This is a genomic window from Pseudomonas sp. SWRI77 (assembly GCF_014269105.1).
Lineage (GTDB): Bacteria > Pseudomonadota > Gammaproteobacteria > Pseudomonadales > Pseudomonadaceae > Aquipseudomonas > Aquipseudomonas capeferrum.
Window position 1 is genome coordinate 169,904 of sequence record NZ_JABWRV010000004.1, and the last position, 111,254, is coordinate 281,157.

Below are 111,254 nucleotides of genomic sequence, written 5' to 3' on the forward strand. Positions count from 1 at the left end.
AGCGGCCTTGCGTCGCGAAAGGGCTGCGCAGCGGCCCCTCTGCTACGACACAGAACCTGGGGCCGCTGCGCAGCCCTTTCGCGACGCAAGGCCGCTCCTACAGAGGCCGCGATATTCGCAGAGGCCGATTTACCCCTACCCGGCGGTGGGTGGTTCAATTGACCTTCAATGCCTCCCTGGCCCGCTGGGTCGTGTGCATGGGCTGCGGCTTGGCCCAGTTCTCCGGCAGGTTGATGAAGTCCACCAGCTCGCGCAGCCGGCCCTGGTCGCGGCCGTTGAAGGCGAACGACAGCCGGGTCAGGTGGCTGAAGTTACCTACCTCATGCTCCGCGCCGCTGTCGGCGTGCTGGTGGTACTTGCCACTCAGGCGCAAATCGGCGAAACCTTCCTGAATGTCATACAGCGCAGCCTCGCTGAGCGGGTGATGCATGCGGATCACGAACTGGTTCTTCAGCCAGCGGCTGGAGTGGTAGTTGCTGTAGAACTGGTTGATTTCCTCCACCGCCTCATCGGCGCTGTGCACCAGGCGCACCAACTTGAGGTCGCTGGGCAGGATGTAGCGGTTCTCTTCGAGCTGGCGGCTGATGAAGGCCAGGCAATCGCGCCAGAAGCTGCCACCGGGTGAGTCGAGCAACACCACCGGCACCAAAGGGCTCTTGCCGGTCTGGATCAGGGTGAGCACTTCGAGTGCTTCATCCAGCGTGCCGAACCCGCCCGGGCAGAGCACCAGGCCATCGGCTTCCTTGACGAAAAACAGCTTGCGAATGAAGAAGAAGTGGAAGGGCAACAGTTTGTCGGTGCCGTCCACCGTGGGGTTGGCATGTTGCTCGAAGGGCAGGGTGATGTTGAAGCCCAGGCTGTGTTCGCTGCCGGCCCCTTCGTGGGCTGCAGCCATGATGCCACCACCGGCGCCAGTAATGACCATCAGGTCGGAGCGGGCCAGGGTGGCGCCCAGCTCGCGGGCCAGGGCGTACATCGGGTGTTCCAGTGGCGTTCGGGCCGAGCCGAATACTGTCACCTTGCGTCGGCCCTTGTAGCGTTCCAGTGCGCGGAACGAGTGGTCCAGCTCGCGCAACGCCTGCAGGGTGATCTTGGCACTCCAGCGATCGGTGTCGTCGTGGGCCATGCGCAGGATGGTCAGCATCATGTCGCGGTACAGGGGCAGATTGGGGCTGTTCGGTGCAACGAGTTGCAGTTGTTCGTCGATCTTGCTCAGGTCGATGTTGTTGTCCCTGAAATGATTGAACAACAGCTCATTGGGTTGGTAAGGCATTCAACGTCTCCTTCTGCAGCAAAACCTCTGACCGGGTCGATGGGGTGTCCCGGCCGCGACACTGCATGCGTCGCTGGCTGCTGATGCTCGAGTGTGCAGTTCGAGCGTTGCAGTAGGCCTTCACGGCCAGGGTGCAGTAGCAATCAATCCATCTCGTCGATTCGGGTGTACTCGATATCAATCTAGACCCTCGCGCCTGATCGTGCCGCAGTCATTGCAGCCGCCGCTGGTCGGCGCGCACCCAATGGCGCTGAGGGTTTGGTTAACTGGGGAAGCGAAACGTATCGATGCAGGAGGTGGCGGTATGCATCGCTTGATCATCGAGGTGGACCAGCAGCTCTATCAGCAGCTGGAAAATGCGGCGCAGGTGCACCACCTGAGCCTTGAGGCAGAGTGTCGTCGCAGGCTTTCGGAGCTGGAGTGCCAGTCACGCTACCTACAGGCGCTTCTGGCAGAATTGCGCGCCGATGCCGAAGAAGAGCAGTGGCGCGCGCCTGATGACCAGCGGGTGGTCTAGGTCATCGGTTTACTTCTTTTTGTTGCCCGCAACGCAGCTGGCGGCATCGAATGCCTGGTCCATGACTGGTTGGTTGGTCTTGTACACCGTGAAGCGATAGACCATTACAGCGCCCTTGGACATCAGGTTACGGTAACCGCTGTTACGGCAAACGCTGTCTCCCAACTGGCTGCGGACTTGTTCCGGGTTACCCTGCATGCGCTCGGCATGGCTTTGGCGCACGCTCAGGTGGTTGACCAGGGCCTTGCCTTCGACGGTGTAGCCTTGGTCGAGGATGTCTTCGTTGACGGCGCGGGGCGTGCCGACGCTGCTCTCTTTGGCGACCTTTTGCAGCATCTTGTTCAGATCGTAGTCCTGCTTGGACGCCGCCTGGGCCGCCAGGGGCAGGGTGAGCAAAAGGCTCAAGGTCGGGACGATAAGGCGCAGCATGTATCTCTCCTGGTTCATTGACTGGCGGTTTGACATGCGCCGGCAGGTGGCGTTCCCTGAGGGTCGCTTGACGGCTGGTCGGGTACGCCAAAGTGTCGATTATAAGGGCCCGGCCAGTCCCGCTGCACGGCAAATGACGCCCGCTCTGGTAGACTTGCGTTTTGAGTTTCCGAGCCCTCGCAGTGTCCATCTTCAACCTTTCCAAAGGCCTGCCAGCATGAGCCACGCGGTAGCGCGCCTGCGCGCCGAACGCCTGGCCCGCAGCAACAAGCCGTTCATTGCCCGGGGTTCTCGGGCCGTCCGTTGCCCGCAATGCCGGGTCATTGCCAGCCATTGCCTGTGTGCCTGGAAGCCCCGGGTGCCGGCGGAGTCGGGTGTGTGCCTGCTGATGCACGACACCGAGCCACTCAAACCGACCAACACCGGTTGGCTGATTGCCGACCTGGTCGAGGACACCTCGGCCTTCGGCTGGCAGCGCACTGCAGTCGATGACAACCTGCTGGCGCTGCTCGAACAGCCTCAATGGCAGCCCTATATCGTCTTCCCCGGCGAGTTCGTTGCCCAAGAGCGGGTAGTCAACCAGGTGGTGCGCGAGCCCGGTAAACGGCCGTTGTTCATACTGCTCGACGCCACTTGGACCGAGGCGCGCAAGATGTTTCGCAAGAGCCCGTACCTGGACCGTTTCCCGGTGCTGAGCCTTGAAGCCGAACAGATGTCGCGCTACCGCTTGCGCCGTTCCAAGCGTGACGACCACTTCTGCACGGCGGAAGTGGCCGCCATGTGCCTGGAACTGGCTGGCGATCAGCGTGCCTCGCAGGCCCTGGACGCCTACCTGGACGTGTTCAGCCTGCACTACCTGAGCGCCAAGCGGCATTTGCCGCTGGACGAGCAGGACGACGCGCATCAGCGTTTGCATACCTTCCTATAGTCCAAGGGGCAGTGATGCCGGATTGGTTCATAATGACGGGGCTGGCAGCCAGGGTGGGCGAGGACGGCAGGGCAATTGTCTTGACCACCCCGACCGTGCTCGGCATCCTTGGCGCCGATTCGGGCACGCCGAAAATGCTGTTACCCCGGACTTTGCCGTGCCTTTCCGCCAAGCGCCCTGACTACCCCGCACGCGCCTGGCACAGAACAGGATCCTTAGATCGATGGCCACTTACGAAATCCTGATTGCCGATGACCACCCGCTGTTTCGTGGCGCCCTGCGCCAGGCTGTTACCCTGGGCCTTGGCGCCGATGTACGCCTGGTTGAAGTTGCGAGCATTGCCGAACTGGAAACCCGCCTGAGCGAGAAAGCCGACTGGGATTTGGTGCTGTTGGACCTCAACATGCCGGGCGCCTATGGCTTCTCCGGGCTGGTCCTGTTGCGTGGGCAATACCCGCAGATCCCCGTGGTGATGGTATCGGCGCAGGAAGAAGCAGCGGTTGTGGTCAAGTCGCGCGAATTTGGCGCCAGTGGCTTCATCCCCAAGTCCAGCCCGCTGGAAGTGATTCAGGACGCCGTGCGCAAGGTGCTGGACGGCGAGGTCTGGTGGCCACCGCAGGCGTTCGAGAAAGTCGACGTTTCGGCTGAGGCCAAGGCCGCCAGCGAAGGGCTGGCCAGCCTCACGCCGCAGCAGTTCCGCGTACTGACCATGGTTTGTGAAGGTTTGCTGAACAAGCAGATCGCCTACGAGCTCAGCGTCTCGGAGGCCACCATCAAGGCCCACGTGACGGCGATCTTCCGCAAGCTGGGCGTGCGTACTCGCACCCAGGCGGCCTTGTTGCTGCAACAACTTGAATCGGTTGCCAGCCACTAACTGCCTGCCTCTTCACGCTTTTTTGACCCACGCTGGATTAGTCTGCCGGCCTTTTATCGGTGAAGTGACGCACATGTCGCCATTCAAAGGCCAGACCGGCCTCAAACGCATCTTCAACGCCGCCGGCTATTCGCTGGACGGCTTGCGCGCTGCCTTCAAGGGCGAGGCCGCGTTCCGTCAGCTGGTCCTGCTCAACGTGCTGCTGATCCCGACGGCCTTCTGGCTGCCGGTCAGCCGCGCAGAGCGGGCGATCATGATCGCGGTGTGCCTGCTGGGCCTGATCGTCGAGCTGTTCAACTCGGCGGTGGAAGCCGCCATCGACCGTATTTCGCTTGAGCGCCACCCCTTGTCGAAAAACGCCAAGGACATGGGCAGCGCCGCGCAACTGGTGGCGCTGACCATGGTTGCCCTGGTCTGGGGTGTGATTCTGCTCTAGGCGATTGGTGGCAGCACGATCTCGTCACTGCGGGTAAAGCCCGCGGTGAAGTTGCGGCACAACTCAAGAAACTCGCGCATGGCCGACGTCTGGTACTTCTGCTTGTGCCAGATGAAGTAGAACTGGCGCATCAAGTCCAGCTCCGGCGTTTCCACCGGTACCAGGCTGCCGCGGCGGAACGCATCGCGCAGGGCCAGGCGCGAGATGCAGCCGATGCCCAGGCCTGATTCCACCGCGCGCTTGATGGCCTCGGTATGTTCCAGCTCCAGGCGGATGTTGAGGTTGGCGCGATGATGGCGCATGGCCTGGTCAAAGGTCAGGCGTGTACCGGAGCCCTGCTCGCGAAGAATCCAGGCTTCCTGGGACAATGTCTGGATATCCGCGTGGCCTAGCGTCGCCAAGGGGTGTTGTGGCGCGCAGAACACTACCAGCTCGTCCTCGACCCAAGGCTGAACTTCAAGGTCAGGGTGGTTGCAATCGCCTTCGATCAGACCCAGATCAATTTCGTAGTGGGCGACCTGGTGCACGATATGCGCAGTGTTCTGCACGTGCAGCTTGACCTGGCTTTCCGGGTGCACCTGCATGAAGCTGCCGATCAGCAGGGTCGCCAGGTAGTTGCCGATGGTCAGTGTGGCGCCGACCGCCAGCGAACCGAAGGCGGACTTGCCATTGAGCAGATCTTCGATTTCCTTGGCCTGGTCGAGCAGGGCCACGGCCTGCGGCAGCAGTTGATGGCCCAGGGCGTTGAGGCTCAGGCGTTTGCCGGCGCGATCGAACAGCTGACAGCTGGATTGGCGCTCAAGCTCGGTGATGGAGGTACTGGCAGCCGACTGCGACAGCGACAGCAGGCCGGCGGCTCGAGAGACGCTTTGATGCTGGGCCACGGCGACGAAGACTTGAAGCTGACGGAGTGTGAATCGCATATCTATATAACCGATAACACATATCTTGATAATTCAGTTAACAGATATTGTCGCTGCCCCTAAACTATCGCGCAACTGCGCGTTTTGCGCGCGCTGCGTCTTTCTTCAGGAGCCCCATCGATGAGCAACATGAACCACGAACGTGTCCTCAGTGTGCACCACTGGAACGACACTCTGTTCAGCTTCAAGTGCACCCGTGACCCGGGCCTGCGCTTCGAGAACGGTCAGTTCGTGATGATCGGCCTGCAGCAGGAAACCGGTCGCCCGCTCATGCGCGCCTATTCCATCGCCTCGCCGAACTGGGAAGAGCACCTGGAGTTCTTCAGCATCAAGGTGCCGGACGGCCCGCTGACTTCCCAGTTGCAGCACTTGAAGGAAGGCGACGAGATCATCATCAGCAAGAAGCCTACCGGTACCTTGGTCCTCGACGACCTGAACCCGGGCAAGCACCTCTACCTGCTGAGCACCGGCACTGGCCTGGCCCCTTTCATGAGCGTCATCCAGGACCCGGAAACCTACGAGCGCTTCGAGAAGGTGATCCTGGTTCACGGCGTGCGTTACGTGAACGAGGTGGCCTACCGCGAGTTCATCACCGAGCACCTGCCGCAGAACGAGTTCTTCGGTGAGTCGGTACGCGACAAGCTGATCTACTACCCGACCGTGACCCGCGAGCCGTTCGAGAACCAGGGCCGACTGACCGACCTGATGCGCAGCGGCAAACTGTTCAGCGACATCGGCCTGCCGCCGATCAACCCGCAGGACGACCGCGCGATGATCTGCGGCAGCCCAAGCATGCTGGATGAGACCAGCGAAGTGCTGGACAGCTTCGGCCTGAAAGTCTCCGCCCGTATGCGTGAGCCGGGTGACTACCTGATCGAGCGTGCCTTCGTCGAGAAGTAAGGCGCAGGCTGGTACGAAAAAGGCGACCCTCGGGTCGCCTTTTTTTTGCTGCTGAGGGAGGTGCTGTTTGCGGGGGAGGTCGGTGCGGGCTATTCGACGCGCGTCTCGCCGCTGTACACCAGAATCTCCCGGCAGCGCTTGCACAGGTACCGTCGCCCCTGGCGCACCAGCTTGTGCCGCTGTGCGGTAAACGGGAAATCACCTTGTGGGCACGGGCAGCGATAGATGTAGCGGGTTACCACGCGCCGTTGCACTTCATAGTTGTGGCAACGGTTGGGTGGCAGCTCATACACCCCACGCATGATCAGTTGCCACTCTTCGCCATGGGCCTGGATGCGCTCGCCAAACAGCTGGTGAGCCACCAGGTGCGCCACCTCGTGGGCGACGGTCTGGCGCAGGAAGTCTTCGTGGTTTTCGCGGTACAGCTGCAGGTTGAAGCGCAGCAGGTTCTCGTGCAGGTGGGCAACGCCGGCCTTCTGACCGCGCAGTTTGAAGCTGACTTCCGGGCGCGGGAAGGGGCGTTTGAAGAAGGTTTCGGCTTGCTGGTAACAGGTTTCGACGCGTTGTCTGAGCAGCTCTGGCATGGCGGGGTAATTCTCCTTGCCGGGCATTATGCCGCAAGCCTTGGCGGCTTGCCGAGCCACCGGTCAGCGCACAGCCAGAGGCCGCCTTGCGGCGGCCTCTGGTTGATGCCCCAGTGTTGGTTGGATCTCGTTGGGTTGCTCTAGTTGGTGTAGACGGGCCCCACGCCCAGTCCCCAGATGATCACGGTCGCGGCCATGATCGCCACCAGTACCACAAGGCCTACCGCCAGCACCGAGCTGGAAAACAGGAAGCCTTCATCGGATGGAATGTTCATGAACGTCGGCAAGCCGACATACAACAGGTACACGGTGTAGCAGATGGCTGCAGTGCCGAGCAGCATGCCCAGCCACAGGTGCGGGTAGAGCGCCGCCAGGCCGCCGAGGAACAACGGCGTGGCGGTGTAGGTGGCGAAGGCAATGCACTGCGCCATGGACGGGTTGGCATCGTAGGTGCGCGCCATCCAGTGGATGAACGCGCCCATTACCGCCACCCCGGCGAGCATCGCCAGGTAGGACATGATGCTCATCCAGATAGCGCTTTCCATGGTCAGCATCACTGCCGGCCGGTCGCCAATCACCCAGCCGACCTGGGTGGTACCGATGAATGCGGAAACGGCAGGGATCGCCGCCAGGATCAAGGTGTGCGTCAGGTACATGTGGCTGATGGATTCTTCTTCGCCACGAATTTCCCGCCATTCCTGATCGGGATGGGTAAACAGCCCCACAACGTGATGAATCATGCCGATCACTCCTCTCAATGTTGCCAAACGCCCCCCAGATGGAGCGCAAGCGGCCCGAGGCCCGAACACCAATGCAAGCGGTAATGTGGCCTTATGTCGCAGTATAGGAAGCCGTTACCTGCACAAACCGCGCTTTTTAGAGCAAATTGCGCTGTAAGACCGCCTGCTGATTACCTTGAAGTCTTTATCGGAATGCCTACAGCGCCGCGCGGTTTGTGCGTAAAATAGCCGGCTTTTGTCACACCTCGCGGATCCAAGCGCTATGGGCACCCTCTCGGTCAACCAGAACAAACTGCAAAAACGCCTGCGTCGTCTCGCTGGCGAAGCCATCACCGACTACAACATGATCGAGGATGGCGACAAGGTCATGGTCTGCCTGTCCGGCGGCAAGGACAGCTACACCATGCTCGACGTTCTGTTGCACCTGCAAAAGGTGGCGCCGATCTCGTTCGAGATCGTGGCGGTGAACATGGACCAGAAGCAGCCCGGCTTCCCCGAGCATGTGCTGCCGGCCTACCTCAAGACCCTGGGCGTCGAGTACCACATCGTCGAGAAAGACACCTACTCGGTGGTCAAGGAACTGATCCCCGAAGGCAAGACCACCTGCTCGCTGTGCTCGCGCCTGCGCCGTGGCACCTTGTACACCTTCGCCGACGAAATCGGCGCGACCAAGATGGCGCTGGGGCACCACCGCGACGACATGGTCGAGACGTTCTTCCTCAACATGTTCTTCAATGGCTCGCTCAAGGGCATGCCACCCAAGCTGCGTGCCGACGATGGCCGTAACGTGGTGATCCGCCCGCTGGCCTACTGCAGCGAGAAGGACATCCAGGCCTACTCGGACATGCGCGAATTCCCGATCATCCCGTGCAACCTGTGCGGCTCGCAGGAAAACCTGCAACGCCAAGTGGTCAAGGACATGCTGGTGGAGTGGGAGCGCAAGCACCCGGGCCGTACCGAGAGCATCTTCCGCGCCATGCAGAACGTCGCGCCGTCGCAGTTGGCGGACCGCAACCTGTTCGATTTCACCAGCCTGAAGATCGACGAAAGCGCCACGCCGCGTTTTCTCGACGTGCTGAACATCTGACCCCATGCGCGATTACCAGTGGCTGCATGAGTACTGCCTGAACCGCTTCGGCTCGGCCCAGGCCCTTGAGGCCTTTCTGCCGCAGCCACGCACGCCTGCGCAACTGCGTGGCATCAGTGACGATCGCTACCTGTCGACCTTGGCCCTGCGCGTGTTCCGCGCCGGGCTCAAGCACAGCCTGGTGGATGCCAAGTGGCCGGCATTCGAGCAAGTGTTCTTTGGCTTCGATCCGCACAAGGTGGTGCTGATGGGCGCCGAGCACCTGGAGCGGTTGATGCAGGACGAGCGCATCATCCGCCACCTGGGCAAGCTCAAGAGCGTGCCGCGCAATGCGCAGATGGTGCTTGATGTGGCAAAGGAGAAGGGCAGTTTCGGCGCGTTCATCGCCGACTGGCCGGTGACCGACATCGTCGGCTTGTGGAAGTACCTGGCCAAGCAGGGCAACCAGTTGGGCGGCTTGTCGGCACCGCGCTTCTTGCGCATGGTCGGCAAGGATACGTTTATCCCGACCGACGACATGGCCGCCGCGCTGATTGCGCAGAAGGTGATCGACAAGCAACCGACCAGCCAGCGAGACCTGGCCTTGGTGCAGCAGGCGTTCAACCAGTGGCACGAAGAGAGCGGGCGGCCGTTGTGCCAGTTGTCGGTGATGCTGGCGCATACCGTCAACCACTGAAATTGCGGGGGCTGCAAAGCAGCCCTGAACTCAAGCCCCTTCGCCCGCCAGGCGCCGCTCATGCTGGAACTTCCAGCGCACGAACAGCAGCGCGCTGACGAACAGCCCCAGGCTCACGATCACCTCAATCCAGCCAAACACCGCCCGCGCCGGGTCGAACGCCGCCAGCACCCCCTTGATGAAGTAGATGTTCACCACAAAGCAGGTCCAGGCATGCGCCCGGGCACTGCCCGTGAGCATACCCGGCAGCAGCAACAGCAGCGGCACCAGCTCGACCGCCAGAATTACCTCGACCCGTGCCCCGTGCAAGTTGGCGAACCACAGGTTGTTCGCCACCAGCAACGCGATCAGCCCAAAAAAGCAGGCCAGGCTCAACGCCCGCGTCAGGCGCAGGCGCGGTGCCAGCCAGTCCAGCGGCGGCAACACCTTGGGCTTTCTAGCCACGCGCGGCCTCCAGGGCCTTGGCCGTGGTTGCCAGGCGTTGGCCGAGGGCGCGGCACAGGGTGATTTCGTGCTGATCGAGCTCACGCTTGCCGTCGGCACCGGCATGGTGGCTGGCGCCGTACGGTGTACCGCCGCCACGCGTTTCGAGCAATGCCGACTCGCTGTAGGGCAGGCCCATCACCAGCATGCCGTGGTGCATCAGCGGCAGCATCATCGACAGCAGGGTGGTTTCCTGGCCACCGTGCAGGCTGGCGGTGGAGGTGAACACCCCAGCCGGCTTGCCGACTAGCTCACCGCCCAGCCACAGGCTGCTGGTGCCGTCGAGGAAGTACTTCAGCGGCGCGGCCATGTTGCCGAAGCGGGTCGGGCTGCCCAGCACCAGGCCGGCGCAATGGCGCAGGTCGTCGAGGGTGGCGTACAGCGCGCCGCTGGCCGGGATGTCCGGGGCCACGGCTTCGCATTCGGTAGAAATCGCCGGCACCGTGCGCAGGCGTGCCTCCATACCGGCCATTTCGATACCGCGGGCGATGTGCCGGGCCATCTCGCTGGTGGAGCCATGGCGGCTGTAATACAACACCAGGATGAAGGGCTGGCTCACGGCAGGATCTCCAGCACCTTCTCCGGCGGGCGGCCGATCACGGCGCGGTCGCCGGCCACCAGGATCGGCCGCTCGATCAGCTTAGGGTGCTTAGCCATGGCGTCGATCAGTTGCGCGTCGGTCAGGGCCGGGTTGGCCAGGTTCAGGTCCTTGTATTCGTCTTCGCCGGTGCGCAGCAGCTGGCGCGGGGCGATCCCCAGCTTGCCGAGCAGGGCTGCCAGGGTGGCGGTGTCCGGCGGTGTCTCGAGGTAGCGCACGATGGTTGGCGTCAGGCCACGGGCTTCGAGCAGTTCCAGCGCGCCGCGGGATTTAGAGCAGCGCGGGTTATGATAGAGCGTCAGGTCAGTCATGTCGGGTCGCATCCAGCTGGGTGTGGCGGCTATTCTAACCGCAGCGACTGAACCATTTGCTTGAAACTTCGAGAAGGATTGACCCATGGCAAGGCGTTTGGCAGCAGTACTGGCCATCACCGCGAGCCTTTTGCTCGGTGGTTGCGGTGCCGACTACGGCGTGGACCAACACGGCAACACGGTAAAGGCCGAGCAGATCGAGGGGCACTGGCTGGTGCTCAACTACTGGGCCGAATGGTGCGGCCCGTGCCGTACCGAAATCCCTGAACTGAACGCGGCGGCCAAGCAATGGGCAGCGGACGGTATCAAGGTGGTTGGGGTGAACTTCGATGGCTTGCAGGGCCAGGACCTGAAGCAGGCTGCCGACACCTTGGGCATCGGCTTTACCGTGCTGGCGCAGGACCCGGCCGAGCGTTATGAGCTGCCACGCAGCGAGGCGCTGCCGGTGACCTACATCATCGATGACAAGGGCAAGGTGCGTGAGCAACTGATGGGTGAGCAGACCCTGGAAGGGCTGCAGGCCAAGATCAAGGCGCTGAAGGGCGCTTGATGTAAATGGGGCTGCACAGCAGCCCCATTACCTTCAGCCTTCCTCAGGCCAGAACCGCAATGGCTTGCCCTCGGCCGGCCAGAAGCGCAACTGCTCCACCGGCGACACATCCCAGCGCTGTACGGTCTCCAGCGCCTGCAAGAAGCGTTTTTCCTGCTCCATCAGCGCCGGTGCGCACAGTTTGCGGGTTTTGCCGACCTTGCCGAAGCTCAGCTGCTCGCCGTCCAGCGTATAAGGTGCAAACCAGTGGTTGCAGCCACCATTGCCATACGCGCGACCATCACTGGCCAGGGTCAGGGTGAGGTGGCTGTAGTCAATCAGCGGGCGCTCGCCGATCCACTCCAGCACATAGCTGCGCTCCTGCTGCAGCTTCGACGGTTGCGCGGCGCAGCCGAGCAGGCTGGTGGCAATCAGCACGCCGGTCAGCAGATTTTTCACGCAGCGCTCTCCTGGCAACGCGGGCACAGGTGCTTTTCGCCACGGCTGGCCCAGCCCAGCTCAGCGATACGTGCGCTGGCAGCCGGTTGGCGGGCTTTCTTGCCCAGCTTGGCGTCCACCGCGAACTCGAAATCCAGCAGTGCGTCGCACTGGTCGCACGCGACCTGCCAGTTGAGGATTTCCAGTTCGTTGAACACCGGGCCGCTGGCCACGGCGACCCACTGGCCGCGCGGGTTGATCAGGTGTCGCACGCTTTCCACGGACAGGCGCATGGACAAGTCCTTGCTGCCCTTGAGGGTGACCAGCAAAGTGTCGCCCTTGTGCATCGAACCGCCGTTGCCGGTCACCTGATAGCGGCCGGGTACCAGGGCGCGGCACTCGATCAGGGTGTGTTGCGGGTTGAATAGGGTGTAGCGGAAATCGTGCTCGACCATGGGTCCTCCAGAAATGCCGCGTATCCTAGCATTAACCCAATACCAGATTCTGTGGATTGCCTGCCATCCAGCAGTTGATGTTGTCCAGCGTGGTGGTGGCGATGGCGTCCAGGGCTTCGCGGGTCAGGAAGGCCTGGTGAGCGGTGACGATCACGTTGGGGAAGGTCAGCAGCCGGGCCAGCACGTCGTCTTGCAGTGGCAGGTCGGAGCGGTCTTCGAAAAACAGCTGGGCCTCTTCCTCGTACACATCCAGGCCAAGGTAGCCGAGCTGGCCGCGCTTGAGCGCGTCGATCAGGGCCGGGGTGTCGACCAGGGCTCCTCGGCCGGTGTTGATCAGCATCGCCCCGGGTTGCAACTGCGCGAGGCTCTGCGCGTTGATCAGGTGCCGGGTGTGCTCGGTCAGCGGGCAATGCAGGCTGATGATGCGCGCTTCGCGCAGCAACTCGGGCAGTGCCAGGTAGCGGGCGCCGAGGGCCAGCAGCTCCGGGTTGGGGTAGGGGTCGTAGGCCAGCAACTGGCAGCCGAAGCCGGCCATGATGCGGGCGAAGGCAACGCCGATCTGGCCGGTGCCGACCACCCCGACGGTCTTGCCGTGCAGGTCGAAGCCGGTCAGGCCGTGCAAAGTGAAGTCGCCTTCGCGGGTGCGGTTGTAGGCCCGGTGCAGCCGCCGGTTGAGGGCGAGGATCAGGGCCACGGCGTGCTCGGCCACGGCGTGTGGCGAGTAGGCCGGTACCCGTACCACGGCCAGACCCAGGCGTTGGGCGGCGTTCAGGTCGACATGGTTGTAGCCCGCCGAGCGCAGGGCGATCAGGCGCGTGCCGCCCGCAGCCAGGCGCGCCAGCACCTGGGCGTCGAGTTCATCGTTGATGAAGGCGCAGACCACCTCGTAGCCATCGGCGAGGGGCGCGGTGTCCAGGGTCAGGCGGGCAGGCTGGAAGTGCAGGTCCAATAAAGTGCCGGCGGCGGCCTGGGTAAAACTCTCCTGGTCGTAGTGCTGGCTGCTGAACAACAGGGCGCGCATGGTCGGGCTTCCTTTGCGAGGGGCTGGGTATTGTAGCCGCCTGGCCTGTCAGGCATTCAGGTGAGCCTGACAGGCCAGCCGGTTGATCGCGCTGTCCAGCTCATCCAGTGCCTGCTGTGCAAGCGGATGCTCCTGTTTGAGCAAGGTCTCGCTGCGCTGGCATGCCGCCCGTAGTTGCGGCACGCCGCAATAACGCGAAACGCCGTTGAGGCGGTGTACCTGCTCGATCAGCGTGGTGTGATCGTGCGCTTCACGCGCAGCGCGTATCGCCTCGCGATCGGATTCCAGCGACGCCAGCAGCATGGCCAGCATGTCGGCCGCCAGGTCGGGCTTGCCGGCTGCCAGGCGCAAGCCCTCCTCGGGGTCCAGCACCTTCAGTTCGTCACTGTTGGCCAGTTGTTCTGCCAGGCGTTCCTGCTGTGGCATGCCAAGGCTCAGGCCGGTCCACTTCATCACCACCTGGGCCAACTGCCGCTCGCTGATCGGCTTGGTCAGGTAGTCATCCATGCCAGCATGCAGCAGGGCGCGTTTCTCGTTGGCCATGGCATGCGCGGTGAGGGCGACGATCGGCAGCGGGCTGCCGTTCTGGGCGTTTTCCCACAGGCGGATCTGCTCGGTACAGGCGCGGCCATCCATGCCGGGCATCTGCACGTCCATCAGCACCAGGTCGAACGGCTCGTCCTGTACTGCCTGCACCGCCGCGTAGCCATTGTCCACCGCCAGTACCTCGGCACCGAGGTCTTCGAGCAGGGTCTGCACCAGCAGCAGGTTGGCCGCATTGTCATCAACGCAGAGGATCTTCGGCTGGCGCTGGCCGCTGTGGACGTTTGGCTCGCCGAGCGGGCGACGTGGCTGCACCAGCTCCAGCAACAGCCGACGCAGCTTGCGCGTACAGGTCGGTTTGGACAGCAACTGGCCATGCCCATTGGGCAGGTAGGGGTGATACAGCGCCTGCTCGGTGGTCGGGCACAACACCACGCATTGGCATTGGTAGCGCTCAAGGTGCAGGTGATATTCCCCGAGCTGCTCTGGGGTGAGGTTGCCCAGGTTGGCGCCGAGCACTGCGAAGTCGAACGGGTGGCCAGCTTGATGGGCGGCCTGCACGGCATGCAGCAGTTGATCGAAAGAAGCGAACAGGCTGACGCTCAGGCCGCAGTCCTCAAGCTGGTGCTCCAGTGCCTGGCGCGCCAGCTCATGGCTGTCGACGATGGCCGCGCGCCGCCCCAGCAGCGGTTGCAGCGGCAGGTCTTCGGCATCGTCGTGGGCCTTGGGCAGGTTGAGGCTGATCCAGAACTGCGAGCCTTCACCCGGCGTGCTGTCGACGCCGATCTCGCCGCCCATCTGCTCGATCAGGCGCTTGGAAATCACCAGGCCCAGGCCGGTGCCACCGGGCTGGCGAGCCAGCGAGTTGTCGGCCTGGCTGAAGGCCTGGAACAGGGTGCGCACATCCTGCGGAGACAAGCCGATACCGGTGTCCTGCACGCTGATGCGAAGCTGTGCGCTGTCTTCGCGTTCGTCCTCGAGCATGGCGCGCACGACGATCGTGCCTTCGCGGGTGAACTTGATGGCGTTGCTCACCAGGTTGGTGAGGATCTGCTTGAGGCGCAGTGGGTCGCCGACCAGTGAAGACGGGGTGTCACGGTAGATCAGGCTGAGCAGTTCGAGCTGCTTGGCGTGGGCGGCAGGGGCGAGGATGGTGAGGGTGTCCTGGACCAGGTCGCGCAGGTTGAACGGAATGCTGTCGAGCACCAGCTTGCCGGCCTCGATCTTGGAGAAGTCGAGGATCTCGTTGATGATCCCCAGCAGGTTGTCGGCGGACTTCTCGATGGTGCTCAGGTAATCCAGCTGGCGCGGCGTCAGTTCGCTTTTCTGCAGCAGGTGGGTGAAACCGAGGATGCCGTTGAGCGGGGTGCGGATCTCGTGGCTCATGTTGGCCAGGAACTCCGACTTGATCCGGCTGGCCTCCAGGGCTTCCTTGCGGGCCATGTCCAGCTCGATGTTCTGGATCTCGATGGTTTCCAGGTTCTGGCGCACGTCCTCGGTGGCCTGGTCGATGCTGTGCTGCAACTCTTCATGGGCGCTGTGCAGGGTCTCGGCCATGCGGTTGATGCCGCGGGCCAGCTCGTCCAGCTCATGGCTGCCCATGGCCGGCAGGCGTTCGTCGAGGTGGCCGTCCTTGAGCTGATTGACCGTGTGCTTGATGCGTTTGATCGGGTCGTTGATGGTGCGGCTCATGCGCAGGGCCAGCAGGCCGCTGAGGGCCAGGCAGGCGAGGATCAACAACAGGCTGGTGAACAGGTTGCGGTAGCCCCGCAGCAGGGTGCCGTCATGCGACAGTTCGATTTCGACCCAGCCCAGCAGGCGTTCGGCCTCGGCTGGCACCGCATCGGTGGCCAGGTCGCGGTGGTGGCCGAAGACCGGCATCAGGTAGCGGGTGGCATCATTGCCGGTGCGTTGCAGCAACTGGGTGCCGGTGCCGCCGCTTGGCGGCTGGTTGAGCATGCTCGGGCCGGCATGGGCCAGGCGCGTGCGGTCCGGGGCAAGGAAGGCAACGGCGCGCACATCGGCTTGCTCCAGGGTCTGTGCGGCAATCCGCTCCAGTTGCGCGGGCGCCAGGCGGGCCATGGCGGGCGCAGCCAGTGGCGCCAGTTGCTCGGCGATCATCTTGCCGCGTTGCAGCAGCTGGGTGCGCAAATCGCTTTGCTGCAACCAGGTGAAATAACTGCCCAGTACCAGCGCCATCAGGCCGGCAGGCAGCAGGGCCAACAACAGGACCCGGCTTCTGATTCCCAAACGATCGAGCACACTTGCCTCCTGTCATGTGCCTGGACGCCGTCAACCGCGTGACGGACCAAGCCGGGAAGTTACTCCGCCTGTTCCGGTATTGCACTCATTTGTCTGTCTTTTCGTGGCCTTGGCAAGGCATTGGTCGCAGGGCGGTTGCTTACAGCCGAGCGGATGCTCAATAATTGCGCAATTGAGAATGCATGGCAGTTGCTAATGAATCCCGTAGCTATTCACGCCTCCAATATCCTTGCGATCGAGGATGACCCGGTACTGGGCGCTTATCTGCACGAAGAGCTGCAGCGGGGCGGTTTCCAGGTGACCTGGTGCCGCAATGGCCTCGAAGGCCTTGAAACGGCAGGCCGTCAGGCCTTCGATGTGGTGCTCATGGACATCCTGCTGCCCGGGCTCAACGGCCTGGATGCACTGGCCCAGTTGCGCCTGCGCAGCGCCACGCCGGTAATTCTGATGTCGGCGCTGGGCGCCGAGGCCGATCGTATCAGCGGTTTTCAGCGGGGCGCCGACGACTACCTGCCCAAGCCCTTCAGCATGGCCGAACTGCAGGTGCGCATCGAGGCGATCCTGCGGCGTGTGGCCCTGGAGCGGCGTCATCAGCCGCAGCAGGAAGCCATTTCAGGCGGTTTGCAGTTTGACGAAGCGCTCAGCGATGTACGGCTCGAAGGGCGCCTGGCCGGCCTCACCCCGAGCGAATACCGGCTGCTCGAGATCCTCAACCGCAACCTGGATGAGGTGCTGAGCAAACCCTTCCTTTATCAGCAGGTTCTGCAGCGGGGTTACTCGCGGCATGATCGCAGCCTGGACATGCACGTCAGCCAGATCCGCCGCAAGCTCAAGGGCATCGGCTACCAGGAGCGGCAGATCCGCACCGTCTGGGGCAAGGGCTACGTGCTCAGCGCCAGCGAAATGGAGTAGGCCATGCTCGACCGCCATTCACTGTTCTGGAAGCTGGCCATTCTGTTGGTGGGCTTCTGCCTGCTGATGATCGGCCTGAGCTACACCTGGGGCCGGCACATGGAAACCCAGAACGCCTTCCTTTCCGAGCCGGCGCGGCAGTTGCTGCGCGGCTACGCGGCCGAGGCCGAACGGGCCTGGCGCAGCGGCGGGCGAGCAGGGCTGGACCAGTGGGTGGGCGAGATGCACCAGCGCGAGCGCGGCTGGGTCGGCGTGCTCGACAGCAACCTGCGGCCGCTCGACAGCGCCACCCTGCGCCCCGATATCATGCAAAGGCTGACGCGCCTGCGCAGCGTCGACTGGCCCATGAGCCGGCGCAGTGTCGACCAACCTTGGCTGCGCATTCCATTCCCGGGGGCGCCGGAGCAGGGCATGCTGGTGATCGAGCTGCCCGAACGCCTCAACCCCGGCCAGTACCGCGTACTGTGGCGGGTGGTGACCAACGGCATCATCCCTGGCCTGTTCACCCTGCTGCTGTGCGTGGGCCTGTACCGCATGCTGATCGTGCCGCTCAACCAGTTGCGTGAGCAGGCCAATGCCTGGCGCGCCGACCAACTGTCGGCGCGCCTCGACCCGCGCACCATCGCCCGGCATGACGAGCTCGGCGAGCTGGCCCGGGCGTTCGACCAGATGGCCGACCGGCTACAGGGCACCGTGGCCCTGCAGCAGCAGATGTTGCGCGACCTGTCCCACGAAATGCGCACGCCGCTTAGCCGGCTGCGTGTGGCCTGTGACGGCGAAACCGACCTGCAGGGCCTGCGCGAGCGGCTGGCGCGTGAGGTGGACTGCATGCAGCAACTGGTCGAGGGCACCTTGCAGCTGGCCTGGCAAGACGCCGAGCGCGCGCCGATGAACCTGGAGCCGATCCAGGTCCAGGCGCTGTGGGACCTGCTCGCCGAAGATGCCAGTTACGAAAGCGGCTGGTCACCCGCGCGGCTGCGCTGCGAACTGCCCGCCAGTTGCTGGGTGCAAGGCAACCTCAATTACCTGGCCCAGGCGCTGGAAAACCTGCTGCGCAATGCCATCCGTCACTCGCCGGCCGACGGCTTGGTGCGCCTCGGCGGGCAGCGCGAGGGCAACCACTGGTGGCTGTGGCTGGAGGATGAAGGCCGGGGCGTGGCCGAGGAGGACCTGGAACGGATCTTCGCGCCGTTTTCCCGGCTGGATGGTTCGCGCCCCGGCGACGGCGGGTTCGGCTTGGGGTTGAGCATTGCCCGCAGCGCCATCCAGCGCCAGGGCGGGACCTTGTGGGCGGAGAATGGCAAGCGGGGCCTGCGCTTGTGGATGCGCCTGCCCGCGCATGAACCCGTTGGCCGCGAACAGGACGACAAGCGGCCGCAGCGCACCGCTTATAGCGTGTAGCTATATGCATCACAGATTGCGTGATATGGCCGGGAAAGGTTTGCCGGTATGATAGGCGCCCCTGCCGTCCGGATTGTGAAATACGCCATGACCTTGCAGTACCCAACCATCGCCGATTGCGTCGGCAATACGCCCCTGGTTCGCCTGCAGCGCATTGCCGGAGAGACCAGCAACACGCTTCTGCTCAAGCTCGAAGGCAACAATCCCGCCGGCTCGGTCAAGGACCGCCCGGCGCTGTCGATGATCACCCGCGCCGAACTGCGCGGCCAGATCAAACCTGGCGACACGCTGATCGAGGCCACCTCGGGCAACACCGGCATCGCCCTGGCGATGGCGGCAGCGATCAAGGGTTACAAGATGATCCTGATCATGCCGGACAACTCCACCGCCGAACGCAAGGCCGCCATGACGGCCTACGGCGCCGAGTTGATCCTGGTGACCAAGGAGGAGGGCATGGAAGGTGCCCGTGACCTCGCCGAGAAGCTGCAGGCCGAAGGCCGCGGCCTGGTGCTCGACCAGTTCGCCAATGGCGACAACCCGATCGCCCACTACAACAGCACCGGCCCGGAGATCTGGCAGCAGACCCAGGGCAACATCACCCATTTCGTCAGTTCCATGGGTACCACCGGCACCATCATGGGCTGCTCGCAGTACCTCAAGGAGCAGAACCCGGCGGTGCAGATCATCGGCCTGCAGCCGATGGAAGGCTCGGCTATCCCGGGCATCCGTCGGTGGCCGGAGCAATACCTGCCGAAAATCTTCGACGCCAGCCGCGTGGACCGCGTGGTCGACATGTCGCAGCAGGAAGCCGAAGACATCACCCGCCGCCTTGCCCGTGAAGAGGGCATTTTCTGCGGCGTGTCTTCCGGCGGTGCGGTCGCGGCGATGCTGCGCCTGTCTCGCGAGGTGGAAAACGCGGTAATGGTCGCAATCATCTGCGACCGTGGTGACCGATACCTGTCCACTGGCCTGTTTGACCCGAGCTAAATGTCCAAGAAGAAAAGCAACAGCGGCCTGCGCTTCCAGCCAGCCGGTGGCAACCGTAGCCCTCAGGTTCCCGTGGGCAAGAAACAGCGCCTGGATATCGAGCGCCTGGCCGGTGACGGCCGTGGCATCGCATTCCATGAAGGGCGTACCTGGTTCGTCAGCGGCGCGTTGGCCGGTGAGGCCGTCGAGGCCCGCGTGCTCAATGCCCGCGGCAAGGTGGTGGAGGCGCGCCTGGAACGCGTGCTGCAGGCCAGCCCCGAACGGCGCGAGGCGCCGTGCCGGCACTATGCCCGCTGTGGTGGCTGCAACCTGCAGCATTTGCCCCACGAAGGGCAACTGGCGCTCAAGCAGCGCACGCTGGCCGAGCAACTGCAGCGGGTTGCCGGCCTACAACCCGAAGCATGGGCCGTCCCGCTGAGCGGGCCGGAATTCGGCTACCGACGCCGGGCGCGGGTAGCCGTGCGCTGGGACATCAAGGCGCGTCAGCTGGAAGTCGGCTTCCGTGCCGAAGCCAGTCAGGAGATCATTTCCATCGACGAATGCGCGGTGCTGGTACAGCCCTTGCAGTCGATTCTGCGTCACTTGCCGACCGCCTTGCGTGCGTTGAGCAAACCGCAGGTAATCGGCCATGTCGAGCTGTTCAGCGGCACTGCCGAAGCCGTGCTGGTACGCCATGTTGCGCCGCTGGCGGAAGATGACCTGGCACGCCTGCAGGCATTTTGCAGGGAGGCCGGGGCGCAGCTCTGGCTGCAGGGTGAAGGTGAGCCGGCGCCCGTGGATACGGCCGCGAAACTGGGCTTTGCCCTTGAGCCCTGGCAGTTGGAACTGGCCTGGCGCCCCGGCGACTTCGTGCAGGTCAACGCGCAGGTCAACACGGCGATGATCGAGCAGGCCCTGGCCTGGCTCGCACCCACGGCCGACGAGCGTGTGCTGGACCTGTTCTGCGGCCTGGGCAACTTTGCCCTGCCGCTGGCCCGCCAGGCCCGTGAAGTGGTGGCGGTGGAAGGTGTACAGGCCATGGTCGATCGGGCTGCGGCCAATGCCCGAAACAACAATGTGCATAACGCACGGTTTTTTCAGGCCGATTTATCGCAGCCTTTGGCAGGTGCCGAATGGGCCGCCGAAGGCTTTTCTGCGGTACTCTTGGATCCACCGCGCGACGGTGCTTTCGAGGTGGTGCGAGATATCGCCCGCCTCAAGGCCAAGCGGCTGGTCTACGTATCGTGCAACCCGGCCACGCTGGCGCGAGACGCCCAGGTGCTGGTCGGTCAGGGGTACCGGTTAAAAAGGGCCGGGATTCTCGACATGTTTCCTCAGACGGCGCATGTCGAGGCCATGGCGTTATTCGAGGCGGGCTAGCAGACTGGCCCGTTGGTGGGGTTGCCAGGGAATGGCGGCCGCACAGTGGAAGCCTGCGTACCCGCGTGGTGCGCTGTATGGAAAGGTAAAACAAAGATGGTACAGGTGAGAGTGCACCAGCCGGTCAACACCGACGGCAGTATCAATCTCGAAGCATGGCTGGATCATGTGGTAAGCGTCGATTCGGCCCTGAATCGCGCGGAACTCAAAGAAGCCTGCGAGTTCGCTCACGAAGTCGAGAGAAAGGGTAACCCTGCCAAGCATTCTTGGGCCGACGGTACGTCCAGCTTCCAGGCGGGCCTGGAGATCGCCGAAATTCTCGCCGACCTCAAGCTCGACCAGGATTCGCTGGTAGCGGCCGTCATCTATCGCTCGGTGCGCGAAGGCAAAGTGACCTTGGCCGAAGTCAGTCAGCGCTTTGGGCCGGTGGTGTCCAAATTGATCGACGGCGTGCTGCGCATGGCGGCCATCAGTGCCAGTCTCAGCCCGCGCCAATCGTTGGTGCTGGGCTCCCAGGCGCAGGTCGAGAACCTGCGCAAGATGCTCGTGGCCATGGTCGACGATGTGCGCGTGGCGCTGATCAAGCTGGCCGAGCGCACCTGTGCTATCCGCGCGGTCAAGGCTGCCGACGACGATAAACGCCTGCGTGTCGCGCGCGAAGTGTTCGACATCTATGCACCACTGGCTCACCGCCTGGGTATCGGTCACATCAAGTGGGAGCTGGAAGACCTGTCTTTCCGTTACCTCGAACCCGACCAGTACAAACAGATCGCCAAGCTCCTGCACGAGCGCCGGCTGGACCGCGAGCGCTTCATCAGCGACGTGATGAACCAGTTGCAGAACGAACTGCTGGCCACCGGCGTGAATGCCGATATCAGTGGCCGGGCAAAACACATCTATTCGATCTGGCGCAAGATGCAGCGCAAAGGCCTGGAATTCAGCCAGATCTACGATGTGCGCGCAGTGCGCGTGCTGGTGCCGGAGATCCGCGACTGCTACACCGCATTGGGCATCGTTCATACGCTGTGGCGGCACATCCCCAAGGAGTTCGACGACTACATCGCCAACCCCAAGGAGAACGGCTACCGCTCGTTGCACACGGCGGTGATCGGCCCCGAGGGCAAGGTGCTGGAGGTGCAGATCCGTACCCATGGCATGCACGAGGAAGCTGAACTGGGCGTGTGCGCGCACTGGCGCTACAAGGGCACCGACGTCAAGCCCAGCTCCAATCACTACGAAGAGAAGATTTCCTGGCTGCGCCAGGTGCTCGAGTGGCATGAAGAGCTGGGTGACATCGGCGGCCTGGCCGAACAGCTGCGGGTCGACATCGAGCCTGACCGGGTCTATGTGTTCACCCCCGACGGCCATGCCATCGACCTGCCCAAGGGCGCCACACCGCTGGACTTCGCCTACCGCGTGCACACCGAAATCGGTCACAACTGCCGCGGCGCCAAGATCAACGGGCGTATCGTGCCGCTCAACTACAGCCTGCAGACGGGCGAGCAGGTCGAGATCATCACCAGCAAACACGGCAACCCCAGCCGTGACTGGTTGAACTCCAACCTGGGTTACGTCACCACCTCGCGGGCACGGGCGAAGATTGTCCATTGGTTCAAACTGCAGGCACGCGACCAGAACGTGGCGGCCGGCAAGACCTTGCTCGAACGTGAACTCAGCCGCCTGGGCCTGCCCCAGGTGGACTTCGAGCGCCTGGCCGAGAAGACCAACGTCAAGACCGCCGAAGACATGTTCGCCTCGCTGGGTGCCGGTGATCTGCGCCTGGCGCACCTGGTCAACGCCGCCCAGCAATTGCTCGAGCCCGAGCGCATCGAGCAGATCGAGCTGGTGCAACGCAAGCCCACCGGGCCGCGTACCGGCAAGCGCGGCGATATCCAGATCCAGGGTGTCGGCAACCTGCTGACGCAGATGGCCGGCTGCTGCCAGCCGCTGCCAGGCGATGCCATCGTCGGCTATATCACCCAGGGCCGGGGTGTGAGCATCCACCGCCAGGACTGCGCTTCGGTGCTGCAACTGGCAGGCAAGGAGCCAGAGCGGATGATCCAGGTCAGTTGGGGGCCGATCCCGGTGCAGACCTACCCTGTCGACATCGTCATCCGTGCCTACGACCGCCCAGGCTTGCTGCGTGACGTGTCGCAGGTACTGCTCAACGAGAAGATCAACGTGCTGGCGGTCAACACCCGCTCGAACAAGGAAGACAACACGGCGTTGATGTCGCTGACCATCGAGATTCCAGGCCTGGATGCGCTTGGGCGCTTGCTGGGGCGGATCTCGCAGTTGCCGAACATCATCGAGACGCGGCGTAATCGTACGCCTTGAGACTGGGGTGGCAGCTTCGCGGGTTCACCCGCGAGCAGCCACCACCGGAGGACCTTAATGACCTACACCCTCGAAGACCTGCTGCACCTCATGGCCCGCCTGCGTGACCCGCAACATGGCTGCCCGTGGGATTTGCAGCAGGACTACGCCAGCATCGTCCCGCACACCCTCGAAGAAGCCTACGAGGTCGCCGACACCATCGAGCGCGGCGATTTCGAGCACTTGCAGGGCGAGCTCGGCGACCTGTTGTTCCAGGTGGTCTACTACAGCCAACTGGCCCGGGAAGAGGGGCGTTTCGCCTTTGACGGGGTGGTCGACAGCATCACCCGCAAGCTGATCCGCCGCCACCCGCACGTATTCCCCACCGGCGAGCTGTACGCACCGGTGGGCACGCCCAGCCTGAGCGAGGCCGAGGTCAAGTTGCGCTGGGAACAGATCAAGGCCGAAGAGCGCGCCGAAAAGAGCGAGCCTGAACAGCTGTCGCTGCTCGATGATGTGCCTGCGGCATTGCCGGCGCTGTCGCGGGCAGCCAAACTGCAGAAGCGTGCGGCCACGGTCGGTTTCGACTGGCCTGACGCATTGCCGGTGCTGGACAAGGTCCGCGAGGAGCTGGATGAAGTCCTGCAGGCCATGGCCGACGGTGATGCCGATGCGCTACAAGACGAGGTCGGCGATCTGCTGTTCGCCACCGTCAACCTGGCCCGCCACCTCAAGCAAGACCCGGAGCATGCCCTGCGCCGCGCCAACCGCAAGTTCGAGCGACGTTTCCGCTTTATCGAACAGGCATTGCGCGACAGCGGTCGGCCCATCGAAGATTGTAGCCTTGACGCGCTGGATGCCCTTTGGGGTGAAGCCAAACGTCAGGAAAAGAACCTGCCCAGCTGCGGCTGAGCTGTTGCATAAGTGAGTGAATTCATGAGCCTTTCCCTTCGCGACCAATTGCTCAAAGCCGGTCTGGTCAACCAGAAACAGGTCTCGCAGACCAACAAAGCCGAAAAGAAACAAAAGCGCCTGGAGCACAAAGGCCAGGTCGAGGTGGATGACACCCAGCAGCGCCTCGCCAAGGAAGCCATGGCTGACAAGGCCAAGCGTGACCAGGAGCTGAACCGCCAGCAGCAGGAAAAGGCCGAGCAAAAGGCCCGCGCCGCGCAGGTCAAGCAGTTGATCGAAGCGACTCGCCTGCCCAAGCTCAACAGCGAGGACTACTACAACTTCGTTGACGACAAAAAGGTCAAGCGCATTGCCGTCAATGCCCTGATGCGCAGCAAGCTGAGCAATGGCTCGCTGGCGGTGGTCTCCTTCGCTGGCGGCTACGAGGTGATTCCGCGTGAGGCGGCGGTGAAGATCCAGGAGCGCGACCCGCATCGCGTGCTGCTGCTCAACACCCACGTCGAAGAGGCCAACGAGGATGACCCTTATGCGGCCTACAAGATCCCTGACGACCTGATGTGGTAAGCATGAAAAACCCCGCCTAGGCGGGGTTTTTTTTGAAGGCGGTGTCATTGCGTGGCGCGCAGGTTTTCCAGGTCTTCGAGCTCTACCCGATACTGGTGGGCTTCATGTTCGTTGTGGAACATTCCGACCAGTTGGCCCTGCTGGTGCACATCCCAGATCCGCACGCCAGCGGCCAGGCCTTCGTGGGACATTTTCGATTCGTCGCGTTCGGTTACTTGGACTGTCATCGGTAAACTCCACTTTTCAGTTGGCTGCGGCACTGTGTCGCAGGTCTTCTTTATAGAGTTTGTTAGCAGCCTAAGTAAATAAAACGGGCATGAAACAAGTTTCATGTAAGGGTGGCCAGGCAAAAAGAAGCCCCGCACAAGGCGGGGCTGCAGGTGCTTCAGGCTGCGGTTGATCAGTTACCCTTCACCGGCTTGCCATCGACCGTGCCATCCTGCAGCACGATCACATACTCCTTGCCATCGGTTTCGACCTGGCGCAGTTGCACCAGCAGGTAGTCCCAGTTCTTGGCGAACCACAGCTCGGTGATGCGCTTGCTTTGGCTCGGGTCGCGCACGCGCTCGACCTTGACCGCATCGACCTGGCCGGTCTTGGTGGTGACCTTCTCGGTGCCCAGTACGCGGAAGTCGTAGGTGTCGATCTCGTCACCATCGACCACCTGGTAGGTCATGCTCTTCTTGCCGGCGGCCACGTCATGCTGCAGCGCCAGCTGGTAGGACGACTTGTCCAGCACGCCGCGGTTGAGCGGCAGGCTGACGGCATCGCCACGGTCGCTACCGGTGACTTTCTTGCTGTTCCAGTCGAAGTTCAGGTCGACCTTCTTCGCCTTGCCCAGGCCGCCACGTTCGAAGTGATACTTCTGCGGCAGCAGGGTGTCGTTTTCCAGGCGCAGGGTGCTTTGCTCGGTCAGGCTGGCGATCATCATGGAAGCCCGGAAATTGAGGTCCCAGGTACCATTGGCATTCTTGACCAGGCTGCGTTCGGCGGTGCCGCTCATGGGCAGCTGCTTCCAGTCGGCGGTGTAGCTGGCCGAGAAAGGCTTCAGATCAGCTGCCTGGAGGGGCAGGGCGAGCACGGCGAGAGCCAAAAGCAGGGCGCGACGCATAAATTCTCCTAGGGTCGAATCAAGTGACCGCTGGCCGCCAGAGGCTGGCCATCCAGTAACGCACCGTGTTCACCCAGACGCAAGCGTCCTTCGGCGAACCAGTGCACCGCCAGCGGGTAGATCTGGTGTTCCTGGTGGTGAACCCGCTGGGCCAGGCTTTCAGCGGTGTCGTCCGACGTCACCGGTACCACAGCCTGTACGACCAGTGGGCCGCCATCGAGTTCCTCGGTGACGAAGTGTACGCTGCAGCCATGCTCGGCGTCGCCTGCCTCCAGGGCCCGGCGATGGGTATGCAAGCCCTTGTATTTGGGCAGCAGCGACGGGTGGATATTGAGCAGGCGGCCCTGATAGTGGCGCACGAAACCGCCACTGAGGATGCGCATGAAACCGGCCAGCACCACCAGGTCGGGCGCAAAGCCGTCGATGCGTGCCATCAGCGCCGCATCGAAGGCTTCGCGGCCGTCGAAGCCGGTGTGGTCCACTACGGCGGTATCGATGCCAGCGGCTGCAGCGCGCTGCAGGCCGTAGGCATCGGCGCGGTTGGAAACCACCGCACGGATGCGCACCGGGCTGTCTTCACTGCGGCAGCTGTCGATCAGGGCTTGCAGGTTGCTGCCGGAACCCGACAGCAGTACCACTACATTGCAGGTCTTGCTCGGCATCAGTGTGCCTTGAGGTTCTGCAGCTCGACCTGGGCGGCGCCTTCGGCGGCCTGCTCGATGCGGCCGATGACCCAAGGCTGTTCGCCTTCTGCACGCAGCACGTTCAGGGCGTTTTCGACCTGGTCCTGGGCCACGCAGATGACCATGCCGACGCCGCAGTTCAGTACGCGGTGCATTTCATGCTCGTCAACGTTGCCTTGTGCCTGCAGGAAGTCGAATACCGCCGGGCGCTGCCAGCTGGCCACGTCGACCACGGCCTGGGCGTTCTTTGGCAGTACGCGCGGGATGTTGTCCAGCAGGCCGCCACCGGTGATGTGGGCCATGGCCTTGACTGCGCCGGTCTGCTTGATCAATTGCAGCAGCGGTTTGACGTAGATGCGGGTCGGCGCCATCAGCAGGTCGGTCAGTGGCTGGCCGTCGAGCTGGGTGTTTTCGATGTCGGTGCCGGACACTTCGAGGATCTTGCGGATCAGCGAGTAGCCGTTGGAGTGCGGACCGGAAGACGGCAGGGCGATCAGCGCGTCACCGGTGGCAACCTTGGAGCCGTCGATGATCTCGGCCTTTTCCACGACGCCGACGCAGAAGCCGGCCAGGTCGTAGTCTTCGCCTTCGTACATGCCAGGCATCTCGGCGGTTTCGCCACCGACCAGCGAGCAACCGGCCAGTTCACAGCCGGCACCGATGCCGGTGACTACGGTGGCGGCGACGTCGACGTTGAGCTTGCCAGTGGCGTAGTAGTCGAGGAAGAACAGCGGCTCGGCACCGCATACCACCAGGTCGTTGACGCACATGGCGACCAGGTCCTGGCCGATGCTGTCGTGCTTGTTCAGGTTCAGGGCAAGGCGCAGCTTGGTGCCGACGCCGTCGGTGCCGGAGACCAGAACCGGCTGCTTGTAGCCGGCCGGGATCTCGCAGAGGGCGCCGAAGCCGCCCAGGCCACCCATGACTTCAGGGCGTGCGGTGCGTTTTGCCACGCCCTTGATGCGTTCGACCAGTGCTTCGCCGGCGTCGATGTCTACACCGGCGTCCTTGTAGCTCAGGGAGGGTTGCTTGCTCATTGATCCAGGCCTTTAGGAGGGAGGGATTCTTAAAAACGACCATGACGGCCAAGGCCGGCTGTGTAAGCGGCGGCTGCCTGAAACGTCAGAGGTCTGCGAAGGCGCGCGATTTTATCAGGGTTGCCGTGCAGCGGCCATCCTCAGGCCGACGGGCAGGGCTCGAAAGCGTTAAAAAGGTGATGGGGGGAGGGGGCTTGCTTGGTTTTTTTGGGAGCAGAGGTAGGGTTTGAGGTTTGTGTGCTCTACAAATTCCCACGGCCTGCGCCTGGCAGTCACGCGCCCCCCTGTATAAGGTGTAGCCATAGAGGAGCATTTTTCGTTCCACCGCGGTCACAACCTGCACGTTAACGGCCCGTTTCACCTAGTTTCTGGACAGGAATCCTTCATGCATCTTCTCAAAAATCTGGCAGCGGGATGCCTTGCCCTGGTGGCTGTCGCCGCCCAGGCCGAAACCGTCTCCGGGCTCTACCAAGTGCGTGAGCCGCTTGCAGGGCAGGGCGCCGAAGCCCGTACCCAGGCAACCGGCAAGGCCCTCGATACCTTGATTCTGCGCCTGACCGGCGACCCGAAAGCGGCGCAAAACCCGGCTTTGGCGGAGTTGCGCAAGGACCCGCAGCAAATCATCAACCAGGTCGGTACCGAAGCCGGCCCGCCCGAATCGGTGCTGGTCGAGTTCGACCCCGGCAGTACCGAACGTGCCTTGCGCAAGGCCGGCCTGGCCCTGTGGGGCAGCAACCGGCCATCGATCATCGGCTGGTGGCTCAACGACAGCGTCGAAGGTAGCAACCTGGTCGGCGACGGCCAGGCCACTGCCCAGCCACTGCGCCGTGCAGCCCAGCACCGAGGCTTGCCATTGCGCTTGCCGCTGGCCGACCTGCAGGAGCAACTGGTGGCCAACGCCAAGCAAATCGAGGCCAGTGACCCAGCGCCGCTGCGCGAAGCGTCCGAGCGCTACGCGGCCGATGCACTGCTGGCGGTCCACGCCCATGAAGCGGATGGCAAATGGCAAGGCAAATGGCAGTTGTGGGTGGGTGACCAGCGCGAGCAGGGTAATGCCGAGGGCGCCGACCAGGCGGCCTTGGCCGACGCGGTGATGCTGGCGGTGAGCAGCCGCCTGGCGCCGCGCTATGTGACCCGCCCTGGTGCCAGCAGCCAGTTGCAGCTCCAGGTGCAGGGGATGAACCTGCAGCGCTACGCCGAATTGAGCCGGGTGCTCGAACCGTATGGCGCGCGACTGAAGATGGCCGAAGGCAGCACGCTGACCTACGGTGTCACCGCCAACCGCGAACAATTGCGTGCCCAACTGGGGCTGGCCAAGCTGCAGGAAGTGCCGGCCGAGCAGGCCCCCGCTGTACCCGCGGTCCCCGCGCCTGCACCTGGCGCTGCCGCAGAGCAGCCCGCAGTGCCCAAGCCGTTCGACGGCCTGCGTTTTCGCTGGTAAGGAGTACCGACCGTGACCGATATGCGCCGCTGGATCTGGCTGGGTGCGGCACTGCTGTTCGCCGTGCTGCTATATAGCTTGCACAACATTCTTGCCCCCTTTCTGATCGGTATTCTGCTGGCTTATCTGGCAGACCCTCTGGTTGACCGCCTGGAGCGCCTGGGGCTGTCACGCACCTGGGGCGTGGTGGTGGTGTTCAGCCTCTTCACCCTGCTGTTCATGGCCCTGCTGCTGGTGCTGGTGCCGATGCTGGCCAAGCAGCTGCTGCGCCTGTACGAGCTGGCGCCGCAGATGCTCGACTGGTTGCAGCATCAGGCGTTGCCTTGGGTGCAACACCGCCTTGGCCTGGCCGATGGCTTCTGGAAGTTCGACAAGATCAAGGCAGCCATTGGCGAGCACATGGGCCAGACCACCGACATCGTCGGCATCGTGCTGTCCCAGGCGACGGCTTCGAGCCTGGCCTTGATGGCCTGGCTGGCCAATCTGGTGCTGATCCCGGTGGTGGGGTTCTACCTGCTGCGTGACTGGGACCTGATGATGGCCAAGTTGCGCAGCCTGCTGCCGCGCCAGCGCGAGTCGCAAATAGTGGGGTTGGCGCAAGAGTGCCATGAAGTCCTGGGCGCGTTCGTCCGCGGCCAATTGATGGTGATGCTCGCGCTGGGCGTCATCTACTCGGCAGGGCTGATGCTGGTGGGGCTCGAACTCGGCCTGTTGATCGGCATGCTGGCGGGGTTGGCAGCCATCGTGCCGTACATGGGCTTCATCATCGGTATTGGTGCGGCGTTGGTCGCCGGCCTGTTCCAGTTCGGTGGCGACCTGTATCCGATGCTGGGCATCGTTGCGGTGTTCATGGTCGGCCAGGCGCTGGAAGGCATGGTGCTGACGCCGTTGCTGGTGGGCGACCGTATCGGCTTGCACCCGGTGGCAGTGATCTTCGCCATTCTTGCCGGTGGCGAGTTGTTCGGCTTCACCGGTGTGCTGCTGGCGCTGCCGGTGGCGGCAGTGATCATGGTGCTGCTACGTCATGTACATGATCTGTACAAAGATTCGGACATGTATGACGCCGATGTCGATCCGCAGTTGTAAATTACCCAGTCAGACCGAGCAGAGCAGGTCGCAAGCCTTTGATTTTGCTTGTGCTCTTCTGCTCCCTGATTGTGCCGTCCGCGTTGCGGGTATAGACTTTGCACACTGTCCACCAAAGGCCCCCTGTGGTCCCAGCGACCGCCCGCGAGCATGAAACCACCGATCCAGTTGCCCCTGGGTGTGCGCCTGCGCGATGACGCCACCTTCATCAACTACTATCCGGGCGCCAATGCTGCGGCATTGGGCTACGTCGAGCGCCTATGCGAAGCCGACGCCGGCTGGACCGAGAGCCTCATCTACCTGTGGGGCAAGCAGGGTGTCGGCCGCACCCACCTGTTGCAGGCCGCCACCCACCGCTTCCAGCAGTTGGGCGAACCCGCCGTTTACCTGCCGTTGGCGCAACTGCTCGAGCGCGGTGTCGAGTTGCTCGATCACCTCGAACAGTACGAGCTGGTGTGCATTGACGACCTGCATGTAATTGCCGGCAAGGCCGACTGGGAAGAGGCCATGTTCCACCTGTTCAATCGCCTGCGTGACAGTGGCCGTCGTTTGCTGCTGGCGGCCTCCAGCTCGCCGCGCGAGCTGCCCATCAAGCTGGCCGACCTCAAGTCGCGGCTGACCCTGGCACTGATCTTCCAGATGCGTGGCATGTCCGATGAAGACAAGCTGCGTGCCTTGCAGTTGCGTGCCTCGCGCCGTGGCCTGCACCTCACCGATGAGGTCGGGCATTTCATCCTTACCCGCGGTACCCGCAGCATGAGCGCACTGTTCGATCTGCTCGAACGCCTCGACCAGGCATCGCTGCAGGCGCAGCGCAAGCTGACCATCCCTTTCCTGAAAGAAACCCTGGGCTGGTAAGCCCCTGAAAATCCTGGGCTAGAGCGGCACAACGAAAAAGTCACATCTTTTTCGATAAAATTTGCAAATGGCCATGATAGAGGGCATAGTTTCCTCCTTCTAAAGGATTACAGACACGGTCGTGCCCATGCTAAAGCGCTTCGCACCCCTCGTGCCCCTCGCACTCGTGACCCTGCTTTTCGGCTGCGCGGCCCAAGGCCCGGTATCCCAGCCCCAGGATCACACCCCGATCGACGCCCAATCGGCGTTCAAGGCCAAAGCCTCGCCTTCGTCCGTATTCGGCGAACCGGAAGAGCTGGCCACCGAAGATGATCTGGCGGCCTTCTCCAGCAACAGCAAGCCTTATCAGCTGCCGGTTCTGGCTGACAGCATTCTCGAGCGCGGCATGGCGTTGATCGGCACACGCTACCGCTTCGGTGGTACCTCGGAGAAGTCAGGCTTCGATTGCAGCGGCTTCATCGGTTACCTGTTCCGCGAAGAAGCCGGCATGACCTTGCCGCGTTCGACGCGTGAAATGATCAACGTCGATGCCCCGAAAGTGGCCCGTAACAAGCTCAAGCCAGGCGACCTGCTGTTCTTCAGCACCAATGGCCGCGGCCGGGTCAGCCATGCCGGCATCTACTTGGGTGACAACCAGTTCATCCACTCCAGCAGCCGCCGCAGCGGTGGTGTGCGCATCGACAGCCTCGGTGATCGCTACTGGAGCAAGACCTTCATCGAAGCCAAGCGAGCCTTGGCGATGGCGCCGACCAACATTGCGCGCAACTGATACCCCGATGATGTTCCGTGCCACGGCGGCGATGCTTTAAAAAAGCTCGCCGCCGTGCGCATTTACAGAAAGCGTCTAATCTAAATTCTCAACACTTTTCGGCTGCGGTCCAGCGGTCTCAGACAGGATGTTCTGGCCATGGTAATGATGGCGCGCTTCGCATTCCTCTCCCTGGTGGCATTGCTTGCTGCCTGCTCCAGCCGCGCGCCTGCGCCGGCCCCTGTGGTCAAGCCGCAGGTCTCCTACAGCCAACTGCCTGATGCTTCGCCGATTGCCGACGACGTGTTGATCCGCGCGATCGGGCTGGTGGGCACGCCTTACCGATGGGGTGGCAATACGCCTGACTCCGGGTTCGATTGCAGTGGCCTGATCAAGTATGTCTATCGGGATGCCGCTGGCATCAGCTTGCCGCGCTCGACGCGGGAGATGATCGTCATGCGTGCGCCGACCGTGGATGCGAAGGCGCTGCAGTCAGGTGACCTGGTGTTCTTTGCCACCAGCGGCGGGTCGCAGGTCAGCCATGCCGGCATCTACGTGGGGGAGGGGCGTTTCGTGCACGCACCGTCCACCGGTGGCACGGTGCGCCTGGACTACCTATCCAACAGTTACTGGGCCAAGGCTTACCTGCAGGCCAAGCGGGTGATTCCCCAGGGGCATCTGGCGCAGAACCCCTGATCGCCTGAAGGCGGCCCGGCAAGGCCGCCTTGACTCACCGTTACCGCGCAGCGCTCAGCCGCCAGATCATATTGCCCACGTCATCCGCCACCAGCACCCCACCGCGCTGATCGTTGATCACGCCCACCGGCCTGCCCATGGCCCCGCCACGCAGGCCTTTGCCGTCTTCGGTTTTTGGCGGCGCATTGGTTTCGGCTACCAGCGCGTCACCGTTGGGCAGTACATAGAGCCAGCGTGGGTGGTCGAGTTTGTCGGCGAAGGCCGCTACCTGCGTGCCCGTTGCAGCTTTGGGCTTGCCGCCGTCCGGCCAGCCGATGGCAGGGGCGATGTTGATAGTCGGAATCAGCGTTGTATGGGGTTCTGGCAACTGCGGCGAGGGGCCACTGCCTTCGCTGACGTTCAACAGCGCTGGTCGCCGCAGCCTACCAGGCAGGCACTGCTCGCCCAGGGTAAGACGTAGCCGATGTGGCGCATGTTCAATGCCCTCAGGAGATGATCTTTCATTATTCAGAGCATGGCGCAGCATGACTGGTTCAGCCCCGGGGCGAACAACACCCGGCTGCGCAAGGCCATGCTCAGTGGTTATCTTCGTTCCTGCGCCCCGTTCGATTGACGCTCCCGCCCCAACCCTCTAACCTTCGCGGCGTGTTTCAGGTGCCCTGCCAGCCTCGACTGAGCAGGGTGAAACTGGGAAGCCGGTGGGCGCCAGCAAAGGCGCGATTCCGGCGCTGCCCCCGCAACGGTAGGTGAGTCAAAGGTCGCGCACAGCCACTGGATGCCAGCATCCGGGAAGGCGCGCAGGCCCGGGCCAAGGCCCGCTCGCAAGCCCGGAGACCGGCCTGATACAGCCAACGGCATCACGGAGGGTGATGCGCGGTGCACCGTGGCCTACGGCCACTGCTCCTGCGCGCTCTGTGTCTGCCTGCCTATCGACCTGTCGCCGCCTTTCGCGTGGCGTCAGCCTGCGGAGACCCCTGATGAGCGAACCCACCGAACGCGACGAACGCCACTTGGCGCGCATGCAGCGCAAAAAGGCGATCATCGACGAGCGTATCGCCAATTCCCCCAACGAATGCGGCCTGCTGCTGGTGCTGACGGGTAATGGCAAGGGCAAGAGCAGCTCAGCTTTCGGCATGCTCGCCCGTGCCCTGGGCCATGGCATGCAGTGCGGCGTGGTGCAGTTCATCAAAGGCCGCAACAGCACTGGCGAAGAGCTGTTCTTCCGGCGTTTTCCCGAGCAGGTGCGTTATCACGTGATGGGCGAAGGCTTTACCTGGGAGACCCAGGACCGCCAGCGTGACATCGCCGCCGCTGAGGCCGCTTGGGCGGTGTCGCGCCAGCTGCTGCAGGACCCGACAGTGCAGTTCGTGGTGCTCGATGAACTCAATATCGCCCTCAAGCATGGTTACCTCGACCTCGACCAGGTGCTGTCCGACATCCAGGCCCGCCCGCCGATGCAGCACGTGATCGTCACCGGTCGCGCGGCCAAGCCTGAAATGATCGAGCTGGCCGACACCGTCACCGAGATGGGCATGCTCAAGCACGCCTTCCAGGCGGGTATCCGTGCGCAGAAAGGCGTCGAACTGTGACTCAGATGCGACACTGCCCGGCGGTATTGATTGCAGCGCCGGCTTCCGGCCAGGGCAAGACCACCGTCACCGCCGCCTTGGCCCGCCTGCACCGTAACCTTGGGCGCAAGGTCCGGGTGTTCAAATGCGGGCCCGACTTTCTCGACCCGATGATCCTCGAACGCGCCAGCGGCGCGCCGGTCTACCAGCTCGACCTGTGGATGATCGGCGCCCAGGAAAGCCGCCGCCTGCTGTGGGACGCAGCCGGGGAGGCCGACCTGATCCTGATCGAAGGGGTCATGGGGCTGTTCGACGGTACGCCGTCGAGCGCGGACCTGGCGCGCCACTTCGGCGTGCCGGTGCTGGCGGTAATCGACGGCACGGCCATGGCCCAGACCTTTGGCGCCCTGGCCCTGGGGCTGGCGCGTTACCAGACCGACCTGCCGTTTGCCGGTGTGCTGGCCAACCGGGTCGGCAGCCTGCGCCATGCGCAGCTGCTCGAAGGCAGCCTGACCGAGGGGTTGCGCTGGTATGGCGGCCTGTCGCGTGAGCGCGGTATCGAACTGCCCAGCCGTCACCTGGGGTTGGTCCAGGCCAGCGAACTGAACGACCTGGATGCCCGCCTGGATGCTGCGGCCGAGGCGCTGGGTGCCAGTTGCGATGCTGCTTTACCCCCGCCGGTGGCGTTTGCCGAGCCCGAGCCACAGCCGGCCGCCGCGTCATTGGCCGGTGTGCGCATTGGCGTGGCCCGGGACGAGGCGTTTGCCTTCACCTACGGTGCCAACCTCGACCTGCTGCGCAACCTGGGCGCGCAACTGGTGTTTTTCTCGCCACTGCATGACCGTGAACTGCCAACCGTGGACAGCCTTTACCTGCCGGGCGGCTACCCCGAACTGCACCACCACGCGTTGGCGGCCAACACCGCCATGTGCGCGGCGATCCGTGACCATCATGTACAGGGCAAGCCCCTGTTGGCCGAATGCGGCGGCATGCTCTACCTGCTCGACGCACTGACCGATGTGGCGGGGGAGCGTGCCGAACTGCTCGGCTTGCTGGCGGGCGAGGCGACCATGCAGAAACGCCTTGCAGCCCTGGCCTTGCAGGCCGTGGAGCTGCCGGAAGGTACCCTGCGCGGGCATACCTACCACCATTCCCTGACCAGCACCGAGCTGACACCGATCGCCCGTGGCCTGAGCCCCAACGGCGGGCGTGGCAACGAGGCGGTGTATCGCCTGGGACGCCTGACGGCATCCTACGTGCACTTCTACTTCCCCTCCAACCCTGACGCGGCGGCGGCGCTGCTGCGACCATGAGCCAACACGCTTTCAGCGACGCCGAGCGCGCCGCCGTGTACCGGGCCATCGGCGAGCGCCGCGACATGCGTCATTTTGCCGGTGGCGAGGTGGCCCCGGCGCTGCTTGGTCGCCTGTTGGCCGCGGCGCATCAGGCCCCCAGCGTCGGGCTGATGCAGCCCTGGCGGTTCATCCGTATCACCCAGCGTGGCCTGCGCGAGCGCATCCAGGCGCTGGTCGAGGAGGAGCGGGTACGCACCGCCGATGCCCTGGGTGAACGGGCCGATGCGTTCATGGCCCTCAAGGTCGAAGGCATCAACGATTGTGCTGAGCTGCTGGTGGCCGCCTTGATGGACCAGCGCGAGCCGCACATCTTTGGCCGTCGCACCTTGCCGGAAATGGACCTCGCCTCGCTGGCCTGCGCCATCCAGAACCTGTGGCTGGCGGCGCGAGCCGAAGGCCTGGGGATGGGCTGGGTGTCGTTGTTCGACCCGCTGGCCCTGGCCGAGCTGCTGGGCATGCCTGCCGGCGCCAAGCCGGTGGCCGTGCTGTGCCTGGGGCCTGTGACCGAATTCTATCCGGCGCCAATGCTGGTGCAGGAAAACTGGGCCGAACAACGCCCTTTGAGTGACATGCTTTATCACAACCAATGGGGAGAGCGGCCATGAGCGTTGCTTTGCTGACCGTGGCCGGGGTGGCCCTGGATGCCTTGCTGGGCGAGCCGCAACGGCGTCACCCACTGGTGGCGTTCGGCAACATGGCCGCCAACCTGGAGCGCCGCCTGAACGCTGGCGGGCGCGGTTGGCGCAGCCACGGGGTGAGCGCCTGGTTCATTGCCGTGGTGCCGCTGACCCTGGTCGCACTGATCCTGTCCTGGTTGCCGTACATCGGCTGGCTGGTGGACGTGCTGGCGCTGTATTGCGCCCTGGGGCTGCGCAGCCTTGGCGAGCATGTGTTGCCGGTGGCCAACGCGTTGCGCCAGGGCGACCTGGAAGAGGCACGGCGGCGGGTCGGCTACCTGGTCAGCCGCGAAACCCGCGAGCTGGACGAGCCCGCCGTGGCCCGGGCAGCCACCGAGTCGGTGCTGGAGAACGGCAGCGATGCCGTTTTTGCCGCACTGTTCTGGTTTGTGCTGGCCGGCGCGCCCGGTGTGGTGTTGTACCGGCTGAGCAATACCCTGGATGCCATGTGGGGCTATCGCAACGAGCGCTTCGAGCGGTTTGGCTGGTGCGCGGCGCGTATCGACGATGTGCTCAACTATATTCCCGCAAGGCTGGTGGCGCTGACCTACGCGCTGCTCGGCAAGACCCGCCTGGCCCTGGCCTGCTGGCGCAACCAGGGGCCACTGTGGGACAGCCCCAACGCAGGCCCGGTGATGGCAGCCGGTGCCGGCGCGCTGGCGGTCGAACTTGGCGGCCCGGCGGTGTACCACGGTGAGCTGCACGAGCGGCCGCGCCTGGGCGAAGGGCCGATGGCCGATGCCGACGCCATCGAGCGCGGCTGGAGCCTGGTGCAGCGGGGTGTGTGGCTGTGGGTACTGGTGATTTGCCTGGGGGCTTACTGGAATGCTTGAACACGGTGGTCGTCTGCTGCGTGCGGTGCATCAATACGGCATCGCGCGTGAACATTGGCTCGACCTGTCCAGCGGCATCGCCCCTTGGTCTTACCCGATCCCGCCGATCCCCCTCGACGCCTGGGCGCGCCTGCCGGAAACCGAAGACGGCCTGGAAGAGGCCGCGCGGCAGTATTACGGCACTCGCCAGCTACTGCCGGTAGCCGGCTCGCAGGCCGCGATCCAGGCCTTGCCGTTGTTGCGCCCGGCTGGCCGGGTCGGCGTGCTGACCCCTTGCTACGCCGAGCATCCGCACGCCTGGCAGCGGGCAGGGCATCAGTTGCTGGAGCTGGATGAAGCCGAAGTCGAGGGCGCGCTCGACAGCCTCGATGTGCTGGTGCTGGTCAACCCCAACAACCCGACCGGCCGCCAGGTCAGCCGCGAGCGCCTGCTCGACTGGCATGGCCGCCTGGCAGCCCGCGGAGGCTGGCTTGTGGTCGACGAAGCGTTCATGGACAACACCCCCGCTCATAGCGTGGTCGACTGCGCCGAGCGGCCAGGCCTGATCGTGCTGCGTTCGTTTGGCAAGTTCTTTGGCCTGGCCGGTGTCCGGCTGGGCTTCGTGGCGGCTCAAGCAAGCCTGCTGCAGCGCCTGGCAGAGCTGCTCGGCCCTTGGACTGTCAGTGGCCCGACGCGGGTGCTGGCCCAGGCCTGTTTTGCCGACCACACCGCCCACCTGTTGCAGATCGACCGCTGCGCCGCCAGCAGCCAGCGCCTCGCGGCCTTGTTGCGCAGCACCGGCCTGGCCCCGAGCGGTGGCTGCGACCTGTTCCAGTACGTGCGCAGCGAACGTGCTGCGCACCTGCATGACTTTCTCGCCCGGCGCGGCATCCTGGTTCGCCTGTTCGCGCTGCCAGCCGCCGTGCGCCTGGGCTTGCCTGCCTGCGCTGCCGACGAACAACGCCTGGCCCAGGCCCTGGCCGACTATCAAAAGGAAACGGCATGACCACGCTCATGGTGCAAGGCACCACCTCCGATGCCGGCAAGAGCACGCTGGTGACCGCGTTGTGCCGCTGGCTGCTGCGCCAGGGCGTCGGCGTGGTGCCGTTCAAGCCGCAGAACATGGCGCTCAACAGCGCGGTGACCGCCGACGGTGGCGAGATTGGCCGGGCCCAGGCCGTGCAGGCCCAGGCTTGCCGGCTGGCGCCGCACACTGACATGAACCCGGTGCTGCTCAAGCCCAACAGCGACACCGGCGCCCAGGTGATCATCCACGGGCGCGCGGTCACCAGCATGAATGCAGTGGCCTATCACGACTACAAGGCCATCGCCATGCAGGCCGTGCTGGCCTCGCACCAGCGCCTTAGCGCTGCGTACCCGGTGGTCATGGTCGAAGGCGCAGGCTCGCCTGCGGAGATCAACCTGCGTGCCGGCGACATCGCCAACATGGGCTTTGCCGAAGCGGTGGACTGCCCAGTGATTCTGGTGGCCGACATCAATCGCGGCGGGGTCTTCGCGCACCTTGTAGGCACCCTCGAATTGCTGTCGCCGAGTGAGCAGGCACGGGTCAAGGGCTTTGTCATCAACCGCTTTCGCGGAGATATCGCCCTGCTTCAGCCGGGCCTGGACTGGCTGGAAGCGCGCACCGGCAAGCCGGTGCTGGGCGTGTTGCCGTATGTCACCGACCTGCACTTGGAGGCCGAGGACGGCATAGATGTACGCCAGGCAGCCAAGCATGAGCGTGTATTGAAGGTGATCGTGCCGGTGTTGCCGCGCATCAGCAACCACACCGACTTCGACCCGCTGCGCCTGCACCCACAGGTCGACCTGCAATTCATCGGGCCAGGCCAACCGATACCGCCTGCGGACCTGATCATCCTGCCCGGCTCGAAAAGCGTGCGTGGCGACCTGGCGCAGCTGCGCGAGCGCGGCTGGGATACCGCCATTGCCCGCCACTTGCGCTACGGCGGCAAGCTGATTGGTATCTGCGGCGGTTTGCAGATGCTCGGGACGCAGGTGCACGACCCGCTGGGGCTGGAAGGGCCGGCGGGCTCCAGCCCAGGGCTGGGGCTGCTCGAATACGCCACGGTGCTGGAGGCCGACAAGCAACTGCGCAACGTCACCGGTACCTTGAACCTGGAACAGGCGCCGGTGTCCGGCTACGAAATCCATGCCGGCGTTACCCAAGGCGCGGCCTTGGAACAGCCTGCCGTGCAGCTTGGTGACGGGCGCTGCGACGGTGCCATCAGCGCCGACGGGCAGGTCCTCGCTACGTACCTGCATGGCCTGTTCGAAGGCAGCGAGTCGTGCGCCGCGCTGTTGCGCTGGGCCGGGCTGGCGGACGCACAGACCATCGACTACCAGGCCCTGCGCGAACGTGACATCGAGCGCCTGGCGGACCTGGTGGAAAAGCACCTGGACACCGCGCACCTGCGCACACTGTGTGGAGTCGCCTGAAATGCGCAACCTGATCCTTGGTGGCGCGCGCTCCGGCAAGAGCCGCCTGGCCGAACAGTTGGCCAGCGACAGCGGCCTGCCGGTGACCTACATCGCCACCAGCGAGCCGCTGGACGGCGAAATGAACGAACGCGTGCGCCTGCACCGCCAGCGCCGGCCTGCCGACTGGGGGCTGATTGAAGAGCCCCTGGCGCTGGCTGCCGTGCTGCGCCGCGAAGCAGCCGCAGGGCGTTGCCTGCTGGTGGATTGCCTGACCCTGTGGCTGACCAACCTGCTGATGCTCGACGACGACCAGCGCCTGGCCGAGGAGCGTGATGCGCTGCTCGACTGCCTTGAGCAGTTGCCGGGTACCCTCATTCTGGTCAGCAACGAAACCGGCCTGGGTGTGGTGCCCATGGGCGAACTGACCCGGCGCTATGTCGACCAGGCCGGCTGGTTGCACCAGGCCGTTGCCGAGCGCTGTCAGCGCGTGGTACTGACCGTGGCTGGCCTGCCCCTTATGCTCAAAGGACCTGCACTATGACTCAAGCCTGGTGGCGTGACGCCTGCCAACCCCTCGATAACGCCGCCATGGACCAGGCCCGCGCCCGTCAGCAACAGCTGACCAAACCTGCCGGTTCGCTCGGCCAGCTGGAAGGTCTGGCTGTGCACCTGGCGGGCCTGCAAGGCCGTGAGCGACCCACACTGGACCAACTGGCCATCACCATTTTCGCCGGTGACCACGGCGTGGTCGAGGAAGGCATTTCAGCCTACCCGCAAGCGGTGACCGGGCAGATGCTGCGCAACTTCGTCGGCGGTGGCGCGGCGATCAGCGTGCTGGCCCGCCAACTGCACGCCAGCCTGGACGTGGTCGACCTCGGTACCATCGACCCTGCGCTGGAGCTGCCCGGCGTGAGGCATTTGCGCCTGGGCGCCGGCACGGCCAACTTCGCCCGCCAGCCCGCGATGACCGAGCGCCAGTTGCAGGCCGCGCTTGAGGCGGGCCGTGACAGCGCCCTGCGGGCGGCCGCACAGGGTGCGCAGTTGTTCATCGGCGGCGAAATGGGCATCGGCAACACCACCGCCGCCGCCGCCCTGGCCAGCAACCTGCTGGGTTGCCCAGCCCGTGAGCTGAGCGGCCCGGGCACTGGCCTGGACACCGCCGGTGTGCGGCACAAGGCCGAAGTCATCGAGCGTGCGCTGATCCTGCATGGTCTGCGCGCGGACGACCCGCTGCAGGCGCTGGCATGCGTTGGCGGTTTCGAGATCGCCGCCTTGGCCGGCGCCTACATCGCCTGCGCGCAAGAGGGTATCGCGGTGCTGGTGGACGGCTTCATCTGCAGTGTCGCCGCACTGGTGGCGGTGCGCCTCAACCCGCAGTGCCGGGCATGGCTGCTGTTTGCCCACCAGGGCGCGGAGCCAGGGCACAAGGCCCTGCTCGAAGCACTGCAGGCCGAACCGCTGCTGGCGCTGGGCCTGCGCCTGGGTGAGGGCAGCGGTGCCGCCCTGGCGGTGCCTTTGCTGCGCCTGGCCTGCGCACTGCACGGGCAGATGGCGACGTTTGCCGAGGCCGCCGTGGCGGACCGCCCGGCATGATCCTCGACCTGCTGCGCCACGGCGAAACGGAGCAAGGTGGCCTGCGTGGCAGCCTTGACGATGCCCTGACCGAAAAGGGCTGGGCGCAGATGCGTGACGCCGTCGCCGAGGCTGGCCCATGGCAAGTGCTGGTCAGCTCGCCCTTGCAGCGTTGTGCACGGTTTGCCGACGAGTTGGGGGCACGGCTACACCTGCCGGTACAGCGCGAGGCGTGTCTGCAGGAGCTGCATTTCGGTGATTGGGAAGGGCGCAGCGCGGCGCAGATCATGGAAGACCAGGCCGACGCCCTGGGGCGTTTCTGGGCGGATCCTTACGCGTGTACGCCGCCCAACGGTGAGCCGGTCGAGGCGTTTGCCGAGCGCGTTCTGGCTGGCGTCGAGCGGCTGGGCCAGCAGCATGGCGGCAAGCGTGTGCTGCTGGTCACCCACGGCGGCGTGATGCGCCTGTTGCTGGCCCGGGCGCGTGGCATGCCCAGGGAACACTTGCTGCAGGTGGAAGTTGCCCACGGCGCATTGGTCCGCCTGGTGCTGCGTGACGACGGCCAATGGGCCGAGGCGCACTGACATGCTGGCGTTCTGGATTGCCTTGCAGTTCCTCAGCAGCCTGCCGGTGCGCTTGCCCGGTATGCCCGAGCCACGCCAGGTGGGCCGCTCGCTGTTGTGCTACCCCCTGGTAGGGTTGCTGTTCGGCCTGCTGCTGTGGCTGGCCAGCGATCTTCTGCACAGCGCGCCCACGGCCCTGCATGCAGCGCTGCTGCTGACGCTCTGGGTGTTGCTCAGTGGCGCACTGCACCTGGACGGCTTGGCCGACAGCGCCGATGCCTGGCTCGGTGGTTTCGGTGACCGTGAACGCACGCTGCACATCATGAAGGACCCCCGCAGCGGACCGATTGCCGTGGTGACCCTGGTGCTGGTGCTGCTGTTGAAATTCTGCGCCTTGTGGGCATTGGTCGAGCATGGGGTGGGGGTGGAACTGATCCTGGCGCCGGTGGTTGGCCGGGCGGCGATGCTTGGCTTGTTCCTCTGCACGCCTTACGTAAGGCCCGGGGGGTTGGGGCAGGCGCTGGCCGAGCATTTGCCACGTGCTGCTGCCGGGTGGGGCTTGGTGGGTAGCGCCGTCTTGTGCCTTGCCGTTGGTGGTTGGCCCGTGATCTGGGTGCTGGTGGCGGTGCTGGGCGTGTTCGCCTGGCTGCGGCACGTCATGTGCCGGCGTCTGGGCGGCACGACCGGCGATACCGCCGGGGCGATGCTGGAGTTGCTGGAGCTGACCGTGGTGGTGGGGCTGGCACTCGCTCTCTGAGCGACTGCAGCAGGGCGAAGAAATTTCCAGCAACGTAACCGCAGCCACGCCCATCATGGACTTGGGTTTATCATCGGCCTCCCATTCACGCGGCCAGGGAGGCCCCTTGTGCGCCATTGGATTTTTGCCAGCCTGTTTGCTTTTCTCGCCTTGCCCGTCACCGCTGCTGATCTGATCAGCTTCTGGGATACGCCCCGCCACGGCGGCAACAGTTTCAATCGGCTGGCCCCCGACCAAGCCTACTTCAATGCCTTGCGTGCCTATGGCGCTACCTGGGTTCGGCTGTCTTATGACAAGTGGCAGCCGGCGCAGCGCGACTTCCTGCTGGGTAGCGCTGATGACTATCAAGGCCTGGCCGCAACCGATCTGGTGCAGCTGCGGGCTGTGCTCGACCGTGCTCATCTGGCCGGGCTCAAGGTCGTCATTGCCCCCCTTTCCCTGCCTGGCATGCGTTGGTCGCAGAACAACCAGGGCCAGTTCGACGACCGCCTCTGGCAAGACAAACGCTACTGGTCGCAGGCCGCTGCGTTCTGGCGGGACCTGGCGCGTGAATTGAAGGACCATCCCGCCATCGCGGCCTACAACCTGATCAATGAACCTGCGCCTGAAAAACAGGGCGGTCTGGCCGAACATGCTGCCCCTGAGCAGATGAAGCGCTGGTATGCACAAGCGCAAGGTACCGCCCGTGACTTGCCAGCGCTGTATGAGCAGTTGGTGGCGGCGATCCGTGAACAGGACCCAGACACACCGATCATGGTCGATGCAGGCTGGTATGCCGCCGCCAATGCTTTTGGTTACTGGCCCGCGCCGCTGACAGATAGCCGGGTGCTGTACAGCGTACACATGTACGAACCCTATTCCGCCACCAGTGCGCCGAACATGACGCGCAAGCAACCCTTTGCCTACCCCGGCCCTGTACCGTTCGCCGGGCAGACGCAGCAGTGGGATGGCCAGCGTGTGCAGCAATACCTGCAACAACCGCTGGCCTGGAGCGAAGCGATGCACGTGCCACGCTCACGCCTGGTGGTGGGGGAGTTCGGTTGCATGCGCCGGTTGCCAGGCTGCCAGCGCTACCTGGAAGACGTTCTTGCAGTGCTGGACAGCAACCAGTTGCACTGGGCGTTCTACAGCTTCCGTGAAGACAGTTGGGATGGCATGGACTACGAGCTGGGCAGTGCCAAGGTGCCGTGGCGCTACTGGCAAGCCATTGATCAGGGCGCGCCGGACCCTCTGGCACGCAAGGCTACGGCGGAATTCGAGCCGATCAGCAAACGCCTGAAGCCTGAATGACCTTTCGCTGATAGTTGAAATTTCTTGCAACACTCATGACGCGGGTATATACACGTATCCATGTTGACCAGTGAATGCATCTGCACCCATTTACGTCGAGCCGCCCGTGGGGTGAGCCGGCATTATGACGAGGCCCTTGCCGGCTTCGGCGTCAATGTCGCCCAGTTTTCCCTGTTGCGCCACTTGCAGCGCCTCGACCGCCCCAGCATTACCAGCTTGGCCGAGGCCATGGGCCTTGAGCGCAGCACCTTGGGGCGCAACCTGCGGGTGCTGGAAGCCGATGGCCTGGTGGCCTTGGCAGGCGGCGACGACCAGCGCAACCGTGTGGTGCTGCTGACCGAACCAGGCAAGGCGCTGTTGCAGGCGGCTTACCCGGCCTGGGAGCAGGCTCAGGAGCTGCTGGTCGAGCGCCTCGGTGTTGGGCAGCGCGATGAGTTGGTACGTCTGCTGGAACAGTTGGCCTGAAGTGATACGACTATAAACGGGTATATACCCGTAAACCTTGCGATGTGCTGGAGATAACGACAATGACTTCGGTGTGGCGAACCAGCGGGTGGGTACTGATGGGGGCAGCGCTGATTCTGGCGCTGTCCTTGGGTGTGCGACACGGTTTTGGCCTGTTTTTGGGGCCGATGAGCGCCGACTTTGGCTGGGGGCGTGGGGTGTTCGCCTTCGCCATCGCCTTGCAGAACCTGGTTTGGGGGGTGGCGCAGCCGTTCGCCGGTGCCTTGGCCGACCGCCTGGGAGCGGCGCGGGTGGTGATCATCGGCGGCATCCTGTACGCCGTCGGGTTGATCCTGATGGGCATGGCCGATTCGCCCTGGTCGTTGTCGTTGAGTGCGGGGCTGCTGATCGGCATCGGCCTTTCCGGCACCTCGTTCTCGGTCATCCTGGGGGTGGTCGGGCGCGCCGTGCCTGCCGAGAAACGCAGCATGGCGATGGGGATTGCCAGTGCTGCCGGTTCATTCGGCCAGTTCGCCATGTTGCCAGGCACGCTTGGCCTGATTGAGTGGTTGGGCTGGTCTGCTGCGCTGCTGGTGTTGGGCCTGCTGGTGGCATTGATCGTGCCGCTGGTCGGCATGTTGCGCGACCGCCCGTTGCCTAGCCATGGTGCTGAGCAGACCCTGGGCCAGGCCCTGCGTGAGGCCTGCTCGCATTCGGGGTTCTGGTTGCTGGCGCTGGGTTTCTTCGTTTGCGGCTTCCAGGTGGTGTTCATCGGGGTGCACCTGCCAGCCTATCTGGTCGATCAGCACCTGGCAGCCACCACGGGCACAACGGTGCTGGCCCTGGTTGGCCTGTTCAACATCGTCGGCACCTTCACCGCCGGCTGGCTGGGTGGGCGCATGTCCAAGCCGCGCCTGCTCACTGGGTTGTATCTACTGCGCGCGGTGGTGATCGTGTTGTTCCTCTGGGCGCCTGTGACCCAGGCCAGTGCCTACCTGTTCGGCATCGCCATGGGCTTGCTGTGGTTGTCTACCGTACCGCTGACCAATGGCACAGTGGCGACGTTGTTTGGCGTGCGCAACCTGTCGATGCTGGGCGGTATCGTGTTCCTGTTCCACCAGTTGGGCGCCTTCCTGGGTGGCTGGCTGGGCGGGGTGGTGTATGACCGCACGGGCAACTACGACCTGGTCTGGCAGATTTCGGTACTGCTCAGCCTGCTGGCTGCGGCGCTCAGTTGGCCGGTACGTGAGCGCCCGGTCGCCCGCCTGCAGGCCCAGGCCGCATGAACCGCTACTTGGTCCAAGGGCTGCTGGCCGCCGCCGCTGTCGCTCTGCTGGCGCTGGTAGGGTGGGGCTGGCACAAGGGTGGGCTGGCGTTGATGCAACTGGGCATGAGCGTTTGTTAAGCGCTACCCTGCAAGTTCATGGATTGTCTTGCCGGAGAAACGAACGATGCGTGCACATTGGTTGATGGTGCCTGTGCTGGGCCTGCTTGCCGCCACGTCGAGCTGGGCTGCGGATTGCCCCGCCTTGTTGCAGGGCAGCCTGCCGGAGTTGCGTGGCAAGGGGCAGGTCGACCTGTGCCAGCGCTTTGCCGGCAAGCCGCTGGTGGTGGTCAATACGGCCAGCTATTGCGGGTTCGCGCCGCAGTTCGAGGGGTTGGAGGCAACGTACAAGGCGTACCACGAGCAGGGGCTGGAGATGCTCGGTGTACCGTCCAATGACTTCAAGCAGGAAGACCCCGATAGCGAAAAAATTGCCAACGTCTGCTACGCCAATTATGGCGTGACCTTCACCATGACCAAGGCCCAGGCGGTACGCGGCAAGGATGCGATACCGCTGTTCAGCGAGCTGGCAAACCAGAGCAGTGCGCCGAAGTGGAACTTCTACAAGTATGTGGTGGACCGCAAGGGCAAGGTGATCGGCAATTTTTCCAGCCTGACCAAGCCGGATGACCCTGCCTTCAGGGCTGCGATCGAGAAGGCCATCGCATCGCAGCCGTAGTGCTATTCCTTCGATTCAATGAGGGTGAACAGTGATCGCCACCAGCCGCACCACCAGCGGCCTGACCATCAACACGCAGACAAACGCCACCGGCATGGCCAGTTGGTAAGCCTTCAGCACATTGCCCAGGTACTGCGGATTCACCCCCGCATTGGCGGCCGTGATCACAAAGCACATCAACAGCGCCATGATCGATGACATGTAGAACGCGAAAACGTAGGGTGTGGCGCTGGGGCGCAGTTTGCGCCGGCTGCGTGTCGGGGACAGGTTGTTCATGCGAACTCCAGAACAGTAAGTGAGGGCGCAGGTTAGCAATCACCTCTGCAGGGTTTGTAGACCACTGTGGTTGAGTTCTTTATAAAGAGATTCTTACGAATCCAAAGGGCGCAACATGGACCTGCTCAATGCCATTCGCAGCTTCATCAAGGTGGTCGAAGCCGGTAGCATCGCTGCAGGTGCACGCAACCTGGGGCTAAGCCCGGCGGCAGTGAGCCAGAACCTGGCGCGGCTTGAAGCGCATCTGCAGGTACGCTTGCTCAGCCGTACCACGCGCAGCATGGCGCTGACGCCGGCGGGTACGCTCTATTACGAGCGGGTCAGGCAGGTAGAGCGTGATCTGGCCCAGGCCGAGCTGGCCGTCACCACGCCCGACAGTGAGCCCCAGGGCCGCCTGTGCATTGCGTCGACCTCGGCCTTCGGTCGCCATGTGCTGGCGCCGTTGATCCCGGCATTCAGTGCCCGTTATCCGCAGCTTTCGATAGAGTTGGTAACGACTGATCGGCGGGTCAACCATGCGCGCGAAGATGTGGATGTCAGCCTGCGCATCGCCCCGCAATTGGAAGACCAACTGCTGGCCAGGCACATCGCGCGTATCCCCTTCATTTGCTGCGCCTCGCCCGGTTACTTGGCCAGCGCCGGTGTACCTGCCACGCCCGAAGCCCTGCGCGAGCACCGCTGCCTGGTGTTCCGTTACCCGGTGGATGGCCGCTTCCTGCGGTGGGGCTTCATGCGCGACGGCATGCGTTTCGAGGCGGAGTTCGGCACCGTGCTGATCAGCGACGATATCGATGCCCTGACCCAGATGGCGCTTCACGACGGCGGGATCACCCGGCTGGCAGCCTTCATCGTTCAGCCTTACCTGGCCACGGGCGAACTGGTGCCTTTGTTCGAATACAGCGACAGCGGCCAGGCCTATGCCCAGACCGAGCCGATGGATATCTACCTGTGCCTGGCCGATCGTTTCGCCATGACCGCCAAGGTACGTGCCTTCACGGACTACCTGCGCGAATGCCTGGGTGACAGCTGGCAGGTCCAGGCATGAAAAAACCGCCACAAGGGCGGTTTCTCCATGCGCGGGATGACTCAGAAGCGGTAGGTAAGGGAGGCACCGACGCCATGAGCGCTGTTCTCGTACTTGGCCTGGTAGCTGCCTTTGCTCGCGCTGACCTGGTTGACCTTGGTGTCTTCCTCCCACAGGTAGGAGTAGGCCACGTCGATGGTCATGTCTTCGTTCGGGCTCCAACCCGCACCCAGGCTGAACACCTTGCGATCGCCAGTCGGGATGCGCGGTGAACGGTCGTGGTTGTTGGTTGGCGACTGGTCGACGGTGAAGCCGGTACGCAGCACCCACTCCTTGTTGACCGTGTAGGACGCGCCGATGGCGTGTGCCCAGGTGTCGTGCCAGTTCTGCTCTTCGGTGATGGTCTGGAACGCGGAACCGGCCAGCGGCGCTGGCACATCGTTTTGCACGGTGATGTCTTTCAGGCGGCTCCAGCGGGTCCAGGTGCTGCCTGCGTACAGGGTCCACTGGTCGTCGAGTTCGTGGGTGACCGAAAGGTCGACGGACTCTGGCGTCTTGATCTTCAGGGTGGCGTCGAACTTGTTACCGTTGAACGGCCCGATCAGCGGGGTGCTGACGCGGGTCTTGCCTTCGAGCTTGTAGTCGACCATCGAGTGGTAGGTCAGGCCGACGCGGGTGCTGTCGGTGGCCTGGACCAGGATACCGATGTTGTAACCCACGGCGGTGTCGTCGCCTTTGATCTTCACTTCACCATCGTTGCGGCCAGGGGTGAAGGGGTTGATCAGGCTCGAACCCAGTTCACCCTTGATGCGGTTGATGGTTGGGCCGAAACCGATCGAGACCTTGTCGTTGAAGGCGTAGCTGATGGTTGGCTGGAAGGTCACGACCTCGACGTGGCTCTTTTTGCCCCAGTAACGGGCGGCATCGTCGCTGCCGTAGTCGGTCACCAGGCCAAAGGGCACGTACACGCCGAAACCGACGCTCCAGTGATCATCGATCGGCTTGACGTAGTACCCCATCGGTACGCCGACCAGCGGCACCATGTCACCGTCGGTTTCCCCCCCGAGGTTACTGCCACGGCCCGAGATATCGGACTTGGCGATGACGGCGGCGCCGCCCACGGTGATCTGTTCGCGTTTGAGGCGGGACATGCCGGCCGGGTTGCCAAACACGGTGCTGGCATCATCGGCAGAAGAAGAACGTCCCGCGAAACCTGTCCCCATGCTGCTGATGCTCTGTTCGTTCAGGGCAAAGCCGCTGGCGAGCAGTTGGCTGGAAGCAAGCGCAACGGCTACGCCGAGGGAGGTTTTGAGCATTACTTTTTTCATTATTAGAAACTCCTTGGGATCTCCGGGGCGAAAAGCTACCAACAAATCGCGCGCCGCGCTATAGCCTCAATCACAGGAGATAGAGCGGTTTTGTAGGACAATCCGACCAAAATTCCAATTTTTCCAGTAATGCTGTAGGGCGTTTCCTAAGATGCCTGAGGCAATCTCTGATCTATGCAGGTGTGCCAGGCTTGAGTGAAGTCGCGCAGGCGACCCTGGGGGTGGAAAACCTGCCGCCAGATACGCGCCAGGCCCAGCAGGTCGTCAGCCGCCGGTAGCGCCGTGGCTTGGGCTTCGACAAGCATCCAGGCAATGGCGGTGGAGTAGCGCAGGTTTACCGTGAGTTCAAGGTGGGGGCCGCCGAGAAAGGCGTGTTGGCTGGCCAGGCCACGGACCAGGCTGGCGAGGTCCGGATCGCGGGCGAGATACTCGTCCCAGAGCGCCTGGTGGCGGGTTTCGCCGATGCGGTAGAGGCCATGGCCACGTCGGTCGTGCAAGGCTGAGCCGAGTGCCGACTGGCTGGCGGCAATGCCCAGTAACAACGCTTCGGCGCTAGGGCAGTGACGGTTCAGGTAGACCAGGGTTGGCCGGATCACATACAGACACAATTCATTCGCAGCGATACCCATAATGCCCTCGAGCAAGTAAGGGCCGGACGGGCGCTGGAGCTTGGCAGCTGGTGAATGATCAGGCCCGCCGGAAGCGGTTAGCACCGCTCGAGTTGAAGTGTAGTGTGATAATCGTGGTGTAAAGAGCTGTTTTTAAATCGATTGCTGCCTGACGTCCTTGGCTATATGCCGTGCGGCAATTACGCCAAGAACGATCGGGCAGGGTGTCGAAACAGCGATTCAGCGCTTGAATAGCGAGGTATTCGCCGCTCACGCAGTGAGCGACTGACGCGTCCGGGCGATTACCGCCTGCAGGGGTTCCTTGCGGCTGTACTGATCGGCGTACAGGCGTTCGGTATGGCAGGCGACGCCGTGTTCGTCCACCAGGGTAAAGCTGAAGCTGCCCTTGCGAGGGGCAACGATAAGGCACTTCAACGGCGAGAAGGCCTGGGAGAGGGTGCCAATGGCAGCCTGAATGTGCGGATGAGTTTGCATATTATTGGAGGTTCCTGCTTTAAACACGGAGAATATGATCCGTGCATGATAGAAACGTTCCAGTGACGCCTTTATTAAGGGACGAACGAACCTGACTGGAACAAAGCAGCCAGAGGGAGCGCAATCAAATAGTGGGCGCTTGGGCTGACTGGTAGGTACTTCAGAGGGCAGGCAGCACACCGGGGCCAAGGTTCTAGGCCATCGGGGTGGGATCCTGATCAATCTGCTAGGTGATTCGAGCTTGGGCAGCGTATGGCTGGCGAAGGAATCATCGAGTGGGCCGGTCCTGGTTTCAGCAGGCTTCGCTGTTGGGGGAGCGATTCTGCAAGGACGCTTAAGGCCAATTGACTTTCAGCTTGGTACTAACGAGGTGCACCTTACCGAAAAAAAAACGGTTTGGCAAGTGCTTCTGCAAGGTTGCAGGTTAGCCGAGCAGTATGGCGCTTCTTACGCAGGCTGTGAAGAGGGGTAAATGGCTGGCATTGGCGTGGATGTACTCATTTTGTGCATTCAAACGAAGGCTTGTGGTGCACTTGTGCACATTTGGCGCGCAAGCTGTAACACGGCGGCAACAGGTTCCAAGCGCCTCGCCAATGACTTGACTGGGAAGCTAAGTCAATGAAAAAAAACACTAATTTTTGCTGGTGAAAAAATCGTCAGTTTGACTGGAGCCCCCAGTTTACGGGGGTTTTGGGGGCACCGAAGGGGGTTGTCCACCGAGTTATCCACAGGAACTGTGGATTGTCCCGAGCGCTTGCTCTAGGACGGGCGTGCCAGCAAACCAGGGAACTGTCTGACAATCTTCGGGCGCCCGTAGACCCGTTGGTCATCCACTTGAAAACGTCAAGAAAAGATCATCGAAATTATTCTTCAATCCTCCATAAATCGACAGGCCATGCCCGGAAAAATGGAGTAGAGTGGCGCGCCTTTCGAGTTACCTTTCCTGTTGCTCATGAAGTTTCGCGGTAAACACCTCGCCAACCCGGCTGACACGTCGTCAGTGCCCCCACCCAAACGCTTTTCCCTGAAAGTGGCCTTATGGCTGCTCGACAGCCCGCGCTTGGGTGACAAGCCTCAGGTCAAGCATCTGGCTGGTCGCCTGCTGAAACAGCCGGCACGCCAGGGCGTCGTGGTAGCCCAGAGCCGGTTGGGGCAGATGCTGTGCCGTGATTGCGGCAACGCCCGTGACCGGCGCATCGGCCACGAACTGCTGCGTCAAGCCGCCCGTGCCGGTGATCGGCGCGCACAGCTGGAGTATGCAAGGTTATGCCAAGCCAACGCGCCCGAGCAGGCCCGCTACTGGCTGGAACTGGCGGCGGCGCAGGGCTCGCAGGAAGCGCGGCGGTTGCTGGGGCAGTGGTTTTCAGGCTGAGCGCTGCTTGGCTACTAGCGGCCCTTATGCGGGCGCAGGCAACCTGCCTCCCAGGCTGATAAGCTGCGCAGCATTCATCAAGGTTCGATCGGGGTAACCATGACAGTGGATCTGGCCAGCATTCTGCTGGGCTTGGTGGTGGGTGCAGTGCCCTGCCTGGGTTGGCTCATGCAGGTGCAGCGTCGCCATGGGGCCCGGCAGGGTGAACAGGCCCTGCTCGAAGAGCGCCTCAACGCCGCCCAACTGTCCCTGGCCGGGCTGCAGGCGCAACTGGAGGCCGGTCGCGACGAGATCAGCGACCTCAGCGAAGCCAACACCGTCAAGCAAGCCCAGCTGGCAGCCCAGGGCCGTGAACTGGAGCTGTTGCAGATCGACCGCGACAACGCCCGCGATGCCGCCCACGCCTGGAGCCTTGAACGCGCCAACCGTGAAGCCGAGCTACGGCGCCTGGAAGCCCAGGCCGCACGGCTGGGCGCCGAACTGCGCGAGCAGCAGGAGAGCCACCAACAGCGTCTCGAAGACCTGCAAGAGGCCCGCGATACCCTGCGTGCGCAGTTCTCCGACCTGGCCACGAAAATCTTCGACGAGCGCGAGCAACGCTTTGCCCAGACCAGCCAGCAGCACCTGGGGCAAATGCTCGACCCGCTCAAGGAACGCATCCAGGCCTTTGAGAAGCGCGTCGAGGAAAGCTACCAGCAGGAAGCACGCGAGCGTTTCTCGCTGGGCAAAGAGTTGGAGCGCTTGCAGCAGCTCAACCAGCGCCTGTCCGATGAAGCCACCAACCTCACCCAGGCCCTGAAAGGCCAGAAAACCCAGGGCAACTGGGGCGAGATGATCCTTGAGCGGGTACTGGAGCACGCCGGCCTTGAGAAGGGCCGCGAATACCAGACCCAGGTCAGCCTCAAGAGCGCCGATGGCGAACGCTTCCAGCCCGATGTGCTGATCATGTTGCCCGGCGACAAGCAGGTGGTGGTGGACGCCAAGGTCAGCCTCACGGCGTACCAGCAGTTCGTCGGCAGCAACGACGAGGCCGCGCTCAAGCAGCACGTGCAGTCGTTGCGCAGCCACGTCAAAGGCCTTTCGAGCAAGGACTATAGCCGCCTCGAAGGCTTGCACAGCCTGGATTTCGTGCTGCTGTTCGTGCCCATCGAGGCCGCCTTCTCGGCAGCCCTGCAGGCCGAGCCCAACCTGTTCCAGGAAGCCTTCGACCGGCACATCGTGATTGTCAGCCCGACCACGCTGCTCGCCACCCTGCGGGTGATCGACAGCCTGTGGAAGCAGGAACGCCAAGGCCAGAACGCCCGCGAGATTGCCGAGCGCGCCGGTTGGCTGTACGACAAGTTCGTGCTGTTCATCCAGGACCTGGACGAACTGGGCAGCCGCTTGCAGCAGGTAGACAAGGCCTATGCCGCAGCGCGCAACAAACTGTGCGAGGGGCGTGGCAACCTGGTCAGCCGCTCCGAGCAGCTGAAGTTGCTTGGCGCCCGTGCCAGCAAGAGCCTGCCGGCAGACCTGCTGGAACGGGCGCTGTCCGATGAAACCCCGGCGGGCGAAGCGCTTACTGAACCAGGCTCAGATGCCGATTGAGCAGGGCGCGCAAGGCGGCCGGCTTGACTGGCTTGGCCAGGTAATCCAGGCCTGACGCATGCACCAGGGCGATGGTCTCTTTACTGCCGTCGGCGCTGATCACCACCCCAGGCACCGGCTCGCCCAGCCGTGCGCGTAGCCAGCCCATCAGTTCGGTGCCGGTTTCGCCGTCGTCCAGGTGGTAGTCCACCAGGGCCAGGTGCGGGCGCATGCCCTTGGTCAGCAAAGCCTCGCATTCGGCGCGGTTGCGCGCGGTCCAGACCTGGCAGCCCCAACGGCTGAGCAGGCTGTTCATGCCGATCAGGATGCTGTCTTCATTGTCGATGCACAGCACGTTCAGCCCGGCCAGCGGCTGGCCAGACTGTTCCACCGGCGCACTCGGTGCGGGTGCCGCCTGGCGGGCAATCGGCACGCTGACGCGGAACACCGTGCCTTTGCCGGGCCACGAGCGCACTTCGAGCGAATGGCCGAGCACCCGGCACAGGCCATCGGCGATCGCCAGGCCCAGGCCCAGGCCTTTCTCGGCGCGGGTCTGGTGGCTGTCCAGGCGTTTGAATTCCTGGAAAATCTCCTGCAGCTTGTTGTCGGCGATGCCGGGGCCACGGTCCCAGACTTCCAGCCACAGGCGCTCACCCTGGCGACGGGCACCGAGCAGAATCGGGCTTTTGCCATAGCGCAGGGCGTTGGTCAGGAAGTTCTGCAGCACCCGGCGCAGCAGTTTGATGTCGCTGTCGACCCGCAGGCGGCTGCCGCGCAGGCGGAACTCCAACCCTTTTTCGGCGGCCAGTACCTTGAACTCGGCACCCAGGGTGTCGAACAGCTCATTGAGGGCGAACGGCTTGGCGTCCGGGGTGATCTTGCCGTTCTCCAGGCGCGAGATGTCCAGCAGGTCACTGATCAGTTCTTCGGCCGAGCGTAGCGAGCTGTCCATGTGCTGCACCAGTTGCTGGGCCTCGTCATTCATGCCTTCGGCCTGCTGCGACAGGGCGGCCGAGAACAGCCGCGCGGCGTTCAGCGGTTGCATCAGGTCGTGGCTGACCGCGGCCAGGAAGCGGGTCTTGGACTTGCTCACGGCTTCGGCCTGGCTCTTGGCTTCGGACAACGCCTGGTTGAGCTGCGACAGCTCATGGGTGCGTTCCGCCACCCGTTGCTCCAGGCCCTCGTTGGCATCGCGCAGCGCCTGTTCGGCTTCGCGGAACGGGGTGATGTCGGTGAAGCTCATGACAAAGCCGCCGCCGGGCATCGGGTTGCCGATCAGTTCGATGACCCGGCCGTTGGGGAACAACCGCTCGGAAGAATGCGCACGACCCTGGCGCATCCAGTGCAGGCGCCGGGCCACGTGCACCTGCGCCTCGCCTGGGCCGCACAGGCCGCGCTCGGCGTTGTAGCGGATGATGTCGGCAATCGGGCGGCCCACGCTGATCAGCCCGTCAGGGTAGTTGAACAGTTCCAGGTAACGGCGGTTCCAGGCCACCAGGTGCAGGTTCTGGTCGACCACGCTGATGCCCTGGTTGATGTTTTCGATAGCGCCTTGCAGCAGCGCGCGGTTGAACTGCAGCACCTCGCTGGCTTCGTCGGCGATGCGCACCACGTCTTCGAGCTGCATGTCGCGGCCTTCGATGGCGGCCTTGACCACGGCGCGGGTCGACGAGGTGCCAAGCACGCCGGCGAGCAGGCGTTCGGTGTGTTCGATCCAGTCGCCGTCGGCGTTCTGGTTGGGGTTGAAGCCTTTGCCCTGGCGGTAGGCGAAGCGGATGAAGCTCTGCCGGGCACGTTCTTCGCCGACGAAGCGCGAGGCCAGGGTCAGCAGGTCGTCGATCTGCACGGCCAGCAGCGGTTTGCTGCTGGGCCGGGCGCTGGTCTGCTGGCCGATGAAGCGCCCGGCCTGCCAGTGTTCCGACACCCGCGTGCGCGACAGCACCGAAACCCAGGCGAACAGCGTGAAGTTACCCGCCAGCGACAGCACCACGCCTTGGGTCAGCGGGCTGATCGGCAGGTTCAGCGGGTTGCCATGCAGCCACGCCAGGCCCGGGAACAGCGCCAGCGACCAGCCCACGCTATGGGCGGCAATGGGCAGCACCAGGGTGTAGAACCACAGGAAGATGCCGGCGGCCAGGCCTGCGAACACGCCGCGCCGGTTAGCCTGCTTCCAGTACAGCGCGCCGAGCATGGCCGGGGTGAGCTGGGTCACGGCGGCGAAGGCGATCTGGCCGATGGTCGCCAGGCTTGCGGTGGAGCCCAGCAGGCGGTAGCTGACATACGCCAGCAGCAGGATGACCACGATGGTCACCCGGCGTACCGAGAGCATCCAGTGGCGGAAGGCTTCGAATGGCCGCTCGGCATTATTGCGGCGCAGCAGCCAGGGCAGCAGCATGTCGTTGGAAACCATGGTCGACAGGGCCACGGCCTCGACGATGACCATGCCGGTGGCGGCCGAGGCACCGCCGATGAAGGCCAGCAGGGCCAGGCTCGGGTGGGCTTCGGCCAGGGGCAGGCTGATCACGAACGAGTCGGACATCACCGTACCGGGCAACAGCATCTGCCCGGCCAGGGCGATCGGCACCACGAACAGCGCGGCCAGGGCCAGGTACATCGGGAACACCCAGCGGGCCAGGCGCATGTCCTGCGGTTCGATGTTCTCCACCACGGTGACATGGAACTGCCGCGGCAGGCAGATGATCGCCATCATGGCCACTGCGGTCTGCACCACCATCGAGGGCCAGTTGATGGTCTCCTGCCAATAGCTTTCCAGCTGGATCGACTGGCGTGCCTGGCTGAACAGGTCGTCGAAGCCGTCGTACAGGTTGAACACCACGAAGATGCCCACGGCGAGAAAGGCCAGCAGCTTGATCAGCGACTCGAAGGCGATCGCCAGCACCATGCCGCGGTGGTGCTCGGTCACATCCAGGCTGCGCGTGCCGAACACGATGGCGAACAGCGCCAGCACCAGCGACACCACCAGTGCGGTGTCTTGCACCCGGGTGCCGGTGGCATCGGCATTGGCACCGATTAGCAGGTTGACGCCCAGCACGATGCCTTTGAGCTGCAAGGCGATATAGGGCAGCACGCCGACCAGGCAGATCAGCGCCACCACTACCGCCAGGGTCTGCGATTTGCCGTAGCGCGCGGCGATGAAGTCGGCGATCGAGGTGATGTTCTGCTGCTTGCTGATCAGCACCATCTTCTGCAGTACCCAGGGTGCGAAGATCATCAGCAGCACTGGGCCCAGGTAGATCGGCAGAAATGCCCAAAGCTGTTCGGCGGCCTGGCCGACCGCGCCAAAGAAGGTCCAGCTGGTGCAGTACACGGCCAGCGACAGGCTGTACACCCAGGCACGCAGCTTCGGCGGCAACGGTGTGCTGCGGCGGTCGCCATAGAAGGCGATGGCGAACATGATGGCCATATAGGCCAGGGCGACCACGGCGATCAGCCCGCTGGACAACGACATGAAAACTCCGGAGCAAAAAAAATAACGCGGTCCCGATCAACCAGTCTGGCACGCAGGCGGCGGTTCGTCAGCGCAGACGATGGTCGCAGTGGCGAGTCGTCGCAGGGCGTTGCTCAAGCGGCAGCGCCAACATCAATGCCTGCGGGTGCCCATCCAGTAGAACACTGCCGCCAGTATCACGGCGTACGGCCGCTGGGTAGTGCTTGACGGCGGCGAGCATTGCCATCTCCTTGTCGTGCGGGTTTGCCGGGTATCAGCATAAGGCAGCAGAGGGCTTGCCAGCAGCAGCTTTTACCCTGCAGATTTGTGGCTTTCTGCGCCCGGCGCGCCTCCAACGCTAAAAGCCCCTCAGGAACAAGGACGATGAGTCATCCCTCGCAATTCACCTTGCTCGGCAAGCGGCGCTTCCTGCCGTTTTTCATCACCCAGTCGCTGGGTGCGTTCAACGACAACCTGTTCAAGCAGTCGCTGATCCTGGCGATCCTGTTCAAGCTCAGCCTGGGCGACGGTGACCGTTCGATCTGGGTCAACCTGTGCGCCTTGCTGTTCATCCTGCCGTTCTTTCTGTTCTCTGCACTGGGTGGGCAGTTTGGCGAGAAGTTCGCCAAGGACGCGCTGATCCGTGCGATCAAGCTGGCCGAGATCGGCATCATGGCCATTGGCGCACTGGGCTTTATCACCAACCACCTGGCGCTGATGTTGGTAGCCCTGTTTGGCATGGGCACCCATTCGGCGCTGTTCGGGCCGGTGAAGTACTCGATCCTGCCCCAGGCCCTGCGTGAAGAAGAGCTGGTGGGTGGCAACGGGCTGGTGGAGATGGGCACCTTCCTGGCTATCCTGGCCGGCACCATCGGCGCGGGTGTGATGATGTCGTCGGGCAGCTATGCCACGGTGGTGGCGGGTGGCGTGGTCGGCACGGCCGTGCTGGGCTACCTGGCCAGCCGCTGGATCCCGCGGGCGGCCGCCGTGTCGCCGCAGATGCAACTGGACTGGAACATCTTCAAGCAGTCCTGGGTAATCCTGCGCATGGGCCTGGGGCAGACGCCTGCGGTGTCGCGCTCGATCGTCGGCAACTCCTGGTTCTGGTTCGTCGGCGCCATCTACCTGACCCAGATCCCGGCGTATGCCAAGGACTGGCTGCACGGCGACGGCACGGTGGTCACCCTGGTGCTGACCCTGTTCTCGGTGGGCATCGCCCTCGGTTCGCTGCTGTGCGAGCGGCTGAGCGGGCGCAAGGTGGAGATCGGCCTGGTGCCGTTCGGCTCGTTTGGCCTGACCCTGTTCGGCCTGCTCTGGTGGTGGCATTCCGGCGATGTGCCGGCTGCGCCTGTGCCGCACGACTGGTTGACGCTACTGGGCATGAGCCAAGCCTGGTGGATTCTGTTGTCGATCGTGGGGCTCGGGGTGTTCGGCGGCTTCTATATCGTGCCGCTGTATGCGCTGATCCAGGCGCGCACGGCCGAGGACCAGCGGGCTCGGGTAATCGCTGCCAACAACATCCTCAATGCCTTGTTCATGGTGGTGTCGGCGGTGCTCACCATTGTGCTGCTGGGGCTGGCCGAGCTGAGCATCCCGCAGCTGTTCCTGGTGGTGTCGTTGCTCAACATCGCGGTCAACGCCTACATCTTCAGCATCGTGCCTGAGTTCACCATGCGCTTTTTGATCTGGCTGCTCAGCCATTCGATGTACCGCGTGGAGCACCGCGACCTCGAACGCATCCCCGACGAAGGCGCAGCGCTGCTGGTGTGCAACCATGTCTCGTTCGTCGACGCCCTGCTGCTCGGCGGCGCGATCCGCCGTCCGATCCGCTTCGTCATGTACTACAAAATCTACAACCTGCCGGTGCTCAACTTCGTCTTCCGCACCGCAGGCGCCATCCCGATTGCCGGGCGCAGCGAGGATGAGGCCACGTACGAGCGCGCCTTTGCGCGCATCGCCGAATACCTGGCGGCGGGTGAGCTGGTGTGCATCTTCCCGGAGGGCAAGTTGACCGGCGACGGCGAGATCGATGCGTTCAAGGGTGGGGTCAGCCGCATTCTCGGTGAAACCCCGGTGCCGGTGATTCCCCTGGCGTTGCAGGGGCTGTGGGGCAGCTTTTTCAGCCGTGATCCGGGCAAGGGGTTTTTCAAGCGCTTGTGGTCGCGGGTGACCATCGTGGCCGGCGCTGCGGTCCCGGTGGAGGCTGCGCAGCCTGAGTTGTTGCGCGAGCAGGTCAGCCGCTTGCGCGGCGACCTGCGTTAAGCGGGCATGGTCAGCTGGCGCTGACTTTCAGGCCGATCAGGCCACAGATGATCAGCGCCACACTGACCAGCCGTACCAGGGCCATGGACTCGCCGAACAGGATGATCCCGGCGATCACCGTGCCCACGGCGCCAACGCCGGTCCAGATGGCGTAGGCGGTGCCCAGCGGCAGTTCTTTCATAGCCAGGCCCAGCAAGCCCAGGCTGATGACCATGGCGCCGACGGTAAGCACGGTGGGGAGCGGGCGGCTGAAGCCGTCGGTGTACTTCAGGCCTACCGCCCAGCCGACTTCGAACAGGCCGGCGAAAAACAGGATGATCCAGGACATAGGTGCCTCCATTGTTGCCAACGATGGGGCCGTCCCCGGAATGGTCACGCGGTGCGTCGTGAGGCCGTCCCCACAGTGGGCAATAGGGTGCACATTTTCTGATGGCTGGGCAAGTCAGTGCCTGGCAGGTTCGCCACGTTCATCTACCGGCAAAGGCGCTTCCATACGGCGGAACCAGGTCGACAGCAGCGCCCCCGAAATATTGTGCCAAACGCTGAACAGCGCGCTCGGCACCGCCGCCAATGGCGAGAAATGCGCCGCCGCCAAGGCTGCCCCCAACCCTGAGTTCTGCATGCCCACCTCCAGTGCCAGCGACTTGCGCTGGGCCAGTGGCAGTTTGCAGAGCTTGCCGGTGAGGTAACCCAGCAGGTAGCCGAAGCTGTTGTGCAGCATCACCACGGCCATGATCAGCAGGCCCGACTCGGCGATTTTCGCCTGGCTGGCCGCCACCACCGCACAGACGATCATGACGATGCTCACCACCGACACCAGTGGCAACACCTGCACCGCCGCCTGCACCCGCGCGCCCAGCAGGCGCTGGGCCAGCACGCCGAGCACGATCGGCAGCATGACCAGCTGCAGGATCGACCAGAACATGTCCATGAACGAGACCGGCAGCCAGGCCGAGGCCAGGAACCAGATCAACGCCGGGGTCAGCAGCGGGGCGAGCAGGGTGGTGACGGCGGCAATCGCCACCGCCAGCGCCAGGTCGCCCTTGGACAGCCAGACCATCACGTTCGAAGCCGTGCCGCTAGGGCAGCAGCCGACCAGGATCACGCCCACGGCAATCTCGGGCGGCAGGTGGAACAGCTGGCACAGCAGCCAGGCCATGCCCGGCATGATCACGAAGTGCGCCACCACCCCTAGCATCACCCGCCAGGGCTGGCGGGCGAGGGCGGCGAAGTCATCGAGCTTGAGGGTCAGGCCCATGCCGAACATCACCAGGCCCAGCAACGGTACGATGGCCACTTTCAGGGCGATGAACCATTGCGGTTGCAGGAAGGCCAGCACGGCGAACACCAGCACCCAGAGGGCAAAGGTATTGCCGACGAAGCGGCTGAGGGCGGCGAGGGCACGCATGGGCAGGTCCTTGTACTTATAGAGATGCAGTTTTCGAGAGCCTCTTCGCGGGGCGAGCCCGCTCCCACAGGTACCCCGCTTGATCTCAAGCTCAGCGGGGTACCTGTGGGAGCGGGCTCGCCCCGCGAAGAGGCCGGTACTGGCTGAGAATACGTCCCAGCCCAGCCCCGACATTTCATGCCACTCAGACCCCTTGCGGAATCTCCTCCCCACCCAACGCCTCGAACAGCACCGGCAGGAATTCGGTAAAGGTCATCATCATCAGCAGGAAGCTGGCATCGAACTGCTGCTGGGCTTCATCGCCGCCATCCTGTTCTGCCTGCTCTTGCAGCAGCTCCTCGAACTTCAGGCGCTTGATGACCATTTTGTCGTCCAGCACGAACGACAGTTTGTCCTGCCAGGCCAGGGCCAGCTGGGTGACCACCTTGCCGGTGCTCAGGTGCAGCTGGATTTCTTCGCTGGTCAGGTCCTGGCGCTTGCAGCGCACGATGCCACCGTCTTCGGCGGTGTCGCGCAGCTCGCACTCGTCCAGTACATAGAAGCCTTCGGCGGCTTGCTGCGACTTGACCCAGTCGGTCATGGTGGCAACGGGTGCGATCTTCACGGTTGCCGGGCGTACCGGCAGCGAGCCCATCACTTCACGCAGGGTCGACAGCAGGTCTTCGGCACGCTTGGCGCTGGCCGAGTTGACCAGGATCATGCCCAGGCGCGGCGCGATGGCGGCGAAGATCATCGAACGACGAATGAAGGCGCGCGGCAGGAAGGCCTGGATGATCTCGTCCTTGATCTGGTCGCGTTCCTTCTTGTAGACCTTGCGCATCTGCTCGGTCTCGATCTCTTCGACCTTTTCCTTGACGGCGTCATTGACCACGCTGCTTGGAAGGATACGTTCTTCCTTGCGCGCGGCGATCAGCAGGAACTCGCCGCTGACGTGCACCAGGGGAGCGTCTTCGCCCTTGCCGAACGGCGCGACGAAGCCATAGGTGTTCAGCTCCTGGCTGGCGCAGGGACGGGCCGGCTTGCTGGCCAGGGCGGTTTCCAGCGCTTCGGCGTCGAATGGAACATCCTGGGTCAGGCGGTAGGTCAGCAGGTTCTTGAACCACATGAGGGGCAATCTCTCCTTAATGCATAAGGCGGGCATTATTCTCCGAGCAGTGGTTCCCGTCCAACCCTGTCAGAGGGCCAGCACCTATATATAGAAGAAGAAAAGACCAGCGTTGCTAGGTCTTTGAAAGGCTTCGAAAATTTTTTTAGAAAAGTCGAAAAAAGTGCTTGCCAGGGTGGGGGCTCATCCGTAGAATGCGCGCCACACCGAGACGAAAGGGTGATTAGCTCAGCCGGGAGAGCATCTGCCTTACAAGCAGAGGGTCGGCGGTTCGATCCCGTCATCACCCACCACTCGATGTATAGCGCAGCGGTAGTTCAGTCGGTTAGAATACCGGCCTGTCACGCCGGGGGTCGCGGGTTCGAGTCCCGTCCGCTGCGCCATATTCAACTTCCAGGGCCCACTGAACACCCGGAAGTTACAGGAAAAGCGACCTTAGGGTCGCTTTTTTTGTTTGTGCTTTTTGAGGCGTTCTGCGGTTCAGCACGGCCCCTGTGGTAGCGGGCCGGCGTTGGCGGTGCAAGGCCGCATCAACGCATGCGCTCTTCCTCGCGCAACGTCAGCACTTCAACCCCTGCTTCGGTCACCGCCACCGTATGTTCCCACTGCGCCGACAGCGCATGGTCGCGGGTAATCACCGTCCAGCCATCCTTCAAGGTCCGAGTGCCACGCCCGCCTTGGTTGATCATTGGCTCGATGGTAAACACCATCCCGGGCTTGAGCTTCATGCCCATGCCGCGCTGGCCAAAATGCAGCACCTCGGGCCCTTCGTGCATCTGCTGGCCAATGCCATGGCCGCAATACTCGCGCACCACGCTATAGCCGGCTGCCTCGGCATGTACCTGGATGGCATGGCCAATGTCGCCAAGCGTCGCCCCGGGGCGCACTTGCTCGATGCCTTTCCATAGCGCGTCGTAGGTCGTTTCGACCAGCCGACGTGCCTCGTCGTTGATCGGGCCAATGCAGTACATCTTCGACGAATCGGCGATGTAGCCGCCTTGTTCAAGGGTGATGTCGACATTGATGATCGACCCCTCGTTGAGCACCTCATCCGCCTTCGGCATGCCGTGGCACACCACGTGGTCCACCGAGGTATTCAGGGCGTAAGGGAAACCGTACTGGCCCTTGCTTGCTGGCCGAGCCTTGAGCGTTTCGACGATATAGCGTTCGGCGTGGTCGTTGATCTGCATCGTGGTCACGCCGGGGCGTATGAAGCCATCGAGTTCAGCGAACACTTGGGCCAGCAACCGGCCGGCGTTGCGCATCAGGTCGAGTTGGGCGGGGGTTTTGAGGATCACCTGGGACATGGGGAGAAGGCAGTAACTCTGGCAAAAATGTGCCCCAGCATAGCGCCATGGGCCTTCGCGGTGCCACCGCATGGTGCGGCAAGCCGTCCCCGCACGGGCGCGCTGCCTTGCCAGCGAAGAGGCCCGCACAGCTGGCCCGCTAATTGCTGACTGACCCCTACCCAGGGCAATCAATGCCGATTGCCCGCACCTCTTCACGACAAAGGCGCCGTGTTGCCCCGCTTGCCATGCAAGCCGGGGCAGCCGGCGCCTTTTGCGTTTCCCCAAGGAGACCGGCCCATGAGCAGCAGCGAAGTACGCAGTGTCTGCCCGTATTGCGGCGTCGGCTGCGGCATCGTCATGCGCGTTGCCGATGGCAAGGTCAGCAAGATCAGCGGCGACAAGCAGCACCCCAGCAACTTTGGCCGCCTGTGCACCAAGGGCCTGACCGCGCACGTGCCGCTGACCGCCGCCGGGCGCATGGAGGATGCCTACCTGCGTCAGCAGCGCAGCCAGCCGCCGGTGCGCGCCAGCATGGACCAGGCCATTGCCGCCACCGCCGCGCGCCTGCGCGGCATCGTTGACCAGCACGGCCCGGATGCCGTGGCGCTGTATGTGTCCGGGCAGATGTCGCTGGAGGCCCAGTACCTGGCCAACAAACTGGCCAAGGGCTTTATCCGCACCCGCCATATCGAGTCCAACTCGCGCCTGTGCATGGCCAGCGCCGGCAGTGGCTACAAACTGTCGCTCGGTGCCGATGGCCCACCTGGCAGTTACCAGGACTTCGAGCACGCCGACGTATTCCTGGTCATCGGCGCCAACATGGCCGACTGCCACCCGATTTTGTTCCTGCGTCTGCTGGACCGGGTCAAGGCCGGCGCCAAGCTGATCGTCGTCGACCCGCGGCGCAGCGCCACCGCCGACAAGGCCGACCTGTTCCTGCAGGTACGCCCCGGCAGCGACATGGCCTTGCTCAACGGCCTGTTGCATCTGCTGCACCGCAACGGCCACACCCACCCCGACTTCATCGCTCGCCACACCGACGGCTGGGACGAACTGCCAGCCTTCCTCGACGACTACAGCCCCGAGCGCGTGGCCGCCATCACCGGGCTGGCCGAGGCCGACATCATCAAGGCCGCCGAATGGATCGGCCGTGCCAACGACTGGATGAGCTGCTGGACCATGGGCCTGAACCAGAGCATCCACGGTACTTGGCACAGTAACGCCCTGTGCAACCTGCACCTGGCCACCGGCGCTATCTGCCGCCCCGGTAGCGGGCCTTTCTCGCTGACCGGCCAACCCAACGCCATGGGCGGCCGCGAGATGGGCTACATGGGGCCCGGCCTACCAGGCCAGCGCTCGGCGCTGCTGGAGGGCGACCGCGCGTTCGTCGAACAGCAGTGGCAACTGCCACCAGGCAGCCTGCGCAGCGAAGGCGGCGAGGGTACGGTGGCGCTGTTCGAACAGCTGAAAGCAGGGGACGTGAAAGCCTGCTGGATCATCTGCAGCAACCCGGTGGCCAGCGTCGCCAACCGCCAGCAGGTGATCGACGGCCTGCGCCGGGCCGAGCTGGTGATCTCCCAGGATGCGTTTCTCGACACCGAGACCAACCGCTACGCCGATATCCTCCTGCCTGCGGCACTGTGGGCCGAAGGTGAGGGCGTGATGATCAACAGCGAGCGCAACCTCACCTTGATGCCACGCGCCGTGGCGCCTCCTGGCCAGAGCCTGCCGGACTGGCAGATCATCGCCCGGGTGGCCTGCGCGATGGGCTATGCCGACGCGTTCGATTACGCTGATGCCGAAGCGGTGTACGACGAGATTCGCCGCTTCCATAACCCCGCTACCGGCTACGACCTGCGCGGCATCGGCTACACCGACCTGCGTGCGCAGCCGCGCCAGTGGCCATGCGCACCAGGGCGTGACAGCGACCGCAGCCCATTGCGCTACCTGAACGATGGCAGCAGCCAGACGCTGCTGCATGGCGCCCAGGGCCAGCGCCCGGCGCTGGCGTTCCCCACCGCCAGCGGCAAGGCCCGCTTTTTCGCTCGGCCCTGGTTGCCGGCAGCGGAGTTGCCGGATGACGCCTACCCCCTGGTGCTCAACACAGGCCGCGTGCAGCACCAGTGGCACACCCTGACCAAGACCGGCAAGGTGCCGGCGCTGAACAAGCTGGAGCCTGGCCCTTTCATCGAAATCCATCCCGAGGACGCCGCACGGCTTGGCATCGCCGAAAAGGACCAGGTGGCCATTCGCTCGCGCCGTGGTCAGGCCGTGCTGCCGGCGCGCATCAGCGACCGGGTGATGCCAGGTAACTGCTTCGCGCCGTTTCACTGGAACGACCTGGTCGGCGAGCAGTTGGCCATCAATGCCGTCACCTGTGATGCGGTCGACCCACTGTCGCTGCAGCCCGCCTTCAAACACTGCGCCGTGGCCCTTGAGCGGGTTGCCGGCGAACGTATCGACGCCCTCGACCTGAGCGGCGCCACTGCCCACCCGGAGTCTGCCCACATGCCGACCGCCACCCTGTCTCGTCTGCTTGGCCTGGACAACCTGCCGGCCCCGGCGCTGGCCGAGCAAGAGCGCCATTACCTGCAGGGCTTCTTGCTTGGCTTGGAGCAGGCCCGCGTCGAGGGTGTGCCAAGCCTGCCGGCTAGCGCGCCAATGGCCGCTAACCGACGGTGGTTCGTTGACGGCCTGCTGGCGGGCGTGTTCGCGCAGCCTTCGGCGCTGCCCAGCCGGGCGCTGGAGGCGCCGCAGCACCAGGTGCTGTGGGCCTCGCAGACCGGTAACGGCGAAGCGCTGGCCGAGCGCTGTGCCGAGCGCCTGCGTGGTGCTGGCTTGGCGGTGCGCCTGAATTGCATGGATACACTCAGCCCGCAGCAGTTGCGCGGTGCTGCCAGTGTGGTGCTGATCGCCAGTACCTTCGGCGATGGCGACGCGCCCGACAGTGCGGCGCTGTTCTGGCAGGCACTGCAAGGCGAGGAGGGCGGCCACTGCGCCGATGTGCCCTATGCCGTATTGGCCCTGGGCGATTCCAGTTACGACCAGTTCTGCGGGTTTGGCCGCAAGCTCGATCAGCGCCTGGCCGAGCTGGGTGGGCGGCGCCTGCTGCAACGGGTGGATTGCGAGCCGGATTACGATGAGGCATTCGCCACCTGGCTCGACGCCTTGTTGGCGCAGTTGGCTGACGCCGCCGCGCCCCAGGGCAGTGGCGCGCCTTCGCCTGCGCAGGCCTGCAGCAAGCAGCAGCCATGGTCGGCCACCTTGCTGGAGAACCGCGTGCTCAATGCCCCGGGTGCCCGTAAGGAGACGCGCCAGTTGGTGTTCGACCTGGCTGGCAGCACCTTCAGCTACCAGGCCGGCGACGCCCTGGGCGTATGGCCGCGCAACTGCCCGGCGCTGGTCGAAGAGCTGCTGGCGCTGATGCGGCTCGATGGCCAGGCCCTGGTCGAGGTCAAAGGCCAGGCCGCACTGCCGCTGGCCGATGCCATGGAGGCGCACCTGGAAATCGCCAAGGTCACCCCGGCGCAGTTGCAGGTGTTCAGCCAGAGCGCCGAGGCCCTGCGCCGGTTGCTCCAGCCCGAGCACAAGGCCGAGCTGCAAAACTGGTTGTGGGGGCGGCAGTTGGCGGATGTGCTGCGCGAGTTCCCCCAGGACCTGCCCTTGGCCACCTGGCTCGACCTGTTAAAACCCTTGCAGCCGCGCCTGTACTCGATCAGCTCCAGCCCGTTGGCGCACCCTGGCCAAGTTCACCTGACCGTCTCGACGGTGCGTTACGGGCAGCGCAAGGGCGCTTGCTCGACCTTCCTCGCCGACCGCGCGCACGGCATCAAGGTGGCGATCTTCCCGCAGGCCTCGAAGCATTTTCGCCTGCCCGAGGACGATAACGTGCCGGTGATCATGGTTGGGCCGGGCACCGGCATCGCGCCGTTTCGGGCGTTTCTTGAAGAACGAGAAGCGCGCGGGGCACGCGGGGGCAACTGGCTGTTTTTCGGCGAGCAGTATGCGGCCAGCGACTTCTATTACCAGGCACAGTTGCAGGCATGGCAAGCGACAGGCCACTTGCGTCTGGATACCGCGTTCTCCCGCGACCAGGCCGAGAAAATCTATGTGCAGCAGCGCCTGCACGAGCAAGGCGCCGACCTTTGGCGCTGGCTGGAGGCGGGTGCGTACTTTTATGTGTGCGGTGATGCCCAGCGCATGGCCAAGGATGTGGACAGCGCGCTGCGCAGGGTCGTCGCCGAGCACGGCGGCATGAGTGAGGCCGCGGCGGATGCGTATGTTGAAGGGTTGAGCAAGGCCAAGCGTTATCGGCGCGATGTGTATTGAGTGCACCGGGATGGGGATGGGTGCACCTTGGCTGTGCGGTTTTTTCTGGAATGTCCGATGACTTTTCTGGCCCTGTCGCGTTTGAACAGGCGATACAGCATTTGGCACATTCCCTGCTTTATCACGTTCACAACACGCCCCACTGATCAACGGCGATCAACCAGGGGCACACCCTGATGAGTACAGGCAAAGGCGCCTGGAGCTTCCGCTCCAGGCGTTTTTTTTTGATCGAGGATCGGCTATGACGGCAACAGCGAACGGCGGGCAACGAGAGCAACTGGTGATTGTCGGCAACGGCATGGTCGGCCACCACTGCGTCGAGCAATTGATCGAGCGTGGCGCCTTGCAGCACTTCGAGGTGCGAGTGTTCGGTGAAGAACGCCAGCGTGCCTACGACCGTGTGCACCTCTCCGAATACTTCGGCGGCAGCTGCGCCGAGACCCTGGCGATGTGCGAGCAGGGTTTCTACCCCAGCCAAGGCGTGCACCTGCACCTGGGCGAAGCGGTGGTGGAGATCGACCGCACGCGCCGCGAGGTGGTTACCCCCCAAGGCCGCTACGCGTACGACCAGTTGATACTGGCCACCGGCTCCTACCCGTTCGTCCCGCCGATCGAAGGGTCCAGCGGCAACGCTCGCCTGGTCTACCGCACCCTCGACGATCTCGATGCAATCCGCGCCGCCGCCAGCAATGCCCAGCGTGGCGTGGTGGTGGGTGGCGGCCTGCTGGGCCTGGAGGCGGCCAATGCACTCAAGTCCCTGGGCCTGGAAGCGCATGTGGTGGAGTTTGCCCCACGCTTGATGCCGGTGCAGCTGGACAGCGAGGGCGGTGCGGCGCTCAAGGCACAGATCGAGGCCCTGGGCGTGGGCGTGCACTTGTCCCGCGCCACCCAGTCGATCAGTGCCGGTGAGGGCTATCGCTACCGCATGAACTTCGACGGCGGCGAACACCTGGAAACCGACCTGATCGTGTTCTCCGCCGGCATCCGCCCGCAGGACGCCCTGGCCCGCGCATGCGGGTTGGACATTGCCGCGCGAGGCGGGGTGGTAGTCGACAACCACTGTCGCACCAGCGATGCGCGCATCTTCGCCATCGGCGAGTGCGCCTCGTGGAACGGCAGCGTGTTCGGCCTGGTTGCGCCGGGCTACAGCATGGCCCGTAACCTGGCGGCGCTGCTGGCGGGGGATGCTGCGGTCGCCTTCACCGGTGCCGACATGTCGACCAAGCTCAAGCTGCTGGGCGTGGATGTCGGCTCGATCGGCGATGCCCATGGCGCCACGCCGGGCTCGCGCAGCTACCGCTTCATCGACGAAGCCAACGCCGCCTACCGCCGGCTGGTGGTGGATGCCAGCGGCAAGCATGTGCTGGGCGCGGTGCTGGTGGGTGACAACAGCTACTACGACACCCTGTTGCAGTACGCGCAGAACGGTATAGCCCTGCCTGCCGACCCGGCCACGTTGATCCTGCCACAAACGGGCGGCGCGCCGGCCCTGGGTGCCGATGCCCTGCCCGACAGCGCGACCATCTGCTCGTGCCACAACGTCAGCAAGGGCGCGGTCTGCGCCGCCATCGACAGCGGCTGCAGCGACCTTGCCTCGGTCAAGGGCTGCACCAAGGCGGCCAGCGGTTGCGGCGGCTGCGCGGCCTTGCTCAAGCAGGTGTTCGAGCACGAACTCACGGCCCGCGGCGTGACGGTCGACAAGAGCCTCTGCGAACACTTTGCCTACACCCGCCAGGAGCTTTACGGGCTGGTACGGGTTGGCGGTATCCGCACTTTCCATGATCTGCTCGTGCGCCATGGCAAAGGCCATGTCGGCTGCGCTATCTGCAAGCCGGCGGTGGGCAATATCCTTGCTTCGTGCTGGAACCAGCCGATCATGGACCCGGCGCTGGTACCGCTGCAGGACACCAACGACACGTTCATGGCCAACATGCAGAAAAACGGCACTTACTCGGTGGTGCCGCGCATACCGGGCGGTGAAATCACCCCCGACAAGCTCATCGTCATTGGCCAGGTGGCCAAGAAGTACGACTTGTACACCAAGATTACCGGCGGCCAGCGCATCGACCTGTTTGGGGCCCAGTTGCACGAACTGCCGCTGATCTGGGGCGAGTTGATCGAGGCCGGCTTCGAGACGGGCCATGCCTACGGCAAGTCGACCCGCACGGTGAAGTCATGCGTGGGCAGCACCTGGTGCCGTTATGGCGTGCAGGACAGCGTGGCCATGGCCCTGCGCCTGGAGGACCGCTACAAGGGCCTGCGCAGCCCGCACAAGCTCAAGTTCGCGGTATCCGGCTGCACCCGCGAATGCGCCGAAGCGCAGAGCAAGGACATCGGCGTGATCGCCACCGACAAGGGCTGGAATCTCTACGTCTGCGGCAACGGCGGCATGCGCCCGCGCCACGCCGAGCTGTTCGCCACCGACCTGGACGACGACACCTTGGTACGCCTGATCGACCGCGTGCTGATGTTCTACATCCGCACCGCCGACAAGCTGCAACGCACCTCGGTATGGCGCGAAAACCTGGAGGGCGGGTTGGCCTACCTCAAGCAGGTGATCCTCGACGACAGCCTGGGCCTGGCAACCGAGCTGGAAGCACAGATGCAGCATGTGGTCGATCACTATGAATGCGAATGGGCCAACGCCCTCAACGACCCGGAAAAGCTCAAGCGCTTCCGCACCTTCGTCAACGACCACCGCGCCGACCCGGACGTGCACTTCGTCCGCGAGCGCGAACAACGCCGCCCTGCTGCAGCGTTGCACCTGATCCCCACTGTCGAGGAGGCTGTCTGATGAACCTGTCAAATACTGCTGTAGCGCACCAACCCAACTGGCAAACGGTCTGCCAGGCCCGCGACCTGGTTGCCGATTCCGGCGTGGTGGTGTGGCACGAGGGTGCCCAGGTGGCGCTGTTCTATCTGCCAGGGCAGGAGCAGGCGTTGTATGCGCTGGACAACCGTGACCCGCGCTCGGGGGCCAACATCATCGGCCGTGGGCTGGTGGGGAGTGTGCAGGGCCAGCTGGTGGTGGCGGCGCCGCTCTACAAGCAGCATTTCAGCCTGCACAGCGGGCATTGCCTGGAGGATGCCGCGCAGCGGCTGCGGGTGTGGCCGGTGCGGATCAATGGTGAAGCGGTGGAGCTGGCGGTGGCGTGATGAATTGTTGAAGCCCCGGACGCTGTTCGCCGTTGGATTTTCGCCGTATGGGAGATCGAGCGCCGCCCGCGCGGCGCTCGATCTCCCTGGCGACAAAAACGCTGCGGCGAGCACTATAAAAGCTGCCCACTCCCCCCAATGCGGTAAGCTTCAGGCCATGAACCTCGACACCCGCATCAAGTACCGCCACCTGCTGTGCTTCCTGGAGATCGCCCGGCAGGGCAGCCTGGCCAGGGCTGCAGACAGCCTCGCGATCAGCCAGCCAGCGATTTCCAAGACCCTCAAGGAACTCGAAGAGCTGCTGGAAGCACGCCTGTTCGAACGCAGCCGGCACGGCGTCGAACTGACCCCGGCCGGCACTCGCTTCATGCGCTACGCCGGGCCCAGCGTACAGGCCCTGCGCGATGGCGTGAGCAGCCTGCGCGGCGAAGCACGGGCGCCGTCACAAGTGCGCATTGGCGTGCTCTCTACCGTCGAGGGCTTGTTGATGCCCGAAGTGCTGTGCCGCCTGCATCAGCGTCATGAGGCGTTGCTGATCAGCGTGGTGACCGGGGCCAGTGCGCAGTTGCTCGGGCAGTTGCGCCTGGGTGAGCTGGAGCTGGTGGTCGGGCGCATGACCGACAGCCCGCAGATTCAAGGCCTGTCGTTCGAGCACCTGTACAGCGAGTCGATGAGCCTGGTCGTGCGGCCGGGGCACCCGCTGCTGGCAACTACGCCAGTGGAGCGGGCGCAGGTAGGGCGCTATCCGCTGGTCTTGCCACCCCCCGGCACCACCATTCGCCAGCACGCCGACAGCCTGTTCGTTCAATGTGGTGTGCAGCTGCCGGCGCAGCGCTTGGAGACCTTGTCGTTGGCCTTGAGCCGCCGCTATCTGCTGGGCAGTGATGCCGTGTGGGTGGCACCGCGCGACGCCGTGCTGATCGACCTTGGCCGTGGCGAACTGGTCGAACTCGACCTGGGCGTGCGCGAGCCGGGCGGCTCGGTCGGCATCTGTCGCAATGCCGCCTTGCCGCAGAGCCTGCCGGGGCAGTGGGTGTGCGAGGTGCTGCGCGAGGTGGCGGGGCAGTACCGCGAGGGTAGCTACCCTTGAACCCGTGCTGTCAGCAGGGCACTGAGCGCCTTGAGGTTGTCATCGCTCAGGCTGCCGCTGGCCGCCATCAGGCGTAGCTGCGCCTGCAAGATGGCATAGCGCTGGCGGGCCAGTTGCAGGCGGGTGCGGGTTAGCTGCTGCTCGGCATCCAGCACGTCGCTGCTGATGCGCGCGCCTGCCTCGAAGGCGTGCGTGGTGATCCGCAGGTCACTCTGGCTGGAGCGCAGGGCCTGTTGCAGGGCCTGGTACTGGCTGATGCCGCCCGTCAGGTTGAGGTAGGCCTGGCGCGCCATGAAATCAGCTTCGCGCCGTGCATCTTCCAGCTCATCTTCGGCCGCGCCCTGCAGGGCACGCGCCTCGCGGGTACGGCTCTGAGTACCGCCACCGGCATACAGCGGCACGCTCAGTTGCACGCCAACCACCGTCTGGGTGTATTTCTCCTCGGGTACGGTGACGTCGTAAAGGCTGCCACCGACCGAGGCAAAACGGCCATGCGCGGCCACCAGGTCGAGGGTTGGCAGGTGGCCGGCTCGTTGTTTTTCCACTTCCTGCTCGGCGATCAGTTGGCGCACCTCGGCGGCCTGCACCTTCAGGTTGTGCTGGCGTGCCTGGTCGGTCCAGGCATCCAGCCGGGCCGGTTGCGGGCCACTGAACGCCACCTCGTCGTCGAGCCTGGCCAACTCGCCCGGCGTGCTGCCGGTCAGCCTCGCCAATGCCTGCTGGTTGAGGCGCAAGGCATTGCCGGCGGCAATCTGTTCGGCCTGCGCCAGGTCGTAGCGGGCCTGGATGCGCTGCACTTCGTTTTCGGTCCCCGAGCCCTCGCGCCGAAAGCGCTGTGCCTTGTCCAGCTGCTGGCCAAGGGTCTGCATTTGCTGGCGGCTGGTGCCCAGTTGGTCTTCGGCAAGCAACAGCTCGAAGTAGGCGTCGGCCACGCGCAGTATCAGGTCCTGGCGTGCGGCCAGCAGGTCGATTTCGCCCGCCGTTGCCAGGGCCTTGCCCTGTTCATGGCCGATGACGTTCTGCCAGCGTAGCAGGGGCTGGATCAATACCAGCGCGTAGGCATTGGAGTTGTCGCGGTTGCGGCTGGCCGCCCCGCTGTGTTCGCGGTCGACCCAGGCTGCGCCGCTTTCAAGGGACAGGTGCGGCAGCAACGTGGCCAGCCCCTGCGGGGCCTTTTGCGCGGCCGCCAGCTGGCGTTGCTGGGCGGCGGCATAGGCCATGTCATGCCCCAGGGCCTGCTGGTAGGTCTGGTACAGGTCGCGGGCCTGTACGGGGCTGGCGCAGACCAGCGCCAGTATCAGCACCGCTAGGCGGATTCGTGTGCATTGTCCGAGCACGTCGCGGACTCCTTTGCAAGTGAGGGCTTGTGTTGGCGGGGGTTGCGCATCAGTAGCACCATCGGGACGCCGATCAGCATCACCGCACCGAGCAGGCCGAAGAGCATGCTGAAACCGAGCATCTGCGCCTGCTCCCGGGCCTGGACGAAGGCCAGCAGGGCGTTGGCCTGGTCAGCGCCGAGCAGCTCGGTGGAGAGCCGCCGCGGGTCGAGGCTGGCCAGGTCCCAGCCGCTGGTGACCAGGCGGTTTTCGTCGACATGCTCGGCGAGCTGCCGGTAGCGCGCCCAGGAAAAACGCGTGAGCAGGGTGGCGGCGATGGCGATACCGACGCTGCCACCGAGCTGGCGCATCAGGTTGAGCACGCCCGAACCTACCGAGATCAGCTGTACCGGCAGTTGGCGCATGGCCAGGTTGGTCAGCGGCACGAAGATCATGCCCAGGCCGAACCCCCGGATGATCAGCGGCCAGTACAGTGTGTCGGGGTTGCTCTGCAGGGTGAACTGGGTATGCAGGTACATGGCGTAGCCGTAGACCAGGATGCCCACGCAGATGAAGTAGCGCTCATCGATGCGGTTTTCCTGCGACAGCTTGCCGATCACCAAGGTGCTGACCGCGCTGGCCAGGGCCCCAGGGAAGATCACCAGGCCGCTCTGGTAGGCACTTTGTTCGAGCAGCGTCTGCAGCAGCAGGGGCACCATGAACAGCGTGCTGTACAGGCCGAAACCGACGCAGAAGGCGCACACCGAACCCAGCAGGAACTCGCGGTTGTTGAACAGCGCCAGGTTGACGATCGGGTTGCTCACCCGCCGCTCCCAGTAGCAGAAGCCCACCAGGCCAAGCAGCGCCAGGGCCAGGCACAGCAGGCTCAGGTCCGACTCCAGCCAGTCCCAGTGCTCGCCGCGCTCCAGCAGGATCTGCAAGCTGCCGACACCGACGGCAAGCAACAGGAAACCCAGGTAGTCGATGCTCTGCGGGCGTCGCTCGTTGGGCGAGTCGCCCACGCACAGCCAGGCCAGCAGCAGGGCCAGCGCACCAATGGGCAGGTTGATCAGGAAGATCCAGTGCCAGGAGAACTCATCGATCAGGTAGCCCCCCACCGACGGGCCGAGGGTCGGCCCCATCATCACCCCGACGCCATACAAGGCCATGCCTGAGCTGACCTTCTCCTTGGGGAACACGTCATAGATGATCGCCTGCGAGATGCCCAGCAGGCCGCCCCCGGCCAGGCCTTGTATCACGCGCCACAGCACCAGCTGCCAGAGCTCCTGGGACACGGCACAACCGAGCGACGCCAGCACGAACAGCGCCGACGACACCAGGTAGTAGCGGCGCCGGCCAAACCAGGCAGACAGCCAGCCGCTGGCTGGCAGGATCACCACATTGGCCACGATGTAACCGGTAGAGATCCAGGAGATTTCGTCCACCGACGCGCCAAAGCTGCCCATCAGGCTTGGAATGGCGACGTTGACGATGGTCACGTCGAGCAGCTCCATCATCGAGATCAAGGTAACCGTCACGGCCACCAGCCAGGGCGACTTCATAGTACCTGCCCGCTGTCGCGGGTATCGACCTCGACGAACACGCTCATGCCTTGGCTAAGTGCCTGTTGCATGGCCGTGGGCAGTTGCCGGAACTCGATCCGTGCCTGGATGCGCTGCACCACCTTGGTGAAGTTGCCGGTGGCGTTCTCCTGCGGCAGCAGCGAGAACCGCGCACCGGTGGCCGGTACCAGGCTGTGCACCACACCCTCGAACTGCTGCCCGGGAAAGGCGTCGACGCTGATGCGTGCCGGTTGGCCGACCCGTACTCGGCCGATCTGGGTTTCCTTGAAGTTGGCCACCACCCACATGCGTTCGGTGCTGACCAGGCTCAGCAGCTTTTGCCCGGCCACCACGAATTGCCCAGGCTGCACATCCTTGTGCACGATGACCCCGGCCCGTGGCGAGGCCTGCCGGGTATCCTGCAGCTCGATACGGGCCAGGGCCAAGGCCGATTCGGCTGCCTTGATCCGGTACTCTTCCACCTTCAGTGCCGCCTGGTTGGCCAAGGTGCCTTCACGGGCGGCGGTGGAGTTGTTCCGGGCAGCCTGCAATTGATGGTTCAGGGCATCGAAGCGCGCGCGCGCGGCTTCCAGGTCCTGGGTGCTGACCACCCCCTGCTCGGCCAGCCGTTGCGTACGCCGATAGTCGCTGCGGGCCTGCTCGGCGTTGGCCACCAGTTGTCCGGTGGTGGCCTGTGCTGCCTGGCTGCGTGCGGCGGCACTGCGCACCTGGCTGTCCATCAGGCCAGGCATGCCGCCCTGGCCTGTGGCGACCAGCGCGCCCAGATAATTGGCTCGGGCCTGTTCGAGCCGCTGCTGGTATTCGTCCTCACGCACCTGGAACAGCAGGTCTCCCTGCTTCACCCGGGTGTTCTCGTGCACTGGCACTTGTACCACCACGCCGCTCAGCCTGGCCCGAATAGGGATGATCACGCCTTCCACTTCGGCGTTGTCAGTGCTGACGTACTGCTTTGCGTATTGCCAGCGTTGCAGCCCCAGTACGGCCAGGCCTGCGATGACCAGCACCGATACTGCCAACTTGGTGTACTTGCCTTTCACCATGTCACACGCTCTCGTCCTTGTCGTTTAAGGCCATTGCCCCTTGCCTGCGGCCTGCGCAGGCAAGGGGCAATGCTCAGCTGGCTGCCGCCACGCAAGTGGCTTGCGCAGTCGCGGTGGCGCGCTGGTTGAGCAGTTCGAACACGCCGTCCCACAGCACGGTACGGGCCACCAGCGCATCGGCTGCACTCTTGGCCAGCGCCTGTTGCTGCGCGGGTTCGCTGACGATCTCGGCGATGATGCGTTTGGCCGCCGGGCCGTGATCGTCACCGTCCATCTCGATGTGGCGCTTGAGGTAGTAGGTCAGCATCGGCACGCTGGCTTCCTCGATCGCCCAGCGCTGCAGCAGGCCGCCGAACATGTCGGGGATGATGTCCTCGCGGCCGAAGAAGAAGTACGCCAGTACCTGCTCGGTCGAGCCGTGAAGGGCAACGTCGAGGGTCTTGCTGACGAATACCTTGGCCGGCAGCGGGATGTCGACGTTGGTCAACGCCTGGGCCAGTGGCACGCCTGCTTGCAGCAGGGCCTGGAATTGACGGAACGGGCCAGTGTCGGCGCCAATCTCGTCCATGGCGCTGAGGTACAGGTCCAGGTGGCTGATGAAGCCGCCGCCAGGGTGCTCGTCGGTTTCTTCGCCGGTGACGATCTCGTTGATCAGCCGCGCGGCAATGATGTGCCGCGGCGGCAGCCAGGGCAGGCTGACGCAGGTCAGGTCGCGCTGGATACGCTTGAGCAGGGTCATGAAATCCCACACGGCGAACACGTGGTTCTCCATCAGCAGGCGCACGTCATCCAGCGAGCTGATCCTGGCGAACAGGGGGTGTGCCAGCAGGGTGCGGCGTTCATTTTCGATCATTGCATCAACATCAAAAGACATACTCGGCTCCTTGAGTGTGGGGGCGGTGTACCGGGCGCTAATTACTGCCCGGGGCGGCCTGGCGGTGGCATTGCTTGCCAGGCGCCGGCATAGGGGAAACGTGCCTTGCAGTAGCGCAAGGCGCCGAAGAAATGCGGTTCGAGCAGCGCCTGGCGGCCTTCGTACCAACCGCTGGCGAGCAGTTGGCGGTGCAGCCGTGGCAGGCGCCAGCACGGCACCCGTGGGTACAGGTGGTGCTCCAGGTGATAGTTCGAACCCAGGTGCAGCAGGGTGCTCAGCCAGGCGGTGCGCGAGCGTGCCACCGGCCGGTCGACGCAGGCCTCGAAGGCATGCTCCTGATAGGCGTTGAGCGCGGAAATCAACAAGGCCAGCAACAGGCACCCAGCCATCGCCGGCAGCAGCACCGGCCACTTCGTCGCCAGCGCCAGCCACAGCGCCGGCCACAGCAGTTGGCAGGCCAGATTGACCCTGGCCAGCAAGCGGATCTGCTTGTCCGGAAGCGGCAGCGTGCCTTCGACCTTGGCGCCGGGCAGGGCCAGGCGCACGGTCTGCAGCAGGTACCAGGCGGTGGCATGCAGGCGTGACACCAGCAGCCGGGTCACGGCCAGGCGATAGCGCCGCAACAGGCGCCAGTCCGGGTCCTTGGGGCCGCCGTTATGGCGATGGTGCTGCCAGTGGTCGACGAAGTAGCCGGTGACGCAGAAGCCGGTCAGCATCGAGCTCAGCAACACCGCCAGCATGCAGCTGTACAGGCGGTTTTCGCTAAGGTTGAAGTGGAAGCCCTCGTGGCCCAGGATGCCCTGCAGAAACAGGCCGTAACCCGCCGGCAGCAGCAGTGGAAGGGCCAGCGGCCATGCCTGCGGCAGCTGGCTGAGGGTCTCCACCAGTACTGCCAACGGGACGGCGAACAGCAGCAACGCATAGCCGACCACCCAGGTGGTTTCCAGCGCCGACGGCTTGAGCAGGCTGCGGTCCGGGCGTAGCGTGGGCTTGTCCAGTGCCAGTTGCGTCATCGGCCTGCCCTCAGTCGATCAGTTCGGGCTTGAGCGACAGCTGCCCGGCGTTGCTCAGGCGGCGCAGGCGCAGGCTGATGAACGCGTCGACCACGCTCGGCAGCCAGCGGGCGGTGTACATGGCCACGCTGCCGAGGAAGGTCAGGCCACGGTTGCGCAGGCCACGCTGGGTGCAGGCACGTACCAGGCCATTGCTGGCGTCATCGAGTTTTTCTTCCAGCGACAGCAGCACGCGCTCGCCGCGCTTGAAGCTGACCAGGCGCTTGACCGACAGGCCGACCCGTTCGGCCGGGTCGTGAATGGCCGTGTCGATGAACCCAGGGAACACCGTTACCACGTCCAGTTGCCCGGGGTACTGCATACGCAGTACATCCGAATAGGCACTCATGGCCCGTTTGCTGGTGGCATAGGCGGCGACGTAGGGCGCGTTCACCAGGGCAAACAGCGATGACACGTTGACCACCTTGCCCTGCGTGCGCAGCAGCGCCGGCAAGAACCGCGAGGTCAACTGCCAGGGGGCCAGCAGGTTGATTTCCAGGGCGCGGCGCACGTCGTCGTTAACCCCCGTCTCGCCGCGCTCCAAGGTCAGCACCCCGGCATTGTTGACCAGGATGTCGATGTCGCCGAAGCGCTCCAGGATCGAGGCGGCGGCTTCGTCCAGGCGCTCGCGGTCGCACAGGTCGAGCAGGTAGTAGGCATCGAAGTTGAGGGCCGTGTGCGGTTCGAGCCGGTCGATGCCGATCACGGTTGCACCTTGCTGCTTGAGCTTGCGTGCGGTTTCCAGGCCTAGGCCGCGTGCCGCGCCGGTGATGACGACGATCTTGTTGAGCAGTTTCACAGGGTGACTCCGTTGGCAATGCTGAAGGTAGCGCCATGCAGGTAGCGGTCGAGGTTGGCCGTCATGCTGAAACGCCCGGGAGGGTGGAACTGCAGGCCACGGGTGCTGGCCAGCCAGTCGCAACTCAGGTTCGAGCGGATGAAGGCCAGGCCACCGAGCATCTGGTGGGCCAGGTCGGAGGCGCTGGCCAGTTGCTGTTCGATGCCGTAGCGGGTCAGCAGCAGGCGCGCGAGCAAGTCATCGGCGTCGCCTTGCAGCTGATCGACCTCATGCGCCAGGCCCTCCAGGGCGCTCAGGCACAATTGCAGTTGGCAGGCCAGTTGCACCCGCTGCTGGTCGCTCCAGCGGCGCTCGTCGATTGCCCGTTCCACCAGGCCCATGCAGGCCCCCAGGTAACTGGCGCTGATCAGCAGCTCGAACCAGATGAAACCGATGGTCTGTACATCGCCCAGCTGCGACTTCAACCCGGCGGAGAAGATCATCTTCTCGCTGACGTACACATCCTCCAGGCGCAGCTCCAGGCTCTGTGCACCGGCCAAGGCGCTGTTGCCCCAGAACGGGTGGTGGCTGATGCCCGGTGCGGACGCGGGGATGAGGGCGATCATCAGCTCTTCGCCGTGCTCGCTGGCACGGCTGAAGCTGGCGGTCAGCAGGTCCATCGAGCGGGTCAGGCTGCACGGTTGCTTGCTGCCGCTCAGGCGTACGCCGTCGGCCAGTTGCAAGGCTTCCATGCCGGCATCGAGGATGCCGCCACCGGGCACGCCCTCAGCGAAGCCGGACGCCAGCAGCAGGCGCTGCCGGGCGATGGCTGACAACAGCAGGCCTTCGGCGCCTGTGCCCTTGGCGGCAACCGCGACCAGGCTGGCCACGGAAAACTGATGCATGGTGCTGGCCACGGCCAGCGAGGGCGACAAGGCGCCGAGGGCAAGCTGCACATGCAGCGCTTCGCGCGCGCTGGCCCCCAGGCCACCGCCAGCCCCGGGCACCAGCAAGGCAACCGGCCCGTTCTGCTTGAACCAGTCCACCACCGGGCTGCCTGCCGCCTCGCGCTGCTCGAATGGCAGTTCTGTCAGCAGGTCGGCGAAGCCTGGGGCAAAGCGGTTCAGGGTTTGCCTGGCGTTTTGCAGGAGTGGCAACGGCATGGCATCAATCCTTGATCTGGCTGTTCGGGAACAGGCCACTGATGATGGCGCTGATGTTGTCGTGGATGGCTTGCCGCGCTACCGGGTCGAGCATGTCGGCAAGCATCGGCAGGCCCAGGTCGAAGCACGAGCGGAAGGCAATGCTGGCGCCCTCGGCGGTTTCGCTGACTTGCCAGGAGCCGGAGAAGTGGTCGATGTCGCCTGCGGTCTGGCGGAAGTGGATATGCAGGTTGTCGGGGTCGAAGACATCGCGTTCCTGCCACTTGAGAATGCCGCTGTGGAAGTTCACCTCCCAGTTGCTCAGCACCTCGTGCTCATGGATCGATTCGATCTCGATGTTGCGCACCGATTCGCACAGCTGGGGGTAGAGGCTGAAGTTGCTGATGGCGGCGTAGACCTGTTCGGCACTCTGGCTGGGAACATGGGCGGTCAGGCTGACTTCTTTCATTTCGGTGTCCTATTCGAAGGTGCGGGCAAGGGCGCGGGCGAAACCGCCAAGCAGCCATTCAACGTCGCTGTCGCTGTACAGGGCTGGCGGTGTCAGGCGGATTACCCGGTGATCGTTGAGCGAATGGTTGACCACGATGCGTTGGTCGATCAGGTGCATGACCATGTTTGCCGCCAGCCCGGCGTCGACGAACTCGAGGCCGAGCAGCAGGCCGGCGCAACGCAGCTGCACCTGTGCGCCGCGCGGGTGTTGCCGCAGCACGGTCTGCAGGCCCAGCTGCAGGCGTTGGCCCAGGGCTGCGGCGCGCTCCACCAGCTGTTCGCGCTGCATCACGTCGAGGGTCGCCATCACTGCGGCCATGGCCAGCGGGTTGGCGCCGAAGGTGGAGGTGTGCATCAACGGGTTGCGGTTGAGCGGCGCCTGCATGTCGGCGTTGCAGACCATGGCGCTGACCGGCACGCAGCCACCGGACAGGCTTTTGCCGACCAGCAGGATGTCGGGCACCACTGCCTCGTGGTCGCAGGCCCACCAGCGACCGGTGCGGCCCAGGCCAGACTGGATTTCATCGGCAATCAGGATTGCGCCGTACTGGTCGCACAGTTTGCGCACCTGCTGCAGGTAGCCGGCCGCAGGCACGATCACCCCGGCTTCGGCCTGTACCGGCTCAAGGATCACGCAGGTGCGTTCGGGTTGTGCCTGCAACTGCAGGCGTAGCGCCTCGGCATCGCCAAAGGGCACGAAATGGCTGTCGCCCAGGCGGTCGGCGAACGGTGTGCGATACAGAGCCCTGCCGGTGACCGCCAGTGCGCCAAGGGTCTTGCCGTGGTAACCACCCTGGGTAGAGATCACGTGCTGGCAGCCATTGAGCCAGGCCAGCTTGAGCGCCGCCTCGGTGGCTTCGGTGCCGGAGTTGCAGAAGTACACATACTGCAGCGGGTCAGGGCATACCGCAGCCAGGGCCGCAGCGGCCTGGGCCTGGAACGGGTTGAGCATCAGCTTGCTGGCCATCGGATGGCTGTGCAACTGGCGGCTGACTTGCTCGACGACCTGCGGGTGCGAATGCCCGAGCAGGAACACGCCATAGCCTCCGGCATCCAGGTAGCGATGGCCGTCCATGTCGAACAGATAGACGCCTTCGGCACCCACCTCGATAGGCAGGTTCATCATCGAGGCCAGGCGGGCATAACCCGCATTGACATGGTCACGGTACTGCGCGCGCACGCGCTCGGCATCAAGCCCTTCGGGCAGGGGGGTGAAGCTGTTCATCGTTCAGGCCTCCATGGCCAGTTCGCCACGGCGCTCGCCCGCTGCTGGAATCTTCAGCATGCGTTGCATGGCCGAAAGCTTGGGCGCCAGGCATGCCAAGGTAAGCGCCAACTCCTGGCGCGGTGAGCGCTGGGCCAGGCGCTGGGCCGGCAACAGTTGCTCCAGGGAGCTGGGCAGCGGCTGCAGCAGGCTGGCGTAGCGGCACAGTTGGGTCGCCCGGCCGAGGGCTGCGCGGATGTTCTCTTCGAGGGCCGGCAGGAACACCGGGCGTACCAGGCGTTCGTAGATGTCCGGGTTCATGCAGCGCGGGCGCTGGAAGGGTGTGCTCTGGTCTTGCATTTGTTCGCACATGAGGTCGAGCAGGGTGCGGATATCCAGCGCCTGTGGGCCGTTGGTGAGGAAGTAGTCGTCACCGATCAGGCGCTGATCCAGGGCACTGGCGATGCCGGCAGCTGCCACGTCGCGGGCGATGACATCGACACGGCCGCCCTCAGGGCAGGGGATGATCGGCAGGTAGCCCGACATCATCAGCCCCATGGTCAGGTGAAAGCCCTGCAGCATGGGCATGTGGCCGCTGTGGCTGTCGCCGATGATGATCGACGGGCGAAAGATCGAAACCGGTACGCCGGCCTCACGCACCAGGGTCTCGGCTTGGCGCTTGACCACTTCGTACGGGGTCGAGGGCATCACCCCTGGGTGGTAGTCACAGGGGTGGGTGAAGGCAGTGCTGATGTGGTACAGCGGTACGTCGGCATCGCGGACAAACTGCAGCACCTGCTCGGTGCCTTGGTAATTGACCGAGAACACCGCTTCGGCATGGCCATCCAGGCGGGTAATGGCCGCGCAGTGGATGACCCAGTCGACTCGTTTGGTCAGCGCCAGGTAGTCCGCGTGGGACAGGCCCATGTGCGGTTGGCAGATGTCACCGCGCAGGGTTTCGACCCCAGGGTGGCGAATGCTGCTGCGACGGGTCAGGCAGACCAGGTGATAGCGCTCGGCCAGTTGGTCGATCAGGGTATCGCCCAGTACACCGGCTCCGCCGGTAAGGAAAACGGTCAGCCGCGTTTGTCCAGACATGGACTAGCACTCCTTGCTCGCTAGGTTGATGAAGTGGCCCGTCTGCCTGGCAGCCGCAAGGGGGCCAAGAAACCGGAGCGATTAAAAAAGCCGACCTGTGTGCCTGTGTTTCAGTGGCAACGGCCGGCAAGCGGCCCTGCGCCTGGGTGGAGACCCCGATCGGCGCGGGCTGGAGGGGATGATGGCGATTTAGAACTGCTGATTCTTGAACGAATCGCTTGTATTGCGCAGTACCACGGCGACGCGGCTGGGCGACATGCCGACCATGCGCCGCATCATGCGGGTGAGGTGGGCTTGGTCAGCGAAGCCGCCGGCGATGGCGGCATCGCTGAGGCTGGCGTCGTGGGCGAGGGCATGGCAGGCACGTTCGAGCTTGCGCCAGATGATCCATTGCGACAGTGGCACGCCCATCTGGTGCGTGGCGAAAAAGCGCAGGCGTGGGCTGGACAGGCCTACCGCGCTGGCCGCGCGCGACACCGCGCCGATGCCCGCCCAGTCCTGGCGCAGCAGGTGCAGGGCATTGGACAGGCGTGGGTCGAAGCTGTCGGGGGGCACCAGCTTGAGTTCCAGGGCTGCGACTACCTCATCGAAGTTGGCCGCCTGGCGCACGCAATCGACGATGTCAGGGCTGACCGCTGCCTTGCCGCTCTCGTCGAGCAGGGCTTTCAATGCGCGGCCAAGCGGCGCGTCCGGGTAGAAGTAAAGGAAGGCAACGCGGTCGGCGTTGGGCAACGAGCGATGGTCGACGGAGGGCCCGATCAGTACCCCCGGTGCACTGAGGGTATGGTTACCGAACTCCACGGTGATGTCGTAGCGCAGGCCGATGCACAGCTGGATGGCGACGTGGGCGTGGGCTGCGGTTTGGTCGGTCTTGCCGGTGTAGCCCAGCCAGTAATCACCGAAAGTTACTGCTCCGTCCCATCTCATTGTGCATCCCTGAAGCCCGTTCTAGACAGCCTGGCCGCGCCCGGGCCAGCATCCTGAAAGCGGCAGATGATAGCGTTATGGTATATCTTGGTCGATACAAAGCGTAACGAATGATCTTTTGCACTAATTAAGGCTTTTCTGATGCATGCAAGGCTGTTGAACTAATCAGTGTTTACCCGCTCCTATGCCGGTAGCCATTGGTCACGGCCGCCTGCTAAGCTCGCGGCTTTACCCTGATTGCCCTTATGGCGCATGAACAAGGAAATAGCATGAAACAGCATCGTTTGGCGGCTGCGGTTGCCCTGGTAGGCCTCGTATTGGCTGGCTGCGACCAACAGGCCAGCAGCCCCGAGCTGAAGACTCCGGCACAGAAAGCCTCCTACGGTATCGGCCTGAACATGGGCAAAAGCCTGGCTCAGGAAGGCATGGAAGACCTTGACTCCAAAGCGGTCGCGCTGGGCATCGAAGACGCGGTCAGCAAGAAAGAGCAGCGCATCAAGGACGAAGAGCTGGTAGAGGCCTTCACCTCGCTGCAGAAGCGCGCCGAAGAGCGTCTGGCCAAGGCCAGCGAAGAAGCCGCTTCCGCCGGCAAGAAGTTCCTCGAAGACAACGCCAAGAAGCCAGGCGTGGTCACCACCGCTTCGGGCCTGCAGTATGAAGTGATCAAGAAGGCCGACGGCCCGCAGCCCAAGCCGACTGACGTGGTCACCGTTCATTACGAAGGCAAGTTGACCGATGGCAAGGTGTTCGACAGCTCCGTCGAGCGCGGCAGCCCGATCGACCTGCCGGTCAGCGGCGTCATCCCAGGTTGGGTCGAAGGCCTGCAACTGATGCACGTCGGCGAGAAGTACAAGCTGTTCATCCCGGCCGAACTGGCTTACGGCGCCCAGAGCCCGAGCCCGCTGATCCCAGCCAACTCGGTACTGGTATTCGACCTTGAGCTGATCGCCATCAAGGACCCGGCACAACTGCAAGGTGCAGAGCCGGAAGCCGAAGCACCGGCGCAAGCGCCTGCCGAAGCACCAGCAGAAGAACCAGCCAAGTAATACTGGCTGCTTTTGCAGAAAACGCCCCGTCTTGACGGGGCGTTTTCGTTTCGGCGGTAGACGCTTGGAAGAACCTCTGTCGGCTGATACTGTCCGAGCAATAGCAGCGTGATGAAGTAGGATGCTTCTGACGCAAATCGTTTGCGCAACTGAAACGACTGTGTAAAAAACGCCCGATCTGACCGGGACCCTTGCCTAGTGGGCACCTGACGTCAGAAACTTCGCCCTGTTCACAAGGTTATCCACAATAAATGTGGATAACCTCCCTCTCGGAGGCTCCATGAGCGCACCCTGGAATTTCGCCCGTTTCCTGCCGCTGGCCGAGCGCCTGCTCAGCCGCGGGCGGTTACCGGCCCTGCTGTTCGCTGTGGCCCGCAAAGGCCCACGGATCGGTCAGCTGCGCGAGGATGTAAAGCTGCTGCAGTCACTGTGCCTGGCCTGGTGGCGGGGTGAGTACCGCGCCATCAGCCCCAAGGCACTGGTGACCATCGTTGCCGGCCTGCTGTACTTCGTCAGCCCTATCGATGCCATCCCCGACTGGTTGCTGGGGGTCGGGTTCCTCGACGATATTGCCGTGCTGGGCTGGGTGCTGAAAACCGTCGCGGATGAGCTGGGGCGTTTCAAAGCCTGGCGCGACAGCCAGGCGCCAGAGCGGTTGCGGGTGGTGGAGCGCTTGCCGAACTCCCCCGAAGCCTTGCGCCTGGAACGTAATACGCAGTGAAATCAGCCTGAGCTGCACACACTCCCGTACTTGGTAATATAATTGGCATAAGGATTATGCCTATGGATTACATGCCGTAATCCCACGTAAGGGGGTTGTAATGGGTATTCAGGTTATTAGCCGGGACGGTCAGCCCGAGTACGCAGTCGTTCCCTGGGAGCAGTACCAGGCACTGTTGAAGGCAGCAGGGCAGGCGCCTGCCGAGGCAAGCGCCAGTGAAACGCCGGTCAGTGCCGCCAGTGCGCCCTTGCCGGCTTTCAGCGAGGTGGCGCAGATACGTGAGGCGAAGGGCATTGCCCCTGAGCTACTGGCGCGCAACGTCGGCGTCAGCCCGGCCTATCTGGCCATGATCGAATCAGGCGAGCGACAGCCGGACGCCGCTATCCGCCGCGCCCTGGCCTGGCACCTGGGTGTGGCGGGTTGGAGCGAGCCATCATGAGCCAGGTCAGGATCAGCCGCCAGCACTGGCAGAACCTGCTGGACGAGCTTGACCTGGCCCGTCGTCAACGTCATTTGCTGACGTATCGCGCGCTCATCGAGCGCTTGCAATTGCCCAGCCCGGCCATGCAGACCCTGACCGCCGCGTTGGAGTACCTGGCCGTGATCGATGCGCGCGCCGAGCAGCCGTTGCGCAGTTCGCTGGTCATCAGCCAGGGCGCCAGCCGCCTGCCGCGTACCGGGTTTTTCGAGTGCGTCGAGCGGCTGGGCCGTTTTGCCGGGCCGGTTGATGGCATGGAGGCGGCGTCGTGGCATGCCTCGGAAGTCGTCAGGGTATTTGAGTACCCCTATCCGGAAACCGCCTGACAGCCACCGCTCCTACAAAAAGGGCCGGGTGTTTTCACACCCGGCCCTTTTTGTTAAACAGCGCAGCACATCAGTGCTTGGCCACCTGCGAGCTGGCGCTCAGGTAGTCGAGCAGGATGCGCCCCGTTTCGGACAGGTAGGCGTCGTCTTCCGGCTTGGTGGTTTCATCCTCGGCCGGCAGCGCGTCCTCGTCTTCCTTCTTCAGCTCCTTGAGCGGCTCTTCGCCCTTGGCCTTGCGGCGGATGTTCTCCAGGGCCAGTTGCTTGCCCTCGATCTCATCGTGGCGGGCACGGCGGTCCTTTTCGTTGAGGCTGACGGTTTTCTCGCTCATCAGCTTCTGAGCCAGGGCCAAGCGGTCGCGGATGTAGGTGAACTCGGCATCCTTGACGCTGCGCGCTTCATGCTGCGCCTTGAGCTGGGCCAGGTACGGCTTGAACGGGTCGGCCGCAGGCTTGACCACCGGGCGGATGGTGTCCCACGGCATGGCCTCGGGCAGGGCGCTCTCGCCGATTTCCTTGGTGTCGATGATCGACGGGTAGTCGATGTCCGGCAGTACGCCCTGGTGCTGGGTGCTCTGCCCGGAAACCCGGTAGAACTTGGCCAGGGTCAGTTTCAGTTCACCATGGTTGAGCGGCTGAATGGTCTGCACGGTGCCTTTGCCGAAGGTCTGGCCACCGATGATCAGTGCGCGGTGGTAATCCTGCATGGCGCCGGCGAAGATCTCCGAGGCCGAAGCCGAGAGGCGGTTGACCAGCAGTGCCAGCGGGCCTTTGTAGAAGGCGCCCGGGTTTTCGTCCTCGAGCACGTCGACGCGGCCGTCGCTGTTGCGAACCAGCACCGTCGGGCCCTTGTCGATGAACAGGCTGGTCAGCTCGGTGGCTTCCTGCAGGGAGCCGCCGCCGTTGTTGCGCAGGTCGATGACCACGCCGTCGACTTTCTCTTTCTGCAGTTCGGTGAGCAGTTTCTTCACGTCGCGCGTGGTGCTCTTGTACTCCGGATCCCCGGCACGGTAGGCCTTGAAGTCCAGGTAGAAGGCCGGGATCTCGATAATGCCCAACTTGTAGTCACGGCCATCCTGCTTGAGCTTGAGCACCGACTTTTTCGCCGCCTGCTCTTCAAGCTTGACCGCCTCGCGGGTGATCGAAACGATCTTGCTGGTCTGGTCGCTCGGGGCATTGCTTGCCGGGATAACCTCCAGGCGTACCACCGAGCCCTTGGGGCCGCGGATCAGCTTGACCACTTCGTCCAGGCGCCAGCCGACCACGTCGACCATTTCCTTGTTGCCCTGGGCCACGCCGATGATCTTGTCGGCCGGGGCTACCTGCTTGGTCTTGGCCGCAGGGCCTGCCGGCACCAGGCGCACGATCTTGACCTGGTCGTTGTCGCTTTGCAGCACCGCGCCGATGCCTTCGAGCGACAGGCTCATGTTGATGTCGAAGTTTTCCGCGTTGTCTGGCGACAGGTAATTGGTGTGCGGGTCGTAGGACTGGGCGAAGGTGTTGATGTAAGCCTGGAAGATGTCTTCGGCACGGGTCTGGTCCAGGCGCGCAAGCTGGTTCTTGTAGCGCTTGGTCAGGGTTTCCTGGATCTGCTTGGGCTCTTTGCCGGCGATCTTCTGGCGCAGTACTTCGTCTTTCACGCGTTTGCGCCACAGGTCGTCGAGCTCGGCCTGGTTCTTCAACCACGGGGCGTCCTTGCGGTCGATCAGCAAGGTTTCCTTGGCGGTGAAGTCGATCTTGTCGACGCCCTTGTTCAGCTCGGCCAGGGCAAAGTCCAGGCGCTGCTTGACGCGGTCGAGGTAGCGTTTGTAGATGGTGAAGCCAGGGTCGAGGTTGCCGCTTTTGAGGAAGTCGTCGAACTGCGTCTTCCACTTGTCGAATTCGGCGATGTCGGCTGCGGTGAAGTAGCTGCGCGCCGGGTCCAGCAGCTTGATGTAGCTGTCGTAGATGATCACCGAGCGGGCGTCATCGAGCGGTGGCTTGCTGTAGTGATGGCGCTTGAGCAGCTCAACCACGTTGAGGCTGGCGACGATTTCGTCGCGGTCCGGCTGCAGGCTGTCCCACTTGTTGGCGGCCGCCGCATTGCCGCCGAGCGTGAGGCTGCCCAGGCCGATCATCAGGGCCAGGGCGGTGCTGGGTAGGAAATGCTTCATGCTGATTCGACGTGGAGGCAATTGATCACGCATAGTAGGCCGTCTTTTCCGTTGCCGGTTCCATGGAGCCGGGCAAATACTGCAAAAAGCCTGGGGTAAGCGTCCCCAGGCCCAGTCATGATTCAACTATGGAGGCACTGTGAAGGCATTGCAAGGCGTTGACGGACATGTGGAGTGGGTCGAGGCCGAACGCCCGGCCCTTGACGCCGGCCAAGTACGCATTCGCGTGGCGGCTGCGGGGCTTAACCGCGCCGATCTGTTGCAGATGAAGGGCCTGTACCCGCCACCGCCTGGCGCCAGCCCGTACATGGGCCTGGAGTGCGCCGGGGTGATCGAGGAAGTGGGCCCGGGCGCCGACTGGCGCATAGGCGACCGGGTGTGTGCGCTGCTGGCCAGCGGCGCGATGGCCGAGGAAGTGGTGGTGGATGCCCGCCATGTGCTGCCGGTGCCCGAAGGCCTGAGCCTGCAGGAAGCGGCGGCGCTGCCCGAGGTGTACGCCACGGCATGGTTGAACATCTTCCAGTTGGGTGCTGTCAAGGCGGGCGAGAAGGTGCTGGTGCACGCCGGTGCCAGTGGCGTTGGCTCGGCGGCTATCCAGCTGTGCAAGGCGTTTGGCAACCCGGTGTATGTCAGCGTTGGCTCGCAGGACCGCCTGGCCTATTGCCAGGCCCTGGGCGCTGCCGGCGGCGTGGTGCGTAACGAGAACCTCGAAGCGCTGGAAGGTCTGGGGCCATTCGACGTGATTCTCGACCCGGTCGGCGCCAGTTACGGGCCGCTCAACCTCAAGTTGCTGGCGCGTGACGGGCGCTGGGTGATCATCGGCCTGATGGGCGGGCGCACGTTCGACCTCGACCTGGCGCTGGTGCTGGGCAAGCGCCTGGAGATCACCGGTTCGACGCTGCGTAACCGTGATGATGGCTTCAAGGCCGAGTTGCTGCGCGAGTTGCTGCAGCAGGTGTGGCCGTTGTTCGCCGAAGGGCGTTTGTCGCCGCAGTTGGTGGACACCTACCCGGTGGAATTTGCTCAGGCGGCCTATGCCGAGCTGGAGAGCAACCAGGTGTCGGGCAAGCTGGTGATGGTGATCGACCCGAGTCTGGTTTGAGATTGCTGGGGGCTGCAAAGCAGCCCCCATGATCCTCAAGCCCAGCTCAAGATAGGCCACCCATTGATCTGGGCATGTTCGCGCAACACCGCATCCGGGTTCACCACATGTGGGTGGTCCACCTTCAACAACAGCGGCAAATCGTTGCGCGAATCAGAATAGAAACTCGCCCCCTCCAGGTTCTCCTGTTCCTGATCCAGCCATTCCAGCAAGCGGGTGATCTTGCCCTCACGGTAGGTCAGCACGCCGTGGGTCTTGCCGGTGTACACCCCGTTCACCGCCTCCAGCTCGATCGCCAGGTACTCGTCCACCCCCAGCCGCGCCGCAATCGGCCCAACCAGGTGCGTGCCCGAGGCGGAGATGATCAGGACACGGTCGCCACGCTTGCGATGCTCGGCGATGCAGCGGCAGGCGTCGCCGAAAATGATCGGTTCGATGACGTCTTCCACCCACGGCTGCACCAGGTGTTCAACCTCTTCCAGGGTGCGCCCGGCAATGGGCTCCAGGCTGAAGGCCATGTAGTCCTCCATCTGCAGGTGGCCCTTGCCATAGGCCTCCATCAGCTCATGGTCGCGGCGCAGGAATGCCTTGCCGTCGACCCAGCCCAAGCGGGCCATCTGCTCGCTCCACAGCGAGGCGCAGTCACCGTGGATCAAGGTTTCATCCAGATCGAAAATTGCCAGTGCCATTGTTGCTGTCTCCTAGGCCACTTCACGTAGCGCCGTGGGGTCGATCGACAAGGATACCCGCTGGCCGTCCACATGCAGGTCGGCGGACGAGCGGTTGAGCACATCGACCACCAGTTCCACGTCGCGCACCCGCACCCGGTAACGGATGACGTTGCCCAGCAGGCTATGGCTGCGCACTTCACCGTCCAGCTCGCCATTCAGGCCCAACGTGATGGATTCCGGGCGGATGGCCAGGCGGTTGGCCACCGGGCGTTGCAGCAGGCGGCTGGCGCTGTCTGGGTCGAGCAGGTTGTAGTTGCCGATAAAGCCCGCGGCGAACAGGTCCACGGGCGCGGTATAGAGGGTTTCGGCATCGCCGCTCTGAACGATGCGGCCTTGGTTCATCAGGAAGATGCGGTCAGACATGGTCAGCGCTTCTTCCTGGTCATGGGTGACGAAAATGGTGGTCAGCCCCAGTTCACGCTGGATGGCGCGGATTTGTTCGCGTAGGTGCTTGCGGATGCGCGCATCCAGCGCTGACAGCGGCTCGTCGAGCAGCAGCAGGCGCGGGCGGGTCACCAGCGAACGGGCCAGCGCCACGCGCTGGCACTGGCCACCGGACAACTGGTGCGGGTAGCGCCCGGCGAAGCTGCCCAGCTCCACCAGATCCAGCACCTCACGCACCCGGGCAAGGCTTTCGTCGGCTTTGACCTTTTGCATGCGCAGGCCAAAGGCGACGTTCTGCTCCACGGTCATGTTGGGGAACAGCGCGTAGCTCTGGAAGACCATGCCGATGCCGCGCTTTTGCGGGCTCAGGGGCACGATGTCCTGGCCATCGAGCAGTATGCGCCCGCTGTCCACCGGGGTCAGCCCGGCGATGCAGCGCAGCAGGGTGGATTTGCCGCACCCGGAGGGGCCGAGCAGGGTGACGAATTCGCCGCGTTCGATCTGGCAGTCGATATTCTCGAACACCGGGGTGCCGGCATAGCGTTTGTGCAGTTGCTGTACGCTGACGAAGCTCATGTCAGGTCTTGTCCTTGTTCAGGCGGTTGGCGACCCAGGTGAGTACCAGCACGAAGGCGAAGTACGAGATCACCAGCGCGCTGTTGAAGTGGCCGCTGCTGTTGCGCATGTTGTTCAGGTACACCTGCAAGGTCTCATAGCGGGTGCCAACCAGCAGGTTGGCGAAGACGAACTCGCCGAACAGAAACGAGAACGACAGCAACAGGGCCACCATCAGGCCTTTGCGCAGGTTCGGCAGCACCACCAGGAACGCCGCCTGCCAGGTGCTGGCCCCGAGCAGTTGGGCGGCGTCCATCAGGTCGCGCAGGTTGATCGCCTGCAGGTTGTTGGTGATCGCCCGGTACATGAATGGCAGGGCGATGGTGAAGTAGCAACCGATCAGGATCCACGGCGTGCCGACCATGGCCATCGGCCCGCTGCCGTACAACTGCAGCAGGCCCACCGATGACACCACCGGCGGCACCGCGAAGGGCAGCAGGATGAGGACGTTCATCAGCGCGTCGAGTTTGGGGAAGTGGTAGTGCACCACGAACAACAACGGCAGGATCAAAACCACCGACAGCAGCAGCGCCCCCACGCACACCAGCAGCGACTGGCCAAAGGCGGCCAGGAAGCGCGGCTCGCTCCACAACGCCACGTACCACTTCAGGGTCAGCCCGCTGGGCAGCAGGCTGGCCGACCAACTGGTGGCCAGGGAGTAAAGCAGGGTGCCGGCCAGTGGCAGCAGCATGATCATGAACAGCAGGTACACCACCATGCGGTGGTAGAGGTTGGAATGGGCATCAGCGCGCATGGTAGCTCCTTTTCAGCAGCCATTGATGAACCACCGTGACCAGCGTCATCAGCGCCACCAGCACCATGGCCAGGGCGCTGGCCAGGTTGGGGTCGAGGCTGATGTCACCGGCCACCAGGCCGGCGATGCGGATCGTCAGCACGTTGAAGTTGCCGGTGGTCAGCGCATAGACGGTGGCGTAGGCACCCAAGGCATTGGCCAGCAGGATGACGAAGGTGCCGAGCAGCGCCGGGGTCAGCACGGGGAGGCCGATATGCCGCCAGTATTGCCAGTGGCTGGCGCCAAGCAGCGCGGCCGATTCACGCCAGTCTTCACGCAAAGCGTCGAAAGCGGGGTACAGCAACAGCACGCCCAACGGGATCTGGAAGTAGGTGTAGACCAGGATAAGCCCGGTCTTGGAGTAGATGCTGAAGTCTTCCAGCAGGCCGATCTGCTTGAGCAGCAAGGTCAGGGCGCCGTTGAAACCGAGCAGAATGATGAATGCAAACGCCAGCGGCACGCCGCTGAAGTTGCTGGTCATGTTGGCGAAGGCACTGACGAAGTCGCGCAGGCGTGAATCCACCTGGCGTAGCGAGTAGGCGCCGAGAGTGGCGATGACGATGCCGAACAGGCTCGACCAGAAGCTGATCTCAAGGCTGCGTTGCAGGGCCTGCAGGTAGAACTTCGAGGCGAACACCTTGCTGAAGTTCTCTACACCCCAGCCCGCTTCCGACTGCACGCTGTTGATTGCCACCCAGGCCAGCGGGGCGATCTGGAAGATGACGAAGAACACGGCGAACGGCAGCAGGCAGAGCAGGGCAAGGTAACGGCCGCGATGGCTGGCATTCACTTGAGCAGCTCCCGGCACACCGATTTGTCGTGGGCCACGCCGAGCAGTTCGCAGAGGGTCCCACACAACTCGGTTTGCAGCGGTTTGGCTGCAGGGTCGAGGCTGAACCCGTCGCCAAAGACGAACAGCGGGACCTCGCGTTCCTCGGCCAGCAGGCCGTTGTGCGAGCGGTCGTTGTTCATGCCGTGGTCGGCGGTGACCAGCACCTGGTAGCCCTCTTCGAGCCAGCGCGGCAGGTAGTCGGCCAATAGGATATCGGCACTGCGCGCCGCGTTGCGGTACTGGCTGCTGTCCAGGCCATGGCGGTGGCCGACATCGTCGATGCTCATCGGGTGCACCAGCAGAAAATTCGGTGCGTGACGGCGGCGCAGGTATTCGGCGTCGGCCAGCAAGTGCGAATCGGGGTAACGGTCATCCCAGTAGAACAGCCCATGCTGGATCGGCAGCTTGGGCGCATGGGTGTGGCGGTCGCGCTGGGCGTCGAAGGGCGAACGGTTGTATAGCTCGCTCATCCAGTGATAGGCCGCCGCCGCCGTGCCCAGCCCCGCTTCGCGGGCGTAGTGGAACACGCTGCGCTGGTTGGACAAGCGGTTGACGTTGTTGTGCACGATACCGCTGTCGATCGGCGATACGCCGGTGAGAATGCACTCGTACAGCGGGCGCGACAGTGATGGCAGCTCGCATTCGACGCGGTACAGCGCGGCGCGATCGGCCTCGACGTAGGCATGCAGGTGGCCCATGGCATGGTGGGCGACCTGGTGGTTGAGGCCGTCGAGCAGGACCAGGATGACGTTGTGTTGCATGGTGGCTCCAGTCAATAACCGTGTTGCCTGCTTCGCGGGGCAAGCCCGCACCCACAGGTGCACCACAGGGCTCAAGGTTGTGGTGACTCTGTGGGAGCGGGCTTGCCCCGCGAAAGGGTCGGTGGAGGCGCTAGACAGCTACCCCCTTACTCCATCTCGATGATCACTTGCTCGTTCCACATCTGCGGCAGCTTCTTCGAGGTCGCTTCCCAGACTGCGGCATCCTTGATCGGCTGCGCAGCCCCGTACTGGTCGTTGGGCAGCAGCTTGGCCTGCACATCAGCCGGCAACTTCAGGTGCTCGGCGCGGATCGGCCGGGCGTGGCCGATGGCCAGGTTGGTCTGCCCTGCATCACTGAAGATGTACTCACGCGCAAGCTTGGCCGCGTTCGGGTGCTTGGCGTACTTGTTGATGATGGTGGTATAGCCCGACGTGACCGAGCCGTCCGAGGGGATCAGCACCTCGAAGCGTTTGGGGTCGATCTGATCACGGTAGCTCAGGCCATTGAAGTCCCACACCACGCCGACCTCCACTTCGCCCTTCTCCAGGGTTTGGATGGTCGGGTTGGCCAGTGAAAGGCGCTTCTGCTGGGCCAGTTTGGTGAACAGCTGCAGGCCCGGCGCGATATTGGCTTCGTCACCCTTGTAGGCGATGGCAGCGGCGAGTACGCCGTTAGCGGCCTGGGCAGCGGTGCCGACGTCGCCGATGGCGACTTTGTACTTGCCTTTTTCCAGGTCATGCCAGGTTTTCGGGCGTTCCTCTTCCTTCACCAGGTCTTTGTTGATGATGAACGCGATGGTGCCGGTATAGGCCAGCGCCCAGTGCCCGTCCTTGTCCTTGGCCCACTCCGGCACCTGGTCCCAGGTGCTCGGCTTGTACGGCTGGCTCACGCCCTGGGTCACCGCAATCGGCCCGAAGGCGGCGCCAACGTCGCCGATGTCGGCGCTGGCGTTGTCCTTCTCGGCAGCGAACTTGGCGAGCTCCTGGGCCGAGCTCATGTCGGTGTCGCTGTGCTTGAGGCCATACTTGCTGGCCAGGTCTTCCCAGGTGCCTTTCCAGTTGGCCCAGGCATCGGGCATGCCCACGCTGTTGACGGTGCCTTCCTTGCGGGCGGCGTCTTCCAGGGCCTTGAGGTCGGTGCCGGCGGCCATGGCCGTGGTACACAAGGCGATGGCCGAACCGAGCAGTGACGCCATGAAGAACTTTTTCATCCGAAGCTCCTTGGGTGGGTGCCGTTTGCGATTGTTGTCATGAATGAAGCTGTTGCCGGCGACCTTTGGTCTAGGTCAGCAAACCTTGAGCCAAGGTAGGTCGCTTGCGTGACAGTTTGATGTAGGGAGAGGCCTGAAGCGGTGGCTCCGGTTGCCTGAAAATACAGCGTAGACCAGATCCCAAGCCCTGATTTGCCTGGCTTGGCCCGATTCTGGCAAAGCCCTTATGGCGCCTTTGTCACAGGATGTTCATCAGCCCTGCCTAGGCTTGCACTACGCTCCAGATGCCCTGTCATGGGGCTGGACTAGTCCAGATAGGTAACCTTTGATGCAGCCAATGCCACCGCGTGCGGTAACAGCCATCTGCCACGCCCTGCAGGAGCAGATCGAACACGGCCTGCTGGCGCCGGGGGGCAAGCTGCCGGCCGAACGCAAGCTCAGCGAGGTGTTCGACACCACCCGCATCACCCTGCGCGAGGCCTTGGCGCAGCTGGAAGCCCAGGGGCTGATCTATCGGGAAGAGCGCCGTGGCTGGTTCGTCGCGCCCCAGCGGCTGACCTATGACCTGATCGAGCGTAGCCACTTTCATGCCATGGTGCGTGATCAGGGGCGGGTACCGAGTACCGAGTTGCTGTCGGCGCGGCTGCAGCCTGCCTCGGCCATTGTCTGCGCACGGCTGCATATGCCGGCGTTGTCCAGTGTGGTGCGTATCTGCCGGTTGCGGCGTATCGATGGGCGGGCGGTGCTGTATGCCGAGCATTACCTCAACCCCGCGTACTTCCCCGGGATTCTCGAGCAGGACCTGGCCCAGTCACTGACCGAGATCTACGGTCGCGTCTATGGCATTGGTTACGGGCAGGTGTGTTTCGAGATCTTGCCCACGGCGTTACCGGTGGACGCAGCAGCAGCGCTTAAGGTGTCGGTCGGCAGCCCTGGGCTGCATATCACCCGGGTCAACAGCGACCAGCATGGGCATCTGATCGACTGTGACCTCGAGTATTGGCGGCATGATGCGATCCGCATTCGTGCCCAGGCCGGTTGAGGGGGGACGCTAGCTGGAGGAACCGGCTTCGCTCATGCCGCCACCGCCCGCCGTCACCACCTGCACCGACAACCGCGGCGTTGCCAGGTCCAGCCCGGCCTCATCCAGCTGGCGCTTCAACGCCAGGTTGAACGCCCGTGACACTTCCCACTGCTTGATCGGCGCGGTCTTGAAGCGTGCCCGCAAGATCGCCGAGCCCGACTCGAAGCTCTCTACCCCCTGCAGCTCAAGCGGTGACCAGATATTGCGGCGCATCAACGGGTCGTTGCGCAGCTTCTGCCCCACCTCGCGGATCAGTGTGATCGCCTGGTCGATGTTCATGCTGTGCGGAATCGCCACGCGGAAGATCGCGTAGCCGAACTCCCGCGAGTAGTTCTTGATGCTCTTGATCTCGCTGAACGGGATGGTGTGCACGATGCCGTCGATGTCGCGCAGGCGCACGGTGCGGATGGTCAGGCCCTCGACCGTGCCCAGGTGCCCGCCGACATCTACGTAGTCGTCGATGGCCAGCGAATCCTCGATGATGATGAACAACCCGGTGATCAGGTCGGCCACCAGTGACTGCGCGCCAAAACCGATGGCCAGGCCGATCACACCGGCACCGGCCAGCAGCGGGGTGACGTTCATGCCCATGTTGGCCAGGGCGACGATCACCGCGATGATGAAGATGGCCACGAACATCACGTTGCGGATCAGCGGCATCATGGTTTGCGCGCGGGCGTTGGCCAGGCCGCGGCGCGAGCGCACCAGCGCATGGTGCACGGCCGTGTCGGCCAAGATCCACACCAGCCAGGCGGCAATCAATGTGCCGGCCAGGCCCAGCAGGCGCAGGCTCACTTCATGGCCGTCGCCCTCGGCGAAGCTGATCATCGACAGGCCCCACACGCGCAGCCCCAGTTCGATGAACAGCAGCCAGATGAACAGGTGCACCAGGGCGTAGGCGAAGTTGCGCAGGCGCTCGGTGTACACCGCCTGGCGCTTGTTGGCGCGCTTGGGGTTGGCGGCGTGGCGGCGCACCAGGCCATTGAGCACCATGCACACCACCACCAGTACCGTGCACATCAGCGACTGGCGCAGGGCGGTGCTGGTGTCGCCGGCCGAGATGAAGGTGGCGAACAGCGAAATGGCTACCAGGATCATCGCCGGTACGAACCAGAAGCTGCCGAGAATCTCGATGGTGTCGCTCAGGGTGCGCCGGGTCAGGCGCCGGTCCAACGGTTGGTTGCGGATCAGGTGGGCGATCGGGCGGCGGAACCGCAGAATGAACAGCCCGGTGCAGATCGCTGCGATGACATTGGCCAGGGTTGCCAGGGCATGTGCCAGGTGGGTGCCGAGGGCGACGGTCATGCGTGGGTCGCTCATGGCTTCGCCGAAGGCGGCAAAGCTGCCGATCAGCCACAGCGGGCGGAAAGCCTGGTGCCGCAGGATGTGCAGGGCGCGGTGGCGATGGGGGCCGTCGAGCAGCGAAAAGGCGATCACGCAGATGGCCGAGAAGCAGGTGCCCACCACCAGCGCGTACGCCAGCACCATGGCCATGGACTTGCCCAGTGAGGAGGGCAGGGCAAAGCTCAAGTACACGGTGAACACCAGGGCCACCAGCCAAGGCCCGAGTTTGCGCAGGGCAAAACGCACCAGGTCCCAGGTCCGGGGGTGCTGGGGCAGTTCTTCGGTGAGGCCGAAGCGTAGCCGTACCCGGTGGCCGACCCAGTTGAAGGCATACGCCAGCAGGCTCCACACGGCGATGATCGCGGCAAAGCCGAACAGGATCGCTGGCCATTGGTGCACCGGCACCATCAGTTCGGCCAGTTCCGTCTGGGCCTGGTCGATTTCCATCGACCAGCGGTGGAAGGGGCTGGCGTCGCCGCTGAACTGCCGTTCGAAATCATGCAGCGCACCGCCGATCAGGCCTAATACGCCTTGTTCGACGGTGGGTTGCGATTGCTGGGTGGCGTCGCGCAGTTTTTTCAGGTCGGCCAGCAGCTTGGCACGCTGCTGGTCGTTTTCCAGGTTCTTGATCACCTCGTCCAGCGACTTGCCCAGCGGCTCGGTGGCCGCGGGCTGGGCAGGCGTACCGGCGCCGAGCAGGCTCGGCAGGCCGGCGGCCTGAACCGGGGAGATGAGCAGAAACAGCAGCAGGGACAGGTAACGCAGGAGGGCAGGCACCGGGAAATCTACCTCAGGTCAAACGATTGACCGAGTGTAGAGGTTTATGTGGGCAGTTTCTCCAGGATCTTCCAGCAGGTGAGGCCGAAGATGCCCAGCGTGCCGATCCACATCATCAGCACACCGATGTTGCGCTCGCGCAGGCTGAAGCCGATGGTCAGCAGCAGCAGGAACAGGAACACCGGCACGAACAGGGACAGGAAGGGGGACATGGACAGCAATCCTTTTGCAGTGGGGCCATGTAACAAGCATAGCGGTTAGCAGGCGAAGCGGGTTGATCCGAGGCAGTAGCAAGACCTGTTTCGGCTTCTTCGCAGGCGTGTGCTGTGAAGAAGCCGTCAGTTACACCCTTACACTCAGGGCAGCTCGCGGCTGCGATAGAACGCGGTCAGCACCTTCACCAGGTGCGCCAGGTCGTGGCTGCCGCACAACTCGCGGATCGAGTGCATGGCAAAGGTCGGCAAGCCGATATCGACCGTGCGCACGCCCAGGTGGCTGGCGGTGATCGGACCGATGGTCGAGCCGCAGCCCATGTCGCTGCGCACCACGAAGCTCTGCACCGGCACTTCCTCGGCCATGCACAGGTGGCGGAAGAACCCGGCGGTTTCGCTGTTGGTGGCGTAGCGCTGGTTGTTGTTGACCTTGATCACCGGCCCTGCGTTGAGCTTGGGCCCGTGGTTGCCGTCGTGCCGGTCGGCGTAGTTGGGGTGCACGCCGTGGGCGTTGTCGGCCGAGACCATCAGCGAGCGCTGAATGGTGCGCACGTAGGTGTCGCCTTCGGGCAGCAGGCGTTGCAGGGTCTGCTCCAGCATCGGGCCGTCGGCGCCGCAGGCCGAGCACGAGCCGACTTCTTCGTGGTCGTTGCACACCAGCACGCAGGTCTCGTCGCTGTCGGCGGCCAGCAGTGCCTGCAGGCCGGCATAGCATGACAGCAGGTTGTCCAGGCGGGCACCGGCGATGAAGTCACGGTTGATGCCGATCAGCGCGGCATCCTGGGTGTCGTAGAAACTCAGCTCGTAGTCCAGCACCACGTCGGCATTGAGCTCGTGCTCGCGGGCCAACTGCTCGGTGAGCAGGGCGCGGAAGTCGATGCGCTCATCGCCGGCGACCTGGGCCAGGATCGGTGGCAGTTCGTTCTGCGGGTTGATCTGCCAGCCTTCGTTGGCGGTGCGGTTGAGGTGGATCGCCAGGTTGGGGATGACCGCGATGGGCAGCTTGAAGTCGATCAGTTGGCTCTCGACCTTGCCGTCACGGCGGAACGTGACCCGCCCTGCCAGGGACAGATCGCGGTCGAACCAGGGCGCCAACAGCGCACCGCCGTACACCTCTACGCCCAGTTGCAGGAAGCCTTGGCGCTGCAGTTCGGGTTGCGGCTTGACCCGCAGGCACGGGCTGTCGGTGTGGGCGCCGACCATGCGGATACCGCTCAGCAGGGGCGCTTGCTTGCCCAGTTTGATGGCGATGATCGAGGAGTCGTTGCGGGTGACGTAATACCGACCGCCAGGCACCGTGGCCCAGCTGTCGCGCTCGTCCAGGCGCTGGTAGCCGGCAGCCTCGAGGCGCAGGGCCAGGCTGGCAGTGGCGTGGAAGGGCGTGGGGGAGGCCTTGAGGAAATCGATCAGGCCAGTGTTCAGTGCTTCGCGCATAACTCACTCCAGACAGCAGTGGCGCGAGTTTAACGCAGATAGATCACAAATTGTGTCGGGCCAGTCGCGGGCAAGCCCGCGAAGGTCATCAGAAGGGTGCCGGGCACTCGAACTTCAACCGTTCCCCGGAAACCGGGTGGGTAAAGCTCAACATCGCGGCATGCAGGCACAAGCGCTCATGCGCTGCCAGGGCCTCAGGGTTGGCGTACAAGCGGTCGCCCAGCAGCGGGTGGCCGATCGAAAGCATGTGCACGCGCAACTGGTGCGAACGCCCGGTAATCGGGGTCAGCTCGACCCGGCAGTAATCGCCGCAGCGTTCCAGGATGCGCCAGAAGGTCAAGGCATGCTTGCCCTGCTCGTGGTCCACTACATGCCGAGGCTTGGTCGGCGGGTCGTAGCGCAGGGGCAGGTCGATGCTGCCGCTGTCCAGCGCCGGCTGGCCCCAGCACAGGGCGGTATAGGCCTTCTCGGTCTCGCGGTCGTGGAACTGGCGCGACAGCTCGCGGTGGCTGTCGGCATCGCGGGCCAGCAGGATGATGCCCGAGGTTTCCCAGTCCAGACGGTGCACGATCAGCGCATCGGGGTAGCCGTTTTGCTGCAGGCGGGTGATCAGGCAGTCCTTGTTGTCATCGGCACGGCCGGGTACCGACAGCAGCAGGGTTGGCTTGTTGACCACCAGGATGGCGGCGTCTTCGTGGAGGATCTGGACGTTTGACAGCGGCATTGCGTGGTCTCGGTTGAATCAGGGGAAAAAAGCGGGGCCGCTTTGCGGCCCATTCGCGGCACAAGGCCGCTCCTACAGGGGAACGGGAGCCCTTGTAGGAGCGGCCTTGTGCCGCGAATGGGTTGCAAAGCAGCCCCAGCTTTCAGCCAGATCAGCGATCCGGCAGGGTAATGTTCAGCTCCAGAATCGAGCAGCTGCCCTGGTTCTCCAGCTCGATGTGCACATCATCGTTGCCGATGTTCACATACTTGCGGATCACTTCGAGCAGTTCTTTCTGCAGGGCCGGCAGGTAGTCCGGTTCGCTGCGTTGGCCGCGCTCATGCGCCACGATGATCTGTAGACGCTCTTTCGCCACCGACGCGCTGGTCTGTTTCTGTCTGCCACGAAAGAAGTCAAAAAGGTTCATGGTTTACTTGCCTCCAAACAGGCGCGCGAAGAATCCTTGCTTCGGCACTTCGATGAACCGCAGGGGCTTTTCTTTGCCCAGCAAACGGTCGACGGTGTCGCTATAGGCCTGGCCGGCATCGCTCTGGTCGTCGAGGATGACCGGAATGCCCTGGTTGGAAGCCTTGAGCACTGCCTGGGACTCGGGGATCACGCCCTTGAGTTTGATCGCCAGGATGTCGGTAACGTCGTCGATGCTCAGCATTTCGCCTTTTTCGACGCGCTCGGGGTGGTAGCGGGTGATCAGCAGGTGTTCCTTGATCGGCTCTTCGCCGTTCTCGGAGCGGCGCGACTTGCTCGACAGAATGCCCAGCATGCGGTCCGAGTCACGTACCGAGGAAACCTCAGGGTTGGTCACGACAATGGCTTCGTCGGCGAAATACATCGCCAGGTGTGCGCCTTTTTCGATACCGGCCGGGGAGTCGCAGATGACGTACTCGAAGTCTTTCTTGAGCTCCATCAGCACTTTCTCGACGCCTTCCTGGGTCAGCGCGTCCTTGTCACGGGTCTGGCTGGCGGCCAGCACGTACAGATTCTCGAGGCGCTTGTCCTTGATCAGGGCCTGCTGCAGGTTGGCTTCGCCGTTGACCACGTTGACGAAGTCATACACCACGCGGCGCTCGCAGCCCATGATCAGGTCGAGGTTACGCAGGCCGACGTCGAAGTCGACGATGACCGTCTTGTGGCCGCGCAGTGCGAGGCCGGTGCCGATGGCGGCGCTGGTGGTGGTCTTGCCCACACCCCCCTTGCCGGAAGTAACGACGAGAATCTTGGCCAAGGTGTTTCACCCCTAAATAAGTTGGGACAGGTGTCCCAGCAATATGCAAAAAACGGCAACAGGTAAAAAAGTTGCTCTAAAAATGACGGCAAGTATCCGTTAAAGACGGGTGATGTTCAACACGTCACCGGACAGGCTGACTTGCACGCCGGAGCCCCACAGCGGGTCGCGGCGCAGGTCTTCGCAGACCTTGTACTGGCCCGCGATCGAGACCATTTCCGCAGTCATCTGCTGGCAGAAGATGCGCGCTTTGGTGTTGCCCTTGATGCCCGCCAGGGCGCGCCCGCGCATGGCGCCGTACACATGGATGTTGCCATCGGCCAGAAGTTCCGCACCCGGGCTGACCGAACCGGTCACCACCAGGTCACCACCCTGAGCGTAGATCTGCTGGCCGCCACGCACGGGCGCCGTGATGATGCGCGTCGGGCGCACCTGTGGCTCGACCGCAGGCGCCGGGGCTGGCTCGGGCTGCTTCACCTCAGGCTCTGGCTCCAGCGGCCGCTCGCGGGCACCGGACGGCGGCAGTACCGGCAGGTCGATGGCGATCGCTGCTGCGATGTCTTCGATGCGGTTGGCGCGGATCGCCAGGGTACGCAGGCCATGATGGCGGCAAATACGCATCAGGCCGGGCAGGTCGATCGCGCCTTCGCTGGCCGGCAGTTTGTCCAGGGCCAGCACCAGCGGCGTGTTGCTGAAGAAGTTGGGTGCCTGGGCGACTTTGGCCGCCAGTTGGCGGTCAAGGGCTTCAAGGTCATTGCGCGCCAGTTCCAGCACTGTGATGGCGAGCATGCTGCCCTTGAGCTGGAACACGGAGGCGGTGTCGGGGGTCTGGTTTAGGCTCATGGTCTGCATAGACGGCTTGTTGCGAAAAAAGTGCCCTGACTTATAACGAGAACACCCGTTGCCCGCAACATGCGCTGATCCGTTGTAGAATGCGCGGCCTTTGTCTTTCCGGAAGCTTCAATGGAACGCCCGCGTTTTCGTCCCTATTTCCTCCACCCACGATTCTGGGGCCTGTGGCTGGGCCTGGGCCTGCTGTGGCTGGTAGTCCAGTTGCCGTACCGGGCCTTGCTCTGGCTCGGAAGCGCCCTGGGCGCGCTGATGTACCGGGTGGCCGGTGAGCGTCGACGCATTGCCGCGCGCAACCTGGAGCTGTGCTTCCCGGAGCTGTCTGTCGACGAACGGCGGCGTTTGTTGAAGGCCAATTTCGCCTCCACCGGCATCGCCTTCTTCGAAATGGCCATGAGTTGGTGGTGGCCCAAGGCCAGGCTTGCGCGCCTGGCCCATATCGAAGGCCTCGAGCACCTGCAGGCAGCCCAGCAGGCAGGGCAGGGCGCGATTCTGATGGCCGTGCACTTCACCACCCTGGAAATCGGCGCCGCGCTGCTGGGCCAGCAACACACCATCGATGGCATGTACCGTGAGCACGGTAACCCGCTGTTCGACTTCATCCAGCGCAGCGGCCGTGAGCGGCATAACCTCGACTCGCTGGCGGTGGAGCGTGAGGATGTGCGCGGCATGCTCAAGCTGCTGCGTTCCGGCCGGGCGATCTGGTACGCGCCAGACCAGGACTACGGTGCCAAGCAGAGCCTGTTCGTGCCGCTGTTCGGCATCCCGGCAGCGACCGTGACCGCCACTACCAAGTTCGCCCGTTTGGGCAAGGCGCAGGTCATCCCGTTTACCCAGAAGCGCCTCGAAGACGGCAGCGGCTATCGTTTGGTGATTCACCCGCCTCTGGCAGATTTCCCTGGGGAAAGCGAAGAGGCGGACTGCCTGCGCATCAACCAGTGGATCGAAGGTGTATTGCGCGAGTGCCCCGAGCAGTACCTGTGGGCGCACCGGCGCTTCAAGTCGCGGCCCGAAGGGGCGCCCCGGCTGTACGACAAGAAAAAGCGTTGATCGTTGAGCGGTCAGTGAGGCATCGATGTCCCCAACCACCGGCCTGATCCTCTCAGGCGGCGGCGCCCGCGCCGCCTATCAGGTCGGCGTACTGGCCGGCATCGCCGAACTGTTGCCACCCGGCGCGCCCAATCCCTTCCCGGTCATCGTCGGCACTTCGGCCGGCGCCATCAATGCGGTCACCCTGGCCAGCGGCGCCACCCGCTTTACCGACACCGTGCAAAACCTCACCGCGTTCTGGCAGAACTTGCGCAGCCACCGGGTGCTGCGCAGCGACTGGCCGGGGGTGGTCCGCCAGGCCAGCCGCTTCGTCGGCCACAGCCTGCTGGGCCTGGGCGGCCAGGCGCCGGTGGCGCTGCTCGACAGCAGCCCACTGCGTGCCCTGTTGCAGGCGCAGCTGAACCTGGACGGCATCGGCCATGCCCTGGCCAGCGAACAGCTACGCGCCGTCGCGGTGACTGCATTCGGCTACGAGTCCGGCCAGGCGGTGACCTTCTACCAAGGGCGGGGCACCATTGATGCCTGGTTGCGCCACCGGCGTATCGGCGTACCGACAGCGTTGAGCATCGATCACCTGCTGGCCAGTGCGGCGATCCCGCTGTTGTTCGCGCCGGTCAGGCTGGGGGATGAGTATTACGGTGATGGCGCGGTTCGTCAGTCGGCGCCAATCAGCCCGGCCTTGCACTTGGGGGCCAGCCGGGTGCTGGTGGTCGGGGTCAGCGGCAACCCGCAGCGGCCGTCGCCGCCGCTGCCTACCCAGCGCGTGTTCAGTGGTCAGCAACCGAGCCTGGCGCAGATTGGCGGGCACATGCTCAACAGCACCTTCATCGACAGCCTGGAAGACGACATCGAACTGCTCCAGCGCCTCAATCACCTGAGCCACCTGCTGCCTGCCCACCTCGATGCACGGCGCCTGGGGCTGGCGCCAGTGGAGGTTCTGGTGGTGGCGCCCAGCCAGCCGCTGGACGAAATCGCGGCACGCCACCGGCGCGAGCTGCCAGCGCCGTTGCGGCTGTTCCTGCGTGGGCCGGGGGCGACGCGTACCAGCGGGGCGGGGGTGTTGAGCTACCTGCTGTTCGAGGCCAGCTACTGCAGTGAGCTGATCGAGCTGGGGCGGCGCGATGCCTTGGTCAAGCGGCGCGAGCTGGAGCAGTTTCTGGGGATTTGATGGAGGCAGTGCTGGCCTCTTCGCGGGGCAAGCCCGCTTCCACAGGTCTGGATACAACCCCAAGGGAGTGAAGATCCTGTGGGAGCGGGCTTGCCCCGCGAAGGGGCCGACAACTACTTACTCGGCAATTTGCAACTTGCGCGCCTGGGTATACACATACCGAACCTTCTCATACTCGAACGGCGAGTTGAGCTGCCCATAGCGGAAGTTGGTGGTGTAACGCTTGTCCACCACGCGCAGGGCAAAGATTTCCGGGTGGTCGGTGCTGGCCTCGGCCACGTTCAGGTAATTCACCGCCTGCTCGCCGGCATAGTCCACCACCAGCCCGGTGGTATCGCGCAGGTTTGAAGGGCCCAGCACCGGCAGCATCAGGAACGGCCCGTCCGGCACGCCATAAAAGCCCAGCGTCTGGCCGAAGTCTTCACTCTGTCGGGGCAAGCCCATCTTGGTCGCCGGGTCCCACAGCCCACCCACCCCGATCAGGGTGTTGAACATCAGCCGTGCGGTAATTTCGGCCGAACGCTTGGCCTTGAGTTGCAGCACGCTGTTGAACAGGTTCGGCACATCGCCCAGATTGTTGAAGAAGTTGCTCACCCCGGTGCGCACGAAGCGCGGGGTGACGTATTGATAGCCGCTCACCACCGGCAGCAGCACCCATTGGTCGAGGCGGTAGTTGAAGTGATAGATGCGCCGGTTCATCGACTCCAGCGGGTCGTAGACGTTCAGCGCCTCCAGCGTGGAGCGCTCGAACTCGCGCTGGTCGAGCCCGGGGTTGAATTTGAGCTCGCGCAGCGGGTCGATAAAACCATCGGATTCAGGTGCCAGCGAGGCGCCGGTAATCGGCGGGTCGGCCTCGATCACGCTGGCCCGCGGTGCGGTCTCTGCGGCCAGGGCGTTGCCGGCGACAAGCAGGGCAGTGGCGAAGAGGAGTTTGTTAACCACGGAAGAACTCCAGCATGGCGTCGCTGTTGACGCGGTAGTTGAGGTTGCCGCAATGGCCGCCATGGGGATAAAGGGTCAGGCGGTCGCCGAACACCTTGCGCAAGAAGCCGATATCGCCGGGGCCGAGGATGACGTCGTCGGCGTTGTGCATCACGGCAATCTTCGGGCTGTCGCGCAAGTAGTCTTCCAGCGCGTACAGGCTGACCTGGTTGACCAGTTGCAGGATGCTGTTGCCGTCGGTGCGGGCGCGCCACATGGGGATCACCTGCTCGGTCATGTAGCAGTCGAAATCGCACTGCAGGGCACGTTTGAAGAACGGCGTAAGGCTACTGCCCTCGGTGATCGGAAACTTCGGCGGAATGATCAGGCCGCGGCGGTTGATCAGGTCGGAGGTAAAGGCGATGTCTGCTGCCGAAAAACGGAACGAAGTGCCGATCAGCATCGCCATCTGCTCGTTGGACAGGTGCTGGCGTGACTGCTGGAAGTCGTACAGCAGGGCCTCGTTGAGGTCGATGTAGCCTTTGTCCTGGAAGTAACGGGTCAGCTTGGTCAGCATCAGTTCGTAGAAGGTGGTGCTGCGGTCGATGCCCTTGACCTGGGTCTGCACCAGTTTGTCGAGGTTGTTGATCGAGGTGTACAGGTTGACCGGCGGGTTGAGCAGCAGCACGCGCTTGAAGTTGAAGCTGCGCCGGGTTTCGTCCAGGTGGCTGACGAACGCCGCGTCCAGGGCACCGAGGCTGTAGCCGGTGAGGTAGAAGTCGCTGACCGGCAGGCGCGGATGCTGGGCCCGCACGGCCTGCATGACCCGGTACATGTCTTCGGCGTCTTCCTGGCTGATACCGGGGGTGGCGAAGCGCGAGGCCGCACTCATGAAGTCGTAGCTGGTGGGCGAGGACAGTTGCACCACGTGGAAGCCGGCCTGGTAGAACAGTTTTTTCAGGTATTCGTTGATGCTGCTCGAATAGGGCGCACCGGTGCCGGCGATGACGAAGATCAGCGGTGCTTCGCGGTCTTGACGGGCCAGGCGGTACTTGAGTTTTTTCACCGACCAGAAGTTGTCGGGCAAGGTGAATTCTCGCTCGGGGCGCAGGTTGAGGCTGTAGTCGGCCTGGTCGATCTCATCGTCGCTGGGCAAGGTCGGGCGTTGCTCGGGCGGCGTGGTGGCGATGGTTGCCTCGAACGGGTTGGTCAAGGGGTAGCCATAGCTCGCGGCGTCGATGTCCCGCGCCGAAGCGGCCGCAGCCATGAACAGGCCGCCGAGCAAGGCAGCGAGGCGCAAAGTTCGAAGCATGTAATCCCCCAAAAAGACGCAAGGTGGTGCAATGTGCAGGCTAGGACCACGGCGGCATGGGCAAAGTTGCCAAGTGCGGTGGCCTTTGGTGTGCTCGTTATCTGCAACATAGCTGCTGGATGGTGATTTTGCCTTACAACAGGGCTTGGGCGATCATGCACGATTTCGATTACTGCTATTGGAGAACTGGATGTCTCGTTCGTTGCCGATCGTTGCCCTGCTGTTGTTCCTGCCGTTGTGGCTGGCCGCCAGCTATGGCGTACGTTATGGGCTGATGGAAGATGCGCAGTGGGTGGGGCTGTGTGCCGCGCCCGGTGCGTTCTGGCAGTGCCAGGTGCGTTCGCTGCTGGGGCTGGGCATCCATTTTCAGGTAATCGCCTGGAGTGGGCTCGGCCTGGCGCTGATCGCGCAGGTGGTCGCCGGGCGGGCCGGCAGGTGGCTGGCAGGCGCTGCGCTGGTGTTCGCGATCCCGGCGCTGGTGCTTTATACCGCGAGCATTGCGGTGTTTGCCGTGGTTCTGGCGGGGTTGCGGCTGGTGCGCCAACCCCGCTGACGGGGCGTGGTGGTCACTCGGCCCTGCGCAGTCGCAAACTGCGCCACAAGGCCGCTGTCATCAGCACGCTCACTACCGCCCAGCCCCAGGCCTGCTGGTTCTGCAGGCCTTCGAGGTACAACTGCGGCGCCACCCCCGCCCCTACGATAAACGCCAGCAACGCGGCCTCGGCCCGCCGCGCCAGCACCGGCCGCAGCAGGTAAACCACCGCCGGCAATGCCAATGCAGCGCTGGGGAAACTGCGATAACGCGGGTCGAATACCAGCGCCAGCATGCTCACCGCCGCCGCAAAGCCTGCGGCGAGCAACAGCCAGCCCGCACGGGCCTCGAACCAGGCGAACAGGCGCGCACGCCACCCTTCAGCACGCACCAACGCCAATGCCGCATGGGCCAGCACCAGCAGGTTGAGCCCCACCAGCAGCGCGGCCCACAGCCATTCCCCGGCAAAGCGCGCATGGCTGCGCATCAGCTCGCCCCACAACCCCAGGCAACCCGCGCCAAACGCTGCCAACAACGGCAACAGCACGGCCCCGGCGGTTGTCGCGGGGCGCCCGGCCAACAGCAGCACGGTCAACATCAACACCGCACTGGCCACCAGCCACTGCGGCCAGTAGGGCAGGTTGCTGACCGGCCCTTCGAGCACGCCCTTGTCCTGCCGGTCGGCATCGTAAAGCCCCCAATAGCCGCCCACGGCGCCTTCGCTGGCACGCTTCCACGGTTGGTCGAAGGCTTCGATCAGGTTGTACTGCCAGCCATGCTGTTCGGCCAGGCTGACGAAGCCGCGGATGAAGCGCGCCTCGTTGACCCGGCTGGGCACTGCGGTTTCGCGCTGGCGGCCTTCGCTGGGCCAGCCGGTCTCGCCGATCAGGATGCCCTTGGGCGCAAAGCGCGTACCGAATACCCGGCGCACCTCGGCGACATGGGCCAGGGCATCGTCGATGCCGCGCGGGTCGTCTTCCCAGTAGGGCAGCAGGTGAATGGTCAGAAAGTCCACGGCAGGGGCCACCTGCGGATGCTGCAGCCAGAATTCCCAGACATCGGCATAGGTCACCGGTACCGTGACCTGGCGCTTCACTTTGGCGATCAACTCGGCCAGGCGCGCGCCGGTGACCTCCTTGCGCAGCAGCGCCTCGTTGCCGACGATCACCGCGCTGACCACGTCGGGGTAGGCGTTGGCCGTGGCAATCAGCAGGTCCACTTCCTTTTCGGTGTCCACCGGGTTGGCGTTGACCCAGGCGCCGAGCATCACCTTCAGGCCATGTTTGCGCGCCAGCAGCGGGATTGCCTCAAGGCCGGTCATCGAGTACGTGCGGATGCACTGGAAACGCTCGGCCAGCAAGGCCAGGTCGGCGTCCATGCGCGCCGGGCGCAGGCGAAACGGCTGGTCGAAGGGTGACTGATCCTTGTCGAACGGCGTATACGAAGCACACTGCAGCTTATGCGTGGGGCTGGCCGCATCGGGCAGCTGTACCGGCTTGCCAAGCCCGTACCAGAGCGCCCCCAGCCCGATCAGGGCAAGCAGGCAGGCAAACAGGTAGAGCGGCAGGTGCAGGCGGGTAGGGCTGGGCATCGGGCGGTCCATCGTCAGGCGCAAAAGGGTAGATAGTAGCCCGGCGCCAAACCTTTGGCATGCAAGGATCGCGCAGGCTGGCGTGAGCCGATGCCGCTAATGGCACAGTGCTGTCGCATATGGGGCGGTTGGATGTCGTTCACGGAGCAGGTTGCTCTTTGTTGCAGGAAGATGATGCAATCTCCGAGACCTGACGAGGGGATGCTTTGATGGCGACTTTGAAGACAGTGCGACGTTTCCTGGGGGCGGGCACCGCCCTGGTATTGGCCATGAGCGCTGCGCAGGCAATGGCTAAAGAAGTAAGCATCGGTTACGTGGATGGTTGGGCCGACAGCGTGGCGACCACCAACGTTGCCGCCGTAGTGATCAAGCAGCAACTGGGCTACGACGTGAAGTTGCAGGCCGTGGCCACCGGCATCATGTGGCAGGGCGTGGCCACCGGCAAGCTCGATGCGATGTTGTCGGCCTGGCTGCCGGTGACCCACGGCGAGTACTGGGCCAAGAACAAGGACAACGTGGTCGACTACGGTGCCAACTTCAAGGATGCCAAGATCGGCCTGATCGTCCCTGAGTACGTGAAGGCGAAGAGTATCGCCGACCTCAAGACCGACGAAAGCTTCAAGCAGAAGATTGTCGGCATCGACGCCGGCTCCGGCGTGATGATCAAGACCGACCAGGCCATCAAGGACTACGACCTGACGGGTTACAAGCTGCAGGCAAGCTCTGGCGCAGCGATGACGGCTGAACTGGGCCGTGCCTACTCCAAGCAGCAGTCGATTGCAGTGACTGGTTGGGTGCCGCACTGGATGTTCGCCAAGTGGAAGCTCAAGTTCCTGGAAGACCCGAAGGGTGTTTATGGCGCTGCTGAAACCGTTAATAGCATCGGTAGCAAAGAGCTGGCGACCAAGGCGCCGGAAGTGGCCGAGTTCCTCAAGAAGTTCAGCTGGCAGTCCAAGGACGAGATCGGCGAGGTGATGCTGGCGATTCAGGAAGGTGCCAAGCCTGAAGCGGCAGCCAAGGATTGGGTGGCCAAGCACCCGGATCGGGTCAAGGAGTGGACCGGTAAGTAAGCGCTAGGATTGTTGATCTTGGGGCTGCGCAGCGGCCCCAAGCTTTGTTACACATATCGCAAAACACTGTTGCATCTAAGACTAAGGTCGTCTGGTTGGCGTCCAACGGCAGCATAAAGTGAAGGTGGGTTCTCCCTGATCTGTGCTGCTAGGACAAAAACAATGAACGACAGCATTTACCTCTCGATACAAAACAGCCCGCGCTTCAAGGAGCTGGTCACCAAACGCGAACGGTTCGCCTGGATTCTCTCGGCGATCATGCTCGGACTCTACTGCGCCTTCATCCTCCTGATCGCCTATGGTCCTCAGATTCTGGGCGCCAAGCTCAGCCCTGAGTCGTCGATTACCTGGGGCATTCCCCTGGGCGTCGGCCTGATCCTTTCGGCATTCGTGCTGACCGCCATCTACGTACGCCGCGCCAACGGCGAGTTCGATGAGCTGAACAAGGCTATCCTGAAGGAGGCGCAACAATGATTCGCCACGCCAAAGCCCTGGCCGTTCTGGCCTGCGGCGTTTTCGCACCCGCCGTGTGGGCCGCCGATGCCCTGACCGGCGAGGTGCAGAAACAGCCGCTGAACGTTTCCGCGATCGCCATGTTCGTGGCCTTCGTCGCCTTTACCCTTGGCATCACCTACTGGGCCTCCAAGCGCAACAAGTCGGCGGCGGACTACTATGCTGCCGGTGGCAAGATCACCGGTTTCCAGAACGGCCTGGCGATTGCCGGTGACTACATGTCGGCGGCCTCGTTCCTGGGTATTTCTGCCTTGGTGTTCACTTCTGGCTACGACGGCCTGATCTACTCGATCGGCTTCCTGGTCGGCTGGCCGATCATCCTCTTCCTGATCGCCGAACGCCTGCGCAACCTGGGCAAGTACACCTTCGCCGACGTGGCCTCGTACCGCCTCGGGCAGAAGGAAATCCGTACCTTGTCGGCCTCCGGCTCGCTGGTGGTGGTGGCGTTCTACCTGATCGCGCAGATGGTCGGCGCCGGCAAGCTGATCGAGCTGCTGTTCGGCCTCGACTACCACGTGGCGGTGATCCTGGTTGGCATCCTGATGTGCCTGTACGTACTGTTCGGCGGCATGCTGGCCACCACCTGGGTACAGATCATCAAGGCCGTGCTGCTGCTGTCCGGTGCCAGCTTCATGGCGCTGATGGTGATGAAGCACGTCAACTTCGACTTCAACACCCTGTTCTCCGAAGCGATCAAGGTGCACGCCAAAGGTGAGGCGATCATGAGCCCTGGCGGCCTGGTCAAGGACCCGATCTCGGCGTTCTCCCTGGGCCTTGCGCTGATGTTCGGTACCGCCGGCCTGCCGCATATCCTGATGCGCTTCTTCACCGTCAGCGACGCCAAGGAAGCGCGCAAGAGCGTGCTCTACGCCACAGGCTTCATCGGCTACTTCTACATCCTCACCTTCATCATCGGCTTCGGCGCGATCTTGCTGGTCAGCACCAACCCGGACTTCAAGGACGCCGCAGGCGCCCTGCTGGGTGGCAACAACATGGCAGCGGTGCACCTGGCCAATGCCGTGGGTGGCAGCGTGTTCCTCGGCTTCATCTCGGCGGTGGCCTTTGCCACCATCCTGGCGGTGGTAGCGGGCCTGACCCTGGCCGGTGCCTCGGCGGTGTCCCATGACCTGTACGCCAGCGTATGGCGCAAGGGCAAGGCCAACGACAAGGACGAGATCCGCGTGTCGAAGATCACCACCATCGCCTTGGGCGTGCTGGCGATCGGCCTGGGTATCCTGTTCGAGAAGCAGAACATCGCCTTCATGGTCGGCCTGGCGTTCTCGATTGCCGCCAGCTGCAACTTCCCGGTACTGCTGCTTTCGATGTACTGGAAGAAACTGACCACCCGCGGCGCCATGATCGGTGGCTGGCTGGGCCTGGTGAGTGCAGTGGGCCTGATGGTGCTTGGCCCGACCATCTGGGTGCAGATCCTCGGCCACGAGAAGGCGATCTACCCGTACGAGTACCCGGCGCTGTTCTCAATGCTGATTGCCTTCGTTGGTATCTGGTTCTTCTCGGTCACCGACAAGTCCAAGGCAGCTGAAAACGAACGTGCGCTGTTCTTCCCGCAGTTCGTGCGTTCGCAGACTGGCCTGGGCGCTTCCGGTGCTGTCTCGCACTGATCGTTGAGGTCATAAAAAACCGCGATACGGGTGATGCCCGTATCGCGGTTTTTTCATTCATGGCCGGCTAGATCATGCCTAGCAACAACAGCACCAGCAGAATCACCAGCACTACGCCGACGATGCCGGATGGGCCGTAGCCCCAACTGCGTGAGTGTGGGAAGACGGGTAAGCCACCGATCAGCAGCAGGATCAGGATGATGATGAGGATCGTGGTCATGGCGGAGTCCTTGCGTGGTTAGGGGTCAAGGGCCTCGGACTGCTGGCCTCTTGTTAATTCGGACCGGTGCCGCTTGTGAAAGATTCCATTTGCTCGGCACTGACCGCTTGGTCATGCCCGCCCATTCACTACCCTGATGGATCCTGCCGGATGCCAATGCCTTGATTAGACTCGCCTGACAACCCATCAGAACAAGGCCTGCCACCATGCAAAACCGCATCATGATTACTGGCGCCGGGTCCGGCCTGGGTCGCGAGATCGCCCTGCGCTGGGCACACGAGGGCTGGCGCCTGGCGTTGGCCGACGTCAATGAGGCAGGCCTGCGCGAAACACTGGCGCTGGCCCGTGAGGCCGGTGGCGAGGGCTTCGTGCAGCGCTGTGATGTACGCGACTACAGCCAGCTCACCGCCCTGGCCCAGGCGTGCGAAGAGCGCTTTGGCGGCATCGATGTGATCGTCAACAATGCCGGCGTCGCCTCGGGCGGCTTTTTCGCGGAGCTGTCGCTGGAAGACTGGGACTGGCAGATCGCGGTCAACCTGATGGGCGTGGTCAAGGGCTGCAAGGCATTCCTGCCGTTGC

At 63.8% G+C, this 111,254-nt stretch carries 111 protein-coding genes, 2 tRNA genes, 1 pseudogene and 1 riboswitch (1 of these 115 cut by a window edge); of the genes and pseudogenes, 58 read left to right on the forward strand and 56 right to left on the reverse strand.

Annotation, left to right across the window (positions count from 1 at the left end):
* Positions 1-154 precede the first annotated feature (154 nt).
* A complete protein-coding gene (locus tag HU766_RS06055; RefSeq protein ID WP_033700846.1) occupies positions 155-1,273 on the reverse strand; it encodes an LOG family protein in 1,119 nt (372 codons plus the stop codon).
* A gap of 304 nt (positions 1,274-1,577) precedes the next feature.
* Between HU766_RS06055 and HU766_RS06060 the strand changes: the two genes are divergently transcribed.
* A complete protein-coding gene (locus tag HU766_RS06060; RefSeq protein ID WP_033700845.1) occupies positions 1,578-1,790 on the forward strand; it encodes a hypothetical protein in 213 nt (70 codons plus the stop codon).
* Positions 1,791-1,799: 9 nt separating this feature from the next.
* On the opposite strand, the gene HU766_RS06065 is transcribed toward HU766_RS06060, so the two are convergent.
* Positions 1,800-2,219: a quorum-sensing-regulated virulence factor family protein gene (locus HU766_RS06065; RefSeq protein WP_033700844.1), complete on the reverse strand. Its 420-nt coding sequence runs from the start codon at positions 2,217-2,219 to the stop codon at positions 1,800-1,802.
* A gap of 217 nt (positions 2,220-2,436) precedes the next feature.
* On the opposite strand from HU766_RS06065, the gene HU766_RS06070 reads away from it, so the two are divergent.
* From HU766_RS06070 to HU766_RS06080, 3 genes are all read left to right on the forward strand, one after another.
* Positions 2,437-3,147: a tRNA-uridine aminocarboxypropyltransferase gene (locus HU766_RS06070; RefSeq protein ID WP_033700842.1), complete on the forward strand. Its 711-nt coding sequence runs from the start codon at positions 2,437-2,439 to the stop codon at positions 3,145-3,147.
* Between the two features lie 223 nt (positions 3,148-3,370).
* Positions 3,371-4,021 (forward strand): response regulator transcription factor ErdR, encoded by a 651-nt coding sequence (gene erdR, locus HU766_RS06075; protein WP_027595831.1) that lies wholly within the window; start codon positions 3,371-3,373, stop codon positions 4,019-4,021.
* Between the two features lie 73 nt (positions 4,022-4,094).
* A complete protein-coding gene (locus HU766_RS06080) occupies positions 4,095-4,457 on the forward strand; it encodes a diacylglycerol kinase (RefSeq protein ID WP_027595832.1) in 363 nt (120 codons plus the stop codon).
* Here HU766_RS06080 and finR read toward each other — a convergent pair.
* Entirely contained in the window at positions 4,454-5,380 is a 927-nt protein-coding gene (finR, locus tag HU766_RS06085; RefSeq protein ID WP_033700841.1) for a LysR family transcriptional regulator FinR, read from the reverse strand. The genes HU766_RS06080 and finR overlap by 4 nt on opposite strands.
* Positions 5,381-5,500: 120 nt before the next feature.
* On the opposite strand from finR, the gene fpr reads away from it, so the two are divergent.
* Positions 5,501-6,280: a ferredoxin-NADP reductase gene (gene fpr, locus HU766_RS06090; protein WP_033700840.1), complete on the forward strand. Its 780-nt coding sequence runs from the start codon at positions 5,501-5,503 to the stop codon at positions 6,278-6,280.
* Positions 6,281-6,369: 89 nt separating this feature from the next.
* Here the strand turns inward: fpr and HU766_RS06095 are convergent, their stop codons facing one another.
* Positions 6,370-6,864: a SprT family zinc-dependent metalloprotease gene (locus tag HU766_RS06095; RefSeq protein ID WP_186654522.1), complete on the reverse strand. Its 495-nt coding sequence runs from the start codon at positions 6,862-6,864 to the stop codon at positions 6,370-6,372.
* Positions 6,865-7,004: 140 nt separating this feature from the next.
* The gene (locus HU766_RS06100) at positions 7,005-7,604 is read right to left on the reverse strand and encodes a Yip1 family protein (RefSeq protein WP_033700838.1); all 600 of its coding nucleotides are present in this window, start codon (positions 7,602-7,604) and stop codon (positions 7,005-7,007) included.
* A gap of 262 nt (positions 7,605-7,866) precedes the next feature.
* Between HU766_RS06100 and ttcA the strand changes: the two genes are divergently transcribed.
* Positions 7,867-8,691, forward strand: coding sequence for a tRNA 2-thiocytidine(32) synthetase TtcA (gene ttcA / locus HU766_RS06105; protein WP_033700837.1), 825 nt, complete (start codon positions 7,867-7,869; stop codon positions 8,689-8,691).
* Between the two features lie 4 nt (positions 8,692-8,695).
* Positions 8,696-9,367 (forward strand): DNA-3-methyladenine glycosylase I, encoded by a 672-nt coding sequence (locus tag HU766_RS06110; RefSeq protein ID WP_186654525.1) that lies wholly within the window; start codon positions 8,696-8,698, stop codon positions 9,365-9,367.
* Between the two features lie 30 nt (positions 9,368-9,397).
* On the opposite strand, the gene HU766_RS06115 is transcribed toward HU766_RS06110, so the two are convergent.
* From HU766_RS06115 to arsC, 3 genes are read right to left on the reverse strand one after another with little or no spacing between them, the layout of a single operon-like run.
* Positions 9,398-9,811: a DUF2069 domain-containing protein gene (locus HU766_RS06115; RefSeq protein ID WP_186654529.1), complete on the reverse strand. Its 414-nt coding sequence runs from the start codon at positions 9,809-9,811 to the stop codon at positions 9,398-9,400.
* Positions 9,804-10,409 (reverse strand): NAD(P)H:quinone oxidoreductase, encoded by a 606-nt coding sequence (gene wrbA / locus HU766_RS06120; RefSeq protein WP_033700833.1) that lies wholly within the window; start codon positions 10,407-10,409, stop codon positions 9,804-9,806. Before wrbA ends, HU766_RS06115 begins: the two co-directional genes overlap by 8 nt.
* A complete protein-coding gene (gene arsC, locus HU766_RS06125; protein ID WP_186654541.1) occupies positions 10,406-10,759 on the reverse strand; it encodes an arsenate reductase (glutaredoxin) in 354 nt (117 codons plus the stop codon). Before arsC ends, wrbA begins: the two co-directional genes overlap by 4 nt.
* Positions 10,760-10,844: 85 nt before the next feature.
* Between arsC and HU766_RS06130 the strand changes: the two genes are divergently transcribed.
* Entirely contained in the window at positions 10,845-11,309 is a 465-nt protein-coding gene (locus HU766_RS06130; RefSeq protein WP_033700831.1) for a TlpA disulfide reductase family protein, read from the forward strand.
* Between the two features lie 33 nt (positions 11,310-11,342).
* Here the strand turns inward: HU766_RS06130 and HU766_RS06135 are convergent, their stop codons facing one another.
* From HU766_RS06135 to HU766_RS06150, 4 genes are read right to left on the reverse strand one after another with little or no spacing between them, the layout of a single operon-like run.
* Positions 11,343-11,747 (reverse strand): META domain-containing protein, encoded by a 405-nt coding sequence (locus HU766_RS06135; protein ID WP_186654544.1) that lies wholly within the window; start codon positions 11,745-11,747, stop codon positions 11,343-11,345.
* Positions 11,744-12,181, reverse strand: coding sequence for a hypothetical protein (locus HU766_RS06140; RefSeq protein ID WP_033700828.1), 438 nt, complete (start codon positions 12,179-12,181; stop codon positions 11,744-11,746). The genes HU766_RS06135 and HU766_RS06140 overlap by 4 nt, the downstream gene beginning before the upstream one ends.
* Positions 12,182-12,212: 31 nt before the next feature.
* A complete protein-coding gene (locus tag HU766_RS06145) occupies positions 12,213-13,202 on the reverse strand; it encodes a 2-hydroxyacid dehydrogenase (protein ID WP_186654546.1) in 990 nt (329 codons plus the stop codon).
* 48 nt (positions 13,203-13,250) lie between these two features.
* Complete coding sequence (locus HU766_RS06150; RefSeq protein ID WP_186654547.1) at positions 13,251-16,007, reverse strand: response regulator; 2,757 nt, start codon at positions 16,005-16,007, stop codon at positions 13,251-13,253.
* A gap of 195 nt (positions 16,008-16,202) precedes the next feature.
* On the opposite strand from HU766_RS06150, the gene HU766_RS06155 reads away from it, so the two are divergent.
* The 7 genes from HU766_RS06155 (at position 16,203) to HU766_RS06185 (ending at position 24,458) form a co-directional block, all read left to right on the forward strand.
* Entirely contained in the window at positions 16,203-16,919 is a 717-nt protein-coding gene (locus HU766_RS06155) for a response regulator transcription factor (protein ID WP_186654549.1), read from the forward strand.
* 3 nt (positions 16,920-16,922) lie between these two features.
* Entirely contained in the window at positions 16,923-18,320 is a 1,398-nt protein-coding gene (locus HU766_RS06160) for a sensor histidine kinase (RefSeq protein ID WP_186654550.1), read from the forward strand.
* A gap of 87 nt (positions 18,321-18,407) precedes the next feature.
* Entirely contained in the window at positions 18,408-19,307 is a 900-nt protein-coding gene (cysM, locus tag HU766_RS06165) for a cysteine synthase CysM (protein ID WP_156311322.1), read from the forward strand.
* Positions 19,308-20,666, forward strand: a complete 1,359-nt coding sequence (gene rlmD / locus HU766_RS06170; protein WP_186654553.1) for a 23S rRNA (uracil(1939)-C(5))-methyltransferase RlmD — start codon at positions 19,308-19,310, stop codon at positions 20,664-20,666.
* A 96-nt stretch (positions 20,667-20,762) separates the two neighbouring features.
* Positions 20,763-23,003 (forward strand): GTP diphosphokinase, encoded by a 2,241-nt coding sequence (gene relA, locus HU766_RS06175; RefSeq protein ID WP_033700819.1) that lies wholly within the window; start codon positions 20,763-20,765, stop codon positions 23,001-23,003.
* A 57-nt stretch (positions 23,004-23,060) separates the two neighbouring features.
* On the forward strand, positions 23,061-23,894 hold the full coding sequence (mazG, locus tag HU766_RS06180; RefSeq protein WP_095064094.1) for a nucleoside triphosphate pyrophosphohydrolase: 834 nt from the start codon (positions 23,061-23,063) through the stop codon (positions 23,892-23,894).
* Between the two features lie 24 nt (positions 23,895-23,918).
* Positions 23,919-24,458, forward strand: a complete 540-nt coding sequence (locus HU766_RS06185) for a DUF2058 domain-containing protein (RefSeq protein ID WP_033700817.1) — start codon at positions 23,919-23,921, stop codon at positions 24,456-24,458.
* Between the two features lie 44 nt (positions 24,459-24,502).
* Here HU766_RS06185 and HU766_RS06190 read toward each other — a convergent pair whose 3' ends face one another.
* The 4 genes from HU766_RS06190 to purM form a co-directional block, all read right to left on the reverse strand.
* The gene (locus tag HU766_RS06190) at positions 24,503-24,685 is read right to left on the reverse strand and encodes a hypothetical protein (RefSeq protein WP_033700816.1); all 183 of its coding nucleotides are present in this window, start codon (positions 24,683-24,685) and stop codon (positions 24,503-24,505) included.
* A gap of 173 nt (positions 24,686-24,858) precedes the next feature.
* Positions 24,859-25,569, reverse strand: coding sequence for a DUF3108 domain-containing protein (locus HU766_RS06195; protein WP_186654554.1), 711 nt, complete (start codon positions 25,567-25,569; stop codon positions 24,859-24,861).
* A gap of 8 nt (positions 25,570-25,577) precedes the next feature.
* Positions 25,578-26,231: a phosphoribosylglycinamide formyltransferase gene (gene purN, locus HU766_RS06200; RefSeq protein ID WP_186654555.1), complete on the reverse strand. Its 654-nt coding sequence runs from the start codon at positions 26,229-26,231 to the stop codon at positions 25,578-25,580.
* Positions 26,231-27,289 (reverse strand): phosphoribosylformylglycinamidine cyclo-ligase, encoded by a 1,059-nt coding sequence (gene purM / locus HU766_RS06205; RefSeq protein ID WP_033700811.1) that lies wholly within the window; start codon positions 27,287-27,289, stop codon positions 26,231-26,233. The genes purN and purM overlap by 1 nt, the downstream gene beginning before the upstream one ends.
* 385 nt (positions 27,290-27,674) lie before the next feature.
* Between purM and HU766_RS06210 the strand changes: the two genes are divergently transcribed.
* The 5 genes from HU766_RS06210 (at position 27,675) to HU766_RS06230 (ending at position 32,118) form a co-directional block, all read left to right on the forward strand.
* Positions 27,675-28,730 carry a DUF2066 domain-containing protein gene (locus HU766_RS06210; RefSeq protein ID WP_186654557.1) on the forward strand — a complete coding sequence of 352 codons (1,056 nt, stop codon included), beginning with the start codon at positions 27,675-27,677 and terminating at the stop codon, positions 28,728-28,730.
* Between the two features lie 12 nt (positions 28,731-28,742).
* Positions 28,743-29,816, forward strand: a complete 1,074-nt coding sequence (locus HU766_RS06215; protein WP_186654558.1) for an AI-2E family transporter — start codon at positions 28,743-28,745, stop codon at positions 29,814-29,816.
* 150 nt (positions 29,817-29,966) lie between these two features.
* Positions 29,967-30,674 (forward strand): DnaA regulatory inactivator Hda, encoded by a 708-nt coding sequence (gene hda, locus HU766_RS06220; protein WP_027595859.1) that lies wholly within the window; start codon positions 29,967-29,969, stop codon positions 30,672-30,674.
* Between the two features lie 127 nt (positions 30,675-30,801).
* Positions 30,802-31,443, forward strand: a complete 642-nt coding sequence (locus tag HU766_RS06225; RefSeq protein WP_033700807.1) for an NlpC/P60 family protein — start codon at positions 30,802-30,804, stop codon at positions 31,441-31,443.
* A gap of 138 nt (positions 31,444-31,581) precedes the next feature.
* Positions 31,582-32,118 (forward strand): NlpC/P60 family protein, encoded by a 537-nt coding sequence (locus tag HU766_RS06230; RefSeq protein WP_033700806.1) that lies wholly within the window; start codon positions 31,582-31,584, stop codon positions 32,116-32,118.
* Positions 32,119-32,239: 121 nt separating this feature from the next.
* Here HU766_RS06230 and HU766_RS06235 read toward each other — a convergent pair.
* A pseudogene (locus HU766_RS06235) lies at positions 32,240-32,521 on the reverse strand (sorbosone dehydrogenase family protein); the annotation flags it as partial.
* Between the two features lie 232 nt (positions 32,522-32,753).
* Positions 32,754-32,976, forward strand: a riboswitch (cobalamin riboswitch).
* 119 nt (positions 32,977-33,095) lie between these two features.
* Here HU766_RS06235 and cobO point away from each other — a divergent pair.
* The 15 genes from cobO (at position 33,096) to HU766_RS06305 (ending at position 45,598) form a co-directional block, all read left to right on the forward strand.
* On the forward strand, positions 33,096-33,707 hold the full coding sequence (gene cobO / locus HU766_RS06240) for a cob(I)yrinic acid a,c-diamide adenosyltransferase (protein ID WP_095064096.1): 612 nt from the start codon (positions 33,096-33,098) through the stop codon (positions 33,705-33,707).
* Positions 33,704-34,999: a cobyrinate a,c-diamide synthase gene (locus HU766_RS06245; RefSeq protein WP_186654559.1), complete on the forward strand. Its 1,296-nt coding sequence runs from the start codon at positions 33,704-33,706 to the stop codon at positions 34,997-34,999. The genes cobO and HU766_RS06245 overlap by 4 nt, the downstream gene beginning before the upstream one ends.
* Positions 34,996-35,646, forward strand: a complete 651-nt coding sequence (gene bluB / locus HU766_RS06250) for a 5,6-dimethylbenzimidazole synthase (protein WP_186654565.1) — start codon at positions 34,996-34,998, stop codon at positions 35,644-35,646. The genes HU766_RS06245 and bluB overlap by 4 nt, the downstream gene beginning before the upstream one ends.
* Positions 35,643-36,551, forward strand: a complete 909-nt coding sequence (cbiB, locus tag HU766_RS06255; protein ID WP_033700800.1) for an adenosylcobinamide-phosphate synthase CbiB — start codon at positions 35,643-35,645, stop codon at positions 36,549-36,551. The genes bluB and cbiB overlap by 4 nt, the downstream gene beginning before the upstream one ends.
* Positions 36,544-37,536 carry a threonine-phosphate decarboxylase CobD gene (gene cobD / locus HU766_RS06260; protein ID WP_186654569.1) on the forward strand — a complete coding sequence of 331 codons (993 nt, stop codon included), beginning with the start codon at positions 36,544-36,546 and terminating at the stop codon, positions 37,534-37,536. The genes cbiB and cobD overlap by 8 nt, the downstream gene beginning before the upstream one ends.
* Entirely contained in the window at positions 37,533-38,987 is a 1,455-nt protein-coding gene (locus tag HU766_RS06265; protein WP_186654572.1) for a cobyric acid synthase, read from the forward strand. Before cobD ends, HU766_RS06265 begins: the two co-directional genes overlap by 4 nt.
* Before the next feature lies 1 nt (position 38,988).
* Positions 38,989-39,510 (forward strand): bifunctional adenosylcobinamide kinase/adenosylcobinamide-phosphate guanylyltransferase, encoded by a 522-nt coding sequence (gene cobU, locus HU766_RS06270; protein WP_033700796.1) that lies wholly within the window; start codon positions 38,989-38,991, stop codon positions 39,508-39,510.
* On the forward strand, positions 39,507-40,562 hold the full coding sequence (gene cobT / locus HU766_RS06275; protein ID WP_186654574.1) for a nicotinate-nucleotide--dimethylbenzimidazole phosphoribosyltransferase: 1,056 nt from the start codon (positions 39,507-39,509) through the stop codon (positions 40,560-40,562). The genes cobU and cobT overlap by 4 nt, the downstream gene beginning before the upstream one ends.
* A complete protein-coding gene (gene cobC, locus HU766_RS06280; protein ID WP_186654576.1) occupies positions 40,559-41,125 on the forward strand; it encodes an alpha-ribazole phosphatase family protein in 567 nt (188 codons plus the stop codon). The genes cobT and cobC overlap by 4 nt, the downstream gene beginning before the upstream one ends.
* Position 41,126: 1 nt before the next feature.
* Complete coding sequence (locus tag HU766_RS06285) at positions 41,127-41,861, forward strand: adenosylcobinamide-GDP ribazoletransferase (RefSeq protein ID WP_186654578.1); 735 nt, start codon at positions 41,127-41,129, stop codon at positions 41,859-41,861.
* 174 nt (positions 41,862-42,035) lie between these two features.
* On the forward strand, positions 42,036-43,151 hold the full coding sequence (locus HU766_RS06290) for a cellulase family glycosylhydrolase (protein WP_346656651.1): 1,116 nt from the start codon (positions 42,036-42,038) through the stop codon (positions 43,149-43,151).
* A gap of 60 nt (positions 43,152-43,211) precedes the next feature.
* The gene (locus tag HU766_RS06295) at positions 43,212-43,616 is read left to right on the forward strand and encodes a MarR family transcriptional regulator (RefSeq protein WP_047581691.1); all 405 of its coding nucleotides are present in this window, start codon (positions 43,212-43,214) and stop codon (positions 43,614-43,616) included.
* 71 nt (positions 43,617-43,687) lie between these two features.
* Positions 43,688-44,881: an MFS transporter gene (locus tag HU766_RS06300; protein WP_186654685.1), complete on the forward strand. Its 1,194-nt coding sequence runs from the start codon at positions 43,688-43,690 to the stop codon at positions 44,879-44,881.
* Positions 44,878-45,000, forward strand: a complete 123-nt coding sequence (locus tag HU766_RS26415; protein WP_258714486.1) for a hypothetical protein — start codon at positions 44,878-44,880, stop codon at positions 44,998-45,000. Before HU766_RS06300 ends, HU766_RS26415 begins: the two co-directional genes overlap by 4 nt.
* Positions 45,001-45,046: 46 nt before the next feature.
* Entirely contained in the window at positions 45,047-45,598 is a 552-nt protein-coding gene (locus tag HU766_RS06305; RefSeq protein WP_033700789.1) for a glutathione peroxidase, read from the forward strand.
* A gap of 15 nt (positions 45,599-45,613) precedes the next feature.
* Here the strand turns inward: HU766_RS06305 and HU766_RS06310 are convergent, their stop codons facing one another.
* Entirely contained in the window at positions 45,614-45,874 is a 261-nt protein-coding gene (locus HU766_RS06310; protein ID WP_186654582.1) for a DUF2798 domain-containing protein, read from the reverse strand.
* Between the two features lie 115 nt (positions 45,875-45,989).
* Between HU766_RS06310 and HU766_RS06315 the strand changes: the two genes are divergently transcribed.
* Positions 45,990-46,919 (forward strand): LysR family transcriptional regulator, encoded by a 930-nt coding sequence (locus HU766_RS06315; RefSeq protein ID WP_033700787.1) that lies wholly within the window; start codon positions 45,990-45,992, stop codon positions 46,917-46,919.
* A 41-nt stretch (positions 46,920-46,960) separates the two neighbouring features.
* On the opposite strand, the gene HU766_RS06320 is transcribed toward HU766_RS06315, so the two are convergent.
* The 3 genes from HU766_RS06320 to HU766_RS06330 form a co-directional block, all read right to left on the reverse strand.
* Positions 46,961-48,226: an outer membrane protein transport protein gene (locus tag HU766_RS06320; protein ID WP_186654584.1), complete on the reverse strand. Its 1,266-nt coding sequence runs from the start codon at positions 48,224-48,226 to the stop codon at positions 46,961-46,963.
* Positions 48,227-48,372: 146 nt separating this feature from the next.
* A complete protein-coding gene (locus HU766_RS06325) occupies positions 48,373-48,855 on the reverse strand; it encodes a hypothetical protein (RefSeq protein WP_047581696.1) in 483 nt (160 codons plus the stop codon).
* Between the two features lie 249 nt (positions 48,856-49,104).
* Positions 49,105-49,329: a hypothetical protein gene (locus tag HU766_RS06330; protein WP_033700783.1), complete on the reverse strand. Its 225-nt coding sequence runs from the start codon at positions 49,327-49,329 to the stop codon at positions 49,105-49,107.
* Positions 49,330-50,281: 952 nt separating this feature from the next.
* On the opposite strand from HU766_RS06330, the gene HU766_RS06335 reads away from it, so the two are divergent.
* Entirely contained in the window at positions 50,282-50,701 is a 420-nt protein-coding gene (locus tag HU766_RS06335) for an SEL1-like repeat protein (protein WP_186654586.1), read from the forward strand.
* Positions 50,702-50,914: 213 nt separating this feature from the next.
* Complete coding sequence (gene rmuC / locus HU766_RS06340; RefSeq protein ID WP_186654687.1) at positions 50,915-52,288, forward strand: DNA recombination protein RmuC; 1,374 nt, start codon at positions 50,915-50,917, stop codon at positions 52,286-52,288.
* On the opposite strand, the gene HU766_RS06345 is transcribed toward rmuC, so the two are convergent.
* Together HU766_RS06345 and HU766_RS06350 are read right to left on the reverse strand one after the other, a co-directional pair.
* Complete coding sequence (locus HU766_RS06345) at positions 52,260-55,736, reverse strand: hybrid sensor histidine kinase/response regulator (protein ID WP_033700781.1); 3,477 nt, start codon at positions 55,734-55,736, stop codon at positions 52,260-52,262. The genes rmuC and HU766_RS06345 overlap by 29 nt on opposite strands.
* A gap of 67 nt (positions 55,737-55,803) precedes the next feature.
* On the reverse strand, positions 55,804-55,956 hold the full coding sequence (locus HU766_RS06350; RefSeq protein WP_156056792.1) for a hypothetical protein: 153 nt from the start codon (positions 55,954-55,956) through the stop codon (positions 55,804-55,806).
* Positions 55,957-56,099: 143 nt separating this feature from the next.
* Here HU766_RS06350 and HU766_RS06355 point away from each other — a divergent pair, with 143 nt between their 5' ends.
* A complete protein-coding gene (locus HU766_RS06355) occupies positions 56,100-57,977 on the forward strand; it encodes an MFS transporter (protein ID WP_186654588.1) in 1,878 nt (625 codons plus the stop codon).
* Between the two features lie 10 nt (positions 57,978-57,987).
* Here HU766_RS06355 and sugE read toward each other — a convergent pair whose 3' ends face one another.
* From sugE to rdgC, 3 genes are all read right to left on the reverse strand, one after another.
* The gene (gene sugE, locus HU766_RS06360) at positions 57,988-58,305 is read right to left on the reverse strand and encodes a quaternary ammonium compound efflux SMR transporter SugE (protein ID WP_033700779.1); all 318 of its coding nucleotides are present in this window, start codon (positions 58,303-58,305) and stop codon (positions 57,988-57,990) included.
* A gap of 114 nt (positions 58,306-58,419) precedes the next feature.
* The gene (locus HU766_RS06365; RefSeq protein ID WP_033700778.1) at positions 58,420-59,385 is read right to left on the reverse strand and encodes a bile acid:sodium symporter family protein; all 966 of its coding nucleotides are present in this window, start codon (positions 59,383-59,385) and stop codon (positions 58,420-58,422) included.
* A gap of 184 nt (positions 59,386-59,569) precedes the next feature.
* Positions 59,570-60,490 carry a recombination-associated protein RdgC gene (gene rdgC / locus HU766_RS06370; protein ID WP_033700777.1) on the reverse strand — a complete coding sequence of 307 codons (921 nt, stop codon included), beginning with the start codon at positions 60,488-60,490 and terminating at the stop codon, positions 59,570-59,572.
* Positions 60,491-60,707: 217 nt separating this feature from the next.
* Between rdgC and HU766_RS06375 the strand changes: the two genes are divergently transcribed.
* Together HU766_RS06375 and HU766_RS06380 are read left to right on the forward strand one after the other, a co-directional pair.
* A tRNA-Val gene (locus tag HU766_RS06375) sits at positions 60,708-60,783 on the forward strand.
* Positions 60,784-60,796: 13 nt separating this feature from the next.
* Positions 60,797-60,873, forward strand: a tRNA-Asp gene (locus tag HU766_RS06380).
* 147 nt (positions 60,874-61,020) lie between these two features.
* On the opposite strand, the gene map is transcribed toward HU766_RS06380, so the two are convergent.
* Positions 61,021-61,797 (reverse strand): type I methionyl aminopeptidase, encoded by a 777-nt coding sequence (gene map / locus HU766_RS06385; protein WP_186654591.1) that lies wholly within the window; start codon positions 61,795-61,797, stop codon positions 61,021-61,023.
* A gap of 279 nt (positions 61,798-62,076) precedes the next feature.
* On the opposite strand from map, the gene HU766_RS06390 reads away from it, so the two are divergent.
* From HU766_RS06390 to pcaQ, 4 genes are all read left to right on the forward strand, one after another.
* Positions 62,077-66,108 carry a bifunctional nitrate reductase/sulfite reductase flavoprotein subunit alpha gene (locus HU766_RS06390; RefSeq protein ID WP_186654593.1) on the forward strand — a complete coding sequence of 1,344 codons (4,032 nt, stop codon included), beginning with the start codon at positions 62,077-62,079 and terminating at the stop codon, positions 66,106-66,108.
* Positions 66,109-66,349: 241 nt separating this feature from the next.
* Positions 66,350-68,902: a nitrite reductase large subunit NirB gene (nirB, locus tag HU766_RS06395; RefSeq protein ID WP_186654596.1), complete on the forward strand. Its 2,553-nt coding sequence runs from the start codon at positions 66,350-66,352 to the stop codon at positions 68,900-68,902.
* Entirely contained in the window at positions 68,902-69,264 is a 363-nt protein-coding gene (gene nirD / locus HU766_RS06400; protein WP_033700771.1) for a nitrite reductase small subunit NirD, read from the forward strand. Before nirB ends, nirD begins: the two co-directional genes overlap by 1 nt.
* 157 nt (positions 69,265-69,421) lie before the next feature.
* A complete protein-coding gene (gene pcaQ / locus HU766_RS06405) occupies positions 69,422-70,354 on the forward strand; it encodes a pca operon transcription factor PcaQ (protein WP_033700770.1) in 933 nt (310 codons plus the stop codon).
* Here the strand turns inward: pcaQ and HU766_RS06410 are convergent.
* From HU766_RS06410 to HU766_RS06460, 11 genes are all read right to left on the reverse strand, one after another.
* Positions 70,345-71,691 carry a TolC family outer membrane protein gene (locus tag HU766_RS06410; protein ID WP_186654598.1) on the reverse strand — a complete coding sequence of 449 codons (1,347 nt, stop codon included), beginning with the start codon at positions 71,689-71,691 and terminating at the stop codon, positions 70,345-70,347. The two genes, pcaQ and HU766_RS06410, sit on opposite strands and share 10 nt — an antisense overlap.
* Entirely contained in the window at positions 71,661-73,232 is a 1,572-nt protein-coding gene (locus HU766_RS06415) for a DHA2 family efflux MFS transporter permease subunit (RefSeq protein WP_033700768.1), read from the reverse strand. The genes HU766_RS06410 and HU766_RS06415 overlap by 31 nt, the downstream gene beginning before the upstream one ends.
* Entirely contained in the window at positions 73,229-74,293 is a 1,065-nt protein-coding gene (locus HU766_RS06420; RefSeq protein WP_186654601.1) for an HlyD family secretion protein, read from the reverse strand. Before HU766_RS06420 ends, HU766_RS06415 begins: the two co-directional genes overlap by 4 nt.
* 73 nt (positions 74,294-74,366) lie before the next feature.
* Positions 74,367-75,167, reverse strand: a complete 801-nt coding sequence (locus HU766_RS06425) for a DUF3050 domain-containing protein (RefSeq protein ID WP_186654604.1) — start codon at positions 75,165-75,167, stop codon at positions 74,367-74,369.
* 41 nt (positions 75,168-75,208) lie between these two features.
* Complete coding sequence (locus HU766_RS06430; RefSeq protein ID WP_186654607.1) at positions 75,209-76,180, reverse strand: fatty acid desaturase; 972 nt, start codon at positions 76,178-76,180, stop codon at positions 75,209-75,211.
* Between the two features lie 10 nt (positions 76,181-76,190).
* The gene (locus HU766_RS06435) at positions 76,191-77,018 is read right to left on the reverse strand and encodes an SDR family NAD(P)-dependent oxidoreductase (RefSeq protein ID WP_033700762.1); all 828 of its coding nucleotides are present in this window, start codon (positions 77,016-77,018) and stop codon (positions 76,191-76,193) included.
* The gene (locus HU766_RS06440; RefSeq protein ID WP_047581711.1) at positions 77,015-78,160 is read right to left on the reverse strand and encodes an isobutylamine N-hydroxylase; all 1,146 of its coding nucleotides are present in this window, start codon (positions 78,158-78,160) and stop codon (positions 77,015-77,017) included. Before HU766_RS06440 ends, HU766_RS06435 begins: the two co-directional genes overlap by 4 nt.
* Positions 78,161-78,164: 4 nt before the next feature.
* On the reverse strand, positions 78,165-78,608 hold the full coding sequence (locus HU766_RS06445) for an SRPBCC family protein (RefSeq protein ID WP_047581713.1): 444 nt from the start codon (positions 78,606-78,608) through the stop codon (positions 78,165-78,167).
* A gap of 9 nt (positions 78,609-78,617) precedes the next feature.
* Positions 78,618-79,874: an aminotransferase class III-fold pyridoxal phosphate-dependent enzyme gene (locus tag HU766_RS06450; RefSeq protein WP_186654610.1), complete on the reverse strand. Its 1,257-nt coding sequence runs from the start codon at positions 79,872-79,874 to the stop codon at positions 78,618-78,620.
* 3 nt (positions 79,875-79,877) lie between these two features.
* A complete protein-coding gene (locus HU766_RS06455; protein WP_033700757.1) occupies positions 79,878-80,951 on the reverse strand; it encodes an SDR family oxidoreductase in 1,074 nt (357 codons plus the stop codon).
* 189 nt (positions 80,952-81,140) lie between these two features.
* Positions 81,141-81,878 (reverse strand): AraC family transcriptional regulator, encoded by a 738-nt coding sequence (locus HU766_RS06460; RefSeq protein ID WP_033700755.1) that lies wholly within the window; start codon positions 81,876-81,878, stop codon positions 81,141-81,143.
* Positions 81,879-82,147: 269 nt separating this feature from the next.
* Here HU766_RS06460 and HU766_RS06465 point away from each other — a divergent pair, with 269 nt between their 5' ends.
* The 4 genes from HU766_RS06465 to HU766_RS06480 all read left to right on the forward strand — a co-directional run bounded on the left by HU766_RS06465 (position 82,148) and on the right by HU766_RS06480 (position 84,449).
* A complete protein-coding gene (locus tag HU766_RS06465) occupies positions 82,148-82,924 on the forward strand; it encodes an FKBP-type peptidyl-prolyl cis-trans isomerase (protein ID WP_047581718.1) in 777 nt (258 codons plus the stop codon).
* 280 nt (positions 82,925-83,204) lie between these two features.
* The gene (locus tag HU766_RS06470) at positions 83,205-83,645 is read left to right on the forward strand and encodes a YkvA family protein (protein ID WP_033700753.1); all 441 of its coding nucleotides are present in this window, start codon (positions 83,205-83,207) and stop codon (positions 83,643-83,645) included.
* 100 nt (positions 83,646-83,745) lie between these two features.
* Positions 83,746-84,084: a helix-turn-helix transcriptional regulator gene (locus tag HU766_RS06475; RefSeq protein WP_033700751.1), complete on the forward strand. Its 339-nt coding sequence runs from the start codon at positions 83,746-83,748 to the stop codon at positions 84,082-84,084.
* On the forward strand, positions 84,081-84,449 hold the full coding sequence (locus tag HU766_RS06480; protein ID WP_033700749.1) for a hypothetical protein: 369 nt from the start codon (positions 84,081-84,083) through the stop codon (positions 84,447-84,449). The genes HU766_RS06475 and HU766_RS06480 overlap by 4 nt, the downstream gene beginning before the upstream one ends.
* Before the next feature lie 70 nt (positions 84,450-84,519).
* Here the strand turns inward: HU766_RS06480 and HU766_RS06485 are convergent, their stop codons facing one another.
* Positions 84,520-86,601 carry a carboxy terminal-processing peptidase gene (locus HU766_RS06485; RefSeq protein WP_186654613.1) on the reverse strand — a complete coding sequence of 694 codons (2,082 nt, stop codon included), beginning with the start codon at positions 86,599-86,601 and terminating at the stop codon, positions 84,520-84,522.
* Between the two features lie 139 nt (positions 86,602-86,740).
* On the opposite strand from HU766_RS06485, the gene HU766_RS06490 reads away from it, so the two are divergent.
* Complete coding sequence (locus tag HU766_RS06490; protein WP_033700747.1) at positions 86,741-87,703, forward strand: NAD(P)H-quinone oxidoreductase; 963 nt, start codon at positions 86,741-86,743, stop codon at positions 87,701-87,703.
* A gap of 35 nt (positions 87,704-87,738) precedes the next feature.
* Here HU766_RS06490 and HU766_RS06495 read toward each other — a convergent pair whose 3' ends face one another.
* From HU766_RS06495 to HU766_RS06520, 6 genes are all read right to left on the reverse strand, one after another.
* The gene (locus HU766_RS06495; protein WP_186654614.1) at positions 87,739-88,392 is read right to left on the reverse strand and encodes an HAD family hydrolase; all 654 of its coding nucleotides are present in this window, start codon (positions 88,390-88,392) and stop codon (positions 87,739-87,741) included.
* A 12-nt stretch (positions 88,393-88,404) separates the two neighbouring features.
* The gene (locus HU766_RS06500; RefSeq protein ID WP_186654617.1) at positions 88,405-89,394 is read right to left on the reverse strand and encodes an ABC transporter ATP-binding protein; all 990 of its coding nucleotides are present in this window, start codon (positions 89,392-89,394) and stop codon (positions 88,405-88,407) included.
* A 1-nt stretch (position 89,395) separates the two neighbouring features.
* The gene (locus HU766_RS06505; protein WP_186654619.1) at positions 89,396-90,187 is read right to left on the reverse strand and encodes an ABC transporter permease; all 792 of its coding nucleotides are present in this window, start codon (positions 90,185-90,187) and stop codon (positions 89,396-89,398) included.
* A complete protein-coding gene (locus tag HU766_RS06510; protein WP_186654622.1) occupies positions 90,177-91,016 on the reverse strand; it encodes an ABC transporter permease subunit in 840 nt (279 codons plus the stop codon). The genes HU766_RS06505 and HU766_RS06510 overlap by 11 nt, the downstream gene beginning before the upstream one ends.
* Positions 91,013-91,819 carry an alkaline phosphatase family protein gene (locus HU766_RS06515; protein ID WP_033700741.1) on the reverse strand — a complete coding sequence of 269 codons (807 nt, stop codon included), beginning with the start codon at positions 91,817-91,819 and terminating at the stop codon, positions 91,013-91,015. The genes HU766_RS06510 and HU766_RS06515 overlap by 4 nt, the downstream gene beginning before the upstream one ends.
* A gap of 146 nt (positions 91,820-91,965) precedes the next feature.
* A complete protein-coding gene (locus HU766_RS06520; RefSeq protein WP_033700740.1) occupies positions 91,966-93,030 on the reverse strand; it encodes an ABC transporter substrate-binding protein in 1,065 nt (354 codons plus the stop codon).
* A gap of 328 nt (positions 93,031-93,358) precedes the next feature.
* Here HU766_RS06520 and HU766_RS06525 point away from each other — a divergent pair, with 328 nt between their 5' ends.
* Entirely contained in the window at positions 93,359-94,072 is a 714-nt protein-coding gene (locus tag HU766_RS06525) for a UTRA domain-containing protein (RefSeq protein ID WP_186654624.1), read from the forward strand.
* A 9-nt stretch (positions 94,073-94,081) separates the two neighbouring features.
* Here HU766_RS06525 and HU766_RS06530 read toward each other — a convergent pair whose 3' ends face one another.
* The 7 genes from HU766_RS06530 to minC all read right to left on the reverse strand — a co-directional run bounded on the left by HU766_RS06530 (position 94,082) and on the right by minC (position 100,679).
* Positions 94,082-96,235 (reverse strand): mechanosensitive ion channel domain-containing protein, encoded by a 2,154-nt coding sequence (locus HU766_RS06530; protein ID WP_186654629.1) that lies wholly within the window; start codon positions 96,233-96,235, stop codon positions 94,082-94,084.
* A 44-nt stretch (positions 96,236-96,279) separates the two neighbouring features.
* Positions 96,280-96,447: a hypothetical protein gene (locus tag HU766_RS06535; protein ID WP_167334464.1), complete on the reverse strand. Its 168-nt coding sequence runs from the start codon at positions 96,445-96,447 to the stop codon at positions 96,280-96,282.
* Positions 96,448-96,591: 144 nt separating this feature from the next.
* A complete protein-coding gene (locus HU766_RS06540; RefSeq protein ID WP_033700736.1) occupies positions 96,592-97,881 on the reverse strand; it encodes a M18 family aminopeptidase in 1,290 nt (429 codons plus the stop codon).
* Positions 97,882-97,969: 88 nt separating this feature from the next.
* Positions 97,970-98,605 (reverse strand): RluA family pseudouridine synthase, encoded by a 636-nt coding sequence (locus tag HU766_RS06545; RefSeq protein ID WP_033700735.1) that lies wholly within the window; start codon positions 98,603-98,605, stop codon positions 97,970-97,972.
* A gap of 151 nt (positions 98,606-98,756) precedes the next feature.
* Positions 98,757-99,011 carry a cell division topological specificity factor MinE gene (minE, locus tag HU766_RS06550; protein ID WP_003252572.1) on the reverse strand — a complete coding sequence of 85 codons (255 nt, stop codon included), beginning with the start codon at positions 99,009-99,011 and terminating at the stop codon, positions 98,757-98,759.
* A 3-nt stretch (positions 99,012-99,014) separates the two neighbouring features.
* Complete coding sequence (minD, locus tag HU766_RS06555; RefSeq protein ID WP_033700734.1) at positions 99,015-99,827, reverse strand: septum site-determining protein MinD; 813 nt, start codon at positions 99,825-99,827, stop codon at positions 99,015-99,017.
* A gap of 99 nt (positions 99,828-99,926) precedes the next feature.
* On the reverse strand, positions 99,927-100,679 hold the full coding sequence (gene minC, locus HU766_RS06560; RefSeq protein ID WP_186654631.1) for a septum site-determining protein MinC: 753 nt from the start codon (positions 100,677-100,679) through the stop codon (positions 99,927-99,929).
* A 111-nt stretch (positions 100,680-100,790) separates the two neighbouring features.
* On the opposite strand from minC, the gene HU766_RS06565 reads away from it, so the two are divergent.
* Complete coding sequence (locus tag HU766_RS06565) at positions 100,791-101,726, forward strand: lipid A biosynthesis lauroyl acyltransferase (RefSeq protein WP_186654633.1); 936 nt, start codon at positions 100,791-100,793, stop codon at positions 101,724-101,726.
* 25 nt (positions 101,727-101,751) lie between these two features.
* Complete coding sequence (locus HU766_RS06570; RefSeq protein WP_186654636.1) at positions 101,752-102,894, forward strand: patatin-like phospholipase family protein; 1,143 nt, start codon at positions 101,752-101,754, stop codon at positions 102,892-102,894.
* Positions 102,895-103,011: 117 nt separating this feature from the next.
* On the opposite strand, the gene HU766_RS06575 is transcribed toward HU766_RS06570, so the two are convergent.
* Positions 103,012-103,836, reverse strand: coding sequence for a VacJ family lipoprotein (locus HU766_RS06575; RefSeq protein WP_186654639.1), 825 nt, complete (start codon positions 103,834-103,836; stop codon positions 103,012-103,014).
* Complete coding sequence (locus tag HU766_RS06580; protein WP_186654642.1) at positions 103,829-105,127, reverse strand: serine/threonine protein kinase; 1,299 nt, start codon at positions 105,125-105,127, stop codon at positions 103,829-103,831. Before HU766_RS06580 ends, HU766_RS06575 begins: the two co-directional genes overlap by 8 nt.
* Positions 105,128-105,317: 190 nt before the next feature.
* Here HU766_RS06580 and HU766_RS06585 point away from each other — a divergent pair, with 190 nt between their 5' ends.
* Positions 105,318-105,680 carry a hypothetical protein gene (locus tag HU766_RS06585; protein ID WP_033700728.1) on the forward strand — a complete coding sequence of 121 codons (363 nt, stop codon included), beginning with the start codon at positions 105,318-105,320 and terminating at the stop codon, positions 105,678-105,680.
* Between the two features lie 13 nt (positions 105,681-105,693).
* Here HU766_RS06585 and HU766_RS06590 read toward each other — a convergent pair whose 3' ends face one another.
* On the reverse strand, positions 105,694-107,262 hold the full coding sequence (locus tag HU766_RS06590) for a beta (1-6) glucans synthase (protein ID WP_186654645.1): 1,569 nt from the start codon (positions 107,260-107,262) through the stop codon (positions 105,694-105,696).
* 197 nt (positions 107,263-107,459) lie between these two features.
* Here HU766_RS06590 and HU766_RS06595 point away from each other — a divergent pair, with 197 nt between their 5' ends.
* The 3 genes from HU766_RS06595 (at position 107,460) to HU766_RS06605 (ending at position 110,455) form a co-directional block, all read left to right on the forward strand.
* A complete protein-coding gene (locus tag HU766_RS06595) occupies positions 107,460-108,320 on the forward strand; it encodes a glycine betaine ABC transporter substrate-binding protein (RefSeq protein ID WP_033700726.1) in 861 nt (286 codons plus the stop codon).
* 162 nt (positions 108,321-108,482) lie between these two features.
* Complete coding sequence (locus HU766_RS06600; protein WP_033700725.1) at positions 108,483-108,794, forward strand: DUF485 domain-containing protein; 312 nt, start codon at positions 108,483-108,485, stop codon at positions 108,792-108,794.
* Positions 108,791-110,455 (forward strand): cation acetate symporter, encoded by a 1,665-nt coding sequence (locus tag HU766_RS06605; RefSeq protein WP_033700724.1) that lies wholly within the window; start codon positions 108,791-108,793, stop codon positions 110,453-110,455. Before HU766_RS06600 ends, HU766_RS06605 begins: the two co-directional genes overlap by 4 nt.
* A gap of 67 nt (positions 110,456-110,522) precedes the next feature.
* On the opposite strand, the gene HU766_RS06610 is transcribed toward HU766_RS06605, so the two are convergent.
* A complete protein-coding gene (locus HU766_RS06610) occupies positions 110,523-110,675 on the reverse strand; it encodes a DUF3309 family protein (RefSeq protein WP_012271016.1) in 153 nt (50 codons plus the stop codon).
* Between the two features lie 206 nt (positions 110,676-110,881).
* Between HU766_RS06610 and HU766_RS06615 the strand changes: the two genes are divergently transcribed.
* A protein-coding gene (locus HU766_RS06615; RefSeq protein ID WP_186654647.1) for an SDR family oxidoreductase crosses the window boundary here: on the forward strand, positions 110,882-111,254 show its beginning. It continues 437 nt past the right edge of the window; 373 of the gene's 810 nt are visible here — the first part of the coding sequence; the start codon lies at positions 110,882-110,884; the stop codon falls past the right edge of the window.

Excerpts from the sequence above, each read along its gene's own strand:
- HU766_RS06055 (WP_033700846.1), bottom strand. The coding sequence starts at position 1,273 with ATGCCTTACCAACCCAATGAGCTGTTGTTCAATCATTTCAGGGACAAC.
- HU766_RS06060 (WP_033700845.1), top strand. The coding sequence starts at position 1,578 with ATGCATCGCTTGATCATCGAGGTGGACCAGCAGCTCTATCAGCAGCTG.
- HU766_RS06065 (WP_033700844.1), bottom strand. The coding sequence starts at position 2,219 with ATGCTGCGCCTTATCGTCCCGACCTTGAGCCTTTTGCTCACCCTGCCC.
- HU766_RS06070 (WP_033700842.1), top strand. The coding sequence starts at position 2,437 with ATGAGCCACGCGGTAGCGCGCCTGCGCGCCGAACGCCTGGCCCGCAGC.
- erdR (WP_027595831.1), top strand. The coding sequence starts at position 3,371 with ATGGCCACTTACGAAATCCTGATTGCCGATGACCACCCGCTGTTTCGT.
- HU766_RS06080 (WP_027595832.1), top strand. The coding sequence starts at position 4,095 with ATGTCGCCATTCAAAGGCCAGACCGGCCTCAAACGCATCTTCAACGCC.
- finR (WP_033700841.1), bottom strand. The coding sequence starts at position 5,380 with ATGCGATTCACACTCCGTCAGCTTCAAGTCTTCGTCGCCGTGGCCCAG.
- fpr (WP_033700840.1), top strand. The coding sequence starts at position 5,501 with ATGAGCAACATGAACCACGAACGTGTCCTCAGTGTGCACCACTGGAAC.
- HU766_RS06095 (WP_186654522.1), bottom strand. The coding sequence starts at position 6,864 with ATGCCAGAGCTGCTCAGACAACGCGTCGAAACCTGTTACCAGCAAGCC.
- HU766_RS06100 (WP_033700838.1), bottom strand. The coding sequence starts at position 7,604 with ATGATTCATCACGTTGTGGGGCTGTTTACCCATCCCGATCAGGAATGG.
- ttcA (WP_033700837.1), top strand. The coding sequence starts at position 7,867 with ATGGGCACCCTCTCGGTCAACCAGAACAAACTGCAAAAACGCCTGCGT.
- HU766_RS06110 (WP_186654525.1), top strand. The coding sequence starts at position 8,696 with ATGCGCGATTACCAGTGGCTGCATGAGTACTGCCTGAACCGCTTCGGC.
- arsC (WP_186654541.1), bottom strand. The coding sequence starts at position 10,759 with ATGACTGACCTGACGCTCTATCATAACCCGCGCTGCTCTAAATCCCGC.
- HU766_RS06130 (WP_033700831.1), top strand. The coding sequence starts at position 10,845 with ATGGCAAGGCGTTTGGCAGCAGTACTGGCCATCACCGCGAGCCTTTTG.
- HU766_RS06140 (WP_033700828.1), bottom strand. The coding sequence starts at position 12,181 with ATGGTCGAGCACGATTTCCGCTACACCCTATTCAACCCGCAACACACC.
- HU766_RS06145 (WP_186654546.1), bottom strand. The coding sequence starts at position 13,202 with ATGCGCGCCCTGTTGTTCAGCAGCCAGCACTACGACCAGGAGAGTTTT.
- HU766_RS06155 (WP_186654549.1), top strand. The coding sequence starts at position 16,203 with ATGAATCCCGTAGCTATTCACGCCTCCAATATCCTTGCGATCGAGGAT.
- HU766_RS06160 (WP_186654550.1), top strand. The coding sequence starts at position 16,923 with ATGCTCGACCGCCATTCACTGTTCTGGAAGCTGGCCATTCTGTTGGTG.
- cysM (WP_156311322.1), top strand. The coding sequence starts at position 18,408 with ATGACCTTGCAGTACCCAACCATCGCCGATTGCGTCGGCAATACGCCC.
- rlmD (WP_186654553.1), top strand. The coding sequence starts at position 19,308 with ATGTCCAAGAAGAAAAGCAACAGCGGCCTGCGCTTCCAGCCAGCCGGT.
- relA (WP_033700819.1), top strand. The coding sequence starts at position 20,763 with ATGGTACAGGTGAGAGTGCACCAGCCGGTCAACACCGACGGCAGTATC.
- mazG (WP_095064094.1), top strand. The coding sequence starts at position 23,061 with ATGACCTACACCCTCGAAGACCTGCTGCACCTCATGGCCCGCCTGCGT.
- HU766_RS06185 (WP_033700817.1), top strand. The coding sequence starts at position 23,919 with ATGAGCCTTTCCCTTCGCGACCAATTGCTCAAAGCCGGTCTGGTCAAC.
- HU766_RS06190 (WP_033700816.1), bottom strand. The coding sequence starts at position 24,685 with ATGACAGTCCAAGTAACCGAACGCGACGAATCGAAAATGTCCCACGAA.
- HU766_RS06195 (WP_186654554.1), bottom strand. The coding sequence starts at position 25,569 with ATGCGTCGCGCCCTGCTTTTGGCTCTCGCCGTGCTCGCCCTGCCCCTC.
- purN (WP_186654555.1), bottom strand. The coding sequence starts at position 26,231 with ATGCCGAGCAAGACCTGCAATGTAGTGGTACTGCTGTCGGGTTCCGGC.
- purM (WP_033700811.1), bottom strand. The coding sequence starts at position 27,289 with ATGAGCAAGCAACCCTCCCTGAGCTACAAGGACGCCGGTGTAGACATC.
- HU766_RS06210 (WP_186654557.1), top strand. The coding sequence starts at position 27,675 with ATGCATCTTCTCAAAAATCTGGCAGCGGGATGCCTTGCCCTGGTGGCT.
- hda (WP_027595859.1), top strand. The coding sequence starts at position 29,967 with ATGAAACCACCGATCCAGTTGCCCCTGGGTGTGCGCCTGCGCGATGAC.
- HU766_RS06225 (WP_033700807.1), top strand. The coding sequence starts at position 30,802 with ATGCTAAAGCGCTTCGCACCCCTCGTGCCCCTCGCACTCGTGACCCTG.
- HU766_RS06230 (WP_033700806.1), top strand. The coding sequence starts at position 31,582 with ATGGTAATGATGGCGCGCTTCGCATTCCTCTCCCTGGTGGCATTGCTT.
- cobO (WP_095064096.1), top strand. The coding sequence starts at position 33,096 with ATGAGCGAACCCACCGAACGCGACGAACGCCACTTGGCGCGCATGCAG.
- bluB (WP_186654565.1), top strand. The coding sequence starts at position 34,996 with ATGAGCCAACACGCTTTCAGCGACGCCGAGCGCGCCGCCGTGTACCGG.
- cbiB (WP_033700800.1), top strand. The coding sequence starts at position 35,643 with ATGAGCGTTGCTTTGCTGACCGTGGCCGGGGTGGCCCTGGATGCCTTG.
- cobD (WP_186654569.1), top strand. The coding sequence starts at position 36,544 with ATGCTTGAACACGGTGGTCGTCTGCTGCGTGCGGTGCATCAATACGGC.
- HU766_RS06265 (WP_186654572.1), top strand. The coding sequence starts at position 37,533 with ATGACCACGCTCATGGTGCAAGGCACCACCTCCGATGCCGGCAAGAGC.
- cobU (WP_033700796.1), top strand. The coding sequence starts at position 38,989 with ATGCGCAACCTGATCCTTGGTGGCGCGCGCTCCGGCAAGAGCCGCCTG.
- cobT (WP_186654574.1), top strand. The coding sequence starts at position 39,507 with ATGACTCAAGCCTGGTGGCGTGACGCCTGCCAACCCCTCGATAACGCC.
- cobC (WP_186654576.1), top strand. The coding sequence starts at position 40,559 with ATGATCCTCGACCTGCTGCGCCACGGCGAAACGGAGCAAGGTGGCCTG.
- HU766_RS06285 (WP_186654578.1), top strand. The coding sequence starts at position 41,127 with ATGCTGGCGTTCTGGATTGCCTTGCAGTTCCTCAGCAGCCTGCCGGTG.
- HU766_RS06295 (WP_047581691.1), top strand. The coding sequence starts at position 43,212 with ATGTTGACCAGTGAATGCATCTGCACCCATTTACGTCGAGCCGCCCGT.
- HU766_RS26415 (WP_258714486.1), top strand. The coding sequence starts at position 44,878 with ATGAACCGCTACTTGGTCCAAGGGCTGCTGGCCGCCGCCGCTGTCGCT.
- HU766_RS06305 (WP_033700789.1), top strand. The coding sequence starts at position 45,047 with ATGCGTGCACATTGGTTGATGGTGCCTGTGCTGGGCCTGCTTGCCGCC.
- HU766_RS06310 (WP_186654582.1), bottom strand. The coding sequence starts at position 45,874 with ATGAACAACCTGTCCCCGACACGCAGCCGGCGCAAACTGCGCCCCAGC.
- HU766_RS06315 (WP_033700787.1), top strand. The coding sequence starts at position 45,990 with ATGGACCTGCTCAATGCCATTCGCAGCTTCATCAAGGTGGTCGAAGCC.
- HU766_RS06320 (WP_186654584.1), bottom strand. The coding sequence starts at position 48,226 with ATGAAAAAAGTAATGCTCAAAACCTCCCTCGGCGTAGCCGTTGCGCTT.
- HU766_RS06325 (WP_047581696.1), bottom strand. The coding sequence starts at position 48,855 with ATGGGTATCGCTGCGAATGAATTGTGTCTGTATGTGATCCGGCCAACC.
- HU766_RS06330 (WP_033700783.1), bottom strand. The coding sequence starts at position 49,329 with ATGCAAACTCATCCGCACATTCAGGCTGCCATTGGCACCCTCTCCCAG.
- HU766_RS06335 (WP_186654586.1), top strand. The coding sequence starts at position 50,282 with ATGAAGTTTCGCGGTAAACACCTCGCCAACCCGGCTGACACGTCGTCA.
- HU766_RS06345 (WP_033700781.1), bottom strand. The coding sequence starts at position 55,736 with ATGTCGTTGTCCAGCGGGCTGATCGCCGTGGTCGCCCTGGCCTATATG.
- HU766_RS06350 (WP_156056792.1), bottom strand. The coding sequence starts at position 55,956 with ATGCTCGCCGCCGTCAAGCACTACCCAGCGGCCGTACGCCGTGATACT.
- HU766_RS06355 (WP_186654588.1), top strand. The coding sequence starts at position 56,100 with ATGAGTCATCCCTCGCAATTCACCTTGCTCGGCAAGCGGCGCTTCCTG.
- sugE (WP_033700779.1), bottom strand. The coding sequence starts at position 58,305 with ATGTCCTGGATCATCCTGTTTTTCGCCGGCCTGTTCGAAGTCGGCTGG.
- HU766_RS06365 (WP_033700778.1), bottom strand. The coding sequence starts at position 59,385 with ATGCGTGCCCTCGCCGCCCTCAGCCGCTTCGTCGGCAATACCTTTGCC.
- rdgC (WP_033700777.1), bottom strand. The coding sequence starts at position 60,490 with ATGTGGTTCAAGAACCTGCTGACCTACCGCCTGACCCAGGATGTTCCA.
- map (WP_186654591.1), bottom strand. The coding sequence starts at position 61,797 with ATGTCCCAGGTGATCCTCAAAACCCCCGCCCAACTCGACCTGATGCGC.
- HU766_RS06390 (WP_186654593.1), top strand. The coding sequence starts at position 62,077 with ATGAGCAGCAGCGAAGTACGCAGTGTCTGCCCGTATTGCGGCGTCGGC.
- nirB (WP_186654596.1), top strand. The coding sequence starts at position 66,350 with ATGACGGCAACAGCGAACGGCGGGCAACGAGAGCAACTGGTGATTGTC.
- nirD (WP_033700771.1), top strand. The coding sequence starts at position 68,902 with ATGAACCTGTCAAATACTGCTGTAGCGCACCAACCCAACTGGCAAACG.
- pcaQ (WP_033700770.1), top strand. The coding sequence starts at position 69,422 with ATGAACCTCGACACCCGCATCAAGTACCGCCACCTGCTGTGCTTCCTG.
- HU766_RS06415 (WP_033700768.1), bottom strand. The coding sequence starts at position 73,232 with ATGAAGTCGCCCTGGCTGGTGGCCGTGACGGTTACCTTGATCTCGATG.
- HU766_RS06420 (WP_186654601.1), bottom strand. The coding sequence starts at position 74,293 with ATGGTGAAAGGCAAGTACACCAAGTTGGCAGTATCGGTGCTGGTCATC.
- HU766_RS06425 (WP_186654604.1), bottom strand. The coding sequence starts at position 75,167 with ATGTCTTTTGATGTTGATGCAATGATCGAAAATGAACGCCGCACCCTG.
- HU766_RS06430 (WP_186654607.1), bottom strand. The coding sequence starts at position 76,180 with ATGACGCAACTGGCACTGGACAAGCCCACGCTACGCCCGGACCGCAGC.
- HU766_RS06440 (WP_047581711.1), bottom strand. The coding sequence starts at position 78,160 with ATGCCGTTGCCACTCCTGCAAAACGCCAGGCAAACCCTGAACCGCTTT.
- HU766_RS06445 (WP_047581713.1), bottom strand. The coding sequence starts at position 78,608 with ATGAAAGAAGTCAGCCTGACCGCCCATGTTCCCAGCCAGAGTGCCGAA.
- HU766_RS06450 (WP_186654610.1), bottom strand. The coding sequence starts at position 79,874 with ATGAACAGCTTCACCCCCCTGCCCGAAGGGCTTGATGCCGAGCGCGTG.
- HU766_RS06455 (WP_033700757.1), bottom strand. The coding sequence starts at position 80,951 with ATGTCTGGACAAACGCGGCTGACCGTTTTCCTTACCGGCGGAGCCGGT.
- HU766_RS06460 (WP_033700755.1), bottom strand. The coding sequence starts at position 81,878 with ATGAGATGGGACGGAGCAGTAACTTTCGGTGATTACTGGCTGGGCTAC.
- HU766_RS06465 (WP_047581718.1), top strand. The coding sequence starts at position 82,148 with ATGAAACAGCATCGTTTGGCGGCTGCGGTTGCCCTGGTAGGCCTCGTA.
- HU766_RS06470 (WP_033700753.1), top strand. The coding sequence starts at position 83,205 with ATGAGCGCACCCTGGAATTTCGCCCGTTTCCTGCCGCTGGCCGAGCGC.
- HU766_RS06475 (WP_033700751.1), top strand. The coding sequence starts at position 83,746 with ATGGGTATTCAGGTTATTAGCCGGGACGGTCAGCCCGAGTACGCAGTC.
- HU766_RS06480 (WP_033700749.1), top strand. The coding sequence starts at position 84,081 with ATGAGCCAGGTCAGGATCAGCCGCCAGCACTGGCAGAACCTGCTGGAC.
- HU766_RS06485 (WP_186654613.1), bottom strand. The coding sequence starts at position 86,601 with ATGAAGCATTTCCTACCCAGCACCGCCCTGGCCCTGATGATCGGCCTG.
- HU766_RS06495 (WP_186654614.1), bottom strand. The coding sequence starts at position 88,392 with ATGGCACTGGCAATTTTCGATCTGGATGAAACCTTGATCCACGGTGAC.
- HU766_RS06500 (WP_186654617.1), bottom strand. The coding sequence starts at position 89,394 with ATGAGCTTCGTCAGCGTACAGCAACTGCACAAACGCTATGCCGGCACC.
- HU766_RS06505 (WP_186654619.1), bottom strand. The coding sequence starts at position 90,187 with ATGCGCGCTGATGCCCATTCCAACCTCTACCACCGCATGGTGGTGTAC.
- HU766_RS06515 (WP_033700741.1), bottom strand. The coding sequence starts at position 91,819 with ATGCAACACAACGTCATCCTGGTCCTGCTCGACGGCCTCAACCACCAG.
- HU766_RS06520 (WP_033700740.1), bottom strand. The coding sequence starts at position 93,030 with ATGAAAAAGTTCTTCATGGCGTCACTGCTCGGTTCGGCCATCGCCTTG.
- HU766_RS06525 (WP_186654624.1), top strand. The coding sequence starts at position 93,359 with ATGCAGCCAATGCCACCGCGTGCGGTAACAGCCATCTGCCACGCCCTG.
- HU766_RS06535 (WP_167334464.1), bottom strand. The coding sequence starts at position 96,447 with ATGTCCCCCTTCCTGTCCCTGTTCGTGCCGGTGTTCCTGTTCCTGCTG.
- HU766_RS06540 (WP_033700736.1), bottom strand. The coding sequence starts at position 97,881 with ATGCGCGAAGCACTGAACACTGGCCTGATCGATTTCCTCAAGGCCTCC.
- HU766_RS06545 (WP_033700735.1), bottom strand. The coding sequence starts at position 98,605 with ATGCCGCTGTCAAACGTCCAGATCCTCCACGAAGACGCCGCCATCCTG.
- minE (WP_003252572.1), bottom strand. The coding sequence starts at position 99,011 with ATGAACCTTTTTGACTTCTTTCGTGGCAGACAGAAACAGACCAGCGCG.
- minC (WP_186654631.1), bottom strand. The coding sequence starts at position 100,679 with ATGCAGACCATGAGCCTAAACCAGACCCCCGACACCGCCTCCGTGTTC.
- HU766_RS06565 (WP_186654633.1), top strand. The coding sequence starts at position 100,791 with ATGGAACGCCCGCGTTTTCGTCCCTATTTCCTCCACCCACGATTCTGG.
- HU766_RS06570 (WP_186654636.1), top strand. The coding sequence starts at position 101,752 with ATGTCCCCAACCACCGGCCTGATCCTCTCAGGCGGCGGCGCCCGCGCC.
- HU766_RS06580 (WP_186654642.1), bottom strand. The coding sequence starts at position 105,127 with ATGCTTCGAACTTTGCGCCTCGCTGCCTTGCTCGGCGGCCTGTTCATG.
- HU766_RS06585 (WP_033700728.1), top strand. The coding sequence starts at position 105,318 with ATGTCTCGTTCGTTGCCGATCGTTGCCCTGCTGTTGTTCCTGCCGTTG.
- HU766_RS06590 (WP_186654645.1), bottom strand. The coding sequence starts at position 107,262 with ATGGACCGCCCGATGCCCAGCCCTACCCGCCTGCACCTGCCGCTCTAC.
- HU766_RS06595 (WP_033700726.1), top strand. The coding sequence starts at position 107,460 with ATGGCGACTTTGAAGACAGTGCGACGTTTCCTGGGGGCGGGCACCGCC.
- HU766_RS06600 (WP_033700725.1), top strand. The coding sequence starts at position 108,483 with ATGAACGACAGCATTTACCTCTCGATACAAAACAGCCCGCGCTTCAAG.
- HU766_RS06605 (WP_033700724.1), top strand. The coding sequence starts at position 108,791 with ATGATTCGCCACGCCAAAGCCCTGGCCGTTCTGGCCTGCGGCGTTTTC.
- HU766_RS06610 (WP_012271016.1), bottom strand. The coding sequence starts at position 110,675 with ATGACCACGATCCTCATCATCATCCTGATCCTGCTGCTGATCGGTGGC.